Below are 110,889 nucleotides of genomic sequence, written 5' to 3'. Positions count from 1 at the left end.
TACCGGAAGGCGTAGAAATGGTAATGCCAGGCGATAACATCAAAATGTCAGTATCATTAATTCACCCAATCGCGATGGCAGAAGGTTTACGTTTTGCGATTCGTGAAGGTGGTCGTACTGTTGGTGCGGGTGTTGTTGCTAAGGTTATTAAATAATTTAAAACCTTTATCGCATCACCGATGCAAACAAGTAAGAAAGGCGTACATTGTGCGCCTTTTTTATTTAAAATATTAATGGCTATCGTAATAAACTACCAGTAGAACTTTAAAGAACAAAAGCAAAAAACTAATATAACTGTAGTGAATTAAAGAAAATAAAGTACATTTTATTACAAATTAGATATGACAAAAAATTATAACTGACAAACAAATAATGAAGAATTAAATCGATCTGTTTGTTCCATAAAATATTATCTGTAATTTATCCAAGAGATAAATTTTATCAAAATTTCAATATACTTTTATTTATTGCGAATTGATTCTAGGAGTTATGGAATAAATATTTATGCTATAAGTATACTTTCTAAAGCAATTTGATTGAATATATTTAAAACGTTTTTAATCCGTTAGAAGCAATTTCTGCATTTTTTAAATGAGAACATAACCATTCTTCAATCCTATCCATTAACTGTATATCCGATAATTTTAATTTTCCTCTTAAAGCACATTCCCAAATAATTAAAATTTTCCAACCTAACTGGATTAATTCTTGTATATTTTTTGTGTCACGCCTGCAATTACCATTAATTTTATTAAGCCAAAATTCAGTATTTGTATTAGGTAATTTAAATAAATTACAGTTATGTTTATGCCAAAAACAGCCATGAACAAAGATAATCGCTTTATATTGCTCAATAACGAAATCGGGTTTTCCTGGTAATTCTTTGATTTGAAAGTTGAAAGGGATGTCTAAGTTTTTTAATAGATTATTAATCCGAATTTCAATAAAGGTATTTTCCTTCTTTATTGCTTGCATATTTTTACGTCTAATCTCTTTAGAATGGACATCAACCATAAAGATTTATCTCTGTTTACTTATCTGACAATAAAACAGTTCTTAAGTTATCAAGATATTGATGATTAACATAAGCTTTAATAACATCTACAGGATTTAAATAGAGGCATTTTATATGTGGAAATACTTTTAATATTTCTGATTGTTCAATTTGCTCGTGATTAAATTCTATGTGAGAAAAAGTATTATGATTTCCTGGAAAAATAAAGATATTATCTATTTTAATTAAATTTCGATGCACTAACTGTACTGCATTAAGGTAACAAATCTGCTTAAGTATATCACCTAAAGCAGGAAGCGATTCGCTATTATTATCTTTAGCATCATAGTATTTTGCATCAATAACTGCGCCAGTTAGTAATTTATCATCTTTGATAAAAATATCTAATTTCATTCCAGGTCTTTTAATATCTGATAAATGATTAGTTGTATGCTTATAAATAGGAATTGGAAGCCTATTATCATTCGCTTTATTTGTTCCTCTTAATACAATGCGTAGCATATTTTCCCAAAGTTGTTCAAACTTTTTAATTCCTAAAACAAGTATAGTTGATTCAGTACCAGGCTCTTGACTTAAAAAAGTAATAAGGTTTTTTAGTAATTTTATTTCTCTATCTGAATAAGCTTGATTTAATTCTTTATTTAAAATGTAAATTTTTTCTTCGATGGTTAAAGTGGACTTTTCAAATTTAGCTAAATCAGGGGCAATTAATAAACCTGCTTTTCTGTTCAACCACCAGCTCAAACTGTGATCTAATTTATGTACTATTTCTGCGTGAATTTTAGAAATTTCATGGGTATGAAAGCTTGTGAATTTATAGCCATAATATTCAAGATAAAATGGAGTATTAGAATGTATAAAAATAGGAAGTTCTTTTTGGAATGTTCTTTTCCAGTTTATTTTACCTGAATTAACTAATTCTTTTTTAGACACTTTTTTGTATAAGCCATAAGTCTGATAATCGGATAGCAGCTCTTTGGCGAGAGTAAGATAACACAAACCGACTTCAATGTTTTCTTCATCATCTGAAGTTATGTGGGATTTATTTCGTGTTGCATACCTTTCTAACATAGACATTAGTAAGCAAGCAAATTCCATTTTGTTTATTTTCGAATAATCAGAACTTCTTGGAATAAACATATACACAGTATCATTGTTTATCATCATGCCACAGAAAGAGACATTATTACTATTTTTTGCTGTAAATAAACCGCGCTGATTAATTTCTTTTCTTAAAACTGATGGTAAGTCAGAAATATTATCTCGATCAGTAATAAATTTAAATTTCATTGTAATTGTCAAAATATATTTTATAACTAAAATAGTTTTTCTTGTAATTCAGGACAAAATATATCTTTTTTTTCTTCAAAACACTTAATAAGTTGCCCAAATGTTCTTATGCTTGAATCAAAAATGATTGTTTTGACTTGATGTCTTAATAAATCATCCCATAAGTAAATAAAAAGCTTATTCGTTAAGCCTTTTTCATTTATTTCATTGGTTGATAAAAAAAATGGCCCAAGATGACGATCTTCCGGAATATTAAATTCTGACAGACGTTCATTAATTTCTGTTGCTAATTTTCTCCAGGTAACACCAACTTTCTGATTATTGTTCGGAATATTGATAATTTTATCTGATGCTTTATCCATATTAATTTGAATATATTCAAATTCCCAACGCCTTTTAAATGCAGTATCTAAAGGCATAACAGCTTGGTCACTACTGTTCATGGTAGCCAAAATAGATAGATTACCCGGCATCTGTAATTTAACTTTGTTATCAGGATAACCACCAATTTTATTTATCAAATAATCTACTAAGCTTTGATCCACCGGTTCAATTTCGTAACAACCAATTCCTTTTTCATCTCGGTCAAGAAGTTGAAATATTTCACCAAATACCATTGCTGCTTGAGCTCGGTTAATTTCTTCAATAACCAAATAATGGTGTATTTGAGGATTTTTCAATGCATTAACATAGGATTGAATAAAAGGACCTGGCATGAAATGATAGCTACATTCATTATTATCATTCATCGTTGGTTTTAGCATACCTAAAAAATCGCTATATTGTGTATCAGCATGAAAAACAGTATGTATGCAATTTCCACCTTTAGTTAATTGATCTATTTGGTAACTTTTACCAGTCCCTGGTGCACCATAAAAAATAATATTTTTTCCCTTTTGATGTGATTCATTAACTAATTTTTGAACAGGTAAATTGACACTATATTGTTGCATTAAAATTGTAAGAAATTCTTTAGCAATATTTAAACTGTCTTTAGTAAAGACAATATTTTCATCAATATTTTTGTTATCGAGATTGTTTGCACAAGATATAATTTTAGATATCGTATTAAATAATATTTTTGTTTGTTCGAATCCGACAACTTTAATTCTTGGATTAGTGAATATTTTTTCTGAAATTAATCTGAGTGGTTTTTCGTAATACTTCCAAATCGTTTCAAGTTTCAAATTGTGATCATTAAGTGTTTGCGCTTCATTGAAGATCTGTAATGCTAGTTTGGGTGTTATTGTAGTTTCTTTATTACACAATGTTATATATTTTTGCAAAAAAATATAATTTTCTATTAAATCTTGAAAAGCAGATAATAAGCTATTTAAACTAATATCGTGAACTTTACCATTAGAATTAGCAACCTCAACATATCCACCTAATTGATATAAATTAGTTTTAAAAGCAGAGTTTGAATTAGAAAGAAACTCTGTTAATTTTCCATAAGCATTCATTTCGTAAAATTCCTCATAAAATAAGAAACATATATTGACTGTTTAAATATCCAGTGCTATTATCCGGGAACAAAACGGATAACTCACTTTTTAATTAATATTGTACTAGGATACCTTCATATGAATGAAATTTCATCATTTATTGAACAAAAGCGAATGAAAATAGGACTAACCCGAAAAGATTTTGCCCGATTATTAGGTATGAATGAAAATGGAGAGAGAACCGTACGAGGTTGGGAAAAAGGTGAGCACACACCGTCTAAAACAACGTTAGAATTGATTAGCCAATTATATGATGATTGCCCTTTTAAACAAAAAGAGTCGACTGATCATAAATTTACGTTTATTGACTTGTTTGCTGGGATAGGTGGTATACGGTTGCCATTTCAGGAGCTAGGTGGAAAATGTTTATTTACCTCAGAATGGGATAAGTTTGCTCAAAAAACTTATACTGCTAATTTTGGTGAGGTACCGAGTGGAGACATAACTAAAATAGCTGCAAAAGACATTCCTGATCATGATATTTTATTAGCAGGTTTTCCTTGTCAGGCTTTTTCTCAGGCAGGATTAAAAAAAGGATTCAATGATACCAGAGGCACAATGTTTTTTGAAATTCAAAAGATTCTGGTTGAAAAAAGACCGAAAGCATTTCTACTTGAGAATGTTAAACAACTAAAAGGCCATAATAAAGGTAACACGTTAAAAACAATATTAAATATTTTAGAAGGTAATAATATTGGCCTGATTCCCGATGATATTCCGTTATCTGACGAGGCGAAAGAAGCTTTATCGAGTAAATTAAATTATCAGGTTTTTTATAAAGTATTGCGAGCAGCTGATTTTGGAGTACCACAAAATAGAGAAAGAATTTTCATTATTGGTTTTGACCGAAATTATTTTAATAATATTGATTTTGATAATTTATTTAAATGGCCACAGCCTCCGTGTATACCAACAAAGCTAGGAGACATCCTTCAAACTGAAAATGAAATTAATGATAAATATACTATTTCTGAAAAACTATGGGATGGTCACCAACGGAGGAAAAAGGAGCATGCTAAAAAAGGCAATGGTTTTGGTTATAGTTTATTTAATGAAAGTAGCGAATATACTAATACTTTAAGTGCTCGTTATTATAAAGATGGTAGTGAAATTTTAATTGACCAATCAGACTTAGGAAAAAGACCTCGTAAATTAACACCGAGAGAATGTGCCAGATTACAAGGTTTTCCTGATAATTATATTATTAATGCTGTATCTGACGGACAAATGTACAAACAATTTGGAAATTCTGTTACAGTACCGGTTGTGAAAGCTGTAGCAAAACAACTATTAGCAGCATTTACTTTAGCAAATCAGATGAAAGATTCTGAAATTTTTACATCTGATCACTTAAAAAGTTTAGTTGATCGAGCGATCAGTAATAAAAACTGGACTGAGGCTGAATTGGTTTTTAATAAACTGAAATTGCTCCATTCCAATAAATAAAATCATTAGTATAATAACAGCAACCGCATCAAACCAATTCAATGCGGTTGTTGTATAAAAATTACACCTTAAACGTAATCCACGGCTTAAGTTTAACCACTGTTTGAATCAAACCGGCGTTTTGTTGTGCGTCAATCACCGGTGTGATCGGTTTGTAGGCTGTAGGAGCCTCTTCACGTAACCGCTCTTCTTTTAAGGTAATACATTGCCATGGCAAGTTGACCTTATCATATTCGACTTTTTTACTACGCATAGCTTGTCGTCTTTCTGCTCGACCTGCACCGTGTGAGCAAGACCATAACCAATCTGCATTACCTTTACCTACTGCCACATAAGAGTGATCACCCATTGAGCCAGGGATTAAAGCTATCTGACCAGCATAAGCAGGCGTCGCCCCTTTACGATGAATATTCATCTCATGTTCAGGCAAAATGATATTGTGCGAAATGTCGACCACAAGTTGACTATTATCTTGATGAAAAATAGTTGAAAGCGATTTACGTATCAATTCGGTAATCACAATTCGATTAATCCAAGCATAACGCGCGGCAACCCCCATAGCTTGTAAATAGGCTTGTGCATGACTATCTGTTAAACCAAACAATCCTGATTTTGGTTGCTTTTCATTAGTCGGCCATAAAGCTTTTGCTTTATCTTGCCAACGCTGACCAATGTAAAAACCAACATCACGCGATCCGGTATGAATCATGACGACGACACTATTTTTTTCAAGACCTAATTGATAAGCTAAATGTCGATCGATAATATCATCAACAATTTGTAACTCGACAAAATGATTACCAGATCCGACAGTACCTAAACTCGCTGGGCGGATAATATCGCGCTTTTCAAAAAAGGCTTCAGGTGCATACTGACTATCTGCCTTAATTAAATGATTACCCGATATTTTATCAAGCTCTGCTTGTAACCGTTCATAATTAACTGAATTCCACAAACCTTGCTGCGGTAACTCCGATAACCATGCTGCAAGACCTTGATCGAATAAGGCTTGAAAAGATTGCGGAGTAACAGGCACATCACGCTCATCTTGCAATAACACACGTTTTAATTGAGCAATAATTGTCGATTTTTGTTCACACACCTGATCAAAGCTTAAACCGTTGGTAAAAAGCCGCATACCGCAATTAATATCAGTACCAATTGCTGCAGGGATAATTAAATCCTGCGTAGTTGCAACAATACTACCAACAGGCGCAACCGCACCTGGATGAAAATCAGGTGTAGCACGAGCCATGCAAACTTTCCCTACACTATTAGGGACGTTCACTGATGCAAAGTTCAGAAGCTGTTCTACCGCTTTTTGCTCTAATGGCAATGGACTTGGTAACAAAATCTGAGCAGATGTATTTTCTTTATTTAAAGTATAAATATCATTATTAAAATGACTTTCAATCCCAAGACGGGACAAACGTTTTTGTAAACGGGAAAATGTAGACATAATAGCCACCTAGAAAACAATAAAAAATCGTCTCCTCAAATTGAGAAGATAATTACTGTTTTCCTGCAGCAGCACTATTCAGGAAAGCGGACGAATTCTATACCAAGTTTATGGGGTTGTAAAGTACTATAAGTTAAACAACACTAAACCAATATTTTGGTATCTGGTTCAAAAAATCGATAGTCATAGGGCCATAATTCATCTTTTTTATGGATATAAAGCAATTGCCGATAACGAACAAGATCAATGGCTTCATCTAACGAAATATTATCTTTTTGTAATTTGGTTAATAATTCTTGATCAGGATGGTTTAGACTATCCTTGCCTATGGAATTATAAAAAAGTCCTTTTTCAGTTCTGAAATCAAATCGAAAGCTGGTACGCCATTGAGAGTTATGTCCCCATCCATGTGACAAATCATGGGCTTCACGATTGTTTCTGGTATAGGCCCAATAGATCGGTGCTGTTTTTATCTCTTGAATCGGATACTGCTCATCGGGTAAGGTGATCGTTACACTCCCTCGATTGATTAATAAGTTACCTAAAAATAAAGCAGGGTAATGCACAGAGTGTAACAAAAAAGGATCTGTTCCCACTTTGACATCCGTAATTTCATAAAAAAATGGATGAAACTCTTTTGGTTGCTCACAGCTTAAGCCAATACTTTGGGCAAAGGCTATATACTCATCTAATGAAATATGCGGGTAATGAGAAGAGTGTTGTAAGGAACTGGTTAATATATCTAACACACGGGATAGAGCATAAAGCTCCCAATTAGCAGCATCAGTAATATATAGTGCATCCTCAGGTTCGATGATTTTTTCCGCAATATGTTGTAAATAACGATGATAATTTTGCTTATTTGACCAGAATGAAATGACATCAGAATAAAATGTATTTCCTTGGTATTCGGCCAAAGCAAAAAAAAGTTCTCTAATGCTATTCATTTAGTTATACCTGTTTAATCTCATCCCAACTCAGCCCAAACTTCGCCAAATATTTTTTCAACCTGTCGGCATCATTACTCTTCTGTTTTTTGGTTCTCGAAACAGCAAAAAGCTTTCGACCAGCTTCTGATAAACTGGCACTTTTTTGACATATCTCGATAACTTTTTCTAACTGGTAGCGATCGAATTCATCAATTTCTTGTGGAATTAATGAATTATTTGACTGATCGCCTTGCCAGTTTTGTTTTAAACGTTTAATCTCTTGTTCGACTTGCTCAATCGTAATATTTCCTTGTGGTGCCAGCGTTGCCATGCGTGTAATAGATGCGGTGAGTTCACGAAAGTTTCCTTGCCATAATGCTTCATTCGAGGTGGCAAACTGTAAATAGGCGCTACGCGACTCACGATTAAAACGTGGCATCAAGCCATATTCTTTGGCGTAACGCGCCAGTTCATAATCAATATTCGGTTCGATATCCTCTTTACGCTCGGCTAGCCCTGGCAATGTATAATTCCACAGATTAATACGGGCGTAAAGATCTTCGCGAAACTCACCTTGGCTAATTGCCTGTTTAAGGTCTTTATTGGTGCCGGCAATCAGCTGAAAATCACTCTTAATTGGTTTATCAGTACCAAATGGATAAAATTGCTTTTCTTCAATCGCTTTTAATAACATTGCTTGCTCGTCTAGCCCAAGCTCTCCAATCTCATCTAAAAACAATAATCCACCATCGGCACTTTTTAACAATCCAGTCCGCGCCAGATTTGCCCCCGTAAACGCGCCTTTGACATGACCAAATAAGGTAGACATAGCACTATCGCCACGTAAGGTGGCGCAGTTAATCTCAACAAATTCACCACTGATTTGATGGTTACTTTGTTTAAGTAAATAGATCTGTTTTGCTAAAAATGATTTTCCTGCACCAGTTGGCCCACATAATAACATAGGGGCATAAGAACGGCTGGCCACTTGTTCAATTTCAGCAATTAACTGGTTAAACAGTTGATTACGTGTGGCGATGCCCGATTTTAAAAGCTCTGTAGCTTCACTGGCATACTGCTGAAAGCGGTTAAGAATTTGATCATAACGATTAAGATTCAAATCAATGGTGTTAGCTTTTCCTTTAGGACTATTGGCAATCAGTTCCGCCTCATTATTATAAATTCTTTCTTCAACTTTATTTGATTTTACTGGTGGTGAAGTTTGCAATAACTTAGCTGGGTAGTAACGTGATTCAGCTAATAAGAACCAACAAATTTGCGCCACATGGGTTCCGGTAGTGATATGCAAATAGTAATCTTCTTTATCTGGATCAAAAGAATATCGTTTAGCAATATCAAATAAACAAGTATAAACCTGCTCAAAATCCCATGGATCAGCAATATTAATGACAATGGGTTTAATTTCGGTATTGGGGGATAGAATTTTTATATCATTAACAATATCACAAAGTAACTGCTCATCATTGGCAAAATAAAGCAGTTCCAAACGAGAAATAGCTAAATCAGTTTGTCGGCACAAATCAATCGTTGGTCGCCAACGCGCCCAGCGTTTTTTACCTCTACCTCGGTTATCCAGCACATTACCCAAAAAACCAAATATCACATTCTTTTTCATAATTAAATTTATAATATTATATAAACAGCTAGATTAAATTATAAGATTTATAGTCATTAAAATCTATTTGAATATCATATACATTATATGATATTTATTTTTTTACATCTATAAATCAAATAGTTAAAAAATATTTTTATTACTTTTTATTTTTTGGCACGCTTTTCGCAATATTAAATATACCTAAGCAAGCAAATGCTGTTTTTATCACAGCAAGGTACATCGCGAATCCTTTACGGGTTTATCTACGGGATAAAAGGACGGAAGATTATCAACATGTATTCCTTATTGTGTGATTAGGTGACTGTAGAAAAGTCAATTTTGAATAGTTCATCTGGTAGAACAATCGACTAGGGATCGATATGTAGTGGGTTCGAATCCCACTTCAAAAACCGTAAAACAAAAGTAGAAAAACAAACACAGTCAGTGATCGTCGTTAGATAAGCTAAGTGACAAAGCACCTTAACAAGCTTATCCGCAAAAAAAACCGGTTAACTTGTCAGGTCACCACGACTTTCAAGGTAAACAAACTGGATAATAGGCAGAATGCTAAATACCAATAAGTGGCGCACTATTTTTCTTATTGCTTTTAGCCTTCACCCTGCTATTTCGTTACTTAACCCGTTTCAATTGTGCAAACTCGGTTGCTGATTGTGCTAAAAAGGAAATGTAAAATGATAAAAACTATTAAAGTCAAAAAATATGAAATTGCAATTTTATTTAAAAATAATGAGATTGAAAAAGTATTAACTGCGGGGGTACACCGAATTTTTGATCTATTAAATATATTAAGTTATCAATTGATTAATTTAGCAGAGACAAAAATTGCAGCCGACATAGCAGAACAGTTAATCAACTTCTATCCAAATATTATTAACCAACACTGTTATTTAGTGGATGTGGCTGAAAACGAAATTGCCTTACGTTATGAAGAGCAAAAATTGGTTGAAGTCATTTTACCAACAAACAAAGCTTTATATTGGAAAAGCTACAAAGCACATGCGATTAAAAAAGTGGCATTACAAGACGGTTATGCACTGCCAACCGATATCGCACAAGAATTGATTGAAGCTAAAAATAGCAATAACGCCATTGTGAATATCGAAAAACTAGTGCTACATCACTTTATTCATGAACAAATTGGGACTTTATTTGTTGATAACCAGCTAATACAGATTATTGCGCCAGAATCAATCGTCGGTTATTGCCAATTTAAACATACGATTGTACTGGGTAAATTTAACTTAAGGGACAACCGCATTGATGATCGTATCGCTGATGCCATAGAACAACGTACACCACAACAACTATCACAATACTGTATCGCAATGGAAGTCGGTGCAAATCAGGCTGGTTTGCGTTATGAAAACGATCTATTGGTTGAAATTTTATCCCCGGGTACTAAACGCCTATATTGGCAAAATAGCCATAAACAGCATATGGTGACAGTGGATTTAAACCAAGGGTATACCTTAAGTGATGAAATGGTACAGCAATTACTACAACCAAAGTTACGCCAAAAAGAAGTACTCGGTGATAACAGCGTATTAATTGCACAAGTGCCGGCTTATCATGTCGGGGTATTAAAAGTGAACGGTAAAATTGAGCAGTTATTAACAGCTAGCATTACCGCTTATTGGCGTTTTAACCGGGAAATCTCGGTTGATATGGTGGATACTCGCCTGCAAGCCTTAGAAGTGGCAGGACAAGAGATTTTAACCAAAGATAAAGTCAATTTGCGGGTAAACTTAGTGGCTAACTGGCACTATACTGACGTATTAACCGCGTTTGAAAAAACTGCGCAGCCGGTTGATTTATTGTATCGTGAATTACAATTTGGATTACGCGAAGCGATTGGTATGCGTACGTTGGATGAGTTACTTGAGAACAAAAATATTATTGATGAAGTGGTAACCCAACATATCAAAATGCGTTTAGATGGCTATGGTTTACAAACTGTTTCACTAGGGGTAAAAGACATTATTTTACCGGGCGATATGAAAGCGATTCTATCACAAGTGGTCGAGGCGGAAAAAGTGGCGCAAGCCAATGTGATTCGTCGCCGCGAGGAAACATCAGCAACCCGTTCATTATTGAACACCGCCAAAGTAATGGAAAATAACCCAGTAGCCTTGCGGTTAAAAGAGATGGAAACTTTAGAACGCATTGCTGAACGTATCGATAAAATCTCGGTAGTAGGCGGACTTGATCAAGTGTTACATGGCTTGGTAAATATCCAACCTAAAAGCGCGTGATAAAAAGAAAATATTAAGCCGCCATGTAAAATCGCAGGGCGGTGTGAGGAATAAAAATGACACAATATAATTTATTACAGGCAGAAAACGCCAAGCCAATCAAAATGTGGACTAAAGGGGTACCGGTCGAACCCGAGGCTAAAGAACAACTAACCAAAACGGCAAAACTACCATTTATTTTTAAACATATCGCCGTGATGCCCGATGTGCATGTAGGTAAAGGCTCAACCATTGGCAGTGTAATCCCAACGCGCGGCGCGATTATTCCTGCCGCAGTTGGGGTAGATATTGGCTGCGGTATGATTGCGGTACAAACCTCGTTGATGGCGGCTGATTTGCCAGATAATTTATTACCATTACGTACTGAAATTGAAAAAGCGGTGCCGCATGGAATTACCCCAAAACACCGAGGACGGGATTATGGTAGCTGGCATGACGCCCCTGCTATTGTCGAACAGTACTGGCAACAGCTAGCGCCAGGTTTTAATAAGCTGACGGAAAAATACCCGCGCTTTTTAAAAACCAATAACTACCGTCATTTAGGCACATTAGGTACCGGCAACCACTTTATCGAAATCTGTTTAGATAAGGCCGATCGTGTTTGGATTATGTTGCACAGTGGTTCACGTGGCGTGGGTAATGCCATTGGCAGTTTTTTTATTGAAATGGCTAAAAAAGACATGGAAGTGCATATCCAAAACTTACCGGATAAAGATTTAGCCTATTTGGAAGAAGGTACAGAGCACTTTCACGATTATGTCGAGGCTGTCCATTGGGCGCAAGAGTTTGCAAGGCTAAATCGAGAGGCAATGATGCATAATGTGATTTTGGCAATGCGGAAAATTATCACTAAACCATTTACTACCCATATGTCGGCAGTAAATTGTCACCATAACTATGTTCAAAAAGAACAACATTTTGGTGAAGAAATTTTTATCACACGTAAAGGTGCAGTATCCGCACGTAAAGGAGAATTAGGCATTATTCCCGGCTCAATGGGGGCTAAAAGCTATATTGTGCGAGGACTGGGAAATGAAGAAAGTTTTTGTTCCTGTTCACATGGTGCCGGCCGCGTAATGAGCCGAACAGCAGCCAAAAAGCAATTTACCATTGAGGATCAAATCAAAGCAACTGCACATGTTGAATGTCGAAAAGATGCTAATGTGATTGATGAAATCCCAATGGCATACAAAGATATTGATGCAGTGATGACCGCGCAAAATGAATTGGTTGAGATAGTGCATCAATTAAGGCAAGTGGTGTGTGTGAAGGGGTAAAAATTATCGAGGAGCGATCCTCGATTTAAATTAATATTTACTGCTATCAACTTTAAATTGCCAAACTTACTAAGCGCCGTAATTGCATTAGTATTCTCTTCAATAAGATCTTTGTAGATTTCCCTTTAGGTTAGTGCAATGGGTTTCGCCTTGAAAACTGCCGTGCAATATTGAAGTTCAGGTGTTCAGGCGACCGAGGGGGTCAAACCAACCCCTCCGGCTCCCCGTTCCACTGCGCGCGGCGGCTAAGTAAGAATATTGAATAAATTATTTTTTTGACTAATAGAAAAAAAATATTGCATTAAGTAAAATTTTAAATTATATTATGTTAATAACGGGATGCAACCATCCTGATGCTCTTTAAAAGATAAACCTATTAATACTGAAAAAGACAGTGGCTTTATTAGCCGATTGTTGATGGTAAATTGCTATTAAACAATCAGAATCACCCCAGCAACACTGCGCCAGAATAAACAAACATTAACCGAGATCACAGTGTGTATTTAGGTAACGTAGTTGGCGCAATATTATTATCGACTGGTGGAGTAGCTAACGCTACTCCAGATAGAGTGCCCTGTATTATCCATAACATTTTTTTTCAGTTCAGTATTGTTTTGTCGACTGGTGCAATATCGCACTGATTAAAAGCAAAACGAGGTTAAAAATGTTATTAAATAACAAAAATCTTTTAAAGAACTCCATTAAAACATTAAAAATGGTTTTAGAGGAGCTGCATGATGTTATGGATAGTAGTAAACAAAAAGAGTTAGAAGAGATAATTCAAAAATTGGAAGAATCAGAGGAACAGTATTCATCAAGTCAATTACTCGATATTTTGTCTAGATGTATAACTTTAATTCCTGCCGTAATTCATCTAATTGAATTTATATCTAAAAAATGATTTTAGTTTACAGCAGGTCACTCGCAATCTAACAGAGGTAAATATAATGAGTTTTGGTAATGCGCTGAAAATGTGTCGTACACAAAAAAAGGTATCAAAAACCAAATTAGCTGAATTATCAGGCTTATCTATATCTTATCTTACTCTTTTAGAACAAGACAAAAGAGATCCCAATTTATCTACTATTGAAAAAATTTGTGATGCTCTAAATATTCCAATCAGTATTTTTATTTTTTTAGCATCTGATAAAAAAGAAATTGATGGCATTAGTCATGAATTAGCTAAACAGTTATCTCTAACTGCCCTACAACTTATAGAGCCTGATTCTGATGATTCCTAAATATTCAGCCAAACCAGTAGCTGATTTGGATTTATTAGCAAAAATCTTAGGTATAACAAGACAAGAACTTGATGATTTATATCATTCTTCGGATAGTTTCTTTTTTCTTCATAAAAGAAAAGAAAAAAGCGATGGTTCTTTTCGTGATACTTATAATGTAAAAAAGCAACTTAAACTTATTCATGCCAGAATATCTAATAAATTTTTAAAGAAAGTATATTATCCTGATTATTTACAAGGTAGTTTGAAGGATAAAGACTTTTTAACCAATATCAAAAATCATTTAGGAAAAAAAATACTAATTACAGAGGATATTACTAATTTCTTTCCAAGCATTTCAAAAAAAGTTGTCTTTGAAGTATGGGCTGGTTTTTTTAAATTTTCCAAAGAGGTTTCAGAATATTTAGCAGAACTAATAACATTTAAAGGCAACCTTGTTCAGGGCGGAAAAGCAAGTAGCTACATTTGTAATTTAATATTCTGGTCTCGAGAAAATGAGCTAGTCAGTTATCTAGCTAAAAGAGGTTTTACTTATACAAGATATGTCGATGATATAACAGTCTCGGCTAATCGAATTATTTCGTCAAAAGAAAAAAAAGACATTATTAGTCGCATTTATAGTTTATTGAAATCAGTAGGGGCCAAACCTAATAGAACAAAACATCATATTATGCCGAGAAGTGAAAAACAGATTATGCATAATTTGAATGTGAATCAAAATAGACCATCTATGCCTAAAAAGAAAAGGAATATGATTAAGGCTGCAGTATTTGAATGCGAAAAAGAATTTCAAACTAATGCAAATAGCGATAAGTATTTAAGATTATTCAATCAAACAATGGGACGAGTGAATCACATGAAACGTATGCACCCTAGAGTTGGTGATGCTCTACAGAAGCGATTGAAACTTGTAAAACCACAAAATAAATCTTAGATTTCCATATTGTATTTCCCCAAAATCCTCTCAACTCTTTTAATCGTAATATCCATTATTTTCGCAATATCTTGAATCGAGACGCCTTTGTCAAGTAACGCAGTTGCCATTGCGAGTTCAAGTTTTTCACGTCGTTCTTTTTCTATTTTTACTTTGTCTTTCTCCGCCTTAATTTTTTCATTTGCGACTGCCAACTTTTCTTTGGCGATTTTCTTTTCTTCTTTGCGGATTTTTTCGATCACTTGGTAGGTTGGAACATATTTTAGGCTTTGCTCTAACTCGTCCATAAGCTTAGTACTGCGGAAGCTGATATAGGATTTAGGGGTGATGATTAGGTGGTCGATTAGGTCGATATTTAAAATACGGCCGACTTGGATTAGGCGATCGGTGATATCTTTATCCGCTTCGGACGGCGTCAGCGATCCTGACGGATGATTATGAACTAATATCACGCGTGAGGCGTTTTTCATTACCGCAACACGAAATACATTCATCGGTTCAACATCGACCGATTTATAACTGCCAAGCGCAATCAGTTCGATATACAGGATATAACCAGCTTGATTCATCCCAATCATCCAAAGATGTTCTTTTTCTTGGTCGATTTGGTTATCACGTAATAACACACGTTGCATAATGCTGTAGACATCGTCTGAACCTTCAATATAGCGTTTGTCATGCTTGGTTAGTTTTATATCCATTTTATTACCTTGTAAAATCAGTTAAAAAATAATATAGCATATTTTTCTTAAACTTAGCAGTGATTAACTCAAACCACTACATGAGTGATAGGTAGGATGGATTTTATATTAAATGTACAAATTTAATAAAAAAATGCTAAAGCTTATTTTTTGTTAAGTTTTTTTCAAATTTGAAGCTACTAATCATAAATTTTCATTTCTAAATAATTTGTTATCAATGATAATGAGTAAAATGCTTAAATTGTGTCAAAAATTAAGGAATAATAAAAATGGAACAGCGAATAAAACAAAAATTTACCGAATTAGAACAACAATACCGTATCCATATTCTTTATGCCTGCGAATCGGGCAGTCGGGCGTGGGGGTTTCCTTCGCCAAATAGCGATTATGATGTACGTTTTATTTATGTTCATCCGTTGGATAGATATTTAGCCATTGATAATCCTGAATCACATTTTACTTTTCCCATAGACGACGAACTGGATTTACAAGGTTGGGATTTGAAAAAGACCCTACAGTTAATCCGAAAATCCAATACTACGCCGTTTGAGTGGTTGCAATCTCCAATTATTTATCAGCAAAATCAATCAATTGCTCAGCAATTATGGCAATTGTGTGCAGACTTTTTTAATGCACGTGGTAACATCTATCACTATTTAGGTATTGCTAAAAGCTCGCTGCAAACTATCAATGGCAAACAGATTGGTGTTAAAAAATTGTTTTATGTGTTAAGACCTTTATTGTGTGCTAAATGGTGTTTAGGAAAACGGCAAATCGCTCCTATGGCAATAATGCCATTATTAACACTATTACCGGATAATTTAAGACAGCAAATAAATGATATTATTAGATTAAAAGCAACTATGGTGGAATCAGCATCGATAACTATTGCGCCAGAAATCTTATCGTTCATTGAACAATCCATGATTGATATCAGTGCTGAAGTTGAGTCTATCACTGAACAGCATTTTAAGGCAGATAAATTAGATCGCTTTTTTATACAAACGTTAATGAGCTTAAAATAAGGAAAGGAATACGACATGACAATTGATGATTTAAAAGCACAAAATCTCATTTTGTTTGAAGTGATTAGTGGTAGTCGTTCGTTCGGATTAGCTACTGAAACATCGGATACAGATATCAAAGGGGTGTTTTATTTACCTAAAGATAAATTTTATGGACTCGAGTATATTCCGCAAATTAGTAATGAAACCAATGATATCGTCTATTATGAATTAGGTCGTTTTGTAGAGCTTTTACTTAAAAATAACCCGAATATTTTAGAAGTATTGGCTTCTGCACCCGACTGTATTTTATATCAGCATCCAATTATGCAGCAGTTAACCCTTGATCTATTTTTATCCCAACAAACTAAACAAACCTTTGCTCACTATGCCATGTCACAAATTAAAAAAGCCAAGGGATTGAATAAAAAGATTAATAATCCGGTCGAGGTGAAGCGTAAAACGGTCCTTGATTTTTGTTATATTATTCAAGGTCAGCATGCTTATCCTCTCACCAATTGGTTAAATGAAAAGTGTTTTGATCAACACTTATGTGGTTTGGTGAATGTTCCACATAGTAGAGATTTATATGCCCTTTTTTATGATGCATCAGGGGATTGTGGTTATCATGGTATTATTCAACAGGATGATTCGACCGAGCTGTGCTTGTCTTCAGTAAAAGTTGACACCCCAGTAAATGCTTACTTAAGTTTTAATCGTGATGGTTTTTCATCGCATTGTCGTGATTATAAGGCTTACTGGCAATGGGTTGCCAAACGTAATGAACAACGTTATCGCAGTAATATTGAAAATGGTAATGATTTTGATGCTAAAAATATGATGCATACCATTCGCTTATTACAAGTTGCTCATGAAATAATGACCAAAGGCACCATTACCAATAAACGCACTAATCGAAACGAACTGCTCGCAATTAAAAATGGTCAATTAAGCTATGACGAAATTATGAATATGGCCAAATCATTATTTGATGACATTGAAACCGCAACACTAACCACAACCTTACCTGAAATGCCCGATTCAGATGAAATTATTGCTCGGTTAATTAAAATGCGGGAGTGGTTATATAATCGATAGTAAGTAATAAAAAATAATCAGCTAATGATTAAATTACAATAATTCTTTTTAATCTCTAAACAATAAAATTATAGATGTTTATTCTTAATAAACACTATACTTTCAAACAACATATTTATCACCCAAACCATTTAATTCAAGAGATTTATTTTGAATCATTCACTCTTTTTCGATGTATAAATTATAATAGATACAACTATAAAAATTATTGAATATATACAATTGAGGAAAGAGAAATCAATTACCAAAATGTTCCAAATTATAAAAATGAAACATCCAAATCATTAAAGTTATATAGAAATAAATCCCTAAATTTTTACTAAACAGGTATATGTAAATTTTTGACTTCATAGCGAACACCTGACAAATATAAATTACGTAAAAAATAATCAATTTGGTCATGTGTGTATACCCCACTTATCACGCTTTTTTTTAGTTTTACTTTTTTATTTTTAAAAGTTATAAATAATATATATATAGGATGCCATTTCCCTATCCGTCTTATCCTTTTCCATTGTATCCCTTTAGGTGGATACTTGAAATATTCGACCTTAATGATTTTAACTTCAAGATCTTGGCAAATTGGAATATAAGTTTTTGGTCTAATTTTTGGTAAAATAATAATGCTTTTCTTTGTGATATGGAAAGTTGGAGTCATGCATAGCCATACTAAAATAGTAGCAGGAAAAAACCACACACCGTGAATTGAAAATAATAATTCATCAACACCTATAAATAAATTTATAACAGCTAGAAAAATAAAAACTAATAACAAAGGAGACCAAAATAAAACACCAAAAGTCAGTGCTGTTGATATAATATCCATAAAAGATTTTTTTAATGGTTTATTTTGTTTTCTTTTTGTATTCATTTTTACTATGTTTTTTAACGATGATAAATCTATTATTTTCAATGGAATTATAATTTATTATTTTATAATAATTTTTTTTAAATACCAAATTCTAAAAATCAAAATTATCCCAATGAATATGATTGAAGAATATTTTTAGTATAAAACAAATGTGTTATTGCTCTATTTCTCGATAGTTTTACTAATTAGATCATTCATCATGATCTCTATAACACTTTATCTTAAGATAACCCAATATTGATATTCATCACTTATGCTAATTAATTACTGTTCAAGTGAGTATAGTTGACGTTCTGATAACCCGTTTTTTATAACAGGAAAGCTAGATTTACACATAAAGAGAGTATGATTTACCCATTATTTTACATGATTTTGATTAGCTATTGATTAACTAACATAACGGAATTGATGACCCATATGGACTATCCACAACTTTCGATGAACAACTTATTATGGCGTTTCAATCAAAAAGCCAACACGAGGGTTGGCATTTTCTTACTACCCAGTTTGCCCAACATTTTTTAATTCAATAAAACAAAATTATTTAGCATATATCCTAGTAACCTGATACAACCGTTTAACTATTTAGATGCAACCAATACATTGCCTCATAAGGTTGTAACACCATTTCTGGCTTTAATTCAGTTTGGTTTTCATAATTAGCTAGCAATCTTTGCCAATGACGATTTTCTAACGCTTTAGGTAATTGCCATTTAATCGTATTTTCGGTCAGATTGGCTATCACAAGTAACGTTTGATTATTCCAATGTCTGACATAGCACCAGCAATTAGCAACATCAGGCGTTAGATCTTGATAGTCACCGAAAATAAAGATCGGATAAGTTTTGCGTAATTTGATTAAGGTTTGATAGCAATAAAAGATTGAATTGGGATCATTAAGCGCTGCCTTAACATTGATTTTCGGATAATTGTTTGCCACCTCGATCCAAGGTTTACCTTGGCTAAATCCGGCATTGGCGGTGTTGTCCCACTGCATTGGCGTTCGACTATTGTCCCGTGATTTACTGGCAAGAATCGCTAACATATCAGACTCTGACACACCTTCGGCAATTTTTTCTTGGTAGATGTTAAGACTTTCCACATCTTTATATTGCGAAATATGAGTAAAATGGGGATTGGTCATCCCGATCTCTTCTCCTTGATAAAGATATGGCGTGCCTTGTAGTCCATAAAGAATCATCGCCAGCATTTTGGCCGATTCGCTGTGGTATTGGTCTTCATTACCTAAACGTGACACAATGCGAGGTTGATCGTGATTACACCAGAAAATCGCATTCCACGCCTTTCCGTGCATACCCACTTGCCAATAGCCAAGTATTTTTTTGAGTTCAAGTAAATCGGGCTTAGCCAGCGTCCATTTTTCCCCATTTGGATAATCAATTTTTAAATGATGAAAATTAAACGTCATGGTCAACTCTTTACCAGCCAATGCGGCATATTTTTGACAGTTTTCAAGCGTAGTAGACGACATTTCACCCACGGTTTTTAAACCATTAGGTTGAAAAACATCTCGGCTTATTTCTTGCAAAAATTCGTGTATTTTCGGGCCGTCTGTATAATATCTTCGTCCGTCACCATTCACGTCATCCGGAAAGTCTTGCTGTTTAGAGACCAAATTAATCACATCCAGCCTTAATGCATCGACGCCTTTATCCGCCCAAAATTGACAGACATTTTTAATCTCTTGGCGAACGGTTGGATTTTCCCAATTGAGATCGGCTTGCTGTTTTGCGAACAGGTGTAAATAGTATTGTCCTGATTGCTCATGCCACTGCCAAGCATTACCGCCAAATTTTGACCGCCAATTGTTGGGTTCTGATCCGTCAGCGTTGGCATCTTTCCAAATATAAAACGATCGAAAAGGACTGGTTTTATCTAAGGCGGATTTAAACCATGGATGCTCTGTTGACGTGTGATTAAATACCATATCCATCATAATACGGATATCACGTTCATGCGCTTGCTTAACCAATAATTCAAAGTCTTCCATCGTGCCATAAGCCGGATCAATATCATAATAATCCGATACATCATAACCATTATCAACTTGCGGAGAGGGATAAATTGGCGTTAACCAAATCGCACTAATGCCCAGATTTTTAAGATAATCCAATCGGCTGATAATGCCTAATAAATCCCCCGTTGAACCAGTACCACTGGCTTGAAAACTTTTGGGATAGATTTGATAAATAGTTCCATTTTGCCACCAAGGGATTTCGTTCGTATTCATTGTTTGCTCTTAATTATTCATCTGTCATAAATTAACCGTTCCCTAATATAGAACGGTTAACGGTTATTAAATCGTGTTTAGCGAATATCTAACGTACCTTTTTTCAATTTTATTTTATAAACAACTGATGTTAAAACAATAGGTACGACAATTGCCACAACCATGGCTAATGCATAAATTCCCCAATAAATCGGTTTTATGGATAAAATGCCAGGTAATCCACCCACACCTATACCATTAGATAATACCCCAAACAAACCACAAATTAAGCCAGCAAAGGCCGCACCAATCATGGCACATAGCATAGGGAATTTATAACGTAAATTGATACCGTACATCGCCGGTTCAGTCACGCCCAGATAAGCTGATATGGCAGCAGGAACAGACACTTCACGTTCGTTATGTTTTTTACTGACTAAAATAATCCCCACCACCGCCGAGGCTTGAGCAATGTTTGATAACGCAATAATTGGCCAAATAGGTGTTCCCCCCATATTTTGGGTTATCTGCATATCTATGGCTAATGTCGTATGGTGAATACCGGTAATTACCAATGGTGAATATAAGAAACCAAAAATAGCTGATCCGATAAAAGCATAATCTCCAGTCATCAAATATCTAACCCCATAGGCAATACCATTACCTAACATTCTCCCTAAAGGGCCTAATAAAAAATGTGCCAGAAAAACAGCAAGCAGTAGCGATACGATCGGAACAATAACCAACGTAAGATAATCAGGTATAATTTTACGTAATCGAGTTTCGATCCACCCTAACGCTAAACCAGCAAAAATCGATGGAATCACTTGTGCTTGATACCCTACTTTTTGGATAGTGAACAACCCAAAATCCCACACTTCAGGTATTTTACTGCCCAGATCGTAAGCATTCATCAATTGTGGTGAAACTAAAGTAATGCCTAATACGATACCTAAAACAGGTGAACCACCCATTTTTTTGACCGTTGACCAACAAATGGCAACCGGTAAAAAATGGAAAATCGCTTCACAAGGTAGCCAAAGTATATTGTAAATAGGCGCTAACCAGTGATAAGTTGCAATTAATGGCTTATCATCAATAGTGGGCATATCTCCAATAATGTTGCGTAACCCCAATAACAAACCGCCTGCAATTAAAGCAGGCAGCAAGGGTACAAAAATTTCTGCTAAGTTCGAAATTAGTCTTTCAAAAAAAGACATATTTTGTTTCGCAGCAGCTTTAGTTTGCTCTTTAGTTGATTCATCAAGATTTAAATGCTGAGTTAAAGCTTTATAATAACTATCCACATTGGTACCAATAATGACTTGAAATTGCCCGGCATTATTAAAACAACCTTTTACAAAAGGTAATTCCTCTATGGCTTTTATATCGGCTAATTTGGGATCAGACAGTGCAAATCTTAATCGTGTTAAACAGTGGGTAACACTCGCAATATTTTCTTTTCCACCCACACAATCAATCAATGCGGTTATCGATTCTGAGGTGATGTTAGGATCTTTAGCCATCTCCAAGTCTCCCTATCATAAATATTTAGCCGAATTAGCTATTAATACATTGGCTATGTTTGAATTAGGATTTAGCATAGATTGAAAAAGACAAACAATAAATGGGAACGTTCCCTATTTGTGATAGATCTCACATAATTAATAAAAAATATAATACTGTTAGATTGTTATTACTATTTATTAACAGCCAGTTGGCAAGGAATCGTCACCGTTTTAAGTTCCACCCCATTGGTTAACATTCGGAGTAATTCATGAGCGGTATAAGTTCCAGCTTTATCAAAACCTAACTCCACAGATAACGTTTGTGGAAAAAGGAAACGGAACAATTCACTCTGCCCGATACTCGCAACAATGATATTTTTATATTGCTTTTCATGAAGATATTTATGTAAGCCTAAAGCAAGCGTTTCAGTCGCACAAACAATGGCAGAAGGTGATGATTTAATGACTGTTTGAGCAAGATGATAGCCTGATAGATAACTTAATTTTCCTAAACAAGCATTAGGCGTTATTTGATGAAGCTGACAAAAATCCAGATAAGCTTGATAACGTAGCGCACCGGTAGTTTGGTCTTGTTGTTCAATACCAATAAAAGCAATATTACGCTGTTTTTGCTGATGATATAAATGCTCAAGTAAGTGAGTTACTGCACCGATATCATCGTAACAAACACACATATGATTAGGGAATGAACGAGCAATAACCACACTCTTATTTTGCCAGAAAGACAATCCCCCCTTATCCAATCCTGTAAAGGCAAAAACTACCACACCGTCAGCCTGCTTATCTTTCAACATGGCTAAATGTTCTTCAACCTTTTCAACATTAAATTGGCTTTCCATAATAATCGGGTCATAGCCATGTTGATAAAATATTGGCAGCATGCTACTGACAGCTTGATTTTCAGACATCGAGTCGAGACGAGTGACAATAATACCAATCACTTTATTGCCATAACCTCGCATTGCTCTTGCAGATTTAGACGGCGTAAATTGATATTGTTCAATAATTGCATTGACTTTATTACGTGTCGCTTCCTTCACCATTGGGTCATGGTTAATTACTCTTGAAACCGTTGATTTGCTTACTCCGCTTAGTTTGGCAATATCTTTAATGGTTAAGTGGCTCGATGACTTGCTCATAATAATTTTGCTGAATAAAGATCAATAAAATTATAGTAATATAGTTTCAACAAAATTGCGATATGGTAGCTGCTTGGATGATATTAAAAACCATGAAATATTGATATACCTGATTTAATGCCAATGGTAGAATCAGATTAAAATTTAACAGGTCATTAGTAGTACTGTTTAACTCAATATCTCACTTTACGACAAGCTATTAAACATGAAAAAATTATATTTACTGTTAGGTTATATCTTATTTTTTGTCAGTTTATCCGGACACGCATCAAGTGATGTCACAAAAATAGCTACCGTTACAGAACAATTTAAAACTGCTCTATTATGTCAATCAAAGCCTTTTTCCATCGAAGATAAAAAAATCATTACTGAACTTGAAAAACAAAAAATTACCATAAAAAACAAACAACAAGATAATATCACTGGAATCGAATACCATTTTAAGCAACCTATCAAAATCAAGAATGTATGGGTTAATATGATTCGTTATGAAAGCGATAATTTCGTCACATCTTTTTATGCTAAAGCCAAAGGTGATATGCACAAGTTCGCTAAATTGATTGGTGCTAACACTATATTGCGTAGCTGTGAAGAACCCATTCCATTGAATGATACAGACATATACCGAAAAGATATTACCCCTATTACGGACAATAAACTTTACCCTGATACCATAATTATTGGTCAGGATAAAGACTCAAAGCCGAATGAATTTTATGTTATTTGTTCTAAAGTTGAGGCTAATGAACCATAATTCTTTGCTTAATCAATATTATCCTATTAATTTATTTATCTTATGTATGGATAATGTGTGAATTCCATATTAGGTGGTACTTGGTTATAAACTTTTCGAGTGAATGCATCAATGCATTTTAATAGTGTCTAATCTTGATGTAAATTGCTCATGTACTTTGAGCCAATAAAGACAGCAAACACTCTCTAATTCTCATGTTTGCTTGACTTAAATCAATTGTACAAAAAAATAGCTGATGATTTTGAATGGTGGTATTTTCATTAATCGATTGATTTGTTGTTGGATATAAAAGCATACCTGATGCAGAATAGGATAATCGGTCATCACTTCTTTCTTGACTTCTTACATAAGCATAAAGTTGGTACAAATGATCTGTCTTAAAAGAAAAACTGTTATGATTAAAAATTGAGGTACATTTAGTATCCACAATTAAGCGAGAATTTGTTTTGTTATTTTCTATAATTAAATCGGTAATCATTTCTGGCATAAACTGTCCAATGTTGTCCGTCGATTGGGTACATTGCCATTTAAACCTTTTTCCCGACTCGATTTGCCATTCATTTGGATTGAGATTAACCCGATAAAAACCAATTACCGCTTTCTCAAACAATAATCTTAACCACTGATCTGTTTTTTCCAACTGATTAAGTGTTTCTTTACCGAATAATTCTGTTGGAATAGACAAACTATGAACCAATTTAGCCACCGAAACTAATAGATTATCATGAGGATTTGATCGATTGAACTGATCGATAACAGGGTTGTAATAGTTAGATTTACCGATTTTTAACTCTTTAAAACGATTGGTTATTTGTTTACATTGCTTAATCAATTCATCATTATTTAATTGCCTTAATAAAACATGAGCAGCATCATGAATATATTGATTTTTGGGTGTATTATTTGTTAATCCATCATATCGACAATGGATTTTACCTTTTTCAAGTAATAATTTACGTGTGGTGGTTAAATAATCAATTTTTCCTCTAACACGTGTTAAAACCTGCTTTTCAGGTTGATAACTGTTAGATAATGAATAACGCAATCCTTTGTGCACTGCCTTGCAATAAATCTCAGCAGCCAGTTCAACAATTTTTTCAGGATTTTCTTCAAAATTTATTCGCTGCTGTTTATCAAGCTCTTTATAATAATCTGATGCATACAATAAAAGTAACCATATGTTTCTAATAGGTATTTTATTTAATGTGGTATTTTGTTTTGTTGTCGATTTAGTATTCATTGAGATTGTTTATATGCAATCGTAATAAGTTTCATTGCTTTGTTAAGTTGATCTTTTTCATCAAACCAATACTCTTCCAATAATGGTTTAACTTCTGTATCAATAATATTTTGATACCACACTAAACCTTCACTTTTCGGTATAGCTCTATGATGAGTTAAATAACTATGACCAATAGCAAAAGCACTTCCTAACATTCTATCTTGAGCAATGAATTCATTTAATTCATTCATTCTTTCTCTTATTTCTTCTAAAAGCTTACTATTGAGCCCTGTTTTTTTAATCATATAGCGTAACCATTTTTCTGAAAAATTAGGATCTAAAGTAAAAAACGCAAAACGTCGACGTAGTGCAAAATCGACTAATGCTAAAGATCGATCCGCTATATTCATTGTACCAATAACATATAAGTTATCGGGAATATATATTCCGTTTTCTTGTTCACGGCGATAGGTCAATTCTAATGCTTCACTCGGTGTTCGCTTATCAGCTTCAAGCAGTGTTAGCATTTCACCAAAAATCTGTGCGGGATTACCTCGATTAATCTCTTCAATAACCATAACATATTTAGATTGAGGATCATTTCTGGCTTGATGAATTATCTCCAAAAAAGGACCATCGATCAGTGCTAACTTACCATCACTAGCGGGACGAAAACCACGAATAAAATCTTCATAAGATAGATTAGGATGAAATTGAATTGCTCGAATATTATTTGAATCTTTATAGCCAATTACAATATTAGCCAATCTTTTAGCTAACCAAGTTTTACCCGTACCAGGGGGACCTTGTAAAATAATATTTTTCTTTTTTGTTATACTGGATATCATTTGTTGCAATAGCTGTTTATCGATAAAACAATCTTCTTGAATTAAATCTTTTAATGTATAAGGATGCCTAACAAATAATGGATCATCAGTTAATGGTGCATCAATATCTGGTTCATTTTCCATGATTTCTCCTCTTTTTCCATCAATATTATGATTAAGTAACCGATATTTACCATTCCCCAAAAACTGAAAAAATTTTTTATCTTTCATTCGTTGTAAAGTGTAAGTTAACAAGTTACTTGTAACTCTATTATTTGGAAATTCCTCCTCAAGTTGTTGTCCGTATTTATCCAGCAACTCTTTACAATTAAAAACATTACTTCCGTTATCTTGGCAAAGTTCTTGGATGAATTGTAATAATATAATTTGCCATTGATTATTAGATGCTAAATTTTCATTAATTAATGTGCGATTTTCATATTTACGTAATGCAGTGAAATAAAGCTCAGGAAAAGAGTGAATAGGAAAGTAATCTTCGTTAAATCTCGTTGCTAAATCATCAAGTAATTTTAGGTAAACATTACCATTAAAATGCTCTTTAGATAATCGATCATCTTTTATCAACTCCAATTCATCAGTAAGATAAGTTTTTGAAGCTTTATCCAATACGACATAGGCGTGAGGACGAATCCAAAATAAACCACTAGTTAATTGCCATGGAAAATATGATTGCGACATGACTAAGTCAAATTTTTGTTCAAACTCATCTTGATAGTTTTCATCAACATTAGAAAATTTCAGTGCAGTAGCATAAAATTCCCACAAATTATCAATCTCTTGTTGTTGATTTTCGGAGTTGGTAAAAAACCAAGATAGTTGATTATTAAGTAATGGTATGCCCTCAAAAGAGTTAGGGACAGATTCTTCAATATTAAGAAATTCAGCCCACTTTTTAGCGATTTCTATTCTTGTCGTTTCTTTAATATGACGATTAAATGTTCCTAATACAGTAAATGGACAAATATCCTGTAAACCTTTATCGAGTAAATAAGACAGCTTAAACTCGGTGGCCAGCTGATTGACAAATTCCATTAATATTGAACGTTTGTTTTTATCTAGATAAATTAATAAATTATCTGCAATAGCTTCATAAAAACGTACCCAACTGAACAATTGGGTACGATTGGCAACATCACCATAACGAGATCGCCAATAAGGCGCATTCCGAAAATAGTCAATATCCTGTGGTTCATTATAGAAAGTAAAATTGATTAATTGTTTTGATAACCATTCATCATCTTTAACACTCCAAATAGTAGCCATATTGGTATAAAAAAACCATTTTTTATTCAAATTCTTTTTTTGCCAATTAACTTCTAATAACTTTCCATCACCATAATTTTTTGTCACAATACCGGTCACTTTAATCTCCATGACCGAAACAGCTTGACCTTTATTATCAAAGGGTAAATTCTTTTTTAAATTATAAGTAGATTTGATCGCAACTCGATCACCAACTGAAATGGTTCGTACGGTATTTAAGTATTTATTATCGTAACCATTTTCCCAAATACCTAATTTAACAAAACGTTCTGTTTGGTCTTCACTACCATTAAATTTAGCGCTTAAAAACCAATATGTTTTTATTGCTTCCAATGTTTTTCCTTTCAAAAGTAGATAATCTATTGTAAAGATAAATTTTTGAAACGAAGTTTAACTTAAAACAAGATAAAAAAGTGAACAAATCTAATTAAATGTGTGATATAGGTCAAATTTTCAAAAAAATTCTTAAATAATTATTAACAAAAAGATCATTGAATATAATTGGCAAAAAATAGCTTTTTATTCATGTTAAAAACCTATTTCTTAACACATTGCCTTAATTTATAAGCACTTCCCCACTCTAACATAGCATCATGAACCTGTTTTAAACTTTGTCCGACTTCGGTCAAGGTATATTCAACTTTAGGAGGTACTTGGGCATAGACTTTGCGATGAATTAATCCGTTTTTTTCCATTGCACGTAGGTGCTGGGTTAAGACTTTTTGCGATATGCCGTCTAAGGATTTTTTTAATTCGCCAAAGCGTTTAGTGCCCGTTAATAAATCACGAACAATTAAAACTTTCCATTTATCGCCCATTAGCATAAGCGTAGTTTCGACGGGACAAGGGGGTAAATTTTCACTGAGAGACATAATAAAAATCCTTTAAATTCAATTATAGTATTAATTTGGTAACTATATTACTGTTTAGTACCTACTTTACAATAGATACTTTGAATATTAATCTAAAAATATTCATTACTTAACGATTTTTGTTTACAGAACCTAAAACCAGAATCCAACAATATTATTAAATTAATAAAGAATAAAGGAGTCAAAAAGATGAAAATAGCTGTTATTGGTGCAAGTGGTAAATCAGGCAGTCTGATAGTTAAAGAAGCAATTGCGCGTGGGCATGACGTGACAGCGATTGTTCGTCATCAAAATGCGCATGTCGATCCCAAGGCGAAAGTTTTAGTGAAAGATTTGTTTGATCTGACTTATGAAGATTTGAAACCTTTTGATGCGATTGTCGATGCATTTGCGACATGGAGCCTTGAATCACTCCCTCAACATCAAACAAGTTTAAAACATTTAACTGACATTTTAAAAGGTAAACCTAACCGTTTATTAGTTGTTGGTGGTGCAGGTAGTTTATATGTCAATCCTGAACATACTATTCGTTTAGTTGATACACCCGAGTTTCCAGAAGAATTCAAACCACTAGCTAATAATATGGCTAAAGCACTTGATGAATTAAAAAAATGTCAGGATGTGAACTGGACTTACTTAAGCCCAGCTATTGAGTTTATTGCCGATGGCGCAAGAACAGGTCACTACAAAGCAGGCGGTGAACAGGTTTTATTCAACACTCAAGGAAAAAGCCAAATTAGCTATGCTGATTATGCCATTGCCATGGTTGATGAAGCAGAAAATGCCAAACACATTAAACAACGTTTTACAGTAGTGACAGAATAAGATAACAACCTATTTTATATAGTGAACAGCTGATGCCTGTTCACTATTTCATAGCGCTTTTTATTGCTGAACTATCAATTTAAATTTTATTAATCAAATTTCTGGTACTATTCTGTACCAATTTGACAAGTCATTTTAATTTCTCGATTATCCGTGATTTCTAAGTTTGACAACACCACTAGCTGTGGAAAATGGGGTCTTAAAAATTGTGATAGCGTCGGTCTTAATGTGTGGTTAACCAAGAGTACAGGCGGTGCACCAATGGCATCTTGCTGATTTAAAGCCTGCTTAACTTGTTGAATAATATGATCCGCTAGTCCCGGTTCAACATTACTGGTATTTTGGAGTGCTTGTAGCAACAATCGTTCCAAATTCACATTTAAACCAATGACATTAATTGCCCCATTCCCCGGAAACCATTGTTGTGTTATCACTCTTCCTAAAGCTATTCGCACTAAGCTAAGCAATTGATAAGCATCGTTTTGATTCGGTGCATGTTCGCTTATGGTTTCGATAATTGTGCGCATATCACGTATTGACACTTTTTCGGCGATTAAATTTTGGAGTATTTTATGAAACGTCGTTAACGTAATGACGCCCGGTATAAAGTCCTCCACCAATTTTGGAATATCTTGTTTAACATGATCCAATAACTCTTGTGTTTCCACTCGTCCTAATAAATCACTGGCGAACTGTTGTAACAAATGATTAAAATGCGTCGCAATCATGGTGCTGGTATCAACAACGGTATAACCTAAAATTTGAGCATTTTCTTTATTACTTGCGTCTATCCATACCGCAGGCAAACCAAACGCAGGCTCGGTAGTGGGTATTCCGTCAATGGTTTCTGACACATTCCCCGGATTAATCGCTAACCATTTGTTATTAACAATTTCACCTTTTCCTATTTCCCCACCTTTAATAAATAATTTATATTGATAAGGTGCGAGCGATAAATTATCTCGGATATGAACTTGAGGCGGTAAAAAACCAAACGTTTGAGCAAACTTTTTCCGTAAACTGCGTATCCGACCCAATAATTCACCATTCTGAGTCTGATCTACCATAGGGATTAACCCATACCCCACTTCCATTGCTAAAATATCCTCAATACTGACGTCCGACCAAGATGCTTCAATATTACTCGGTGTCGTTGCTTGCGTATCAACTTGCTTAGTGCTGGCAGTCGTATCATTTTTCTTCTGCTTATTAAGCCACCAAGACAACACAACTAATATCGCAGTAAACAGTAAAAACACCAGATTTGGCATACCCGGAATCAAACCCAATAATCCAATGACTACCGCAGTCAAGATTAATACTTGTGGATTTTTAAACAACTGGTTTAGCATCTGTTCACTGATGTTTTCTTGTGATGTCACTCTTGTCACGATCACGCCAGCAGCCGTTGAAATAATTAAAGAAGGGATTTGAGCAACCAGACCATCACCAATAGTTAATAATACATACGTCTGACTCGCATCCGCTAGTGCCATACCATGTTGTACAACCCCTACTAACAGCCCACCGATAATGGTAATTGCCATTATCAATAAGCCAGCAATCGCATCACCCCGAACAAATTTACTTGCTCCGTCCATTGAACCATAAAAATCGGCTTCTTGGGTGACTTCGGCTCGGCGTGCTTTGGCTTCGTCTTCACCAATCAATCCAGCATTTAGATCCGCATCAATTGCCATTTGCTTACCGGGCATACCATCTAATGCAAAACGAGCTCCGACTTCGGCTATTCGCCCTGCCCCTTTGGTAATAACCATAAAATTAATAATCACCAAAATGATAAAAACCACAATACCTATCGCAAAATTGCCACCTACCAGAAAATGACCAAAAGCTTCAATCACCCGACCTGCGGCATGACTGCCAGTATGACCTTTTAACAGAACAACCCGCGTCGATGCAACATTCAATGATAAACGTAATAAAGTCGCAAACAATAACACGGTTGGGAAAGCAGCAAAATCAAGTACACGCTTAGTAAACAATGCCACAATCAAAATAATAATTGATAACGCAATATTGAAGGTAAAAAACAGGTCTAAAATAAACGCAGGTAACGGTAATACCATCATTGAAAGAATCAATAAAATTAGCAGTGGACCTGCTAAAATTTGATAATGCCCTTTTTTAAGCCCATTGGTTGATAAAAACGAAACTATTTTATTTTTAATCATGTAATTAATTACCGCCTTGGTTGATTTTCTGCTAATGACTCAGGTACCGGCAAATTGTTAGGTGTAATCGGTTTATCACCGCCAAATTTATGCCACCGTTTTAATTGATAGACCCAAGCAAGAATTTGCGCAACAGCTGTATATAATTCGGTTGGAATGGTCTCGCCAATTTCACCATAACGATATAAAGCCCTAGCCAGTGGTGGCGCTTCTAATTGTGGAATATGATGTTGATTGCCGATCTCCCTAATTCGTAAAGCGATTTGATCGGTTCCTTTTGCCAATACTTTAGGGGCTATCATGGTTTTTTCATCATAATGTAAAGCAACCGCATAATGAGTCGGGTTGGTTACAATGACATTTGCTTTAGCGACATCTTTCATCATGCGACGCCTTGCCATGGCTTGCTGCATCTGCCGAATACGGCCTTTTATTTGAGGATTCCCCTCTTGCTCTTTAAACTCATCTTTAATTTCCTGTTTTGACATCATCAATTTTTTTAAATTACTCCAAATCTGATAAAAGATATCAAAACCGACCATCGGAATAAGTGATAACACCATGAATAATCCACAAATCAAAATAAGATCTATCGCTTTTGTTAATGCGCTATTTAGATACATTTTTGGAAGAGAAAGCAGATTTGGAAACAAGTCGAATAATAACAATGAAGCAGCTAAGGTAATTAATATGACTTTTAGCATACTTTTAAATAATTCCGCTAAAATTCGGCGACTAAACATCCGCCCAAAACCAGAAATCGGATTCAACTTTTTAAAATTGGGTTTAATTGATTGCCAACTAAATAACAAGCCACCCACACAAAGCGGTGCCACAATAGCAAAGATAGCCAAGGCAAAAAACAGAGGAACAATAGCCCAAAAACCTGCGGTCATTAACTCAATCAAATTGGTCAGAATACGAGATTCATCATTTACACGAAAAGAGACCTGCATCGCTGTTTTTATTATGATGATTAACTTCTGGACTAATGCAGAACCCATTAACCAAAAAAGCATAATGCCCACCAACAAAATAATGACGGAAGTCAATTCTCGTGAACGGGGTATCTGTCCCTTCTCTTTAGCTTTTTTTAGTTTGCTATCGGTGGGGCGTTCGCTTTTATCTACATCACTTTCATTAGCCATGATAGGGGTTAATAGTATCTAACTGTCTAAATAGAAATAAAATAGTCACAGTATGTACTTAACACACTAAAGTTATTGGCTTGATTAAACGACAAATTAAGGTGTATTTAACGCGTTTACACTGAACACACCGCAATTATCATTAAACTTTTGCTCGTTTTGATGAGATTGTTTCGGTTTGTTGATAACCATTATTGGTATAAACAACCGGATTATGAATACTTTTTAAATGATCGATAGTTTGCTGAGTACGATGCATACGATTTTGAATAATCAAACCATTATCACGATTGATATTCGCTAATAACCGCGTAGTGGTTGTAATGGATTGCCATTGCTCTGCCAGTTCTGGATTTCCACTATAAGGGGAAGATAGATTGAGTTGTTTACTGGTATTTATTCGTTTTTCATCTAATAATTTTAATTCAATAAGTAATTGACTCTTTTTATTGATGATTTCATTGAGTTGATTGATAGAACTGTTTTCAATAAGCACTTGTTGCTCGGTCTGCAAAATGTCTGAAAGTGTTTGTAACATGACGGTTATTTTATTTAAGATGTCATTTAATTCTAACATTTTTATTTCCTTTCAAACTTTACTAACTATTCAATATTTTCAATCATCTGTTTGATAAGTTCATCAGCTATTTTTGTGGTGTTTATCACTAATTTACCTTCAGTAATAGCCTGTTTTATGTTATCAACTTTTTCCATGTCAATGTCATTATGCGTAGACTGTAAAAGCGATAAGGTATTTTGACTTAATGTCACATTAGCACTGCTGGTCAGGCTATTTTCTGTCTGCTGAGATGATCGTGGGCTTTTTTGTTGCTCATTGATAACATCACGATTAAGTAATCCTGCTATTGTCGTTACCGATTTAGTCGCTTCTATACTCATAAAATACCTTTGATCAAAAATTTAATGATTTGTTTAGTCTAATTATCGGCAAAAATAAAAAAATCATTAATTTTATTTATCGAAAATTGTCACACCTTCTTGCGTAACAATACCTTCAACAATATTGCCAGAATTAAGCTTTACACTAATATGATCATCTAAGGCGCCATTATTAAGAGATTTACCTTTTGTTGCAATCACATACCCCTCTCCATTAATCAAGACTTTCACCATTTGACCGGCCTTGATGTGCCAATTTTGTTGCAGCATTGAAGTTCGAATTGGCTCATCAAGCTCAATGTTACGTAATGCAATATGATTAATAATGTGCTGTTTATTTAAAATTACCGAATTGGCTAGAAGATCAAGTCGTCCCAATTTTGACCGTATCAGTGCATCAGTAATGATCGTTCCTGCACTTATAGGCTTATCAGCGACAAAATAATGTCCCTCAGCACTGACTTTTATTTGCAAATACTGGGTTTTATTACCGCATTTAACGCCAATGGTCATCGTACCCCACTGTTTTTTATTATTCAGTAGCGTAATTTTGGGCTCATCACACATTAACTGCGGTTTAGGCGATATATAAGATATTGAAATATTATCGACAGGAACCGTTATATGTTTTGAAACTAAATCATTCACCGCTCTTTCAAATGAATCAGCCATCGCCATATTGCTCACCAATAACAGTGAAATAAGCTGTATTAATCTAATAACCTTAATCATATTTGCTTGTTTTAAAATTATTTGTAAGCCGATTTTACTGTATGAACAATTTTATTGAATGTTGAAATAAGGACAATTTTTGTTGTTATTTATACGATGAGTTTTTTTTGATTCACATAAAATTTTAAATATCAAACAAAGTGAGACGATTTTATGCTGAATAAATTAGACACCTTTATTAATTTTCATCAACAAGCATTAAATGTACGTGAAAAAAGACAAACTATCTTAGCATCAAATATTGCTAATAGTGATACACCGAATTATCAAGCGCGTGATATTGATTTTAATGCCGAATTGAAAAAAGCACTAACTCATCAGAATAGTCGCCATCAGCTACAACTTAACGTAACGTCGAATCAACATATACAGATCAATGCACCTGCTATGACAAATGTAAATATGCTTTATCGTATTCCTTATCAAGCATCAGCGGACGGTAATACGGTCGAAATGGATCAAGAACGCACAGCATTTATGGATAACAGTATCCACTATCAAAGCAATTTAACTTTTTTAGGTGAACAATTTAAAAATGTAATGTCTGTATTACAGCAAGGATAATCAATATGAGTTTTTCAATTTTTGCAATTTCTGGCTCGGCCTTAATGGCACAAACTCAGCGAATGAATGTCAGCGCCAGTAATTTAGCGAATGCTGACAGCATCACCAGCACATCAGGAAAAGCATACCAAGCAAAACAAGTTATTTTTCAGGTGGATAATAACGGTGAGCAAAATAGTATTGCTGGCGTTAAAGTCGCCCAAGTGATTGAAGACCCATCACCCATGAACTTAGTTTATGAGCCACATCATCCATTAGCCGATGAGAAAGGTTACATCCAAAAACCCAATGTCGATGTTGTTGCCGAAATGGTCAACACCATATCAGCATCACGCAGCTATCAAGCCAATGTCGAAGTCATTAATACCGCCAAAAGCCTAATGTTAAAAACATTGACATTAGGTCAATAGCAAGGAGTGAGAGATGGGTGTAACAAATGTGTCTGTATCCGAATCGGTAGGCGTAAACGGTGTTCAAACCAAACAAAAAAGTACAACTGATGGCAATTCGAGTAAAGAATTACAAGATAACTTTTTAACGTTACTGATTGCCCAGATGAAGAATCAAGATCCAACCAATCCAATGGATAATAGCCAATTAACCTCGCAACTTGCTCAAATTAACACATTAGCGGGGATTGAAAGATTAAATACCACGCTAGGCATGGTGTCTGGGCAAATTGATGATAGTTTATCGGTCAATGCCAGCAATATGATTGGTAAAGGGGTAATGGTACCTGGCAATAAAATTTTAGTGGCGACCTCTGAGCTTGAAGGTACTGATAACGAAACCGAAACCATTACCACACCATTTGGTTTTGAGCTAATGCGTGATGCTGATTCAGTCATCATTACGATTTTAGATGAAAATGGTAATGTCGTACGTGAAGTCGATTTAGGTTCGATTCCTGCTGGGGTTAGCTCCTTCACTTGGGACGGTCAGCTAAACGATGGCACCACCGCACCAGATGGTAGTTATACCTTTTCGGTCAATGCCAGTTACGATGGGCAAAAAGTATCCTCAACGTCACTTGGCTATTCGGTTGTCTATGGTGTGATAAACAGTAAAGTTAATAATAAAGTATTACTCGATTTAGGAATACTTGGTTCAATTAGTATTGACGAAGTACGTCAAATTCTTTAAGGGAGATGAAATTCAAATGGGATTTTCTCAAGCAATTAGCGGCATGAATGCTGCATCAAAACAATTAGACGTCATTGGTAATAATATTGCCAATTCTGCAACCGTTGGCTTTAAAAGTGCGAGTATCTCATTTGCCGACATGTATGCCGGATCAAAAGTTGGTATGGGTGTGAAAGTTGCAGCCGTCATGCAAAATTTTGGTGACGGAACAACAACCGCCACTAACAATAGTTTAGATGTTGCTATTTCTGGCAATGGTTTTTTTCGCTTAGTGGATAGTAGTGGACAAATTTATTATAGCCGTAATGGTCAATTTCAATTAGATGCCGAGCGCAACATCATTTCGGCGGATGGTTTGCAACTCACTGGCTACTTAGCCACCGGCACACCGCCACAAATTGCACAAGGTGCAGCACCGGGGCCGCTTAAAATTTCGCAAGAAATGTTAAATGCTGCCGCAACAACAAAAGCATCATTACAAACTAACTTAAACTCAAATAGTACCGTACCTGAAAAACAGCCTATTAATGCACTTGATGCCGATACGTTCAACTACTCAACAACGCTGACAACTTACGATTCGCTCGGTAATCAACGTAATGTACAACTGTTTTATGTCAAAACAGCCGATAATCAATGGGATGTGCATTATCTCGATAGTAGCGACCCGAATGCAACATTACAAAAAATGGGGCAAATGGAATTTGATTCATCCGGTAAATTAATCAGTGATCCAGAAATGACCATAAATATTAACGGTATTAATGGCTCGGCTGACAACACCTTTACACTATCACTGGCTAATAGTTCTCAACAAAATATGGGCAAAGAAGTGGGCAGTATCAAAACCCCTGTCGTTGATGGTTATGCACCGGGGGATTTAGTCGGGTACAACATCAATAATGATGGATCGATTTACGGTATCTATTCTAACCAACAAACCATGTTGTTAGGTCAAATTGCGATGGCGGATTTTGCCAATGTAAACGGACTAGAGTCAGCAGGCAATAACAATTGGCGTTCAACACTTCAATCCGGCGCTGAAGTATTAGGTATTGCAAACTCAGGTACGATGGGCGCATTGACCAGCGGTGCAGTAGAATCATCCAATGTGGATATGAGTCAAGAATTAGTCAACATGATTGTTGCCCAACGCAATTATCAATCTAATTCACAAACCATAAAAACGCAGGATCAGATACTTAACACATTGGTTAACTTGCGTTAATTAAGGAATAAATTATGGATCGCGTTATTTATACAGCCATGTCGGCAGCAAGTCAGACTCTTCATCGGCAAGCAATAACCAGTAATAACCTAGCCAATGTTTCAACATCAGGCTTTCGTGCCCAATTAGCCGCAATGAAAGCGGTACCTATTGTTGGCAGCACTATGCCAACCCGAACAATGGTCACAGCAACTACCCCCACATTTGATGCCAGTATGGGGGCATTTAATTATACTGGTCGAGAATTAGATGTTGCTTTAGCCGAAGATAACTGGTTAGCGGTACAACTTGCCGATGGTAGTGAGGCTTATACCCGTAATGGTGCGATCCAAATTGATGAAGAAGGTACATTGCGTGTGCAAGGATACCCTTTAATGGGTGATGGCGGTGTACTAACTGTTCCGCAACAATCAAAAGTCAGTATCAGTTCAGACGGGACTTTATCAGCTTTAGGCGCAGGTGATAAACCAACCACCATAGCCCAAGTGGGTAAAATTAAAAAAGTCCAACTTAAACCCAACGAAATAACTCGCGGTGATAATGGCTTGTTTCAATTGACTGAACAGACACGCAATGCCCGTGGCGCCGTATTACCCGATAATCCCAATGCCAAATTGATGTCGGGCGTATTGGAAGGCAGTAATGTTAATCCCGTTGTCGCAATGGTTGATTTAATCAGCCATTCTCGCCATTTTGAAATGCAAATGAAAGGGATCACAACCGCTGACGAAAATGCTCAAAAAGCGAATCAAATATTATCACTGACTTAATTAGGAGTATCACCAATGATTAAATCACTCTGGATTGCCAAAACCGGTTTAACCGCACAACAAATGAATATGGATATTATTTCCAACAATCTAGCCAATGTCAGTACCAGTGGTTTTAAACGGCAAAGAGCAGTATTTGAAGATCTACTCTATCAAACCGTTCGCCAACCGGGCGCACAATCTTCAGAACAAACTACCTTACCGTCAGGCTTACAAATTGGCACAGGGGTAAGACCGGTTGCCACCGAACGAATTCACAGCCAAGGTAATTTAGAATTAACCGACAACAGTAGTGATATTGCTATTAATGGACAAGGCTTTTTCCAAGTGCTATTACCCGACGGAACCCAAGCTTATACTCGTAGTGGCGCATTTCAAGTTAACCAAAATGGACAACTCGTCACCGCCAACGGGTATGAAATTCAACCAACCATTAATATTCCCGCAAATGCAATTAAAATGACGGTCGCGCGTGATGGTATTGTCAATGTCACCCTTGCCAATCAATCCTCGCAAGTACAAGTAGGTCAACTGACATTACACACCTTTATTAATGATGCAGGACTTGAAAGCATGGGGGAAAATCTTTACTTAGAAACCGAAAGTTCTGGTGCGCCGACTGAAAACACCCCCGGCCTAAATGGTGCAGGATTGCTATACCAAGGTTATACCGAAACATCGAATGTCAATGTTGCCGAAGAGCTGGTAAATATGATTCAAGTACAACGTGCTTATGAAATTAACAGTAAAGCAATTTCGGCATCCGATCAGATGCTACAACGATTAAATCAGTTATAAATTAATACCATGATAAACGTGATGAAATCCCTGTATATCGTGATCGCTGCGCTGTGCTTAGTGAATTGCGCACAGTTACCGAAAAAGCCATTAGTCAAAGGTGAAACGAGTATCGTTCCGCAAATGCCAGAAATTGTTAACACCAGCGGCTCTATCTATCAAGCAGCACAACCAAGTAATTTTGGTTATCAACCCATGTTTGAAGATCGCCGTCCACGCAATATTGGCGATGTGCTAACCATAGTATTACAAGAAAACGTCAGTGCCAGCAAAAGCTCATCAATCAATGCCGGACGTAACAGTTCACTGAATTTAGGGGTAAAAGCTGTGCCCACTTTTTTAGATGGACTGGTTGGACGTGGAAAAGTCGAAACAGACATGTCTGGCGGTAATGATTTTAAAGGATCTGGAGGAGCAAACGCTAAAAATACCTTTAGCGGTACTATTACTGTCACCGTACAAGATGTAATGATAAACGGCAATTTAAAAGTCATTGGTGAAAAACAAATTGCGATAAATCAAGGAACGGAATTTATACGATTTTCAGGTGTAGTTAACCCTCGAACAATTAGCGGCAATAATACCGTTATCTCAACACAAGTAGCCGATGCCCGTATTGAATATGTCGGAAATGGTTACATCGATGAAGCACAAACAATGGGTTGGCTACAGCGTTTATTTCTCAATCTTTCACCGTTTTAACGAGTCTTAGCATGATAAAAAAATTACCTACTCTTATCTGTTTTATCTTAATGATGATTTTAGCGATACCTTATAGTTACGCTGAACGCATCCGTGATCTAGTCACCATACAAGGGGTACGTGATAATGCGTTAGTAGGTTATGGCATTGTGGTGGGACTTGATGGAACGGGCGACCAAACCTCGCAAACACCGTTTACGATTCAAAGTATCACCAATATGTTGTCTCAATTAGGCATTACTGTTCCAACAGGCAGCAATATGCAACTTAAAAATGTTGCCGCCGTTATGGTCACAGCAAAATTACCCGCTTATTCACGAGTAGGACAACAAATAGATGTCGTGGTATCCTCACTAGGTAATGCCAAAAGTTTACGAGGGGGCACATTAATTATGACGCCATTAAAAGGCGCAGATAACCAAGTATATGCGATTGCTCAAGGTAATCTTTTTCTGGGCGGAATGGGCGCAAGTAGTGGCGGAAGTAGTGTAAGTGTCAATCAATTAGCTGGCGCGACAATCCCGAATGGTGCAACGATTGAACGTGAATTAGACATGCGATTAGATGAACAAGACATTATTCACCTACATCTGAATCAATTCGATTTTACTCGAGCCTTAAAAATCTCCGAAGCAATTAATAAATTACAAAAAAACACCGCGGTGGCACAGGACGGTACGACGGTGACAGTCAAAATGCCTGTTACCAGCCAAGAACGGGTTAAATTATTATCACGAATACAAAATCTTGAAATTGGTGCAACGCCGATCTCAGCAAAAGTTGTTATTAATACTCGTACTGGGGTTGTGGTCATGAATCAAAAAGTCCAGTTGGATAACTGCGCTGTCGCACATGGTAACTTATCGGTTGTCGTCAATAACAAACTCAAAGTTAGCCAACCCAATACACCTTTAGCGGGTGGGGAAACAGTGGTCACACCTGAAACACAAATTGCGGTTGAAGAGCAAGGTGGTGCATTGCAAAAAGTCACCGCAGGGGTGAATTTAAATAGTGTGATTAAATCGCTCAACTTATTGGGTGCCAATCCGACCGAATTAATGTCAATCCTTGAAGCACTTAAAAAAGCCGGTTGCTTACATGCTTCGTTAGAAACCATTTAGATATAAAAAATAGAATATGAATAATCTGATTAATCAATCTGTTCACCGTTTTGCCTATGATGTAAATGGACTAAATCAATTAAAGCGCAATGTGGCAAAAGGGACTAACCAAAGTATTAAACAAGTTGCCGAACAATTTGAAACGCTATTTATTAATATGATGATGCAATCAATGCGTAAAGCAGTGCCAGACAGTGGATTATTCAATCAACCTGCAACACAACTCTTTACCTCGATGTTTGATCAGCAAATTGCTCAGCAAGCAGCAGGTAAAGGGTTGGGGCTTGCTAATATCATTACCAAACAACTCACGCATGGCAAACCTTTGTCACCCAATGTATCGTCATCGGGCAATATTCCTATTCCACCCCAAAAATCGTCGCAACAACCTAACCTTAAACTTGCACAATCTTTATTTAGCAACGCATCAGCGACTGTTACGCCTGAAGCATTAGGACAAATGCTTTATCATAGCCATAAAATCGATAATGCTTCAAAAATAAATGCATCAGAAATCACATCGTTAAACCCTGCCGATAAAGCAAATCAAGATCATGTAACCGCATTTATTAAAGAATGGCTTATTCCTGCTCAACAAGCTTCTAAAAGTTCAGGTATACCTTACGAAGTTATCATTGCACAAGCTGCATTAGAAACAGGTTGGGGACAAAAACTGATTAAAACCGCAGATAACCAATCAAGCCATAATTACTTTGGTATCAAAGCCACGCCGACATGGCAAGGTAATGCGACTCGCTTAACAACACAAGAATTTATCAATGACCGAATGATAAAAATTCAAGATAATTTTAAAGTCTATACCAGTAAACAACATGCATTAACTGACTATATCAATCTATTAACCCAAAGCCCTCGCTACCAAGCGGTGGTCAAAGCACCTGATGCAAGAACCGCTGCCAAGGCATTACAAGCAGCCAAATACGCAACCGATCCCAACTACAGTGACAAGCTCATACAAATTATTGCCCGTATAGAACAAATTGCTCAAACACACCCCACCACCCATATAACAAGTTTTAAACGAATTATGTTTAATTGATTGACTAAAAGAACCAATCTAACGGGTAACATTTTACAATTAACAACCTTTTTTAAAACACAATATGGGTTGTTTATAAATGCAATAATCGCATAGTCATAAATGCCTTATATTGTTAGCGATCACCTTGATTGCTAACAAGCTGCTCACCTTATTTAATCACTTATCTCGATAATTTTAATCAAAAAAAAGTTGCATTGTTGAAAAAAAAGACGTATTTTAACTAGACTAATTTTTATACTGATAGTGATATGATTCGGTAAAAAATTATCACTATCGAACACCAAAGGAATGCACAATGAACACAAGGAAATCGACAATAAACAAGCAAAATTTTTTAATCAACGTTTTGTCGCTTAATCACAATTTGTTCACCATTGTTAATTTTAAGCAATTGTCGATTTTAATCATGTCTGTCATTAACCATAACAGGTTACCCCTAAAACTAACCACCTTTCGCGTTTTATCAATCAATCATGTTAAAACAACCCTTTTTAAAAATTGGTTGAAAAAACTCAATAAAAATACCAATAGTCTTAAACAATCCACTCAATGGCATTACGTATTTTATCAATGGTATAGAACATCAGCTCATGGATTAAATAGTGAAAAAATCAAAATTAACAATAACAAAAATAAATCAATTATAGTAAAAAGATTACCCAAGGAGTTAATTTATGACGGATAAAAATAGCTATGATGATGTCATTGCCACTGTTGAAGGCGTAATTGGAGTACCGGCAAATTCGACTGATGTCATGAAAACCCACGTCGTTGATGTACCTGCACCATTGCCATGTATTGTTATTTTAATTCACGGCGTTAACGATGTAGGCGAAGCATTTCCTAATTTAGATAAAGGCATTTGTGCGGGGTTAAACAAACGGTTAGGACGTAACGATTTAAAACCCAATAAATGGAAATGGACGCAAACCGACCATGAAAATTTTTCGCCCAGAATGCAAATGTTTACAGAATGGACAGAACCCAAGATAATTAAGGTGCCATTAAAACCGCGTGAGGAAAAACACAAAGGTAACTCGCCAATTATCCCTTTTTACTGGGGGTATCGACCGGTTGATATTGATACTTATTACGCTGAACAAAAGGCGTACGAAGAACGACTAAAAGAAGACAAAAAAGCCGAACTACCCTATGATGCTTATTGGGTTGAACGTGAAACCAAAGAACTAAAAGACATGTTTGGTTTTTCCAAATTAAGCAGTGATCAATTTGGTAACTGGATCGACAACCTTTTTACGCGTAATGGTGGACCGTTTTCTGACGCCACCACCTGCATACCCGATATGTACGGTCCCGGTTTAACGTCTATGACAAATTTTGTGGCTACATTAGGGTCACCGAAAGGGTCAAAAGCTTATGAAAATCCGCACCGAATTTATATGGTATTCGCTGCTTATCGATTAGCTAACTTAATAAAAAATATTAGGGATGATGACAAATTAAAACATGCACCAATTAATATTGTTGCCCACAGCCAAGGCACCATTATTACTATGTTAGCTAATCTAATGCTTAAAGACGAGGATTACTTACCGGCAGACTGCGTGATTATGGCTCACTCACCGTATGCGTTTGATGGCACATTTTTAGAAGGGCAATCAAAAGAACATGGCATGGCAGTACAAACCAACAAAGCGCGGGAACAAACCTTTATCAATTTTGTAGATGCTATCGAAAAAGGACAAAGTTTACGGAAAAAGACGTTTAAAGATCCTAATGTATTAATCGAAAAATACGTGGCATCGCCCCCAACAAAACCCGATTTACTCAATCCTACCACGCCTGATTACGATTTTACCAATCCGCTATATTGGCGTGACAATTTCGGTAAAGTGTATAACTACTTTAGTCCTAATGATCAGGTCGTTTCGTTAAAAAGTATTCAAGGAATGGGTTGGCAAGGCATACCTAACTACGTTTTTAAACAGTGTGGGGACAACTTAAGGCAACGCGCCTTTGGGCATGGTTTTCCGGTGGGTGAAAATCCTGATAAGTTTATTTTTTTTAGACCCAGTGGAACATTCAAGATTGATTTGCCCAACTATATTGATAGAAAAGCTTTGCACAACAGATATTTAGAAATTGTTAATGATAATAAAATTACAACGAGAGTCTTTTTAACCCAAGATGAAATTTCGCTAATTAATCAACATAATCCGGTTAAAAACGGTCGTTATCATAACGGCTATTACGATATACTCAAAAGTAAACTCATTATTCAATACAAAATAAATGACGAAGACTTAGAACGATTAAAACAAGATCAACAATCCGGGCTTTATTCACCAACAGAAACAGGGTCAGATAGTGTTTTTGATGCTAACCGATACAGTAATGCTAGCTACGCAGTAGAGGAGCAGTTAAAAGTAAATGGCGAACAAGTACCTATCCCCATTACCTACACCGGCTGTGGAAAAAGCCCTCAAACTGAGTTAGCCAAAGCAATTTATTATCATGATCTGTTTATCCAACAAGATAAATATAGACATTACGAAAACGATTATAAGAAATCGGAACATTATAAGCCTTATCCGAAATATACATTTGAATATCGGGGACCTAATCGCCCCAAAAAGTCAGTGTTAGGATCGATGGTTTATAAAAACGTTATAGATAATCATTACCAATGGAAAAGAGATCGAGAAGCAGAGCACCCTGAATGGAAAAACGTTGTCCACTACCGATTTACCGACGACCCTTATAAATTTGAAGTTTGGTGTTTTCCTGATGAAGACGAAATCAGACAAAGGGTTTATGAAGACGTAAAAACCCAAGCATCTACACCCGTGGATAGCAGCCACCACTCTGGCATAACCCTACACAAACAGGTACCATCGCATATTATGGCGTATGACCTTGCCCTTGGCGAAGTCAATATTGCAAGTAAAGCCAATCAGCGAACTTGGCATCGGCTAATTAATAATGCCGACTGGCGGTCACGTCAAAATGAAGATAAAGAAACAATTTTCTACCAGATCTATGGTATTTTACCTGATGGAATTAAGAAGAGTATGAATCTTTTAAAAGGCACTGTACCTAAGAGCGTAGTGAATGAATTTAGGTTTGTTTTTTCGTTAGAAGGGACTTACTCGCTAATGAAAGATACTGTCACCAACTTACCAACTAAAATCCCTGATATTACTAGAAAACACTACCCATATATGTTTGATAAAGATATACAATGGCCAATGCCTGAACCTATCACCAAAAGGAGAAATAAATGATTATTCTAGCAATATTGCTTACCTTAATTGGAGGAATAAGCTTTTCTTGGTTATCCATTAAGCGATATCATTTGGGCTGGCAAGTACTCAGCTATCTTATCTATATTTTTAGCATACTCGCTATTTCACCCATTACCGATTTGCAAGAGCAAAAATATGTTTGGCCTTCGCAAATTGTCTATCGGTTTGACGAAAATCGTTATCTGTTATTAACCGGCTACCGTTGTAATGGACAAGTCTATTTTATTGATGATAAAGAGCAAGTCTATTATCGTTTAGCGGCTCACTCACAACGAATTTATACCGAACCCTATCGTCACCCCGCTAAAAACTATATTTCGGTTCCTTTATCAGATCTGTCGGCTATTGATACTTCTATTGACGGTGGGCGTTCCTTTAGAAGCATCCATTTAGCTTTGGGATACTATTTGCTCGAGCATGATTCCCCTCAATACGATGTGGTTAATGACCAAGCCTTTATTTTAGCTAAAGATGGCAATTTGCATGCCTCGGAACGACCTTTTGGCACGAAAGCACCACATATGTTATCTAAATGGGATCAACATAAAAAAATATTAGGTCGCAGTCAAATCATTCCCGACACCATCCCCCCGATTCCCGATGATTATACCGGATGGGACAAAATGCAGTGCGATTTTGATGCCGATGAAGTTAAATTACCCAATAATCTGTCTTTATTGACGGTCTTTCAACAATGGCTAGGTACTGCCAAATCAGGAACTTATCAATGAAACAGACATTCGTTAAATTATGTATTTTGTTATTTGCTGTGCCAGTTGTACTGATTGGTATTTTATCAATCATTGCCCCTTTTCCAAGTTCAGAGCCAATGCCACTGCGGCCACCTAAACCCGAACCACGCGACGGGTATCAACTTTTTTATAGCATTGCCCGAAACGATGAAGTGCTAGATAATTCATTCTATTATGTCAGCACCAAACGGCAAGTGATTTACCGCTATGATGCTGACCGCTATCTTGAACTACAAGGCGAAAATTGCAGTGGGCATATTTGGTTTCATGACGATAAAAATAATATTCACACCTTAATTCAAAAACGGTTTTATACCGCCTATGACTTACCTAAATATCACTATTACAATCCCGGCAAGCAGTATATTGCCATTCCCACTCAAAATTTAACCGATTTTGCCGTTTCGGTTGATGGTGGGCGGCATTTTATTATTGCCAGAGTATCCCCCATGGCAGCGGTACCCGGTGATGAAGTCGATTTTTTTATTGGTGTGGATGATTCACCAATTCAAGGAATTTATGACGAACCAAGAAAATACAATACTCCTATTACCATTTCGGGCAATACCGGCTATTTTGTGTTAAAAAATAAAGAAGTAATATTTGGTGCATCCTATAATTATCAGTATATTAATTATGGGCAAGGTTTAAGATATAACCAATTTTATTATCCTTCCGCCGCTTTTTCTGATGAACGGATTAGAGATGGATCTAATTTTGGTGCCTATGATAGGCTTATTGACAATCAGGAATATAAAAATCGGGTTGAGTCAATGAAACATATCCAACCCGAACCTTACCAAGGGTGGGATAAAATTCGCTGCGAAGTCGGGGCGGAAAAATAGTCATGTTATGTATTGCCCTTATGTCCCCCCTTACAGGGGGCAGGATTTTTGCTAACACCTGTTTAAACCACGTCTTAAACTTGTGCAAGCAACACGTATTGGCTGTTGTTATTGGGCATATAAAAATTTTACCGGTGAATAATGAATGCAGTGCGATTTTGATGCCGATGACGTTAAATTACCCAATAATCTGTCTTTATTGACGGTCTTTCAACAATGGCTAGGTACTGCCAAATCAGGAACTTATCAATGAAACAGACATTCGTTAAATTATGTATTATGTTATTTGCTGTGCCAGTTGTACTGATTGGTATTTTATCAATCATTGCCCCTTTTCCAAGTTCAGAGCCAATGCCACTGCGACCACCTAAACCCGAACCGCGCGACGGGTATCAACTTTTTTATAGCATTGCCCGAAACGATGAAGTGCTGGATAATTCATTCTATTATGTCAGCACCAAACGGCAGGTGATTTACCGCTATGATGCTGACCGCTACCTTGAACTGCAAGGCGAAAATTGCAGTGGGCATATTTGGTTTCATGACGATAAAAATAATATTCACACCTTAATTCAAAAACGGTTTTATACCGCTTATGACTTACCTAAATATCACTATTACAATCCCGGCAAGCAGTATATTGCCATTCCTACTCAAAATTTAACCGATTTTGCCGTTTCGGTTGATGGTGGGCGGCATTTTATTATTGCCGTGGTATCCCCCATGGCAGCGGTACCCGGTGATGAAGTCGATTTTTTTATTGGTGTTGATGATTCGCCAATACAAGGAGTTTATAGCAAACCAGGAAACAGAAATGCACCTATTACCATTTCGGGCAATACTGGCTATTTTGTGTTAAAAAATGGCGAGGTAATATTTGGTGCTTCCTATGATTATGACGATATTAATTATGGGCAAGGTTTAAGATATAACCAATTTTATTATCCTTCCGCCGCTTTTTCTGATGAACGGATTAGAGATGGATCAAAGTTTGGTGCTTATAAAAGACTTCTATATAATCAAGAACATAAAAATCGGGTTGAGTCAATGAAACATATCCAACCCGAACCTTACCAAGGGTGGGATAAAATTCGTTGCGAAGTCGGGGCGGAAAAATAGTCATGTTAAGTATTGCCCTTATGTCCCCCCTTACAGGGGGCAGGATTTTTGCTAACACCCTGTTTAAACCACGTCTTAAACTTGTGCAAGCAACACGTATTGGCTGTTGTTATTGGGCATATAAACAATTTTACCGGTGAATAATGAATGCAGTGCGATTTTGATGCCGATGACGTTAAATTACCCAATAATCTGTCTTTATTGACGGTCTTTCAACAATGGCTAGGCACTGCCAAATCAGGAACTTTTCAATGAAACAGACACTCGTTAAATTATGTATTTTGTTATTTGCTGTGCCAGTTGTACTGATTGGTATTTTATCAATCATTGCCCCTTTTCCAAGTTCAGAGCCAATGCCACTGCGGCCACCTAAACCCGAACCGCGCGACGGGTATCAACTTTTTTATAGCTTTGCCCAAAACGGTGATGTACTGAAAAAATCATTCTATTATGTCAGCACCAAACGGCAAGTGATTTACCGCTATGATGCTGACCGCTACCTTGAACTGCAAGGCGAAAATTGCAGTGGGCATATTTGGTTTCATGACGATAAAAATAATATTCACACCTTAATTCAAAAACGGTTTTATACCGCTTATGACTTACCTAAATATCACTATTACAACCCCGGCAAGCAGTATATTGCCATTCCTACCCAAAATTTAACCGATTTTGCCGTTTCGGTTGACGGTGGGCGGCATTTTATTATTGCCGTGGTATCCCCCATGGCAGCAGTACCCGGTGATGAAGTCGATTTTTTTATTGGTGTGGATGATTCGCCTATTCAAGGAATTTATGACAAACCAAGAAAATATAATACTCCCATTCCCATTTCGGGCAATACCGGCTATTTTGTGTTAAAAAACGGCGAGGTAATATTTGGTGCATCCTATGATTATCAGTATATTAATTATGGACAAGGTTTAAGATATAACCAATTTTATTATCCTTCCGCCGCTTTTTCTGATGAACGGATTAGAGATGGATCAAAGTTTGGTGCTTATAAAAGACTTCTAGATAATCAGGAATATAAAAATCGGGTTGAGTCAATTAAACATATCCAACCCGAACCTTACCAAGGGTGGGATAAAATTCGTTGCGAAGTCGGGGCGGAAAAATAGTCATGTTAAGTATTGCCTTTATGCCCCCCTTACAGGGGGCAGGATTTTTGCTTGGTTATTAGCATCATTTTTGGATAATGACCAACATTTCTTAATCGCTTATCTCGATAATTTTAATCAAAAAAAGTTGCATTGTTGAAAAAAAAAACGTATTTTAGTTAGGCTAATTTTCATACCAATAATAAGTTTTTTATTCGGTAAAAAATTGTCACTATTAACACCAAAGGAATGCACAATGAACACAAGGGAATCGACAATAAACAAGCAAAATTTTTTAATCGATATTTTGTCGCTTAATGATCATCTCTTCACCCTTGTTAACGTTAATCAATTGTCGATATCATGCCTTTCTGTCATTAATCGTGACAGGTTATACCTAAAACTCACCTTCTTTAACGCTTTATTAATCAATCAATTTATAGTAACCCACTTTAAAAATTGGCTGAAAACCACCAATAGCGATACCAATAATTTCAAACAATCAATCTAATGGCATTGAGCATTTAGTAAATAGTATAGAAAAAAAGCGTATGGATGAAACAGTAAAATAGCAAAACTAACAATAACAAAATGAAAACAATTATAGAAAAGATTACTCAAGGATTTAATTTATGATGGATAAAAATAATGCTGATGAAGCCGTTGCCACGATTGAGGGCATAATTGGTGTACCTGAACAATCAACTGATGTCATGAAAACCTGCGTCGTTGATGTACCTGCGCCACTGCCATGTATTGTTATTTTAATTCATGGTGTTAACGATGTAGGCGAAGCATTCCCCAATTTAGATAAAGGCATTTGTGCGGGATTAAACAAACGGTTAGGACGTAACGATTTGAAACCCAATAAATGGGAATGGACACAAACCGACGATGAAAATTTTTCGCCCAGAATGCAAATGTTTACAGAATGGACAGAATCCAAGATAACTAAGCCGCCGTTAAAACCGAGTGAAGTAAAACATAAGGGTAACTCACCTGTTATACCTTTTTATTGGGGGTATCGACCGGTTGATATCGATACTTATTACGCTGAACAAAAAGCGTATGAAGAACGATTAAAAAAAGAAAAAAAAGCCGAACTACCCTATGATGCTTATTGGATTGAACGTGAAACCAAAGAACTGAAAGACATGTATGGGTTTTCTAAATTAAATCATGACAATTTTGGCAACTGGATCGATAACCTGTTTACGCGCAATGGAGGACCGTTTTCTGACGCCACCACTTGTATACCCGATATGTATGGTCCTGGTTTTACATCGTTTTCTAATTATATTGCCCAATTAGGGTCAGAAACGGGTTCAAAAGCGTATTATAATCCGCACCGAATTTATATGGTTTTTGCTGCCCACCGCTTAGCCAAGCTAATCAGAAATATTCGAGATAATGACAGGTTTAAACATGCGCCAATTAATATTGTTGCCCACAGCCAAGGGACCATTATCACCATGTTAGCCAATCTGATGCTTAAAGATGACGGTTATTTACCGGCAGACTGCGTGATTATGGCACACTCGCCATATGCCTTTGATTACACATTTTTTGAAGGGCAATCAAAAGAACATGGCATGGGGGTACAAACCAATAAAGCACGGGAACAGACTTTTATCAATTTTGTCAATGCTATCCAAGAAGGGCAAATTTTAAGAGAAAAGAAATATAAAAATCCAGAAGAATTAATCGAAAAAGGGGTGGCATCGACCCCAACAAAACCCGATTTACTCAATCCTGACACGCCTTATTACGATTTTACCGATCCGCTGTATGGGCGTTACAATTTTGGCAAAGTGTATAACTATTTTAGCCCTAACGATCAAGTTGTGTCGCTGCGCAGTGTCCAAGGCATGGGGTGGCGCGGCATTTCCAATAAAATATTTGAGCAGTGTGGTGACAACTTAAAACAGCGGGTATTTAGCCATCGCATTAAAGTGGGCGAAGATCCCAGTAAATTAGTTTGTTTTGAATCGAACGGCACATTTGTCTATGATTTTCCTAAATATTTAGATAGAGAACCCCTCAATCAGCGCTATACGGATACTTATAACCAATATAAAAACGAATTTGATGTCGACGTGGTGACGATCTATGTTGGTCTTACCGATGACGAACTGGCATTAGTCAATCAACACGACAAGATCGAAAACGGTCGCTTTATCAGAGGTAACTGGGATAAAACAACGGATAAAATCATGTTATTTTATCAACTTGATGAAGAAATCTTATTACAGTTAAAGCAAGATAAGCAAAATAACGTTTATTCGCCATTTGAAACAGGATCATTAGGAAATGCTACATTTAATACAACAGAAAAAATCATTATTAATGGCGAACAAGTACCCGAACCCATAATTTATACCGGTTGTGGAAAAAGCCCTCAAACTGAGTTAGCCAAGGCAATTTATTGTCATGATCTGTTTATAAAAAAAGATAAATATGGTCATTACAAAAGTGATTATATGAAATCAGAACTTTATAAGCCTTACCCGAAATATGAATTTTACTATCGGGGACCGGATCGCCCCAAAAAGTCATGGATAGGATCGGCAATATATAACAATGCTATCGATGGCCATTACCAATGGCGAAAAGATCGCGAAGCAGAACACCCCGAATGGAAAAACGTTGCCCACTTCCGATTTACCGACGACCCTTATAAGTTCGAAGTATGGTGTTTTCCTGATGAAGACGAAATCAGACAAGGGGTTTATAAAGATGTGCAAACCAAAGCATCTGAACCCGTGGATAGCAGCCACCACTCTGGCATTACCCTACACAAACAGGTACCGTCGCATATTATGGCGTATGATTTAGCTTTAGGTGAAGTCAACACCGCCAGCATGGCAAGCAAGCGTGAATGGCAACGCTTAATTGACGATGCCGACTGGCGATCGCCACTCAATATGGATAAAGACACGTTAAATTACCAAAGATACGGTATTTTACCTAAAGAAATCAAAGAAAAAATGAACTTTATGAAAGGCAACCCACCCGAGGATGTCGTTAATGAGTATGAGAATGTAAAAACCATTGGTAGAATGATATTAGTCAATGGCAGCAGTGGGGCAGCCAGCCTTATCCCTAATCCGATGGTTAAAGGGGTAGTTAAAACTGCAATTAGAGTGTTAGATAACCAAATTTGTGAGTTTTTTATAGATCCTGAACTACAGTGGCCACAACCTGTGCCTGACACAAAAAAGGAGCGTTAACATGATCGTCATAGCCTTTATTTGTACCCTTATAGGGGGCATTATTTTTGTTATTACCCTATTTAAACCACGTCATAAACTGGTACAAATAGCAAGTTATCTGCTGTTTTTATTGGGTGTATGGGCGGTTTCGCCAGTCAATAATTTACGCCAGCCCAAAGTTGTCAGCTCGTCACAAGTTGTCTATCGATTTGACGAAAACCGTTATCTGCTATTAACCGGTTACCGTTGCCAAGGTCAACTCTATTTTATTGACGATAAAGAACAAGTTTATTACCTTTTATCTGCCGGCTTTCGGGAAATTTATACCGAACCCTATCGACACCCTGCTAAAAACTATATTTCTATCCCTTTATCGGATCTGTCTGCGATTAATACTTCTATTGACGGGGGGCGTTCATTTCGAAACATCCATATAGCGGATGGGTACTGGCTAGGCGATCATGATTCTCCCCAATACGATGTAGTTAATGACCAAGCCTTTATTTTAGCTAAAGATGGCAATTTACATGCCTCGGAACGCCCCTTTGGAACCAAAGCACCCTATATGTTATCAAAACGGGATCAACATAAAAAAATATTAGGTCGCAGCCAAATCATTCCCGACACCATTCCCCCTATTCCTGATGACTACACTGGCTGGGACAAAATGCAATGCGATTTTGATGACAATGACACAATTTTGCCCGATAACCACCCCTTGTTAGAAGTCTTTCAACAATGGTTAGGCACCGCCAATTAAGGATTAAACGGATGAAAAAAAAATTAATAACATTATTTATTACGCTGGTTGTGATACCGGTCGGTTCGGTGGTCATTTTGTCGGATATTGCCCCCTTCCCCCCGACCGAACCCATGCCGCTAATGCCGCCTAAGCCCGAACCGCGCGACGGGTATCAACTTTTTTATAGCTTTGCCCGAAACGGTGAAGTGCTGGATGATTCATTCTATTATGTCAGCACCAAACGGCAAGTAATTTACCGCTATGATGCTGACCGCTACCTTGAACTGCAAGGCGAAAATTGCAGTGGGCATATTTGGTTTCATGACGATAAAAATGATATTCACACCTTAATTCAAAAACGGTTTTATACCGCCTATGACTTACCTAAATATCACTATTACAACCCCGGCAAGCAGTATATTGCCATTCCTACCCAAAATTTAACCGACTTTGCCATGTCCGTTGATGGCGGGCGGCATTTTATTACAGCCAGAGTATCGCCCATGGCAGCGGTACCCGGTGATGAAGTCGATTTTTTTATTGGTGTTGATGATTCGCCTATTGAGGACACTTTTTTTGATCCAATAAAAGGTGATATACCGCTTACTATCTCAGGCAATACCGGCTATTTTGTGTTAAAAAATGGCGAGGTAATATTTGGTGAATCCTATCGCTATAACAAAATTGATTATGGACATGGGTTAAAAATGTACCCCGTCTATTATCCTTCCGCAGCCTTTTCTGATAAACGAATTAAAGGCGGCTCAAAATTCGGTGCATTTTCCCATCTTATGGATAATCAGGAATACAAAAATCGGATTTATTCAATTAAAAACATCCAACCCGAACCTTACCAAGGGTGGGATAAAATTCGTTGCGAAGTCGGGGCGGAAAAATAATCATGTTAATCGTTGCCCTTATCTGTACCCTTATAGGGGGCATTATTTTTGTCATTACCCTATTTAAACCACGTCATAAACTGGTACAAGCAGCAAGTTATCTGCTGTTTTTATTGGGCGTGTGGGCGGTTTCGCCAGTCAATAATTTACGCCAGCCCAAAGTTGTCAGCTCGTCACAAGTTGTCTATCGATTTGACGAAAACCGCTATCTGCTATTAACCGGTTACCGCTGTCAAGGTCAACTCTATTTTATTGACGATAAAGAACAAGTTTATTACCTTTTATCTGCCGGCTCTCGGGAAATTTATACCGAACCCTATCGACACCCTGCTAAAAACTATATTTCTATCCCTTTATCGGATCTGTCTGCGATTAATACTTCCATTGACGGGGGGCGTTCATTTAAAAATATTCATTTAGGCGTTGGAAACTATTTAGGTGATCATGATTCTCCTCAATATGATGTGGTCAATGACCGGGCCTTTATTTTAGCTAAAGATGGTACATTGTTTGCATCAGAACAGCCATTTGGTTACAGAGGATGGGATATGCTAACTAAACGAAATCAAAAAAATAAAATAATAGGTCGCAGTCAAATGATTCCTGACACTATTCCCCCTATTCCTGATGACTACACTGGCTGGGACAAAATGCAATGCGATTTTGATGACAATGACACAATTTTACCCGATAACCACCCCTTGTTAGAAGTCTTTCAACAATGGTTAGGCACCGCCAATTAAGGAACAAACGGATGAAAAAAAAATTAATAACATTATTTATTACGCTGGTTGTGATACCGGTCGGCTCGGTGGTCATTTTGTCGGATATTGCCCCCTTCCCCCCGACCGAATCCATGCCGCTAATGCCGCCTAAACCCGAACCGCGCGACGGGTATCAACTTTTTTATAGCTTTGCCCGAAACGGTGAAGTGCTGGATGATTCATTCTATTATGTCAGCACCAAACGGCAGGTGATTTACCGCTATGATGCTGACCGCTACCTTGAACTGCAAGGCGAAAATTGCAGTGGGCATATTTGGTTTCATGACGATAAAAATAATATTCACACCTTAATTCAAAAACGGTTTTATACCGCCTATGACTTACCTAAATATCACTATTACAACCCCGGCAAGCAGTATATTGCCATTCCTACCCAAAATTTAACCGACTTTGCCATGTCCGTTGATGGTGGGCGGCATTTTATTACAGCCAGAGTATCACCCATGGCAGCAGTACCCGGTGATGAAGTGGAATTCTTTATTGGTGTTGATGATTCACCAATTCAAGGAATTTATAGCGAACCAGGAAAAAGAAACGCACCTATTACGATTTCAGGCAATACCGGCTATTTTGTGTTAAAAAATGGCGAGGTGATATTTGGTGCATCCTATCGCTATAACAAAATTGATTATGGGCACGGGTTAAAAGAGTACCCAATATATTATCCTTCCGCCGCTTTTTCTGATGAACGGATTAGAGACGGCTCTAATTTTGGTGCCTATGATAGGCTTATTGATAATCAGGAATATAAAAATCGGGTTGAGTCAATTAAACATATCCAACCCGAACCTTACCAAGGGTGGGATAAAATTCGTTGCGAAGTCGGGGCGGAAAAATAGTCATGTTAATACTCGCCCTTATCTGTACCCTTATAGGGGGCATTTTTTTTGTTATTACCCTATTTAAACCACGTCATAAACTGGTACAAGCAGCAAGTTATCTGCTGTTTTTATTAGGCGTGTGGGCGGTTTCGCCAGTCAATAATTTACGCCAGCCCAAAGTTGTCAGCTCGTCACAAGTTGTCTATCGATTTGACGAAAACCGCTATCTGCTATTAACCGGTTACCGCTGTCAAGGTCAAGTCTATTTTATTGATGATAAAGAACAGGTTTATTACCAATTAGCGGCTCACTCACAACGAGTTTATACCGAACCTTATCGGCACCCTGCTAAAAACTATATTTCTGTTCCTTTAGCTGATCTGTCAGCTATTGATACTTCTATTGATGGCGGACGTTCCTTTAGAAGCATCTATTTAGCGAATGGGTACTGGTTAGGCAATCATGATTCTCCCCAATACGATGTGGTTAATGACCAAACCTTTATTTTAGCTAAAGATGGCAATTTGAATGCCTCGGAACGCCCCTTTGGAACGAAAGCACCCTATATGTTATCAAAACGGGATCAACATAAAAAAATATTAGGTCGCAGCCAAATCATTCCCGACACTATTCCCCCTATTCCTGATGACTACACTGGCTGGGATAAAATGCAATGTGATTATGATGCCGACGATACAATTTTACCCGATAACCACCCCTTGTTAGAAGTCTTTCAACAATGGTTAGGCACCGCCAATTAAGGAACAAACGGATGAAAAAAAAATTAATAACATTATTTATTACGCTGGTTGTAATACCGGTCGGCTCGGTGGTCATTTTGTCTGATATTGCCCCGTTCCCCCCGACCGAACCCATGCCGCTAATGCCACCTAAACCCGAACCGCGCAACGGGTATCAACTTTTTTATAGCTTTGCCCGAAACGGTGATGTACTGAAAAAATCATTCTATTATGTCAGCACCAAACGGCAGGTGATTTACCGCTATGATGCTGACCGCTACCTTGAACTGCAAGGCGAAAATTGCAGTGGGCATATTTGGTTTCATGACGATAAAAATAATATTCATACCTTAATTCAAAAACGGTTTTATACCGCCTATGACTTACCTAAATATCACTATTACAACCCCGGTAAGCAGTATATTGCCATTCCTACTCAAAATTTAACCGACTTTGCCATGTCCGTTGATGGTGGGCGGCATTTTATTACGGCCGAAGTATCGCCCATGGCAGCGGTACCCGGTGATGAAGTGGAATTCTTTATTGGTGTTGATGATTCGCCTATTGAGGACACTTTTTTTGATCCAATAAAAGGTGATATACCGCTTACTATCTCAGGCAATACCGGCTATTTTGTGTTAAAAAATGGCGAGGTAATATTTGGTGAATCCTATAATTATGACGATATTGATTATGGTAAAGGGTTAAAAGTGTATCCGATATATTATCCTTCTGCAGCCTTTTCTGATAAACGAATTAAAGAAGGCTCAAAATTCGGTGCATTTTCCCATCTTATGGATAATCAGGAATACAAAAATCGGGTTGAGTCAATTAAACATATCCAACCCGAACCTTACCAAGGGTGGGATAAAATTCGTTGCGAAGTCGGGGCGGAAAAATAGTCATGTTAATCTTTGCCCTTATCTGTACCCTTATAGGGGGCATTATTTTTGTTATTACCCTATTTAAACCACGTCATAAACTGGTACAAGCAGCAAGTTATCTGCTGTTTTTATTGGGCGTGTGGGCGGTTTCGCCAGTCAATAATTTACGCCAGCCCAAAGTTGTCAGCTCGTCACAAGTTGTCTATCGATTTGACGAAAACCGTTATCTGCTATTAACCGGTTACCGCTGTCAAGGTCAAGTCTATTTTATTGATGATAAAGAACAGGTTTATTACCAATTAGCGGCTCACTCACAACGAGTTTATACCGAACCTTATCGGCATCCCGCTAAAAACTATATTTCTGTTCCTTTAGCAGATCTGTCTGCTATTGATACTTCTATTGATGGTGGGCGTTCCTTTAGAAGCATCCATTTAGCGGATGGGTACTGGCTAGGCGATCATGATTCTCCCCAATACGATGTGGTCAATGACCAAACCTTTATTTTAGCTAAAGATGGCAATTTGCATGCCTCGGAACGCCCCTTTGGAACCAAAGCACCCTATATGTTATCAAAACGGGATCAACATAAAAAAATATTAGGTCGCAGCCAAATCATTCCTGACACCATTCCCCCTATTCCTGATGACTACACTAGCTGGGACAAAATGCAATGCGATTTTGATGACAATGACACAATTTTGCCCGATAACCACCCCTTGTTAGAAGTCTTTCAACAATGGTTAGGCACCGCCAATTAAGGATTAAACGGATGAAAAAAAAATTAATAACATTATTTATTACGCTGGTTGTGATACCGGTCGGCTCGGTGATCATTTTGTCGGATATTGCCCCGTTCCCCCCGACCGAACCCATGCCGCTAATGCCGCCTAAGCCCGAACCGCGCGACGGGTATCAACTTTTTTATAGCTTTGCCCAAAACGGTGAAGTGCTGGATGATTCATTCTATTATGTCAGCACCAAACGGCAAGTAATTTACCGCTATGATGCTGACCGCTACCTTGAACTGCAAGGCGAAAATTGCAGTGGGCATATTTGGTTTCATGACGATAAAAATAATATTCACACCTTAATTCAAGAGCGTTTTTATACCGCCTATGACTTACCTAAATATCACTATTACAACCCCGGTAAGCAGTATATTGCCATTCCTACCCAAAATTTAACCGATTTTGCCGTTTCGGTTGATGGGGGACAACATTTTATTATTGCTGAGGTTTCACCCATGGCGGCGGTACCTGGTGATGAAGTGGAATTCTTTATTGGTGTTGATGATTCACCAATTCAAGGAATTTATGACGAACCAAGAAACTATAATACTCCTATTACCATTTCGGGCAATACTGGTTATTTTGTATTAAAAAACGGCGAGGTAATATTTGGCGCATCTTATCGTTATAACAAAATAGATTATGAGCAAGGCTTAGGAAATTATCAAATTTATTATCCTTCCGCCGCTTTTTCTGATGAACGAATTAGAGATGGCTCTAATTTTGGTGCCTATAGTAGGCTTATTGATAATCAGGAATATAAAAATCGGGTTGAGTCAATTAAACATATCCAACCCGAACCTTACCAAGGGTGGGATAAAATTCGTTGCGAAGTCGGGGCGGAAAAATAGTCATGTTAATCATTGCCTTTATGCCCCCCTTGCAGGGTGCAGGATTTTTGCCATTACCCTATTTAAACCTTGTCAGTTAGCAACTAACTATTTAATTCCACGGGTTATTATTGACTTATAGAACAGAGGCATAAAAAAGGAGGCTTAAGCCTCCTAAACGTGTTGGATATATATTCTAGTTATAATGAGTAGAAATGAATACTATTATCTGTTTTCACTCGACTATTTCATTTGAAACAGTGACATGCTTTGCATGCTCATAAAAGTATACTGTGCTGCTTGTAAATTAGCTTGAAGCATAACGTATTCTGAAATAGCATCGTACCAATCTACATCTTCAAGTTGGCTAATTTGCGTTTCAAACTCAATATCTAGCGTTTTACCCAGTGTTGTTAATCTTTCGACTTCTTGTAATACTGTTCCGCCTTTAGCTCTAAGGGTCGAAACATTATCAAATGAGTTATCAACACCACAACTTGCTTTAGATAAGCCTTCACGATATTGCTTAATGGTATCTTCATTATTGTCATCTAAATCGAGCTTTAACGCGTCAAGCGCATAATCGATACTCGCAAATAGATTACTTTCTGCTGGCGATCCGTCTGGCAACTTAACGGTAGAGCCTGTCATAAAGGCTTCAAGACCGGTAAAACTGAGTGGAACTTCGCGTGAATCATCAATAAAAATATTAATTGTGGTGGTACCACCGACATAACTCACTTCGCCAGATTCACTAACCACAAAAGGAGGCGTATCATTTTTATTACCGGCAAACAGATAATTGCCGTTAGTGTCTTTTGAATTGGCTAACGCGACAAGCTGATCTTTTAAACCTTGTAATTTATTTGCCAAATCACGTCGGTTTTCATCATTTAACGTTTCATTACCGGCATAAACCAATGTTTCTTGAATACTTTGTATAACAGTATTAACTTCTTTTAAGATAGTATCTTGACGACTAAGTGACTTATCGGTACTTTCACGCGCGGATTGAAATTGGTCGTTTCGAGATTGCGCTTGTTTTAATATTAATGATTGTGATGCGCCCATAGGATCATCAGAAGGCGATAAAATCTTTTTACCCGTTGCTAAATGTAACCCCGATTTTTGCCATTTATTGTTGGTGTTTAAAATACTATTTAAATTTTTTTGATACATTGAATTGGTACTTACACGCATTTTTTATCCTTTTATCACTTCGCTAAACCTAAAATAGTGTCAAATAGCGTTGTTGCAACATCAATAACTTTAGCATTTGCTTGATAATACTGCATATAAACTTGCATAGAGATATACTCTTCTTCAATATTTACGCCCGATATTGATTGATTTTGTTCGTCAATCTGCTGCGTTATATTTTGGCTTGATTGTGCCGAAATTTTAGCGGTTTGAGTTTCACTACCAATATAGTTAACTAACGTGGTATAAGCGCTGTTTAAGGTCGTTGTACCGTTAATTAATTTTTCATTTTGTATGTCTAATAATTTGCTCACATTGCGGTTATCACCCGCACCGTTTTCTTCATCATTAATTCCGGTTGCCAATTTATTCACATCTGTCACTAACAATGCTAATGACGATGCGATATCAGCAACAGGTTTAATTAAAAACGAGTCCCCTTTCACCGCATTACCCGTTATTTCAATTGATAAACCATCAAACATTAGTTTGCCATCTTCAATTTGAGGGGTAATAGTTTGATGATCAGACAGTCTTGTCACAACCCAATCAGTACCATTAAATTCAATTTTATAATCCGAGGCTTTAACTTCGGTGACTGAATCAAAATTGATTTTAGCGGCAGCATTACCTTGATTTTTAGCATTGGTGATACTACTTGGTTGACGGTAATCAAACATTTTTTCACCGGCATGACCATTGATATCCACGCCAGACATATGTACTTCATTGAAACGCTCAGCTAAATTAAGTGCAATTAAGCCCAATTGGTTGCGAGCTTGAGAAAGTGGTCCATCACGAAAAGTTAATAATCCATTTAATCGGCCTGATGCGATATTTTGACTTGTCAGTTCTTGAGTCGCACCAGAATTATGCGTGTAAACAATTGTATTTATTGCAGGATCTTGTTGTGACGGTTGAACAGATAGTAAGTTCACCGACGATCCCTGCACTAAACTTAAACCGTTAGCTAACGACAGATTATATTGTCCATTTTGCTCCGTCACGGTAATTCCTATAATTTCGCTCAATTCATTGACCAGCTGATCACGCTGATCAAGCAAGGCATTAGGTTCATTACCACCACTCACGGCCTGTAATTTTGAAATTTTTTGATTTAATTCGGCAATTTGCTCTAAATAAGTATTAACCTGAGCGACATTATTCGTTAATTCAGTATTGATATTGGCAATTTGATTTTTAAGATTATTTTCGGTTTTATTAAATTGTCCAACCAACGACGTCAAATTACTGATAACCGATTGTTTTGTCGAGGCATCACCCGCATTTGACGTAAGCTTATTTAAGCTAGAAAAAAGATTATTAATTTGCGATGAAATGCTGTTTTCATTTTCAGCTAAAAGATTATCAACTTTTGATAATTCATTATAATATGATTTAATCGATCCATTTTGTGATTGCGATTGTCGCAATTGCCCAACAACAAATTGGTTAAATGCACGATTTACCGCTGTCACTGAAACCCCATTACCGACAAAACCAAAATGATGATGAGTACCATTTGCCTGCGTTAATATCTGTTGTTGGCGATTATAGCCTGCGGTGTGGGCATTACTGATATTATTGCTAATTACATTAAGCATATTTTGCGCTGCATTTAATCCACTAATTCCAGTATTCATCAATGAATTTGCCATTAAAAAACTCCTTAATATAACTTAGTTAATAACATCATGATTATTTGTAAACTTAATTTTTATATCGGCACAATTCATTAAAGCTTTAATCATTTTTGCTATTTTTTTTGAATTTTTATTTTTTTATTTTCAATTCAGCAGATTTTTTTTGATTCATGCCTGTCATAATATAACGATAGGATTAATTTTGTTTAACTGGCTTAGCCTGTTTTAAAAAATCAATGCCAGTCATATTGTTTTCATCCTCAATATATTGTTGTGCCGATTTATTTAAAATTAAAATACTGATTCGTCGATTGGCATCTTTACTATAATGTGGATTGTTTAATCCCACGGTATCAGCAAGCGCAACAATACGAATAATTTTATTTTTATCTAATCCACCTGCAATAAGTTCTCGTCTTGATGAATTGGCTCGGTCAGCTGATAACTCCCAATTACTATAACCTCTATCACCAGTGACATATTGACGTTCATCGGTATGACCCGATAAGGTTATTTTATTAGGTAATGAATTTAAAATAGGTGCTAAGGCATGCAAAATGCTTTGCATATCAGGATGTATAACCGCACTGCCTACATTGAACATCGGTTTATCATCTGATGCCAGAATTTGAATACGTAACCCCATTTCAGTGAGTTCAATAATCAAATTAGGCGCTAATTTTTTTAGACGAGGATCGAGTTCAAACATTTCAAAAATTTTACGTGCTGTTTCAATCAGCTGGATCTTTTCGAGTTGTTTTTTTTCAAATTCGCTTTGTTGTTGTTGATTGGCAATATCGTTTTTTTCTTCACCCAGTTGCTGAGTGACATCATCACCACCGCCAGGTATCGGGCTTTCACTATCACTGATATTTTGACCGCCATTTTGCCCCATAAGTAACGGTGTTCTAAAATATTCAGCAATTCCTTGTAGTTCCTGCGGCGTTGATTTTGCGATTAACCACATAACTAAAAACAGCGCCATCATGGCGGTCATAAAGTCAGCATAAGCGATTTTCCACGAACCACCATGATGCCCTTCTCCATGCCCTGACTTTTTGCGAGTAATAATTCTTATTGAGTTATCTTTCATTGTTAATTATTTTCGGTTGAGTTGGCATTTTTATCTTTCACGTCTTGAATATATTTTTCCAATTCAAAGAAAGATGGTCGTTCATCAGAAAATATCATTTTGCGACCAAATTCAATGCAAATTTGTGGCGCATAATCATGCATACTGGCGATCAATATCACTTTGGTACATTCAAGAGTTTTGACCGTGTCTGAATTTCGTTGCTTTAACAATGCAGCTAAAGGCGAAACAAAACCATAAGCCAATAAAATACCTAAAAACGTTCCTACCATCGCATGTGCAATCAGTTCACCCAGTTCACTTGCTGGTCTATCGGCTTGAGCTAGAGTGTTAATGACCCCCATAACGGCAGCAACAATACCGAAAGCTGGTAAGCCATCACCAATACTTGAAATCGCACTAACCGGTTTTTCGAGTTCATGTTCATAAGTTTCAATTTCTTCACTCATTAGGGCTTCGATTTCATAAACATCCATATTGCCACTAATCATCAGACGCAAGTAATCAGTGATAAAATCTAAAATTCGAGGATTGGCTAAAATAAGCGGATATTGCTTAAACAATTCACTTTCATGTGGATTATCAATATCTCCTTCTATCGATAGTGCGCCACTTTGACGGATTTTAGTTAAAATGGTGTACATTAAATTAATTAGCGTTAAATATAATGCTTTATTATATTTGGATGATTTAAATAACTGCCCTAATGCTTTGAGCGTTTTTTTGATCACTTTTTTTTCATTACTGACAATAAAAGCGCCGATAGCCGTACCACCAATAATCAAAAATTCTAATGGCTGAAAAAGTACTGCTAAATAACCACCACTAAGTACATAACCTAATAAAGCAGAGGCAATAACAACAATATATCCTATAATGATTAGCATTGGCTTTCTTCTTTCTCCATAAAATAACAGTAAATAGGACTGATATTCCTAATATTTATTTAACTTGCTAACTGCTTTGCAACCTCTGAATTAAAACCATGAGCGACAGATAGCACTTGCAAACATTTAGCCTGATTTTCTTGATGTGTCTTATGATTTTTTTCTGCCCGTGATGGTGGTTGACATAAGCTACAAACAAAACTGTTGTGTGGTTGGTATGCATGCGTGATAAAACGCCCTTTACACTCTTTACAGCATGATTGTTGCATCACTTTACTTTCAACAAATTTAACTAATATCCAAGCTCGAGTTAATCCTAATACTGGCTCTTCATTATGAGCCGGACATTGTTCAAGATAAAGCTGATAAGCTTTTAAAATCGATTGTATTCCGGGTTTGGTGCCATGTTTCACTAAAAAATGATAAGCATTATAAAAAATACTTGAGTGGATATTCGGTTCCCATGTCATAAACCATGTTGTTGAAAACGGTAACAATCCTTTCGGTGGCGGGCAACCTTGAATTTCTTTATACAGTTTTATCAACTTACCACGACTAAGATTTGTTTCACTTTCAAGCATTTGAATTCTGGCGCCGAGTGAAATTAAACGAATAGCGAGTTGGACTTCTTTATATGATTGAACGATACTTGTACATCTCATCTTAATTACCTACCTACTTATTGATTGAATCTAACAGTAAACTAGATAAAAGAATCCCTGTATGCATCTGTTTAATATCGCTAATCCGAGAATCTTCAGTTAGTTTTTTAATCATTTCTGAATTTTCAAATCGTAATTGAAATGTTAATTGATTTGTTTCAGATAACACTAACATTTGTGATGTAGTTAAATTACTTATTGCGTCAGCAGTTTCTTCATCAATACCTAATCTAAACATCGCCATCGCTTTGTCTTTTTCAAGCATTCGTTGGCATAACAATAATGTTGAAAGATTTAAATGATGTATACATTTAAGAATATCGTCTTCTAGTATATTACCCAATTTAATCACCAATCCTATTTATTTTATTTCGCAGTAAAAAAACAAAAAACAATCAAAATTTATTATTAACTGTTTTTTTACACATAAAATTACATTTTTAAACGAGAAAGGTCAATAAAAAAATCATTTCAATTTATTTTCGTTTAATTACGCTTTGTTTTACGCAGTTTATTTTTATTTTTCTATGGTTTCACTTTACTTTGTATTCTTTTTATCGCTTGACTATGTAGTTGACTGACTCGTGACTCACTAATATCCATGACTTTTCCAATCTCTTTTAAATTCAGTTCCTCTTGGTAATACAGGGCTAAAATCATCTTTTCTTTTTCGGGTAACTTATCAATTTGTCGAGCGATTTGGTCACGAATTTCGTCATTGATAATAGTCGAAAAAGGATCACTATCTTCACCATGATCGACAATAGCATCGATGTTATCCCCTAATTTTTTCTGCATTTCGTCATAAGAACAGATTTGACTACAATTTGAATCCAACAACGCTTTACGATATTCAGAAATCGATAATTGCAAATATTCTGCAATTTGGTGATCATTGGGTGTGGTACCGAGTTTCTGTTCCAGTTGATTAATGGCTTGAGTAATATCTTTAATCTTTTTCCGAGTTTGTCTTGGTAGCCAGTCCCGACTACGGAGTTCATCTAACATTGCCCCTTTTATTCTCGGTATTGCAAAAGTGGCAAACGTATAGCCTTGAGATACATCATAACGCTTTATCGTATCTAACAGGCCGATGTAACCAACTTGCAGTAAATCATCGAGTTCAATTGTGGTAGGCAGACGAACGGCTAATTTTAATGCTTCATTACGAACTAAATGGATATACTGTTGCCAGTCGACTTGATTAATTATGCCTTGCGAGTTATATAAGCTATCATCCATTTTTAGGAGCCAAGGTTAAAAATATGCTTAATACTATTATGTCCTTAACAAATGGATTTAATGTGATGAATAAAGATATAAAAAAGAGGTAATTATGATTATTAGTAATAACGATATCAAAAATACCGTTATTACTATGTTGTACAATTCAATTGAGTAGAATATCAGATAGATTTAACTCTTACTGTAATAAAGAAAGTACAGATTGTGGCACCTGATTTGCTTGTGCTAAAACTGAAGTACCTGCTTGTTGTAAGATTTGACCACGAGTCATGTTTGAAACTTCAGTTGCATAATCCGCATCTTCAATTCGGCTACGTGCAGAACTTAAATTGTTTACTGTGTTGTTGATGTTAGTTACAGTTGATTCAAAACGGTTTTGCACCGCACCTAATTGACCTCGTAATGCATCAATGTTAGAAAGCGCTGCATCAAGGGTTTTTAATGGATCGGCAGTTGGTTTATCAGAAACATTGAAACCCGCTAAACCAAGCTCAGTACTGTCGATTTTTTTCAAATTGATTTCAATGGTTTCACCATCGTTTGCACCTACTTGAATTTTAAGGGTTTTATCTTCTGATAATACTTTTGAACCATTGAAATCAGTTTGTTTAGAAACACGGTCGATCTCTTGTAAACGTTGATCGATTTCGTTTTGGATTGATACTAAATCGCTTTGAGAGTTAGTACCATTTGCAGCTTGAACAGTTAACTCACGAATACGTTGTACGTTGTTATTGATTTCGTTTAATGCACCTTCAGTAGTTTGTGCAAGTGAAATACCATCATTAGCATTACGAGCAGCTTGAGTTAAACCACGAATATTTGATGAAAAACGGTTAGCAATAGCTTGACCTGCCGCATCATCTTTTGCGCTGTTAATACGCATACCAGATGATAAACGTTCAATTGCTGTACCTAGAACGCTTTGTGAATTATTCAGGTTATTTTTTGCCATTAAAGACATAGTATTAGTATTAATTACTTGTGCCATTTTTTTATCTCCTTAATATGATTAGTCAAATCAACGGCATATTGAAGCAAGATGTCCAATATATTTGCTGATAATTAACTTATCGGTAGCAAAATAGGAAACTTTAATAATTTTTATTTTTTGTTGTGTTATCAAACTAAAAGTAAACCCCATAGTTAAAATATCTTTTTATAATTCAGTTTATTAAATCAATAAGAAAGATATTTTATTTTTTAATTTTTTTAAAACCAGCAATCAATCACAAATTTCTTCTAAACTTTTTATGCCAAAAGCCGATATAACAGCTAGATAAGTTATGGTTGATAAATAGTGATTAAATAAGGGCAAAAAATTATGGCAATGAGCATTTTAGGGATTGGTTCTGGTATCGATCTTAATGAAGTATTAAGTCAGTTAGAATCCGTTGAAAAAACACGTTTAACCCCGATCACCGCTCAACAAAAAGCGATTAATGCCAAAATCAGTGGCTTCGGTAAGTTAAAAAATGCGTTGAGCTCGTTTAATTCTGCGACTGAAAAACTACAAAAAAAAGAACTTTTTTATAGTCGAGCATCAGCAGGTAATGACAATTATTTTACCTCAACAGTTAATAATAAAGCGGCATTGGGTAATTATGCGGTGACTGTTGATCAGCTGGCAACTTCACACAGTATTGCAACATCAGCCATTAATGATAAAAACACAAATTTAGGTAATGACAATGAAACAAGAACCATTACCATTGAACAAGCTAATGGTCAAAAACTTGAAGTTAACCTGTCTAAGGACGAAACATCATTAGAATCCATTGCCAACGCCATTAATAATGCCAAAGTGGTTAATGAAGATGGGACAACTAGTCATTCAACCATGAGTGCAGCGATTGTTCGCAGTGGTTCAGATAGTTATCAATTAGTTATCACATCGAAAGAAACCGGTGAACAACAAGCCATTACGTCAATTTCGTCGGACGATGAAAAACTCAATAAGATTATTGGATTTAATCATCAGCAACCCGACACAAGTAATATGGTAGAAGTTGCTAAAGCGCAAGATGCTAAATTAACATTTAATGGTGTTGCCATAACAAGTGCTTCAAATACCATTAAAGAAGTGATTGAAGGTGTTGATATCACCTTAAAAGCAACCACCACGACCAGTCAAAATTTAGCTATTACTGCTGATAATGAAAAAGCAGAAACGGCAATAAAAGAATGGGTTGAAGCATTTAATCAATTACAATCAACCATTTCAAGCCTGACTCAATTTACCGCTAAAGAGACCAATTCTGACGAGTTAAGCAACAATAATGGTCCACTAATTGGTGATTCTACGCTACGTAATATCGATCAAAGTATTCGTTCAATCTTTGCTAAGGGTCAATCAGGTGAATTTTCTGTTCTTGCCCAAATTGGCGTTAACATGGATAACAAAGGTTCGCTTACTATCAATGAAAATCAATTAAAAAAAGCGCTAAGTGAAAATAGTGATGCTGTTGCTACGTTATTTACCGGTGACGGTGAGACCACCGGTATTGCTAATGAAGTATTTAATAAAGTCAGTGGATTTATAGATAGTGAAGGCATGATTGATTCAGCCACCACAGGATTAAATTCAACATTGAAATCGTTAGATAAACGATATGAACAAGTGAACAATTCGATTGAACAAACCGTCGAACGCTATCGAGTTCAATTTACTAAATTAGATGTTTTAATTAGTTCATTAGACAGTATGAGTAATTATTTAACAACCCAATTCGAAATGATGGCAAACATGAAAAAATAAGGATTAACAATAATGTATAAATTAGGATCTCAAGCTTATGAGCAAGTTAATTTAGAAACATGTGTGAGCCAAGCCTCACCACATCAATTGATCGTATTGCTCTATGATGGCGCACTAAATGCGATCAAACTTGCCAAATTATACATTCAAAAAGGAAACATAGCAGGTAAAGGACTGGCGATATCAAAAGCAATCAATATCGTTGATAACGGACTAAAAAGCTGTTTAGATTTAGAAAAAGGAGGCGAAATTGCCGAAAATTTAGAGCGCTTGTATCACTATATCAGCCAACAATTAGTACTGGCTAATTTATATAACGATCAAGATAAGCTACAAAACTGTTTTGACCTACTCAACAATATTGCTGAATCTTGGCGTGAAATTGCAAAATAAAAAAAGAGATGGTTATGAAAGGAACAACATTATTAAAACACTATGAACAACTTGATTATGTGACAGAACAAATGTTAATCAGCGCACATAAGGAAGATTGGAATACGTTACTGAGTTGGCAAAATCAATACTCACAATTATCTGAAAATATAATAGAACTTGACGGTACCTTAACTACCGAACACGTTCCCACGCAATGTAAAGATAGAGTACGAATGTATATTCAAAATATCTTAAGTTATCAACAGCAAATCAGCCAATTAGTTACCACACGGCATGCTGAATTAGGGGAATTAATCGGAGAAAAAGTCCGTCAACAGAGTAAAATTGAAAATTACCAACACGTCGCTAACTTAATTTAACAGATAAATTTATTAAATATTTGCTAAGTGCAAGATTGAAAATAATGACTAGACATTAACGATCTTGCACTTATATCAATGTTTAATGCATATTAAACATTCATATTCATGATTTCTTGATAAGCCGCAACAAGTTTGTTACGAACTTGAATACCAAATTGAAGTGAAACCGTCGATTTTTGCATATTCACCATAACTTCATTTAAGGCAATATTGGGTTCACCCAGTTCAAACGCTTTTGCTTGATTTTGAGCCTGTATTTGCGTTTGGCTAATAGAATCCAACGCCATTTTTAGTTCAGTGGCAAAACCGGATTGATTGGAAATTGATTGTTTCTTTTCAAGCAGATTGGGGGATTTTATCGATGAGAGAACGCTATTGTCAAAATTATTTAAAGTATTCATGTGGTTAAAATTTTAATCTTATTTAAATTGCTCAACTAATCCTCAATTTACCATACAACAAAAAATTTAAATGCCACAAGTAAGGGGAAAATCCTTTTCTTTTTTAGCTATTGATTTTTCTAAATACACAGATAATAAACTCTAGAATTCATCTAATTAGTTTAGAATTAGGATATTTATGACTAGCCAAACTGTCGGTAAAAAAGGCGAATCAATATTAAATAAGTTACCTTTTATCAATCAATTAAAACAAAATCCAAAAATGCTGCTACTTATTGCCGGCGTGGTGATATTAGCCATCTTAAGTATGACTTACTTATGGATGAAAAATGACGATTATGGGGTTTTGTTTAGTAATGTAAGCGACAAAGATGGCGGTGAAATCATTAGTCAATTGGATAAGATGAATATTCCTTATAAATTCACATCATCTGGTTCAACCATCTTAATTCCTGAAGAAAAAGTTTACGATACGCGTTTACGCATTGCTCAACTTGGATTACCAAAAGGGGGCGCCGTTGGCTTTGAATTGCTTGATAAAGAAAGTTTTGGGATGAGCCAATTTAACGAGCAGATCAATTATCAACGTGCTTTAGAAGGTGAACTATCCCGAACAATTTCAATCATTAGTAGTATTGATGATGCCAGAGTGCATTTAGCTATGCCTAAACCCTCATTATTTGTCAGAGAACGAAAATTTCCTTCAGCTTCTGTCGCATTAACCTTATTACCTGGTCGTAGTCTATCACAACGTCAAATTGATGCCATTATTCACCTTATTTCAAGTAGTGTACCTGAATTACAAGCCGATAAAGTTACCATTATCGATCAGAAAGGTAATTTACTCACCGGTGAAAATTATCGAGATAAAACATTTAATATTGCTCATTTAGAATTTAATGAACGCATTGAAAATAGCGTTCGTGAGCGTGTGGAAAAAATTATTATTCCGATTTTAGGTAAAAAAAATGTCATGGTACAAGTCAATGCTGATATTGACTTTAGTCGACAAGAAACGACATCGGAAACCTTTGATCCAAATAGTGATATCGCTAACCAAACTATTCGCAGCAAACAGCGAATCGAAAATCGTCAAGTGGGTAATAATGCGGGCATAGGCGGCGTCCCCGGTGCACTATCTAATCAACCTGCGCCAACCGCAAGTGCATCAATTGATGAACAACCTGAATCAAAAGAACAAGATGAGAAACAAAAAATCTATAATTTACAGTCAAATAATACTTTAAATTACGAAGTTAACCGGCAAGTTGTTCACAGTAAGATACCCGAGGGCAGAATCAAACGTTTATCGGTTGCCGTGTTAGTCAATTATAAATATGTCGATCCAGATGCTAATCATTCAGATTCCGATGTGAATAATGTGTCTGCAACATCTGAAACAGACGAAAAAACAAATGAAGCCAACAACAATACGCCACAATGGGTCAAACTGGATAATGAAGAGCTAAAAAATATTGAAGCGTTAGCTCGTCAAGCAATGGGATATTCAGATTTACGCGGCGATACCTTAACTGTAGCTAATTTAAAATTTAGTGATCAACTTGATGATGAAAATGACGGATTGGCATTTTGGGAAACTCACCAATTTTATGAAAACACTAAAACAGGCATTAAATATCTGATCTATATTTTCATTGCGTGGATAATTTGGCGCAAAGTATTACGTAATGTTTGGATGAAGTTACAACGACAATACTTCAGTACGCCAGATAATACATCAGATACCCAAACAAGTATTGATGAAAAATTAGATTACAAAGCGCACAGTAAACAACAGCAGAAGATATTTGAAGATAATATGCAACAACAGCAGTACATCCGTAAAATTGTTGAGAAGGATCCACGTGTTATGGCGTTAATTATTCGCAGCTGGATCAGTAAAGAGGACAGCAACGAATGAATTTAAATGAATCACAAAAAGCCGCAACAGTTCTAATGGTGTTAGGTGAAGAAATCGCTGCTCAAGTGATGCAATATCTCAATCCTAAAGAGGTACAACAAATCAGTAGTGCGATGATGTCTTTGCCACAGCTTTCACAAGAACAATTAAAAGGTATTCTTAATGAATGCCAAAAAACACTGGAAGAGTGTGCGGTACTTAATACAGATACCAATGGCTACTTACGTTCAGTATTAGAAAAATCTATTGGTAGTGAAAAAGCTGGGCGTTTACTCGATGAGCTGTTAGGAAAAGATATTGAAGAAGCCACCGACGGTCTTGAAATGCTTAATTTCGTTGATGCTGCTCGAGCTGTTGATTTGGTTAAAAAAGAACATCCACAAATTATTGCCACTATTTTAGTCCATTTACACCGAGATTTAGCGGCGGAAATTCTTAATCTATTTGATGACGATTTACGTAATGATGTAATGTTACGTATTGCCACCTTTGGTGGTGTTGAACCTTCAGCACTCCGATTATTATCTACTTCATTATCAACATTATTACACGGACAAAATATTAAACTTAATAACTTAGGCGGAATCAGAACCGCAGCCGAAATCATTAACTTAATGAAGAGCCAACAAGAAGAGTTGGTTATCAATGCATTACGCGATTACGACAATGAACTTGCACAGAAAATTATTGATGAAATGTTCTTGTTTGAAAATCTGGTTGAAGTGGATGATAGAAGCATCCAACGTCTACTTAAAGATGTCGATAACGAGACGCTCATTATTGCCTTAAAAGGTGCATCAATTGCATTACGTGATAAGTTACTTAGCAACATGTCACAACGCGCAGCCTCTATTTTACGTGAAGATCTTGAAAACAGACCGCCGGTGCGCTTATCACAAGTGGAAACGGAGCAGAAGAAAATCTTGGTTATTGCGCGTCGCTTAGCTGAAACCGGTGAAGTTATCTTAAGTAGCGGTGATGACGAATATGTGTAATAGTTCAGATAAATTAAGCTGGGAACCGCTCTGTTTTCAGGATTTATCGTCATCAGACTTTTCACCATTAACACAACAATCTATGGCTACTCAGGTTGACGAAGTAGAAAGTGAGCCTGAGCCAGAACACATAGATGTTGTACCGGCTCCCTCTATCAGTGAAGAAGAGTTAGAACTGTTAAAGCAAGAAGCAAAATCACAAGCCTATCAAGAAGGATTCGAACAAGGTCATAAAGAGGGCTTTGAGAATGGCAAACAATCTGGGTATGACCAAGGATATTTAGTTGGTCAACAGCAAGGTCGTGAACAGATTGAACAACAACTTGATGATGAAAAAAAGCAAGCTGTTCAAGCTATCACACACTTAATCAACAATTTTGAGCAATCCATTAAAGAGATTGACGAATTAATTGTGCCTCAATTATTTGATTTGGCATTAGTTGCAGCACAAAAAACGGTTGGTAGCCTATCTAAAGTTAAACAAAAGCAATTAATGCACACGATTAATCAATTAGTTGAACAATGTTCTATGTTATCTGATCCAATCGTATTACACCTTAACCCTGCTGATTTACGCTGGTTAGAACCGATGTTAAATGATGATATTAATCCACACCAATGGCAATTTATTGCTGATGCAAATGTTGAAGAAGGTGGATGTAAATTATTGACAGATACCAACGAAGTGAATAGCAATATTAATCAACATTGGCAAATGATGTCTGATCACTTACAAGGCGAGAACCATTAACGTGCGATACTCAAGTCAATGGTCAACCAAACTCCTTCAAGCAACAAACCAGCTTAAAGATTTATCATTGATTCGTCATTATGGTCGATTAGTAAAAGCGTCTGGGCTAGTCCTTGAAGCAGTCGGATTAAAATTACCATTAGGCTCCAACTGTTATATTGAAAGACAGTGCCAAGGTCATATCGATGCCGTTGAATGCGAAGTGGTAGGGTTTAATGCACATACACTTTACCTAATGCCATTCGAATCCACTGACGGTATTTTACTGGGCGCAAGAGTGTACACCGCACAATACGATTTAGCCCATTTTAGTCACAAATTATTACCGGTTGGTATGACGTTATTGGGGCGAGTTGTTGACGCAATGGGAAAACCGTTAGACGGAAAACCCTTACCGGAAAATGTCGAGTATCAAGGCTTATCGAGTAAAACACTCAATCCATTACAACGTATGCCCATTCATCAAGTGCTCGATGTAGGGGTTAGAGCAATCAATGCTCTACTCACCGTTGGGCAAGGACAGCGAATGGGGTTATTTGCCGGTTCGGGCGTCGGTAAAAGTGTGTTACTCGGTATGATGGCACGCTACACCCAAGCAGATGTTATTGTCGTTGGTTTAATCGGCGAACGGGGACGAGAAGTTAAAGACTTTATCGAAAATATTTTAGGCGAAGAAGGACTGTCACGCGCTGTCGTGGTAGCAGCGCCTGCGGATGTATCACCATTATTACGTTTACAAGGGGCGACTTACGCCACCAAAATTGCGGAATCTTTTCGTGAACAAGGATTAAATGTCCTTTTAATTATGGATTCGCTCACTCGCTATGCAATGGCACAGCGTGAAATTGCCTTAGCTATCGGTGAGCCACCAGCGACGAAAGGTTATCCCCCTTCAGTATTTGCTAAATTACCCGCTCTGGTTGAAAGAGCCGGTAATGATAATCATGGTAAAGGCGCGATTACCGCATTTTATACCGTTTTAACCGAGGGGGATGATCAGCAAGATCCGATTGCTGATTCAGCCCGGGCTATTTTAGACGGGCACATCGTACTTTCACGCTCACTTGCTGAATCGGGTCATTATCCAGCTATTGATATAGAAGCCTCCATTAGCCGTGTTATGACAGATCTCACCGCGCCTGAAGATGAGAAAAAATCACGTCTGTTCAAACAACTGTTTTCGAGCTTTCAACGCAATCGTGATTTAATTAATGTTGGTGCTTATGTTGCCGGTACTGATCCTTTATTAGATAAAGCAATTACGCTATTTCCGGCTATGCAAACCTTTTTACAGCAAGGGATTAATGAACATTGTAGTTATCAAGAAGCCTATCAACAGCTAGTTGCAATTGTTGATCCTAACACCATGGGATCGTAAGGAAGTATCATGAACAATAAAAATTCGACACAACATGCTTTTTTAACCTTAAAACAGTTAGCACAAAAATCGATTGATGATAGTTTAATTCGATTAAAAAAAGCAAACGAAAGTCATCAACAAGCACAATCACAACTTAAGGTACTTAATGATTATTACGCTGAATATCAACAGCAATTAAATAGCGCTTTATCGAATGGTATTAAAGGATGCGAATTAACTAATTTTACCGCATTTATAGCCAATATTGAGCAAGGTATCGAACAACAAAAAAAATTGCTACTCACATTAGCGATTAAACAACAACAGATAACCAACGAACTTAATCAATCCAATAAAAGTTTGAATACCTATACCACGTTATTAGAAAAACAGCACAAAAAGCAATTACAACTTCAAAATCGAATACAGCAAAAAATGACGGATGAATTTGCCCAGCAACAGTTATCAAGGAGAGTATTACATGAATATTAATTTAAATAGTGATATGCAATTAATATCAACGAATCTATCTAAACAACTTGATGAGGAAGCTAATGTGAATGATGCGAATCTTTTTCAGCAGTTATTGGCTGACAATGAAAAGCCGTTATCGCATCCAGAACAGCCAAATAACCTAAATCAAATTGACTATGAGGGATGTGAATTTGATGATCAAAACAATAGTCTTGATGGATTAATCTTCCCTGTTTTCCCTTATGATACCAGTATGATTCAATCGGAAATGCGTGACAAATTACCGGCAAGTCATCTTTCATATCATCTTAATAGTGCAATCAATAGATTAAATTCTTTCGCATCAGACATCACTGATGACGAGCAACGATTACCCGTTAATAGCCTTGATGAGCGTGAAGCAATAATCGATGAACGTTCATTGCAAAACAATATGGCAATAAAGGGAAGTAACCCACATCATTTTAGTGCGAACTTAAATAACACTGAAATAGCCACTTTGAAAAAGAGTTCAAATCGTCAATTATCAGCCGTCGCAAATAATTGTTTTCCGTTGAATAATGCTAGAGCAGAATTACAAAACCAACAACGTCATGTTTCGATACAGCAGTTCACAAGCGATATGACTATCCATCAAGAGACAGCAATAACCACATCGTCGCATGGACAAGATCCAACAGGAGTAATGTTGACGCCTGCAAAAATCACTACGTCGATAAACTTGCCTGTCGCAGTCACAAATCAACAATGGCCGTCATCACTGACTGAGCAGATCATCATGTTTAACCGGCAAGGGATTCAAACGGCGAATATTAAACTTAATCCTCAAGAGCTAGGTTCATTACATATAAAATTGGATATGTTGGAAGATAAAATGAACTTGCATATGATGGCTGCTCATGCCGTAGTCAAAAGCGTTTTAGAATCTGCCTTACCCTATTTGAAAAGTTCGCTTGAAGAGCAAGGTATCACACTAGAGCAAGCCGATATTAGTGACTTTTCAATGATGAACGATGCTGATCAGTCGGCGCAATATCAACAATCAAAGAATCGTCAAACACCAATAATCGAACATTCAAATGTCATTGAGGAAATTCATCAACCTAGTCAGGTTAGTCACCATTTGGCAAAATCGGGGTTGAGTATATTTGCGTAAAGCTGAGTAAGGCATTGCATTTATTTTTTTAAATGATGAGCAAATAAAAAGGCTGAATAGGTGATATTTTTATCGCCTATTCTTCAAATCAATTCTGTCAGCTTGATCTATTATTCTTGTATTTTTAACCATTCAATTGGTTATTATTTTTCCAAATTTTAACTGAGATAAGAATAAACATGCCAACTTCCAAGAAAAAAGTGAGTATTTTGAACCTAATACTTATTATCATCACAATGTTAGCATTAGCAACAACTGCCTATTTATGGTTCCAAAATCAGTCTAAAAATACAATTAAAACTAAAGAAGAGCCACCTGTTTTATCACCGGTATTTTTAACACTAAAACCGTTTACAATTTCATTACCAACTTCAGAAGATAGTACAGAAATTAACAAAGTTCTCTATGTTGGTATGGTATTACGTGTTGCTGACGAAGAACAAAAATCAGTACTATTAGAGTATTTACCGGAAGTCAGAAGCGATGTATTACTGTTAACGTCTAAACAATATGTCAATAATTTAAAGCTTGAAACAGGTAAACTTGATTTACAAGAGCAAATCAAAGTCGCTCTATCCAGACAATACGATCCTAAACATTCAGTGAAGGTGGATGAAGTATTGTTTACCGATTTTATCATACGGTGATTACCATGCCGGATAAGCAAGCGCCTACGCCCAATATGAATAAGTCTTCTGATAGCTTACCACCGTTTGAAGACAAACCAATGACAACAAATAAGAAAGATCCTGACAATCATATATCATCAAAAAAAATTGAAGTTAAACCTTATGATTTATCTGTCAAACATAGTTTTATTCCTGAACGTTTAACTGCGTTAGAAATTGTAAATGAGCGCTTTGCTCGTCAATTTAGAATAGGTTTATTTAACTTATTAAGACGAAATACGGATGTCATTGCCTCACCGATTGAACCTCAAACTTTTAAAGAGTTTTCACAGATTTCAGCGGCTAACCATTTAAATCTTGTGCACCTCAATCCATTGCGAGGTTCAAGCTTATTTGCGTTTTCGCCTGAGATTGTTTATACCGTGGTTGATACTTTATTTGGTGGTGATGGCCATGCTTCGCAACTCGATACAGAAGAACGGGAATTTACCCATACCGAACAGCAAATTATTAAACGCGTACTCGAACTAGCGTTAACGTTTTACCAAAATGCCTGGACAGATATATATTCTATTGAAACTGAATACATTCGTTCAGAAATACAGAGCAAATTCACCAATATCACAAGTTCACCGGATGATGTCGTTTTAACATCAAACTTCAAAGTTGAAATTGGTAATTCTAAAACAACATTCAGTATCTGTATTCCTTATTCAATGGTTGAACCCATTAAAGAGTTACTGATAAAACCACCGATTGAGCAACAAACGCATCAAGATGATAACATTTGGATGAGTTCTTTAACCAGTGGCATCAAACAATCTACCGTCGAGTTAGTTGCTAACTTTACGACAATTCAAACAACAGTAGACAAACTACTTGCGCTCAAAGTAGATAATATTTTAGTAATCGAAAAACCAACTCTTCTTGATGTTACTGTCGGGGGTGTACCTATATTAAAAGGTCACTATGGAAAAACCCATAAACAATATGCTATTCAAGTAGAACAAGTAATTAATCCTGTATTAGAACAATTGAATGAAGGGGAATTCAATGACTGATAACAAACAAAATAATGACGAAAACCAAGCGAATGATACGCTCAATGATGAACTTATTGCCAAAGAAGCCATTTTTGAAACACTTTCACCTAATCATACAGAAGATAAAAAACAAGATATCAATCTTATTTTAGATATTCCTGTTCATTTAAGTGTCGAACTTGGTCGAACTAAAATGACAATCAAAGATTTACTCAATCTTACTCAAGGATCAGTGATTGCGCTCGACGGACTTGCTGGCGAACCTTTAGATATTTTGATCAATGGTTATTTGATTGCTCAAGGCGAAATTGTCGTTGTTGGTGATAATTACGGTGTCCGTATTACCGATATTATAACTCCTTCCGAGCGTGTGCGCAGACTGAGCCGTTAATGGCGATAAACCTAAAAAATATGACTAAGATCTCAACCTCAAGTACCCACACTATCACGAGCAATACTGTATCGTCATCATCTGAATTAAATCTTTACAGTCAAATGGGCACATCAATTGGCACGGCGCTAATTGGTGTCATTTTTATGATTCTATTGTTAGGTTGGATAGTTAAACGTCTGGGTCATAATAAGAAACGTAATGCATTTATTGATGTTAAAGCAACGCATTGCATTAGTCCAAAAGAACGAATCATGTTAGTTGAGGTGGATAAGCAATTATTGGTTGTCGGTATCACTTCGCATCATATGACGTTGCTACATACCATTGATGAACAACGTGCCGAAAAATTATTATCACAATCAACACCCGTTGCTAAATCAGCTGATAACAATGTGTTCAAGCAAATCTTGCAATCAGCGTTAAAAACGAAAAAGGAGTGATGCCTTGTGCGGTTAAAAATTTTTATATTGCTAACGACATTATTAAGCTTATTGTTTTTTAGCCGATTTTGTTTTGCCGATCCTTCATCACTCCCATTTATGACTGAAACAATACAAAATGGTGAACATAGTTGGTCATTACCTGTTGAAACATTGGTATTTTTAACGTTACTCACGTTTATACCTGCTATTTTACTTTTGATGACCAGTTTTACCCGAATCATCATTGTATTGGGATTATTACGCAATGCGCTTGGCACGCAATCAGCCCCACCCAACCAAGTTATTTTGGGCATTGCACTATTTATGACATTTTTTATTATGTCACCGGTGATCGATAAAATTTATCAAGATGCTTATATTCCTTATTCACAAAATCAAATCACGATGCAAGAAGGCTTAACAACAGCTGCAAAACCATTACGCGAATTTATGCTAAGCCAAACACGGGAAAATGATCTCGCCTTATTTATGAATATGTCTCATGTCAACGAAGTTGAAACACGAGAACAAGTGCCATTGAATGTACTAGTACCTGCCTTTGTCGTCAGTGAATTAAAAACAGCCTTTCAAATTGGTTTTACGATTTTTATTCCCTTTTTAGTCATTGATTTAGTTGTTGCAAGTACGTTAATGGCATTAGGCATGATGATGGTACCACCTGCAACCGTATCTCTACCATTCAAATTAATGTTGTTTGTTTTAGCGGATGGTTGGCATTTGTTACTAGGTTCACTGGCACAGAGCTTTTTTAGTTGAAAAACATAAATTCAAAATTCTTAAATTAAGGAAAATTATGTCACCTGATTCGATTAGTACGCTTGCTATTCAAGCTGTCAAAGTCGCAGCCTCACTTGCTGGCCCTTTACTTTTAGCCGCATTGGTGACCGGCTTGATTATTAGTTTATTACAAGCTGCAACACAAATTAACGAAATGACCTTATCTTTCATTCCTAAAATTTTAGCGGTGATTGTCGTCTTAATTGTTTTAGGGCCGTCAATGCTATCAACAATGACTGACTATATTAAAATTGTTATTACCAACATTCCAAATCTAACCAGCTAAATTTAATGGAATTTGATATTAATTATCTATTTGATATTGATTTTTTTTCTTGGGTCAAAAACTCGTTTTTACCGTTTGTACGTATTTTAGCACTAGTAATGGTTGCTCCCATTACTGGCGAAAAAGAAGTACCTAACCGCGTCAAAATTGGTTTAGCTTTACTCATTGCACTTTTGTTACCATTACCCCCGACCGATGAGCCTGTAACACTCTATTCATTAATGGGTATTTGGATGATTGCGCAGCAAGTTATCATCGGTGTATTAATGGGTCTTGCTATGCAACTTGCCTTTATGACCATGAGAGTAGCTGGTGAATTAATTGGTATGCAAATGGGGCTTGGCATGGCTACTTTTTTTGATCCTATTGGTGGGCCATCTACATCGGTATTATCACGTTTCACCAATATCATCGCTTTGTTAATTTTTCTTAGTTTAGATTGTCATTTATGGTTATTGTATGGACTAGCCAATAGTTTTGATATCATTCCAATAACAACTTTACCGTTAAAAGCAAATGGCGTTCTTACTTTGATTGATATCAGCCGATTACTATTTATTAATGGGATAATGTTAGCATTACCCTTAATGGCTTTGTTGTTAATTATCAATATGGCATTAGGGCTGTTAAATAGAATGACTCCTCAACTATCCATTTTTGTTATTGGTTATCCCCTAACCTTATTATTAGGGTTAATCATGCTCACATATTTAATGTCGATGTTACCCGCTTTTGCCGAGTTTGTGTTTGAACAGATATTTGAATATATATCAACAATGCTAATAGCATTAGCCGGTTAAATAATTTAAGCAAAGTATCCTAAAAGGGGCGATAAAACAGTTATTGCATATTGTAATTTATACAGATGAAAGATCGTTCTAAGTAATCAAACTCTCGGAGAGAAACCTTTTGACGGTTGGTTAAAATAAAAAATATTTATGCGGTAGTTTAACAAATTGAATCGGTATCTTCAGTTAAATTACCACATAAATTATCATTATTTTTATCTACTTTTAAGCTCTTCTCGAGCCATTTTTTTCATTTTTTGTTCGATTCGTTGACGTTTTAAAGGAGAAAGATAGTCAACAAATAGCTTACCTTTTAAATGATCCATTTCATGTTGAATGCATATCGCAAGAAGTTCATCGGCATCAATTTGGTAAGGGTTTCCATTGCGATCAAGCGCTTTAATCTTAATTTTTTCAGCTCTTGGTACAAATCCTCGACAATCTGGAATGGATAAACAACCCTCTTCTATGCCTGTCTCCCCCTCCTGGCTAATCACTTCTGGGTTAATGATTACATAAACATTGCTACGATCTTCTGTTACATCAATGACAATAATTTGTTCATGCACATTAACTTGAGTGGCGGCAAGTCCAATACCATTATGCTCATACATGGTCTCAATCATATTATCTATAATGGTTTGTAGTTCGGGTGTAAATGCTGTCACTGGTTTTGCAACTTTGCGTAATCGCTCATCAGGAAAACGTAATACCGGTAAAATAGCCATAATTTCTTCGATCTACTCCTCAATTGTCAGGTTTTTCAGATTTAAATACATTGTAAACATTTATGATGCTGGTGAATAGCATTTGTTAGCTATTGATAAAATATATCTCACCAATTCACGAAACCACACTTTTATAAAATGATAAAACAATGATGAGTAAATATGAGTTCTTATTACGAATTTCAATGCTGGGACAAGAAAAACGTGCCATTTTTAAAAAAATGAGTCAGTTTTTTAAAAATGGAATGCCAAATACAATCAATAATGTTGCATTTTTTCTCGAAAAGCTTGGATTGAATGAAACGCAACAAGAACGCTTTTTGGCTATTTCATACCTTCATTTTGAACCTGTGCTTAATTGGCTCAATAGTGATGGTATGCCTAAAACGCTTATTACCTATTGTGATCCTGATTATCCACCATTACTCAAACAAATTAGCGCATCGCCTTTATTACTTTTTGTTATGGGGAATAAACAGTTACTACAAACACCTCAAATTGCCATGGTCGGTAGCCGTCAATTTAGTGAATATGGTGCACAATGGGGACGCTATTTTGCGGGGGAATTGGCAATAAATGGTTTAACAGTAACTAGCGGTTTAGCGTTGGGACTAGATGCAATTTGTCATCGAGGCGCATTAGAGGTATCGGGCGATACTATAGCCGTTTTAGGAAGTGGGCTTGCTAAAATAGCACCGCGATCAAACTTAAAACTTGCCCATGATATTTTGGCACAAAATGGCGCTTTAGTTTCTGAATTTTTTCCTTTTGAAGTAGCAAGAACAGAATATTTTCCAAGACGAAACCGGATAATAAGCGGATTAAGTCTGGGTACTTTTGTTGTTGAAGCCTCAGAAAAAAGTGGTTCATTGATTACCGCCCGTTATGCACTTGAGCAAAACCGTGATGTTTTTGCCTTACCCGGTGAAATCAACAATGAAAACAGTAGTGGTACCCATGCTTTAATCCAACAAGGAGCCTATTTAGTCACTAAACCAACCGATATTTTAGAGCACTATTGTGGTTATTTATCAACTATCAAGCCGTTAACAGTCCAATCTGTCGAAACCGTTGAAACTATTTTATATCCTGAAATTTTTGCTTTGATTCATCATCAGCCTATTCCCGTTGATATTATTGCTCAGCAGCTAAATATATCAATTCCTGATTTGACAATTAAATTGCTAGATATGGAACTTGCTGGTTTAATTAAAACGATAACTGGCGGGTATATACGTAATCGAACGCTTTGATTTAAAAACATCATAGATTCATGATATGTTACACTTAAGACATCCGCCGATTTATAGCGACGGATGATTACTTATGAGCGTTTTACTCTTCTCCAATTTCTAAAGCGATTTCTGACAAAATAATACCGGTATTATCAGCATAAACAAAATCACCAGAAAAGAAAGTCACACCGCCAAAATTGACTCTAATGTCTACTTCGCCAATACCTTGATCTTCTGCACCTACGGGTATCGCCGCTAACGCTTGAATACCAATATCTGCTTCTGCCAGATAATCTACTTGTCGAACCGCGCCATAAACAATGATGCCTTCCCACTGATTTTGAACAGCAATATCAATCAGTTCTGCATCAATCAATGCTCGACGAACCGATCCTCCGCCATCAATAACTAGAATTTTACCTGCACCATTAGATTGCAAGATTTCGTATAATAATCCGTTATCTTCAAAACATTTAACTGTTACGGCTTGACCTGAAAATGATGCAACCCCACCAAAATTAGTGAAAATTGGTTCTACTACGTTAACATCTTCCGGATAATAATCACAAAGAATTGAAGTATCAAACTCCATTGCCAAGCCTCCTTTAGCCTTTATATTTTAGTTTATCTAGTATAACGCTTACATAGCGTTACAAGATACCGAATTTAAATAAACGTGAGCTAGTTCAAAATAATTCCCAAACAATAAAGTAAATTAGTGAATAATGCAAGTTTGACCATCTGTAATAATAAAGGGATAGCATCCTTAGCTACCTTAAATCGAAAAACAGCATAAATATGGTAAATAAATAACGGTAGCGTTATCAAAAATAACCACCGCCAAATGGTATGTAACTGATGACTAGCAAAAAGTGCCAATAAAATAAATGCAGTCACAATTAGAAATAGATGATAAAAGCGAGCTTTGGTTTGTCCCATTAAGACCACTAACGTACGCTTATGGCAATTTCGATCGCTATCAATATCACGTAAATTGTTAATATTGAGTACAGCCACTGACAACAATCCACAACCTAAAGCAGGTAGAATAATTAAATTTGATAATGATTTTGTTTGCAGGTAGTAACTTCCTATTACACCAACTAGCCCAAAAAATATTAAAACGGATAAATCGCCAAAGCCACTATAGCCATAAGGCTTGTTGCCAATAGTATAGGTAATAGCAGCAATAATAGATAGCAAGCCTAATAATATAAAACTGAATAATTCATATCGGTTGTTGCAAGCAACGTGTAATAGACATAGCCCGGATAAAATACAACAAATTATATTGATGATTAACGCTATTTTTAACTGTTTTAATGTGATTAACCCCAATTGAATACCACGAGTATGAGCGGTTATATTACATTTATCACTTCCTTTAACTGCATCACCGTAATCGTTAGCTAAATTTGACAGAATTTGTAACAACGAGGCAGTACTAATAGATAATAACATGATCCGATAATCAAATTGTTGTTGCCAATAAGCCAGCGCATTACCGACTAATATCGCACATAAAGAAAGGGGTAACGTTTTTAAGCGTAGGCTAATAATCCACGGATAATATTTCATTCACTACAACACAAGATATCTATCTAAAACATTAGCAAAATATCATAACAGGAAAAACGAATAATTCGACTTTGATAATGAAAATCTTTTTTAGTAATACATTACGCAACTTAACATTCGTTAATTGTCATCATAACTACTAAGACAATTAACGAATTATTGGAAGCAGTTTGATGAATAAAAAGTTCAATAAGATTAAATCAACTGCCGTTTAGATTGTATTTTCGCTTTTCTCTTTCTGAAAAATTTACGTATTCGACCTTCTCTTAATGCAGCAATAAGAATGCCCATTATGCTGTATATCGCACCTAATAAGAGTATCATCAACATATTGTGCCAATTATCTGCTAGCCCAAGTCCCATTTGATTCACACCTGCAATCATGTTAGTCGCCCATGTTGACGGCAATAAATATGATACAAATTGAACCCAATGAGGCATAGCATCGATTGGCCAAATGGTACCGGATAGATAAAACACAGGCGTCGTCAAAAATGCCAATGTCAGATATATCATTTCAGTTTTGCGCAAACACTCAGTCAACAATTTACTTAAACCCAAAGCACCGAGTAATAGTGGAAATGTCATGATTAGTATTTCAGTAAGGCTAGCTAACTGACGATAACCAAGTACCCAAGGCCATAATCCAAAAAGCACGATGGATAAAAAAAGCCAGATTGGTAATAAACCAAATAAGCTACCAAAAATTACAATTTTTGGCGGTTTTCCTTGTGGCAAGGAGTTTAACGTAATGTTAGTGCGTGTTGCAGCGATTAAAAATGAGTGCTGCAATAACATCACTAATAAGCCAGGAAAAGTGATGGCTGCAAAGCTTATGCCAGCATTGTATAGCGGTTCTGTTTGACCTTTAATTGGCGATAGTATGATGTCGATCTGTTTATCGGCAAATCCAGCATTTCGCATAATCCGTGTATTATATTGAGTTAATATTTGCTGATAGATTCCTCGAATATCCACCTGTATCAAACCATTAGCTAAACGACTTGAAGCATCACCATAGGCTGGTATTGTGACTTCTTCACCATTTAAGATCTTTTTTTCAAAATTTCTTGGAATAGTAAATACCGCAAACAGTTTACGATTATTGATATCATCATACGCTTGTAATGAATTTTCATAAGTAATGGCTTCAATCTTTGAACTGGTGTTTAAAGAACGTATTAGGCTTCGACTAGTCGCCGTATGATCTTGATCAACAATTGCTACCGGCAAATTTGTAATAGTGCCATTAATATAAACTAAACTCATCAAAGAAACCGATAAAAGTAATAATAACCACATCGGTCGCATTAACATGTAAAAGAATATTTTTATAAACGAAGACCAAAATATTTTAATCATCTTACTTATCCTCTTACTGTGAATGCAAACGTTTCACTAAACGTTTTCTGACTAACACGGTAATAATTATTGGATAGATCATTAAAATACCGCAGGTTTTTAATACTGAAAGATAACTTGAATGCCGTAAAAAAAGGTCAAATAACTTATTTAGCGCATAAGTTAGTGGCTCAAGGGATGAGATAAATCTGGCTATCCACGGCATTGAAAGTTCGGGTACAACAATACCTGAATAGGTTAATGCCAATCCGACTAGCACACCGATATAGGTATATGCATCAATAGCCGTTTTCGTAAAGGTATACAGTAAAATACCAATACTTTGTGCCGCTATGACATAAAAAAACACCACCGTCATCATCGCAAACGGGGATCCTGATACCCTGGCATGTGAAAACAAAACTAACATCGCAATTTCGAAAATGAGTAACATGGTATACCAAATGGTATACGGCGCTAATTTTCCAAGCACAAAGGGATAATTAGGGCGGGTTCGCTTAGGTAATTGCGACAGGATATAGATTGTTGTAGTAACAACAAATAATTGTAATAAATGTACAACCGCCGAAAACTGTTGGAAGTACATTGAGTTACCGCTAGCATTAAATAGCCCATCATAATTGAAATTCACTTTGGCAAGTGGTGGAACGGGTAACCCGACACTGGTTGCTAACGTTGTTCGATATTCAGTATTTAACGCCGCAATTAACCCCGAATAATCCATAATGGAGTATAACCCTGCACTGTAATATAACGCATTATAATAAAGCATTGGGGTGGGTTGACGACCAGATAAAACATCCGCTTCAAAATTGGGTGGAATATACAATATGGCATAAATTTTTGCTTCTTGTAAATCCCGTTCAGCCTCGGAAAGTTGGCTATCGTAATTAATCAGGTTGGCATGCGCACCCGCATTAAGATTACGCACAATTTCACGTGATAAAACACTTTTATCCTGATCGATATAGCCAACGGGTAAATCGAACAAAACACCGCGATAAAAGATACTACTGATTAAGACAAAAATAATCAGTGGTAAGATCCACATTAACCAATGAAAAGTGAACCGCTTGAATATTTGCGGCACTTCGTCATTAAATGCATCTTTAAAACGTGTCCAAAAGTCCAACATTAATTGTCCAATTTCCATAAAGTACTCATACCCGCACGTAAACCTTCTACATGATGAATTGGATATAATCTGACTTCAAACGTTTTCAAATCAAAATCGCCCGTTGCACGAGTTGCACGCTTGGTTGCATAGTCTCCCATTGGGGCAATGTAACGAACTTCTGCTTCGATTTCTTTATTTCCTAGTGCCGGCACTTCTAACTTAATACGATCCCCTTTGTGAACGTTCGGCATAATATTTTCTCGAAGATTAAACACAAAGTAGGCATCCGGTAATCGAATCACTGTTAATAACGGACTATTCGCATTAAATAATTCCCCTACTTCAGCCGGTATTGAACCAATTTCACCGCCAACAGGGGCTTTAACTTGAAGATCATCATATTGAATTTGTAATTGCTTGAGTTGCTCTTCTGCTTCTTTTAATTTGGCTGCATAAATTTCACGCTGTTCTATACGATCACCATTTTTAGCTTGATCTAAATTAGCCTGTGCAGATTGTACCTGTTGAAAAGCAGCATCACGTGTTTTTAATGCATTATCCAATATTGACTGTGATACAAACCCTTTTGCAGATATTGCTTTATTACGGTCATATTCTTTTGATGCATTATCATAAGCGACTTTTGCTTGTTCAAGTAATGCTTCGTAATAACGTATGCTTTCTTCACGCGTACCATGTTCGGAAAGTGCCACCTGAGCTTTAGCTTGATCTCGTGCGGCTTCAGCCGCTTTCACTTGCGCTAATAATTCAGGACTATCAAGCGTAATTAGAATATCATTAGGCTTTACATCATCACCCCGATTAACGTGAATAAGCTGAACACGCCCTTTGGCTTTTGAAGCCACACTGACATTCGGCGCATCAACCTCACCTTGAAGAATTAACTGGCTATTGTGTGAGCGTATTAGGATCGTCATTGAAATTAAAATAACGATTAACGCAATACTAATAAATATTTTTTTATTCATATAATTTTTTTTAAAGTGTGATGTTAAATGGATAAGATATCAAGATGTTTAGATAAATATTAATAGGATAACATAAGTAAAAACTTATTTACTCATTATACGAAAAGTGCTTTATTCGTACAAGTTCACCTTCACTTTATTCCAAATAAAGGCATTAATTGTCTTCTATTCAATAAATATTAAACATTTTATTTTTAATAAAATAAATTATTTTCAATCATTGTAAATCAATATATTAATAGATTTTATTTATAATTGATATTAGTCAAAAGAATATAGATAAAAACCTACTTATTTAGTATGATATTTTAAATTAGGATTGTAAGGTATTAAATATGAAAAAAATAATTATTGTTGGTGGTGGTGCAGGTGGATTAGAGTTGGCAACTAATCTTGGTGATAAGCTAGGTAAAAATAAACAAGCTGAAATAACGCTGATCGATAAAAATAGTTACCACATTTGGAAACCACTACTGCATGAAGTTGCAACAGGTGCTATGTATGAACAAGTTGATAACATCTTCTTTTCTGAACAAGCAAAGCAACATCATTTTGAGTTTACTCAAGGTACTTTTACCAATATTGATCGTGAGAATAAGCAAGTTCTGATCAATGATACAAATGATAATCATATTTCCCTATCGTATGATATTTTGGTTATAGCAGTAGGTAGTACTTCGAATGATTTTGGTACGCCTGGTGTTAAAGAACATTGTATTTTTTTAGATGATCAAAATGCCGCTATTCGCCTACGTGAAATACTGCTATCAAAATTCACAAATTTCTGTTCAACGCTCGATAAAGACGCTGACACTAAAGGGGAAAAACTTCGCATTGCTATTGTTGGTGGTGGCGCAACAGGTGTCGAGTTAGCCTCTGAACTACCTCATATGGTTGAAACGTTTGGCGTTTGTCGAAAAAACAAAATGTGTGCTGATTTCTTAGATGTATCCGTTATTGAAGCAACCAATCGTATCTTACCAGCATTACCCGAAAAAACGGCATTAAGCATTACTAAAACCCTTGAAAAACGCGGTATTCATGTCTTAACAAATACCATGATTACTAAGGCCGAAAGTGATGGATTCTATCCTAAAGAAGGGGAAACCATTAAAGCCGATATTATGATTTGGACTGCTGGCGTTAAAGCACCTGATTATCTGAAAGATATAGCTGGTTTAGAATCAAGTCGTTCAAATCAATTAGTCGTTAAACCGACATTACAAACTACACGAGACGATAATATCTTTGTTATTGGTGATAGTGCTTATGCGATGCAAGATAGCGGACGAGCCTCTCCACCCACAGCACAAGCAGCTAATCAAATGGCAAAAATTTGCGCTCGAAATATCGTTAGTCTGATTAACAATCAAGCCATGAAGTCATTTGTCTATACCGATAAAGGAACCATTATTTCTTTACATGACACCGCCCAAGGCGTGGTTAAGATGATTGGCAATAAAGAAATGAGTGTGAAAGGTTGGTTTGCGTTAATGATCCATCGTTTGCTATATCGTATGCATCAAGCTAGTTTATTGGGTATCTTTAAAACTATCCGTTTTGCTCGTGATTGCAAAGCTAAATATAAAAGTAAATTTGCGTCTATTTTTAATCAGCAAAATTAATTATTAACCGAAAAATAAACAACAGCTACTTGAAAATAAATAATCCTCAGTAGCTGTTTTTTATATAGGATATTTAGACAGTACTCTTCAACTCAATTCAAAATTTAACCATAGGTATAATAGGAAATTATGCGATTTATTTTAATTTTTATATTGTTATTTTCCTGTTTTATTTGTGAAGCAAATTATCAACCAAAAGATGGCGATATTATTTTTCAATCGTCTCAATCCAGTCAAAGTAAAGCCGTTGAACAAGCAACAAATTCGCCCTATAGCCATATGGGAATCATTTTTATAAAAAATGGTAAACCTTATGTATTTGAAGCTGGGAGTAAAGTCGCTTATACACCTTTAACAAGCTTTATTGAAAGAGGAAAAAATAGAAATTATGTAATCAAACGTCTCAAAGATCATAATTTATCTGTTAAGGAAACCAATAAATTAAAGCTAGTTGCAAAAACTTTTGAAAATAAACCTTATGATATCTGGTTTGGTTGGAATGACAATTATATCTATTGTTCTGAATTAGTTTGGAAAATTTATAATAGAGCACTTAAATTAGAAATTGGTCAATTACAGAACATCAAAGATTTCAACCTTTCATCAGCACTCGTAAAGCAAAAATTAAAAGCGCGTTATGGCGATAAAATCCCCTTTCAAGAAACCGTTATTTCGCCTGTCGCTATGTTTAATTCACCGTTATTAATAACAGTAGACAAAAAATGGTCGCATTAAACAAGTAATAACTTTTTAACTGGAGCAAAACTTTTACGATATAGATGATTAATACCGTGCAGCTCAATTGCCATTAAATGATCTTTGGTGGGATATCCTTTATGTTTTGCAAGTCCATATTGGGGATACAATTTGTCTAATTCTACCATTTCACGATCACGCGTTACTTTCGCTAAAATTGACGCAGCACTAATCTCTGCCACCCGCAAATCGCCTTTGACAACGGCTTGTGTTTGAATACCAAATTCCGGACAACGATTACCGTCAACTAAAACAAAATCTGGTTGGATAGCAAGTCCTGTTACCGCTCGTTGCATAGCTAACATGGTAGCATGCAAAATATTTAATTTATCAATTTCCTCAACAGAAGCTCTTGCAATACACCAAGCTAGTGCATTTTCTTTAATAACGTCAAATAATTGATCTCGTTTTTTTTCGGAAAGTTTTTTAGAATCCGTTAATCCTTTGATTGGTTTATTAGGATCTAAAATAACAGCTGCCGTCACAACATCACCACAAAGCGGTCCCCGCCCAACTTCATCAACTCCAGCAATTAAGGTAGCATCAGGATAACTAAATTCTAACAACAAGGTGAATCCTCTAATACATCAAGTACAGCTTGAGCTGCTTGTTCATCAGCGTGACAACGAATTTGCTGATGTAATGATAAAAATGTTTTTTTAAGTTCACGATTATCCCCTTCTAAAAAAGGAATAATATGATTAGCGATATTTTCAGGGGTACAGTCTTGCTGTAATAACTCGGGTACAATTTCTTTACCAGCTAAAATATTGGGTAATGAAACATAAGGGGTTTTAACTAATTTTTTGGCTAACCAAAAAGTGAATGGCTTCATTTTGTAACCCACCACCATTGGACATTTGGCTAGCATACATTCTAGTGCTACTGTTCCGGATGCCAAAATCGCAGCATCACTGGCAATCATTGCTTCACGGGCATGACCATCTAATAGTTGAACTTTCAGTTCTGGTGCTATTTGCGTTTTAATCTGCTCAAATTCTTGTCGTCTTTTTTCATTGACTAAAGGTACGACTATATGCAAATCAGGGTAACGATCACGTAAAAGCTGAGCTGCTTGTAAAAAAGGGGCAGACAATAAGGTGACTTCCGCATGACGACTTCCCGGCAATATTGCTAAACACCGACCATTGAGCGGAATGCCTAATTGTTGACGCATTGCGACTTGGTCAGGCATTAATGGCACATCATCTGCCATTTTGTGACCAATAAAACGACAAGGGACATTAAACTTATCATAAAACGCTTTTTCAAAAGGTAAAAAAGCTAATATGAGATTAGTATTACGTTTAATTTTGAAAACACGTTTTTGCTTCCAAGCCCATACCGAAGGACTCACATAATGAATTGTTTTAATCCCTGCTCGCTTTAACTTACCTTCTAAGGAAAGATTAAAATCAGGCGCATCAATTCCTATAAAAATGTCGGGTTTTAATTCAATTAAACGCTTAGTAATATCACGACGTATTGCTAAAATACGACGTAATTTTCCCAACACTTCTACAATCCCCATAACAGAAAGCTCATCCATTTCATACCAAGCTTGACACCCTTCAGCTAGCATTAAAGGCCCTGCAATACCAACAAATCGAATATTAGGATGATACTTTTTGAGAGAACGAATCAATCCAGCGCCCAGAATGTCGCCAGATGTTTCACCGGCGACTAAAGCAATGGTTAATGATTTATTCGTATCTGTCTGGCTTGTGATTGGTTGACTAGTCATTAACGAATGATGCCACGTGTTGAACGTGCAAAAAAATCATTGAATAATTTGACTTCAGGATATTGATTTGCAATAGCCTCAATTTCTGCTTTCGCTTCGTCTAACGATAGCCCATTTCGATAAAGAATTTTGTAACTATTGCGGATAGCTTGCAAAGCTTCTTTACTGAATCCACGACGTTTTAGACCTTCGTAATTCACGCCATGTGGTGTGGCATGATTTCCTTGTGCTATCACATAAGGTGGGACATCTTGCGCAACGCCTGAACAACCACCAACCATAACATGTGATCCAATGACACAAAATTGATGTACCGCAGTCATACCACCAATGATAACATGATCATCTAACTGAACATGTCCGCCAAGTGTTGCATTATTTGCCAAAATACAATGATTCCCAATTCGACAATCATGCGCAACATGCGCATTGATCATTAATAGATTATCACTGCCAATTTGAGTAATTCCGCCACCTTGAACAGTACCGCGATGAATAGTCGCGCTTTCGCGAATCATATTGCGATCACCAATTTCAGTGCGAGTTGGTTCGCCTCGATATTTTAAATCTTGGTTAACTTCACCAATCGATACAAATTGAAATATCTGGTTATCTTTACCAATTTTAGTGTGGCCATTGATGACTACATGTGATTTTAAAAAAGTCCCTTCACCAATTTCAACATTTTCACCAATAAAGCAAAAAGGACCAATTTTAACATTGTTACCAATTTTGGCGCCTTTTTCTATCACTGAACTTGGATGTATTTCCGTTGCCATAGCATTTCCTTCATACTGTTTTTGGGATATTTAGACAAATCAATACTATTTACGAGCACACATCATCTCGGCTTCGCAAACTAACTTTCCATCAACAGTTGCTACACCATGGAATAATGCAATTCCACGACGCTCTTTAATATATTCCACATCCAGTACAATCTGATCACCAGGCACAACAGGTCGTTTAAAACGAGCTTTATCAATAGATGCAAAATAGTACAATTGTCCGGGTGATAATTCTTCAATACTTTTAAAAGCTAAAATACCCGTTGCTTGGGCCATCGCTTCTAAAATTAAAACACCGGGGAAAATGGGTTTATTAGGAAAATGTCCCTGAAAAAAAGGCTCATTGACCGTTACATTTTTGATTGCTTTTAGCGTTTTCCCTTTTTCATAACTAATCACACGATCAACCATTAAAAAAGGATATCGATGTGGTAATAAACTAATAATTTCTTCGATATCAAGGGTATTAAGTTCGGTAGTCAAAATAGCTATCCTTATATATTAATATAAACTTTTTACATTATAACTGAGGATGCCACTTGCACTCAAGAATGATTTAATCATCAAGAAAGGATTAATGACAATGTTAATGATTTGTTAAGGCGAATTTTTTACTAATAATGGTTTGTAAATACTGTATTATCTAATATCAAATAAGTTATAATATTAATAATAATAAAAAAATTTCAATATGGAGAATTAAAATGAAGTTATTTTTAAGAATGACGCTAATCAGTAGCGCAATTGTGTTAGCTTTAACTGGATGTGATACCCAAAGTAATCCGACGGATAAGCAAACAACTACCCATGCTGAACAAACTATCACGTCGGCAGAACAATCAGCCAATCCGAATAAAGTGACATTAACTACTCAAACACAAAAAGATTCTTATGCATTAGGTTCTTCATTTGCGTCTTCTTTAAAAGAAAGCGAAATTGATATCGATCCTGACTATATTATCAGCGGACTCACTGAAACATTTAACAGTAAATCACAATTATCAAATGATGAAACTGACGCTATTTTAAGTGCTATTCGTCAACGTGTGATGGAAAAAGCCAAAGCGCGTTTTGAAAAAGAAAAAGCAGAAAATATTGAAGCAGGTTCGAAATTCCGTTCAGAATTTGCTAAACAAAGTGGTGTAAAACAAACTAAGTCGGGCTTACTTTATCAAATAATTAATCAAGGTTCTTCTCATCATCCAACAAAAGATAGTAACGTTATTGTTCATTATGAAGGTAAACTCGTTGACGGACGTAAATTTGATAGCTCATATGATCGTGGTGAAACCGTTAGCTTTAAACTTGATGAAGTAATTAAAGGTTGGGCTGAAGGAATTCAATTAATTGGAGTAGGTGGTAAAATCAAATTAGTCATTCCACCAGAATTAGCATATGGTAGTCAATATTATCCAGCTCAAGGAGACAAAGCAGCGATTTTACCAGAATCAACTTTAGTTTTTGAAATTTCTCTATTGGGCATTGATGGAGATAACAATGGGAACAATCAACAATCTTCATTTAAGCAAATAAGATAAATAAATTGATTACTTCATTGAAATATACACTCGTTGTTTTGGGTCCTGCTTATGGGACCCAATCTGCTTATTGTGCGTATCAATTTGCACAAGCCTTATTGTTAAATACATCTCACACCATAAAAAATATCTTTTTTTACGCTGATGGTGTTTATAATGGTAATCGATATACCGACCCTGCCAATGATGAATTTGATTTAGTCAGCGCTTGGCAAGAATTAGCAAAAAAATATGATCTACCCTTAACAATTTGTGTTGCAGCTTCGCTAAGACGTGGAATAACCGAAGCAAATATTGCCGATTATTTTCAATTAACCGGTTTAGGCGAGCTAACTGAATCAATCACTTTATCAGATCGTGTTATTCAATTTTAAATATGACGGTTAATGATATGAAGAAAATTGCCATTATTATTCATTCTTCCCCTCATGGTAGTGCCAAAGGTCGAGAAGCACTTGATTTGGCTTTAGCATTATCTGCTTTAAATCATATTACGGTCATTTTTACCGATAAAGGCATTTTTCATTTATTACCTGATCAGCAACCCGATCTCATTTTGATGCGTGACTATATCGCCACATTCAATATGCTTGAACTTTATGATATTGAAGATGTTTATGTGAGTGAGTCAGCATTAAAATCGCATAATCTTTCTGATTTCACCTTTAATATTACCACTAAAGTGATTAACCATTACGATTTAAATCAATTGCTTGATGAGCAAGATGTCATTTTAACATTCTAATTTAATATTAAATTTTTAATCTGCTTCATTATTAAAAATTGTTTCGCCCACACATCCTTTCAATTAAGATTAATCTAGTCTGATTAACATTAGACTAAGCCATATTTAGAAACGCAATAACTGATTATCAAATCAAACACAACGGAAAGAAATAAGAATATCGAAGGGTAATAAGTAATCAAGAAAAATAAAAAACCGCCTTATTTTGTCGTTAAGTATGACGAATAAGGCGGATTAATTAATAGTGATAGTTTAAGTTGTTATCGTTTAAACTAATTTTTTCATTTGATCTGCAATCTTTTCAGCTTGTTGACCTACAACAATTTGCACACCTGTTTTACCTAGTTTAATCACAGCCATTGCACCTAATGCTTTAGCAGCTGCTTCATCAACTAAATCAGAATCTTTCACACTCAAACGTAATCGAGTGATACAAGAATCAATATTGGTCAGGTTTTCTTTACCGCCAACAATAGCTAAATATTGTTCAGCAAGCGCTGTGGTATCAGCTGTCGTTTGCGCTGGTTTAGCGGTATCAGTTGTCGATGATTGTGCCGCACTGTCTTCATCTTCACGACCTGGGGTTTTAAGGTTAAATTTAACAATGATAAAGCGGAACGTAACATAGTAAACCACAAAGAACACTAAACCTTGAAGAATGAGCATATACCAATGCACTGCAAGAGGATTTCCAGATTGCAGTAACATATCGATTAAACCGGCACTGAAACCAAATCCACATATCCATTGCATCGTTGCAGCAATAAAGAGTGAAATGCCCGTTAAAATTGCATGAATAACATAAAGTACTGGTGCAACAAACATGAAAGCAAATTCAAGCGGTTCTGTAATTCCCGTAAAGAATGCTGCAAAAGAAGCTGCTAACATAATTGATGCGGTTTTATCTTTATTGCCTTTTTTCGCTGTGTGATACATGGCTAAAGCAGCACCTGGTAAACCAAACATCATAATTGGGAAGAATCCTGCTTGATAACGTCCGGTAATACCTACAACAGCTTTACCAGAATCTATCGCACTTTGACCAGCCAAGAAATTTGGAATATCGTTAATGTTAGCAACATCAAACCAAAATACTGAGTTAAGAGCATGATGTAAACCAACTGGAATTAATATACGGTTAAAGAAGCCATACACCCCTGCACCTGCTGCACCTAAATTCTTAATCGATTCACCAAATTTTACTAATGCTTCAAAAATAATTGGCCAGATAAAATAAAAGATGACAGAGATAAGTAGCATCACGATAGAAACAATAATCGGAACAAGTCGTTTGCCACTAAAAAAAGCTAACGCTTTATGTAACTCAACCGTACTAAATTTGTTATAGAGTTCAGCAGAGATAATACCCACTAAAATACCAATAAATTGATTATTGATTTTCTCAAATGCAGGAGATATTTGCGTTTTCCAACCATCAACACTGGTATCGACACCTTCAAAAAGTGCAATTGAATTTGGCGATAATAATGTTGTAATAATCAAAAATCCGACCAACCCAGAAAGTGCAGCTGCACCGTCTTTGTCTTTGGACATACCATATGCAACACCAATAGCAAATAAAATTGGCATGTTATCAATGATAGCACCACCAGATTTTATTAAAAATGTTGCCGCAATACTATTTGCACCCCATTCAACGCTATTGATCCAATATCCAATCCCTAGAAGTATTGCTGCAGCAGGTAGAACTGCAACTGGCACCATTAATGAGCGCCCAATACGTTGCATATAAGCTAAAATTCCCATAAGTTTAACCTCTTATATTTATTTAAACTATATCTAAACATGATGATTTGTTATGCATCTTCAGATATCAGTAAACGATCCATTCTATTTCATATTATATTATTTTACTTCGCAAATTAATTATTCAATATATGTGATTTTTATCACGCTTTTTTTTGATTAATTGCTCTAATATAGTAAAATACAGTTAACATATTTTACTTCAAAAAAAAAGAAGTGGTTCTAATTATATCAGAAAAGGTGGTATCGAATGAGGCTTATTCCTTTAGAAAATGCTCAAGAAGTGGGCGCTTGGGTTGCACAACGTATTGTGAATAAAATTAACCAATTTAAACCGACAGCGGATCGTCCGTTTTTGTTAGGCTTACCAACCGGTAGCTCGCCATTAGTGATGTATCAACAACTGATCAAACACTACCAAGCTGGTGATGTTAGCTTTAAACATGTGGTGACGTTTAATATGGATGAATACGTTGGTATTCCTGAAGATCATCCTCAAAGTTATCATACTTTTATGCATGAAAACTTTTTTAATCATATTGATATCGATAAAAACAATATCCATATATTAAATGGCAATGCAACTGATATTGCTCAAGAGTGTCGCCAATATGAAGAAAAAATCAAATCTTATGGCAAAATCAATATTTTTGTTGGTGGTGTTGGTCAAGATGGACATATTGCTTTTAATGAACCGGGTTCGTCGCTTTGTTCACGCACGCGTATTAAAACGCTAACTGAAGATACACGTATTGCCAATTCACGTTTCTTTGATAATGATGTGAATCAAGTTCCAAAGCACGCACTAACTATTGGTGTTGCCACATTAATGGATGCACAAGAAGTGATTTTATTAGTCTGTGGTCATAACAAAAGTTTAGCATTACAAGCAGGTGTTGAAGGTTCAATTAATCATTTATGGACAGTATCCGCATTACAAATGCACCCAGCATCTATTATTGTTTGTGATGAACCAAGTACCGATGACCTTAAAGTAAAAACGTTAAAATATTTTAAACAAATGGAAGCTGACAATCTTAACGTGACCATTTTATAAAGGATAACTCAATGTATGCATTAACAAATTGTCGTATTTATACCGGTTATGAGATTCTTGAAAATCATGCTGTTATTATCGACGGTGATAAAATTGACAAAATTTGTAAACAAGATAATTTACCCGACAATATCAAAATTGAAGATCTACAAGGAGCGATCGTTGCGCCTGGATTTATTGATATTCAAGTCAATGGATGTGGCGGTGTGCAATTTAATGAGACACTCGACGCATTAAGTGTTGAAACATTAGAAGCGATGCAAGCTACCAACCTTATTTATGGTTGTACGAGCTATTTACCGACTTTAATCACATCAACAGATGAATTTATGATAAAAGCGGTCGCGGTCATGCGTGAATATTTAGCTCGACATCCTAATCAAGCATTAGGCTTACATCTTGAAGGTCCTTATATTAGTCCTGAAAAGAAAGGGATTCATGACGAAAACATTATTCGTTTACCTTCACAAAAAATGATTGATTTCTTATGTGAAAATGCTGATGTGATTAAAATCATTACTCTTGCGCCAGAAAGAGTTGAAAGCCATTTTATTAAACAATTAGTTAATGCAGGAATTCATGTTTCTGTCGGTCACTCCAATGGTCATTACGATGACTGTCGTCGTGGCTTTAATGATGGAATTCGATTAGGCACTCATCTATTTAATGCTATGCCTTATATTTCAGGACGTGAGCCAGGCGTAGTTGGTGCAATATATGATGAACCAGAAGTATATGTTGGTATTATTGCCGATGGACATCATGTAAGTTGGGCAAACATTCGCAATAGCCATAAAATTAAGAAAGATCATTTAATTTTAATTACAGATGCAATGTTGTTAGCCGGTTCTGATTTGTCTTCTGCTGTTTTTGCAGGTAAAACCATTTATTATAAAGATGGGCTATGTGTTGACGATAAAGGCACGCTTGGTGGCTCTGCATTAACCATGATTGATGCAGTTAAAAATGCTGTTGAATATGTGGGTATTGCATTAGATGAAGCCTTAAGAATGGTGACACTTTACCCAGCTAAAGCAATCGGTGTGGATAAACAACTTGGTAGCATTAGTGAAGGTAAAATTGCCAACTTAGTTGTTTTTAATCGAGACTTTACGATAACTAAAACGGTTGTTAATGGAGAAATCACCCGTTAGAATGTCAGATAATTAATGATTATTGAGACAACATATGACATTTAATTATCTGAATTTAGTTGGAAATGCTGAACTAATTAAACAATTAAATTATGCTATGATTTATCGTTTAATTGTTCAGCAAGCTCCCATTTCTCGTATCCAGTTAGCCGAAATCAGTCATTTAGCCCCAGCCAGCATTACCAAAATTACCCGACAGCTACTTAAGAATAAACTTATAAAAGAAGTTGATGCCCAGCAATCAACTGGCGGAAGACCAGCTGTTTCCATTCAAGCCAAGTTTGATTATTATCAAGCCATTGCTATTCAATTAAGTCGTTCGCATGTCACCATTGAACTCTATGATCTTGGAGCAAACAGCTTAGTTTCTGAAGTGTATCCTCTTACCGTTTTTATACAGCAACAAGCACAAGAATATTTGATTACATTAATTGAACAATTTATTCAAAAAAATAGTAAAAAGATTAAGCATCTTATTGCTATATCGGTGGTTCTACCTGGATTGATTGATTCTGTAAGAGGAATTGTTCGATATACACCTCATATTCAAGTTAAAGCATGGCCTTTAGCCGATATATTGCAGAAACAATTTAATGTTTCTATTTTTTTAGGTAATGATATCCAAAGTCTAGCATTAGCCGAAAATTATTTTGGTTCTACGCAAGATGTCGATGATTCAATATTGATTCGTGTTCATCGTGGTGTCGGATCAGGTGTTATTGTCAATCAACAATTACTGACTAACCATAATCAAAGTGCTTGCGAAGTGGGACATATTCAAGTCGATGCGTTAGGTGAACGCTGTCATTGTGGTAATTTTGGTTGTTTGGAAAACCGAGTTGTTAATGATGCCATTGAACGACGAGCAAAACAGATGATTGATCAAGGTTATACGACTAAATTAACAAAAGATTGTTGTGATATCGTCAACATTTGCCAATTAGCCAATCAAGGGGATGAGCTTGCCATTAAGTTAGTCAAAGATGCAGGCGAAAATCTAGGTCGAGCAGTAGCTATTATGGTCAATATTTTTAACCCACAACGAATTGTATTAGCAGGTGAACTCACCAAAGCGACAGAAATACTTTTAGATACAGTAACTAGCGCTTTAAACTCACTGAGTTTAGAAGATTTAAGAAAGAATCTTTCAATCAACTGCTCTTCACTCAATGACCGCTCGGCAATTGGTGCATTTGCTTTAGTGCAACAAGCGTTATTTAATGGATCACTTTTGATGATTTTGCTCGAACATGATGTAGCATAAATAACTTTTTAAGTTCAAAAACAGCCCGAAAAAATCGAGCTGTTTTATCATGCCATCGATTAACCATTATGCTAAGATGCGTAACATCCTTCGTAACGGTTCTGCGGCCCCCCACAATAACTGATCCCCAACGGTAAATGCTGATAAATAGTCTTTACCCATATTTAGTTTACGCAAACGACCAACAGGAGTGGTTAATGTACCAGTAACGGCTGCTGGGGTTAACTCTCTCATTGATAATTCTCGATCATTGGGTATCACTTTTACCCAATCATTATGTGCAGCAAGTAATTTTTCAATTTCCGGCACGCTAATGTCTTTTTTCAGCTTGATGGTAAATGCCTGACTATGACAGCGCAAAGCACCAATACGAATACATAGTCCATCTACAGGAATAATTTGATTGGTACCTAATATTTTGTTGGTTTCAGCTTGCCCTTTCCACTCTTCTTTACTTTGTCCATTATCCAATGCTTTATCGATCCAAGGAATTAAACTCCCAGCAAGTGGTACACCAAAATTATCGGTTGGCAAACTTCCATCACGCATTTTTTGGGTTACTTTACGTTCAATCTCTAAAATTGAAGAGTGAGGATCTTGTAGTTCTTTGGCAACTTCGGCATTTAACATCCCCATTTGCGTTAAAAGTTCACGCATATGGCGAGCACCACCACCAGAAGCCGCTTGATAAGTTGATACCGACACCCAATCAATCAAATTTTCAGCAAATAAGCCACCCAGTGACATTAACATTAAACTGACTGTGCAATTCCCGCCGACAAACGTTTTAATACCTTTGTCCAATGCTGTTTGAATATTCGCTTTATTGACAGGATCTAATACGATAATGGCGTCATCTTCCATACGCAATGTAGATGCGGCATCAATCCAATATCCTTGCCACCCCGAAGCACGTAATTTTGCATAAATTTCGGAAGTATAATCTCCACCTTGACAAGTCACGATAATATCTAACGCCTTTAATGCTTCAATATTATCAGCATTTTGCAATGTTCCTGTTTTACCGCCAAAACTAGGTGCAGCTTGCCCTGCTTGTGAAGTCGAAAAGAAAATAGGATTAATATAATCAAAATCGTGTTCTTCAACCATACGTTGCATCAGAACCGACCCCACCATTCCACGCCATCCAACAAAACCAACATTTTTCATATTTTATTTCCAAAAGTAGATGTTATACCAAGAGACTTTTTTACTATTAAAGCAAAATATCATCATAAAACAAGCAAGATAAGAATTATTTTTGTAGGTTATAAAATAATAACATGGCGTTATATTTAACTCGTTTTTAGAACTCAATATTTCGTTTAAAATAATGGTGTTTTTATTGCTAATAAGAAAAAACTAATGACGTTACAAATATAATTTTAGTTATCTGTTTTCCAAAAAAAGAATGTCATCATATATAAAAAGTTATCCATAAAATGTCCACCATACTTATCGGTAATAATAAAAACCCTTTCATCTTGTTGACGCTTTATATCATTAAGTCTTGCTGCAAATTTAGCACTTTGCCATGGTGAAACGCGATCATCTTGTAATCCTACCGACACCATGACATTAGGATATTCAACACCTTCTTTTAAATTAAGATAGGCATCAATATTAATTAAATTTTCTAACTCGTGTTTTTTAAAAGGTGAACCAAATTCCTCAAAATTAGCCCTTCCTATTGGAATTTTATCTAATCGACTCATATTCAACATGCCAACCTTAACTGATGCAGCAGCAAAAAGATCCGGACGCTTTATTAATGCCATACCTATAACAATACCGCCAGCACTATTTCCACTTATCACCAATTTAGAGGGTTGAGTATAATGATAATGAATTAAGTATTCAGCGCATTTTATAAAATCATTAATTGAATTTTGTTTTTTATAACCTGTACCATCATAATGCCATTTCGGACCTAATTCCCCCCCGCCTCTCACATGAGCTATGGCAATTATGCCACCTTTTTCAAGCCATATTAAACGTGAAGCATCATAATTGGGGAATTCACTTTCACCATAGGCACCATACACTGTTAACCAAGTTGGTGCACTACTATCAAATTTCATTCCTTTTTTATAAATGAGTGTTAATGGAATGAGTATTCCATCATTTGATTTAACCCATTTTTGTTCAGATTCATATTCTGAAAATAAAGCATGATCTGAATTTAAAATTTTAGAATCTTCAATTAACTGATTATTCGGATGATAACGAAATATTTTTGGTGGGCTAGTCCAACTTTGTTGCGTAAATAAAATCTCATCTTGATCTGAATTCGTAAATATAGCCGTTACTTCATTATTATTTGAAATAGGAATCGATTTAATATTATGAATATCTGAAAAAGGAATAGACACAAATTTTAATTGCTCAGAATCATGATAGGTGAGATAAATTGCATCTTTATTGGCGACAAAATTCGTTAATTCTCCATTTTGCCATTCAATAATTTTTTCTTCTGATTGATTGATATCATTAAGATTAACCCGAAAAATACTATAGCCTGAATAATGATTATATTTAGCCAAATATAACCAATCATCTTTTACCAAAAAATCCGTAACATTCTCTTTTCTATCGATAATTTTCTTCCAACTAACATTATTTTTATTAAGGTTCTCTCGAGGTAATTTGTATAAATCAAGATTATAGCCTGATAATGAAGATGAAGAGCAAGCAATCGCCCAATTCGAAGAAAGTGATAAAGATGTATTTTGATCTGTTCTGGCGTTATAGTTCGACAGCTGATCTTTACCAAAAATTACGATATCTTTTTTTGTATCAGAATCTAAGTGATGTAAATAAATTTCTTCGATTCCAGCTTTTATATTATTGGCTTTAAATAAATTATTTCTATGGTAGAAAAAAGATAAATTATCCTCCGCCCACAATAAATTTGTGTCAGTAATGCCCGATAAGTTATCTGGAAGATGTGTTCGAGTTTTTAAATTAAACACTTTTATTGTTGAAACATTCGAACCATTTTCAGAAATACTATAAGCAATATATTGCCCATCATAAGAAGGATAGTAATCATAGATACCGTAACCAACAGGAGGATCAATCAATAGTGTTTCTTTACCAAAACGATTTTTCACAAAGAGACGATTATAAGGATGCTGAGCTGTTTGTTTAAAATAAAAAGTGTTATTACCTTGTAATCTAATATAAAAAATTACTGGTTCAGCTCCATATTCAGTTAATTCTTCAAGTCGTTTTTTAATCGAAGCAAACCAATCCAACTTTTCAAGAATATTGACTGAACGATCGGATTCAGATAATAACCAATTATGCATTTTTTCTTGCTCAGTTTCCATCCAAGCATATTTATCGAACGCTTTCATTGGCTTTAATTGTGTATCGCTATCTATTGCAAAGCAATTAAATACTATTATGAATAACAACAAGATAATAGAAATGTTTTTATTTAGTATAATCGATGAATATCTTCTATTTATTTTGTCTAATATTGATATATGAAATTCTAAATTTGATCTATTTTTTCCAATCATTATTATTCATTACCAAACTTATCGTTACCTAGCTTCGTTCATATTTGAACATACTTCTATCAAAAAGATAAGTGATATTAAATATATCGTTGTTTGAAACGATATATAATTTAAGAATATTTACTAAACAATTCAATTTTTCAGTTTTGTCTAACGCTTTTTACTTATCAAATATCTGTTTCAGCGGATTATTCGCATTCTCAGTATCCCGACTTAATTCATTGATATCCTGTTTTTGCTGCTCTTTATTGCAGATGATTAACTCGCCTTTTTTCAACCGCCGATTTTGTCGTGCTTGAGTCACTATCACTGTTTTGATAAGCTGTAGGTACACTCGGACCTCCGGCACCCCCACTAACCATAACTTGTCTTACTTTTGTTTAGTGGATATTAGATAAAGGATAAATGAAAAGCTTAGAATTAACTTAAGTTTGGAGGGAAGGTTTAAGCAGATAAGTAAAACAATAGAGTAAATAACAGCATAGATTAACGACAAACTGCTAACCACAACAACTAATGAGGCTAGTTATTATGGTTAAAATAAATTCTAAACTAAAATCAACCACAGACCACAACTGACCATTAGAGGCAGGTGGCTGGAGCAGATAGGGTTTTATGTCGGCAGATCTGTTATCATTCAGATTAAACAGGGCAAGTTGATTGTTGAACTTGATTTGCAAGTTTAAAAATAAATGGTTAATTTTTCCCACTACTATGTGGGGATTTGATACTTAACCATGATTGATATATATTGCATCGGCTTTTGCTGGTACAACATTTTCCCAATTCATGATGAACAATATATCAATGGCCATTCTTCTCATTTTTTGCCACTCAACGCTTTCACAAAGTGCGTTATTATTCCAGTATTGAATATTAGCAGCTCCACTTATAGATAACATATAATCATCTAATTTTTTTAATGCTAGTTTTTGTTCTGATGTGAGAGAAGATGCTACTAGAGGATCATTAAGTTCATCTAAGGCCATCTCCCACTCAACAGCTAATTCATCAGCTATATTTGCAAAATCAGGAAATAAACTCTTTTGTATTTCACAAGGCTGTGCTATTGCCTGAGTTACCCATTTAATCTTATTCATATTTATTCCTTTGGTTTATTAATAATTGTCGCTTTTTCTCCCGCACTTGGTTTATATGTCTTTGGATCAACAACTTTTATCGTACCTTGTGTTGTAGTTGATACTTTATAATAGCTACCACCATGACGACCTCCACCTGGATGTATCTGTATCTGGCTAATTTCAGGATGACCTTTAACTTCAATAATGACCGCCTGCCCTGAACCTCTTGTTGATTGTCTAACATTAACTTGATAACCTGCTGCTTGAAAATCTTTTGCAATATCATCAGTAGATCTACCCCAAATAGATTGAGGCGATTTTGTAAAATCATTTGCAACATTAATTTTTATAGGTGGTGTTGGAGTGGTCGTCCCCTTTCCAGCATTAATCTCTTGTTCTTTTTTTACATGTTCACCAAACTTGCTACTTTCGTTGGCTTTCTGATTGGTAGCCTGATTATCCAGTATTTTAGTCTCTTTTGACCATTAATGGGAGATGACTGGTGCAATTCGGCTTTTATATAGGCTGCCCTGTTATCATTATGATTGAAGAAGGCAAGTTGGAGATAAAGTTTGATTTGCAAATTTAAAAATAAATGGTAGATTTTCCCACTACTATGTGGGAATTATTCAGGAAATAAATATGAGCAAACAACTAGATAAAATAAGTAAATTTTTAAGCTATATTTTGAGACATCAACCAGAAGCTATTGGAATCACATTAGATTCCAATGGTTGGGTTAATATTGATAACCTAATCATGCAAGCTAATCAACATGGAGAACATCTTACTAGAGAGTTAATTGAGCTAGTTGTTAAAACAAATGATAAAAAACGTTTTACGATTTCTGATGATGGCTTAAAAATACGTGCAGCTCAAGGACATTCAACTCAACAAGTAAAAATTAACCATGCAGAACAAATGCCTCCAGAGTTTTTATATCATGGCACTGCAACCCGATTTATTGATTCCATTAAAAAACTAGGATTAGTTGCTGGTAGTCGCCATTATGTCCATTTATCTGGTGATGAGAAGACTGCTAATAAAGTGGGAGAAAGACATGGAAAACCAATAGTATTAAAAGTAAAAACCTTGCAGATGTATCAACAAGGTTTTAAATTTTATTTGGCTGATAACGGTGTCTGGTTGACTAATACTGTTCCTAATACTTTTTTAATATTTGACTAAATCTTATCTAATTCAGCCTGTTCTGCTTTAAATTGGGCTGATTCTTCTTTGGCTAATTCAAACCAAGTTGAAAAATTATCTAAATAGTAACGTTTTCCCAAGATGGTTCTTCTCCACGATAACCATAATCATGAAAATACACTTTTGGTTCTCCACTCGTATCTTTTCCATCAAAGCAGGCTAAAATAATATAACCATCATTAAAAAATCCTGATTGATCATCTGCTATAGCAAAAGGTATCAAAGGATGATCCTTATATTTTATCAGCATTGAACCATAATAACTTAACGACATTCCTTTATCTCGACATAAAAAAGACCACGGGTCAATTTCAATAATATTATTATTCATTATTAGATCAATATAGGTTTTAGGAAAAACAAAACCGTTAGGTAATATAGGACAATTATATAAAAAAATATTTGACATTACTTTTTACCTTTTATTTTTGGAGATTCTATAGATCCATTTGGGTTTATTTTTCCAAACCCTCCCGATTGTTTATTTATACGTCCTTGGATTGCTTCACCCCAAGTATTGTATTGTTCCCAGCCTCGAGCTTTCTGGATTTCAGGTGTTAGTTTCTCGTTAAAATTATGAATAGTTGCCTTAACATCTATACCTGCTTCTCGCGCTGCAGTAATCCGTGTATTATCCATACTTGTTATTTTTCCATCTAGCATTTTTACTACATCAACTGGATCACCTTTCCAACCATTATTTCTCATACTAGTTACAAGATCATCGTAAGTATATTTGCTTCCTGTAACTCTATATGTTTTAGAGTATGAAACTGTATTCTGTGAAAATCTAATTTCATTAGGATTTAGATTAGATATATTATTGACATTTCCCTTTCCGGCATTAATCCCTTGTTCTTTTGCTACATATTCACCAAATTTGCTACTTTCGTTAGCTTTCTGATTGGTAGCCTGATTATCCAGTATTTTATTTTTAGTCTCTTTTGACCATTAAGTGGCGCTGGCTGGAGCAATTTGGTTTTTATGTGGGCTGCCCTGTTATTATTAAGATTGAACAGGGCAAGTTGATGATAGAGATTGATTTGAAACTTTAAAACGATATAAAAGAACTCTATTCATTTTAATTGGCTATTTTCATAATTTATTTAATAATGATCTTAATTCTAAATTTTGACTAATAAACTATTTAATCTCCATTAATCCATTCTTGTTCTACCCAATCTGCAAGATCTTCCCAAGAATCATTGCTATAGCCATCTGGTGTCCAATAATGTACTCTACCATTTGGAAGTAAACAATAATAGCTACCATTAGCTTCCTATAATAAATGCATAAATCTTTAAATAAATCAACCAATATTATATTTATAACAAATATCTTTTGCGGTTATTTCTCCAGTATGAAGTTTATCAAATTCTTCTTTAGTAATTTCAGTTTTACATTCACCACCAGCTAATGCGCCTGATAAACATCGAAATAAATATTTACCACTTTCTTCTTTTATCCGCCACCAACTCGGATCTGTTGAGAACTCGCCCTCTTCAAGGATTGGTTCCTTTTTTGAAATAGGGGTTCCTTCAAAAATTAATCCTGATTTAGTTATAATACGTACTTTACTTTCCATATTTCCTCCTAATAGCTAGTTTTTTAAATCCATAATTATTCCATTTTTAATTTTTGATAAATCCATTACCGCTTCAGAAATTCCCCCTGATGTTTTACCTCCTGGTTTCCAAAATTTATTAGCGCCTCCTTCATTACCAGATGGTAATTTTTAAATTCGCTTTTCGGAATGTAAACTGCCATACAATCCGAATTACTTAAATAGCCATCCTCTAAACCTAGTTTTTTTTCCACAATTCTTAAGTCACTATTTGCTTCTTTCATTAGTTGATTAAATTCTGATGCAGGCATAACAAATCCATTATTTTTTCCATAAGTACCATACTGTTCATATTTAGCTTTAGAAGTAAATCTAACTGCATCATCATCAAATTTAGCTAAATGTGCTTCAATTTCAGCTTTTGACATATAAGTACTTGGATCTGGACGAAATCCTTTTTCTTTAGCAAGAATTTTATTTATTTCTGCTTCACTTAAACCCGAAATATTTCCTGCTGTCCCCTTTCCAGCATTAATCTCTTGTTCTTTTGATACATGTTCACCAAATTTGCTACTTTCTTTGGCTTTCTGATTGGTAGCCTAATTATCCAGTATTTTATCTTTAGTCTCTTTATATAGAAAAAGTGCCTGCACCACAACCCAATGAGCGATTTTATACCGTGGGTTACGTGCCACAAGGCACAAAGCCTAACCCCAGACCACGACTTACCATTAAAGGCAGGTGGCTGGAGCAGATGGATTGACTTTTATGTCTGTTTCCCTTTTAACGTTAAAACTGATCAGGATGATTGATTATTGAACTCACAATCTAGATTTAGGAAATCATAGAAGGGCTTCAATAATTGATTGCCCTATCGTTGAGGAGATCTTTATTAAATTATATTGGGATTTCAAAATTTAATAATTATAAAAAGTGATAAATTTCATTCATTGGTTTTACATCTTCTTCTAAAACTTCTTTTGCCATTGAGGCAATTTTTTCATTAGGATTATTAGCTGCATTTTTAAGTAAAATAAATGTTTCTGGCTGTATTGAGTACTTGTCTCTTACTAATCGACCTAAAGCATCAATAAAAGACGCTGTAGGATTCAATAAATATTGCTCAACTAAATTATCTTCTAACTCATCAGGAATAAGCAAGTATAGATTACGGCAAACGGAATAAATATAATCAATCGCATCATGATCTTCAGGATTATCTATATGTGAATAACGAATAATGTCAAATAATCCATTTAACATTAGACGTTTTTCTCTTGCTGTAAGGTATTCCCGTTTATAATTTTTTAGCCCTTTTAAAGAATAATTACTATCAAATAAAGGGGATTTAAGAAAACCCGAAGCCCATAATCCTATTAATATACTAGTAACATCTTTACGTTTAGGGCATAAATTACAAATATCATCCATAGATAATTCTTTTAAATTTTTAAAGGAATCAAGCATTATATCAAGATCTCCAACTACTCCTGGTTTGGAAAGATCTAATGTTTCTAAATAATTATTTATGTTCATTATCAAAACTCTTCTCTTGAAATATTAGTTTATATATTCAAATTTGATGATAAATGAGATTGCAATTTATTAAGAGCGTTCCCGGATTGCTTACTGTAACGTCCAGTACGATCATTTATAGATAAAGTTCCATCGGAATTCATTTTTAGCTCTCCAGCACCTTTTACTGGCTCACCACCGCTGAGTTGAGTATGTTTTACTCCTGTTCGTCCAGCGCTACCTCTAGGTGCTATTTGTATACTATTATTTGCATCTATAATATAAAGATATACTTCTTCTTTATTTAGCTTTGTTATACTTGTTTTATCTAAAACAAATTGACCTGTTGCTGGGTCTATTTTATCTATTGAACGAGGCTTGACTAAAGGTAATTCATCAAATGATCTATTCGTCCCCTTTCCAGAGATTAATACAACCAATTTAAAATTAAATTATTTATTGAGGTCTATTTTAAGCTAACTTACTTTTAAAAATTTTCAATATCATGAATTATTCGATTGATTATTATTTCATTTGAAATAACCACTATTTCCGAAGATTTATTATCTTCATCTCCTAATAATATAAATACACATCCATGTTTGTTTAGAACAAAGTCAATGTAATCAGAGTAATCATATTTTTTAATAATTTCTTCAAATTCGTCTAAAAAATTTTTTTGTATTATAAAAAAGAAACCTCTGTCAACATTATATGAAACACTTTTTATTAGTTCTTCTATTTCATTAGTATTTTCTAGATTTAAAAAAACAATGCCACTCATTTTCAATTTGTCCTGTTTTTCTAATAAGAACTCTTTTTTATGAGTCAAAAATGAATAACGTTTCCCCCATAAATTTGCGTATTTTTCATTTTGTGAATCTTTGAGAAACCAATAACCTTTATATTTTAATATTTTGCTATTGTCCTGTAATGGTACAAATTCACTATAATATCCAAGATAATAATTTTTCATATCTAAATGACATGCATCAATTAATTTTAACAAAATATCAGTATAACCATGTTCGCGATCTTGATATTTTTTTTCTAAACTCATAGCAGGAAAATCTTTAGATAATTTTTTTACATAATCAAAATTTAAAACATCATTATCACTTCTAATATTTTTAGTTTTTCTAAGTTTAAAATCAATAATCATAATGATTTCCTTTATTATCGATGAAATGAGGACCTCTATTTTGTGGATTATTTTCACCATAAAAATGTCCACCAGCGTCTTCTCTTATTTTTATTGTTTTAATTTTACCATTAGGTTGTTTTACATCAAATTCATATACACGCCCTTTTTGTTTTTTTCCTCTAAGATCAAAATTATCAACGACACGATCTGGATGAGTTGAAACAGGTATTCCTGATTTTCTTTTTGCTTCATTAAAAGCTCCAGCCCTTCCCGCACCTTCAGGAGACAGATTTGGAGGAACATATTCTTCAGAAGTTAAAGCGTTATTTATCCAAGCAGGATCTAGTGGTTCATATCCCGGCAACGGTGGTAGCGGTTCGGGGATTTGATTACCTCCTGTATGATTCGGAAACTCTATATTATCTAAACCACCACCGTGTCCTGTATGATTTGGACCTAATTCTTCTGGATCTAATGGTTGATAACCAGGCAACGGTGGTAATGGTTCTGGAATTGGATATCCTTCATTATCAAATTTATGATTATTTCTACTTATTAGTTCATTAATTTGTTTTTCTATCGCATATTCTGCAACTAATTTCATCCGTTTTTCAAAGAATTCTTTTTCAGTATCTGTCATCGAGTTTAATAACAATTCGGCTTGAGCTGTTGTGAAACCCTGCATTACTAAGTATTCAGACATACTTACCGTAATTGGTTTACCTCCAAATACTACACGAAGAACCCAAGCCAAATTATTATTCTCAACCGCATTCTTGCCTGCTGCTATACCCGTGCTGACATCGCCTACATCACCGCCCACACTGGCTACAGCCAGTCCGGTGGCAAGTTGGGCGAGGGCACTGATGTTTTCTTTTTATGCTTCGGTTAAGTCCTTAACGTCTTTTCCATAGAGCTGTTTGCGTATGATATCCGCAGCCAGTTCACCGGTTACGGCACCGGCACCGCCGGCTAGTCCTGAGTTACCTTGTAGTTCAGCTACCACCGCACCCAAAATCGCATGGGCAATAAGATTACCGGCTACATCATCGGTCTTCCAGTTTCCGTTTTCTTCCTTATGACCGGTATGCTTTTTGATTTGCTCCGCGACCCAAGGTGCACTGGCGCCAGCCAGTCCGCCTGTGATGTTGCCGGTGACAATGCCGGTCACTATCGATATCGCACTGTCTATCCCTTTGCTAACATCACTCCCCATTCCACCCAGGTTTTTATTATTTTCTCTA

114 protein-coding genes, 1 tRNA gene and 2 pseudogenes are annotated in these 110,889 nt (G+C 35.8%); 64 read left to right on the top strand and 53 right to left on the bottom strand.

From position 1 onward, the window contains the following. A pseudogene (locus J3U36_RS09155) lies at positions 1 to 155 on the top strand (elongation factor Tu); the annotation flags it as partial. 391 nt (positions 156 to 546) lie between these two features. On the opposite strand, the gene J3U36_RS09150 reads toward J3U36_RS09155, so the two are convergent. The 3 genes from J3U36_RS09150 to J3U36_RS09140 are packed head-to-tail and all read right to left on the bottom strand — an operon-like array spanning position 547 to position 3,768. Then, complete coding sequence (locus tag J3U36_RS09150) at positions 547 to 1,014, bottom strand: very short patch repair endonuclease (RefSeq protein WP_267378521.1); 468 nt, start codon at positions 1,012 to 1,014, stop codon at positions 547 to 549. A 16-nt stretch (positions 1,015 to 1,030) separates the two neighbouring features. Continuing rightward, complete coding sequence (locus J3U36_RS09145; RefSeq protein WP_267378524.1) at positions 1,031 to 2,305, bottom strand: LlaJI family restriction endonuclease; 1,275 nt, start codon at positions 2,303 to 2,305, stop codon at positions 1,031 to 1,033. A 26-nt stretch (positions 2,306 to 2,331) separates the two neighbouring features. Next, the gene (locus J3U36_RS09140) at positions 2,332 to 3,768 is read right to left on the bottom strand and encodes an McrB family protein (protein ID WP_267378528.1); all 1,437 of its coding nucleotides are present in this window, start codon (positions 3,766 to 3,768) and stop codon (positions 2,332 to 2,334) included. 120 nt (positions 3,769 to 3,888) lie between these two features. Between J3U36_RS09140 and dcm the strand changes: the two genes are divergently transcribed. Next, positions 3,889 to 5,256, top strand: coding sequence for a DNA (cytosine-5-)-methyltransferase (dcm, locus tag J3U36_RS09135; RefSeq protein WP_267378532.1), 1,368 nt, complete (start codon positions 3,889 to 3,891; stop codon positions 5,254 to 5,256). Between the two features lie 61 nt (positions 5,257 to 5,317). On the opposite strand, the gene J3U36_RS09130 is transcribed toward dcm, so the two are convergent. The 3 genes from J3U36_RS09130 to rtcR all read right to left on the bottom strand — a co-directional run bounded on the left by J3U36_RS09130 (position 5,318) and on the right by rtcR (position 9,280). Continuing rightward, positions 5,318 to 6,715: an RtcB family protein gene (locus J3U36_RS09130; RefSeq protein ID WP_267378535.1), complete on the bottom strand. Its 1,398-nt coding sequence runs from the start codon at positions 6,713 to 6,715 to the stop codon at positions 5,318 to 5,320. A gap of 143 nt (positions 6,716 to 6,858) precedes the next feature. Further along, a complete protein-coding gene (locus tag J3U36_RS09125; RefSeq protein ID WP_267378537.1) occupies positions 6,859 to 7,662 on the bottom strand; it encodes a hypothetical protein in 804 nt (267 codons plus the stop codon). Between the two features lie 4 nt (positions 7,663 to 7,666). Beyond that, the gene (gene rtcR / locus J3U36_RS09120) at positions 7,667 to 9,280 is read right to left on the bottom strand and encodes an RNA repair transcriptional activator RtcR (RefSeq protein WP_267378539.1); all 1,614 of its coding nucleotides are present in this window, start codon (positions 9,278 to 9,280) and stop codon (positions 7,667 to 7,669) included. 319 nt (positions 9,281 to 9,599) lie between these two features. Between rtcR and J3U36_RS09115 the strand changes: the two genes are divergently transcribed. The 6 genes from J3U36_RS09115 to J3U36_RS09090 all read left to right on the top strand — a co-directional run bounded on the left by J3U36_RS09115 (position 9,600) and on the right by J3U36_RS09090 (position 14,987). Beyond that, positions 9,600 to 9,672 (top strand) — tRNA-Pro (locus J3U36_RS09115). A 720-nt stretch (positions 9,673 to 10,392) separates the two neighbouring features. After that, positions 10,393 to 11,535 (top strand): slipin family protein, encoded by a 1,143-nt coding sequence (locus tag J3U36_RS09110; RefSeq protein WP_411597057.1) that lies wholly within the window; start codon positions 10,393 to 10,395, stop codon positions 11,533 to 11,535. A 56-nt stretch (positions 11,536 to 11,591) separates the two neighbouring features. Beyond that, positions 11,592 to 12,812, top strand: a complete 1,221-nt coding sequence (locus J3U36_RS09105) for an RtcB family protein (protein ID WP_267378543.1) — start codon at positions 11,592 to 11,594, stop codon at positions 12,810 to 12,812. Between the two features lie 664 nt (positions 12,813 to 13,476). Further along, positions 13,477 to 13,713 (top strand): hypothetical protein, encoded by a 237-nt coding sequence (locus J3U36_RS09100; protein ID WP_267378546.1) that lies wholly within the window; start codon positions 13,477 to 13,479, stop codon positions 13,711 to 13,713. A 46-nt stretch (positions 13,714 to 13,759) separates the two neighbouring features. Beyond that, on the top strand, positions 13,760 to 14,053 hold the full coding sequence (locus J3U36_RS09095; RefSeq protein ID WP_267378549.1) for a helix-turn-helix domain-containing protein: 294 nt from the start codon (positions 13,760 to 13,762) through the stop codon (positions 14,051 to 14,053). Then, complete coding sequence (locus tag J3U36_RS09090; protein WP_267378553.1) at positions 14,043 to 14,987, top strand: reverse transcriptase family protein; 945 nt, start codon at positions 14,043 to 14,045, stop codon at positions 14,985 to 14,987. The genes J3U36_RS09095 and J3U36_RS09090 overlap by 11 nt, the downstream gene beginning before the upstream one ends. Here the strand turns inward: J3U36_RS09090 and J3U36_RS09085 are convergent. Beyond that, positions 14,984 to 15,688 carry a JAB domain-containing protein gene (locus tag J3U36_RS09085; protein ID WP_267378555.1) on the bottom strand — a complete coding sequence of 235 codons (705 nt, stop codon included), beginning with the start codon at positions 15,686 to 15,688 and terminating at the stop codon, positions 14,984 to 14,986. The genes J3U36_RS09090 and J3U36_RS09085 overlap by 4 nt on opposite strands. 269 nt (positions 15,689 to 15,957) lie before the next feature. On the opposite strand from J3U36_RS09085, the gene J3U36_RS09080 reads away from it, so the two are divergent. After that, positions 15,958 to 16,713, top strand: coding sequence for a nucleotidyltransferase domain-containing protein (locus J3U36_RS09080; RefSeq protein WP_267378557.1), 756 nt, complete (start codon positions 15,958 to 15,960; stop codon positions 16,711 to 16,713). 15 nt (positions 16,714 to 16,728) lie between these two features. Beyond that, positions 16,729 to 17,790: a DNA polymerase beta superfamily protein gene (locus J3U36_RS09075; RefSeq protein ID WP_267378560.1), complete on the top strand. Its 1,062-nt coding sequence runs from the start codon at positions 16,729 to 16,731 to the stop codon at positions 17,788 to 17,790. 319 nt (positions 17,791 to 18,109) lie between these two features. On the opposite strand, the gene J3U36_RS09070 is transcribed toward J3U36_RS09075, so the two are convergent. The 4 genes from J3U36_RS09070 to treR all read right to left on the bottom strand — a co-directional run bounded on the left by J3U36_RS09070 (position 18,110) and on the right by treR (position 23,559). After that, on the bottom strand, positions 18,110 to 18,661 hold the full coding sequence (locus tag J3U36_RS09070) for a hypothetical protein (protein ID WP_267378563.1): 552 nt from the start codon (positions 18,659 to 18,661) through the stop codon (positions 18,110 to 18,112). Between the two features lie 577 nt (positions 18,662 to 19,238). Beyond that, positions 19,239 to 20,912, bottom strand: coding sequence for an alpha,alpha-phosphotrehalase (gene treC, locus J3U36_RS09065; protein ID WP_267378565.1), 1,674 nt, complete (start codon positions 20,910 to 20,912; stop codon positions 19,239 to 19,241). A gap of 77 nt (positions 20,913 to 20,989) precedes the next feature. Beyond that, entirely contained in the window at positions 20,990 to 22,417 is a 1,428-nt protein-coding gene (gene treB / locus J3U36_RS09060) for a PTS trehalose transporter subunit IIBC (RefSeq protein WP_267378567.1), read from the bottom strand. A 173-nt stretch (positions 22,418 to 22,590) separates the two neighbouring features. Next, positions 22,591 to 23,559, bottom strand: a complete 969-nt coding sequence (gene treR, locus J3U36_RS09055; RefSeq protein ID WP_267378570.1) for a trehalose operon repressor TreR — start codon at positions 23,557 to 23,559, stop codon at positions 22,591 to 22,593. A gap of 205 nt (positions 23,560 to 23,764) precedes the next feature. On the opposite strand from treR, the gene J3U36_RS09050 reads away from it, so the two are divergent. After that, a complete protein-coding gene (locus J3U36_RS09050) occupies positions 23,765 to 24,313 on the top strand; it encodes a hypothetical protein (RefSeq protein WP_267378573.1) in 549 nt (182 codons plus the stop codon). Between the two features lie 148 nt (positions 24,314 to 24,461). Here J3U36_RS09050 and J3U36_RS09045 read toward each other — a convergent pair whose 3' ends face one another. The 3 genes from J3U36_RS09045 to J3U36_RS09035 all read right to left on the bottom strand — a co-directional run bounded on the left by J3U36_RS09045 (position 24,462) and on the right by J3U36_RS09035 (position 28,518). Next, positions 24,462 to 25,553 (bottom strand): 5-methylcytosine restriction system specificity protein McrC, encoded by a 1,092-nt coding sequence (locus J3U36_RS09045; RefSeq protein ID WP_267378576.1) that lies wholly within the window; start codon positions 25,551 to 25,553, stop codon positions 24,462 to 24,464. Then, on the bottom strand, positions 25,550 to 27,979 hold the full coding sequence (locus J3U36_RS09040; protein ID WP_267378578.1) for an McrB family protein: 2,430 nt from the start codon (positions 27,977 to 27,979) through the stop codon (positions 25,550 to 25,552). Before J3U36_RS09040 ends, J3U36_RS09045 begins: the two co-directional genes overlap by 4 nt. A gap of 203 nt (positions 27,980 to 28,182) precedes the next feature. Next, complete coding sequence (locus tag J3U36_RS09035) at positions 28,183 to 28,518, bottom strand: winged helix-turn-helix transcriptional regulator (RefSeq protein WP_267378581.1); 336 nt, start codon at positions 28,516 to 28,518, stop codon at positions 28,183 to 28,185. A 189-nt stretch (positions 28,519 to 28,707) separates the two neighbouring features. Here J3U36_RS09035 and J3U36_RS09030 point away from each other — a divergent pair, with 189 nt between their 5' ends. Beyond that, positions 28,708 to 29,343, top strand: coding sequence for an NAD(P)-dependent oxidoreductase (locus J3U36_RS09030; RefSeq protein ID WP_267378583.1), 636 nt, complete (start codon positions 28,708 to 28,710; stop codon positions 29,341 to 29,343). Between the two features lie 107 nt (positions 29,344 to 29,450). Here J3U36_RS09030 and flhA read toward each other — a convergent pair whose 3' ends face one another. From flhA to flgA, 5 genes are all read right to left on the bottom strand, one after another. Next, positions 29,451 to 31,538, bottom strand: a complete 2,088-nt coding sequence (flhA, locus tag J3U36_RS09025) for a flagellar biosynthesis protein FlhA (protein ID WP_267378585.1) — start codon at positions 31,536 to 31,538, stop codon at positions 29,451 to 29,453. Positions 31,539 to 31,546: 8 nt separating this feature from the next. After that, positions 31,547 to 32,686, bottom strand: a complete 1,140-nt coding sequence (gene flhB / locus J3U36_RS09020; RefSeq protein ID WP_267349914.1) for a flagellar biosynthesis protein FlhB — start codon at positions 32,684 to 32,686, stop codon at positions 31,547 to 31,549. A 142-nt stretch (positions 32,687 to 32,828) separates the two neighbouring features. Next, the gene (locus tag J3U36_RS09015) at positions 32,829 to 33,263 is read right to left on the bottom strand and encodes a flagella synthesis protein FlgN (protein ID WP_267361007.1); all 435 of its coding nucleotides are present in this window, start codon (positions 33,261 to 33,263) and stop codon (positions 32,829 to 32,831) included. A 26-nt stretch (positions 33,264 to 33,289) separates the two neighbouring features. Next, positions 33,290 to 33,586 (bottom strand): flagellar biosynthesis anti-sigma factor FlgM, encoded by a 297-nt coding sequence (gene flgM, locus J3U36_RS09010; RefSeq protein ID WP_220216098.1) that lies wholly within the window; start codon positions 33,584 to 33,586, stop codon positions 33,290 to 33,292. 72 nt (positions 33,587 to 33,658) lie between these two features. Next, positions 33,659 to 34,258, bottom strand: a complete 600-nt coding sequence (flgA, locus tag J3U36_RS09005; protein WP_267361005.1) for a flagellar basal body P-ring formation chaperone FlgA — start codon at positions 34,256 to 34,258, stop codon at positions 33,659 to 33,661. A gap of 213 nt (positions 34,259 to 34,471) precedes the next feature. On the opposite strand from flgA, the gene flgB reads away from it, so the two are divergent. From flgB to J3U36_RS08890, 23 genes are all read left to right on the top strand, one after another. Continuing rightward, positions 34,472 to 34,882, top strand: a complete 411-nt coding sequence (flgB, locus tag J3U36_RS09000; RefSeq protein ID WP_267378589.1) for a flagellar basal body rod protein FlgB — start codon at positions 34,472 to 34,474, stop codon at positions 34,880 to 34,882. Between the two features lie 5 nt (positions 34,883 to 34,887). Then, positions 34,888 to 35,292 carry a flagellar basal body rod protein FlgC gene (gene flgC / locus J3U36_RS08995; protein WP_220216101.1) on the top strand — a complete coding sequence of 135 codons (405 nt, stop codon included), beginning with the start codon at positions 34,888 to 34,890 and terminating at the stop codon, positions 35,290 to 35,292. Between the two features lie 13 nt (positions 35,293 to 35,305). Next, the gene (locus J3U36_RS08990) at positions 35,306 to 36,025 is read left to right on the top strand and encodes a flagellar hook assembly protein FlgD (RefSeq protein ID WP_220216102.1); all 720 of its coding nucleotides are present in this window, start codon (positions 35,306 to 35,308) and stop codon (positions 36,023 to 36,025) included. Between the two features lie 16 nt (positions 36,026 to 36,041). Then, positions 36,042 to 37,253 (top strand): flagellar hook protein FlgE, encoded by a 1,212-nt coding sequence (gene flgE / locus J3U36_RS08985; RefSeq protein WP_267378592.1) that lies wholly within the window; start codon positions 36,042 to 36,044, stop codon positions 37,251 to 37,253. 14 nt (positions 37,254 to 37,267) lie between these two features. Then, positions 37,268 to 38,023 (top strand): flagellar basal body rod protein FlgF, encoded by a 756-nt coding sequence (locus J3U36_RS08980; RefSeq protein WP_267378595.1) that lies wholly within the window; start codon positions 37,268 to 37,270, stop codon positions 38,021 to 38,023. 15 nt (positions 38,024 to 38,038) lie between these two features. Beyond that, on the top strand, positions 38,039 to 38,821 hold the full coding sequence (gene flgG, locus J3U36_RS08975) for a flagellar basal-body rod protein FlgG (protein WP_267361001.1): 783 nt from the start codon (positions 38,039 to 38,041) through the stop codon (positions 38,819 to 38,821). 21 nt (positions 38,822 to 38,842) lie between these two features. Further along, entirely contained in the window at positions 38,843 to 39,523 is a 681-nt protein-coding gene (locus J3U36_RS08970; protein WP_267349928.1) for a flagellar basal body L-ring protein FlgH, read from the top strand. 11 nt (positions 39,524 to 39,534) lie between these two features. After that, a complete protein-coding gene (locus tag J3U36_RS08965; RefSeq protein ID WP_267378598.1) occupies positions 39,535 to 40,644 on the top strand; it encodes a flagellar basal body P-ring protein FlgI in 1,110 nt (369 codons plus the stop codon). Between the two features lie 16 nt (positions 40,645 to 40,660). Further along, positions 40,661 to 41,704, top strand: coding sequence for a flagellar assembly peptidoglycan hydrolase FlgJ (gene flgJ / locus J3U36_RS08960; protein WP_267378602.1), 1,044 nt, complete (start codon positions 40,661 to 40,663; stop codon positions 41,702 to 41,704). A 677-nt stretch (positions 41,705 to 42,381) separates the two neighbouring features. Next, the gene (locus J3U36_RS08955; protein ID WP_267378608.1) at positions 42,382 to 44,952 is read left to right on the top strand and encodes a hypothetical protein; all 2,571 of its coding nucleotides are present in this window, start codon (positions 42,382 to 42,384) and stop codon (positions 44,950 to 44,952) included. Beyond that, positions 44,949 to 45,704, top strand: coding sequence for a hypothetical protein (locus J3U36_RS08950; protein ID WP_267378611.1), 756 nt, complete (start codon positions 44,949 to 44,951; stop codon positions 45,702 to 45,704). Before J3U36_RS08955 ends, J3U36_RS08950 begins: the two co-directional genes overlap by 4 nt. Next, on the top strand, positions 45,701 to 46,570 hold the full coding sequence (locus tag J3U36_RS08945) for a hypothetical protein (protein WP_267385887.1): 870 nt from the start codon (positions 45,701 to 45,703) through the stop codon (positions 46,568 to 46,570). Before J3U36_RS08950 ends, J3U36_RS08945 begins: the two co-directional genes overlap by 4 nt. Positions 46,571 to 46,819: 249 nt before the next feature. Continuing rightward, the gene (locus J3U36_RS08940) at positions 46,820 to 47,689 is read left to right on the top strand and encodes a hypothetical protein (protein WP_267385886.1); all 870 of its coding nucleotides are present in this window, start codon (positions 46,820 to 46,822) and stop codon (positions 47,687 to 47,689) included. A 251-nt stretch (positions 47,690 to 47,940) separates the two neighbouring features. Continuing rightward, positions 47,941 to 48,810: a hypothetical protein gene (locus J3U36_RS08935; protein WP_267385885.1), complete on the top strand. Its 870-nt coding sequence runs from the start codon at positions 47,941 to 47,943 to the stop codon at positions 48,808 to 48,810. Positions 48,811 to 49,421: 611 nt separating this feature from the next. After that, on the top strand, positions 49,422 to 52,019 hold the full coding sequence (locus J3U36_RS08930; protein WP_267378620.1) for a hypothetical protein: 2,598 nt from the start codon (positions 49,422 to 49,424) through the stop codon (positions 52,017 to 52,019). A gap of 1 nt (position 52,020) precedes the next feature. Next, complete coding sequence (locus tag J3U36_RS08925) at positions 52,021 to 52,761, top strand: hypothetical protein (protein WP_267385883.1); 741 nt, start codon at positions 52,021 to 52,023, stop codon at positions 52,759 to 52,761. Positions 52,762 to 52,772: 11 nt separating this feature from the next. Continuing rightward, a complete protein-coding gene (locus J3U36_RS08920; protein WP_267385882.1) occupies positions 52,773 to 53,642 on the top strand; it encodes a hypothetical protein in 870 nt (289 codons plus the stop codon). A gap of 2 nt (positions 53,643 to 53,644) precedes the next feature. Next, positions 53,645 to 54,385, top strand: coding sequence for a hypothetical protein (locus J3U36_RS08915; protein ID WP_267385881.1), 741 nt, complete (start codon positions 53,645 to 53,647; stop codon positions 54,383 to 54,385). 11 nt (positions 54,386 to 54,396) lie between these two features. Further along, the gene (locus J3U36_RS08910; protein WP_267385880.1) at positions 54,397 to 55,266 is read left to right on the top strand and encodes a hypothetical protein; all 870 of its coding nucleotides are present in this window, start codon (positions 54,397 to 54,399) and stop codon (positions 55,264 to 55,266) included. Between the two features lie 2 nt (positions 55,267 to 55,268). Beyond that, positions 55,269 to 56,009, top strand: a complete 741-nt coding sequence (locus J3U36_RS08905) for a hypothetical protein (protein ID WP_267385879.1) — start codon at positions 55,269 to 55,271, stop codon at positions 56,007 to 56,009. A gap of 11 nt (positions 56,010 to 56,020) precedes the next feature. Further along, complete coding sequence (locus J3U36_RS08900) at positions 56,021 to 56,890, top strand: hypothetical protein (RefSeq protein WP_267385878.1); 870 nt, start codon at positions 56,021 to 56,023, stop codon at positions 56,888 to 56,890. Positions 56,891 to 56,892: 2 nt separating this feature from the next. Then, the gene (locus J3U36_RS08895) at positions 56,893 to 57,633 is read left to right on the top strand and encodes a hypothetical protein (protein ID WP_267385877.1); all 741 of its coding nucleotides are present in this window, start codon (positions 56,893 to 56,895) and stop codon (positions 57,631 to 57,633) included. Positions 57,634 to 57,644: 11 nt separating this feature from the next. Then, positions 57,645 to 58,514 (top strand): hypothetical protein, encoded by an 870-nt coding sequence (locus J3U36_RS08890; protein ID WP_267385876.1) that lies wholly within the window; start codon positions 57,645 to 57,647, stop codon positions 58,512 to 58,514. A gap of 222 nt (positions 58,515 to 58,736) precedes the next feature. On the opposite strand, the gene flgL is transcribed toward J3U36_RS08890, so the two are convergent. The 8 genes from flgL to J3U36_RS08850 form a co-directional block, all read right to left on the bottom strand. Beyond that, a complete protein-coding gene (gene flgL / locus J3U36_RS08885) occupies positions 58,737 to 59,693 on the bottom strand; it encodes a flagellar hook-associated protein FlgL (protein WP_267378514.1) in 957 nt (318 codons plus the stop codon). A 14-nt stretch (positions 59,694 to 59,707) separates the two neighbouring features. Continuing rightward, entirely contained in the window at positions 59,708 to 61,351 is a 1,644-nt protein-coding gene (gene flgK, locus J3U36_RS08880; protein ID WP_267378511.1) for a flagellar hook-associated protein FlgK, read from the bottom strand. Positions 61,352 to 61,532: 181 nt separating this feature from the next. After that, positions 61,533 to 62,429 (bottom strand): flagellar motor protein MotB, encoded by an 897-nt coding sequence (gene motB, locus J3U36_RS08875; RefSeq protein WP_267360993.1) that lies wholly within the window; start codon positions 62,427 to 62,429, stop codon positions 61,533 to 61,535. A gap of 2 nt (positions 62,430 to 62,431) precedes the next feature. Further along, positions 62,432 to 63,316 carry a flagellar motor stator protein MotA gene (motA, locus tag J3U36_RS08870; RefSeq protein ID WP_065558125.1) on the bottom strand — a complete coding sequence of 295 codons (885 nt, stop codon included), beginning with the start codon at positions 63,314 to 63,316 and terminating at the stop codon, positions 62,432 to 62,434. A gap of 59 nt (positions 63,317 to 63,375) precedes the next feature. Next, positions 63,376 to 63,978: a flagellar transcriptional regulator FlhC gene (flhC, locus tag J3U36_RS08865; RefSeq protein ID WP_267378508.1), complete on the bottom strand. Its 603-nt coding sequence runs from the start codon at positions 63,976 to 63,978 to the stop codon at positions 63,376 to 63,378. Positions 63,979 to 63,991: 13 nt separating this feature from the next. After that, positions 63,992 to 64,312 carry a flagellar transcriptional regulator FlhD gene (gene flhD / locus J3U36_RS08860; RefSeq protein ID WP_411590504.1) on the bottom strand — a complete coding sequence of 107 codons (321 nt, stop codon included), beginning with the start codon at positions 64,310 to 64,312 and terminating at the stop codon, positions 63,992 to 63,994. Between the two features lie 191 nt (positions 64,313 to 64,503). Then, entirely contained in the window at positions 64,504 to 65,220 is a 717-nt protein-coding gene (locus tag J3U36_RS08855) for an RNA polymerase sigma factor FliA (RefSeq protein WP_267349942.1), read from the bottom strand. Between the two features lie 181 nt (positions 65,221 to 65,401). Further along, positions 65,402 to 66,214 (bottom strand): flagellin, encoded by an 813-nt coding sequence (locus J3U36_RS08850; RefSeq protein ID WP_267349944.1) that lies wholly within the window; start codon positions 66,212 to 66,214, stop codon positions 65,402 to 65,404. Positions 66,215 to 66,547: 333 nt separating this feature from the next. Here J3U36_RS08850 and fliD point away from each other — a divergent pair, with 333 nt between their 5' ends. The 3 genes from fliD to fliT are packed head-to-tail and all read left to right on the top strand — an operon-like array spanning position 66,548 to position 68,736. Further along, entirely contained in the window at positions 66,548 to 67,981 is a 1,434-nt protein-coding gene (fliD, locus tag J3U36_RS08845; RefSeq protein ID WP_267378496.1) for a flagellar filament capping protein FliD, read from the top strand. 12 nt (positions 67,982 to 67,993) lie between these two features. Beyond that, positions 67,994 to 68,374, top strand: coding sequence for a flagellar export chaperone FliS (gene fliS, locus J3U36_RS08840; RefSeq protein WP_267378493.1), 381 nt, complete (start codon positions 67,994 to 67,996; stop codon positions 68,372 to 68,374). Between the two features lie 14 nt (positions 68,375 to 68,388). Further along, the gene (gene fliT / locus J3U36_RS08835) at positions 68,389 to 68,736 is read left to right on the top strand and encodes a flagellar protein FliT (RefSeq protein ID WP_267349948.1); all 348 of its coding nucleotides are present in this window, start codon (positions 68,389 to 68,391) and stop codon (positions 68,734 to 68,736) included. Between the two features lie 92 nt (positions 68,737 to 68,828). Here fliT and fliE read toward each other — a convergent pair whose 3' ends face one another. Continuing rightward, the gene (gene fliE, locus J3U36_RS08830; protein WP_267378490.1) at positions 68,829 to 69,140 is read right to left on the bottom strand and encodes a flagellar hook-basal body complex protein FliE; all 312 of its coding nucleotides are present in this window, start codon (positions 69,138 to 69,140) and stop codon (positions 68,829 to 68,831) included. 178 nt (positions 69,141 to 69,318) lie between these two features. On the opposite strand from fliE, the gene fliF reads away from it, so the two are divergent. The 13 genes from fliF to fliR all read left to right on the top strand — a co-directional run bounded on the left by fliF (position 69,319) and on the right by fliR (position 80,169). Further along, positions 69,319 to 71,061, top strand: a complete 1,743-nt coding sequence (gene fliF / locus J3U36_RS08825; protein ID WP_267378488.1) for a flagellar basal-body MS-ring/collar protein FliF — start codon at positions 69,319 to 69,321, stop codon at positions 71,059 to 71,061. Next, positions 71,058 to 72,056: a flagellar motor switch protein FliG gene (gene fliG / locus J3U36_RS08820; RefSeq protein WP_220216119.1), complete on the top strand. Its 999-nt coding sequence runs from the start codon at positions 71,058 to 71,060 to the stop codon at positions 72,054 to 72,056. The genes fliF and fliG overlap by 4 nt, the downstream gene beginning before the upstream one ends. Further along, on the top strand, positions 72,040 to 72,807 hold the full coding sequence (locus tag J3U36_RS08815) for a flagellar assembly protein FliH (protein WP_267378486.1): 768 nt from the start codon (positions 72,040 to 72,042) through the stop codon (positions 72,805 to 72,807). The genes fliG and J3U36_RS08815 overlap by 17 nt, the downstream gene beginning before the upstream one ends. Further along, complete coding sequence (gene fliI / locus J3U36_RS08810; protein WP_416379821.1) at positions 72,803 to 74,185, top strand: flagellar protein export ATPase FliI; 1,383 nt, start codon at positions 72,803 to 72,805, stop codon at positions 74,183 to 74,185. Before J3U36_RS08815 ends, fliI begins: the two co-directional genes overlap by 5 nt. A gap of 9 nt (positions 74,186 to 74,194) precedes the next feature. Next, positions 74,195 to 74,659 (top strand): flagellar export protein FliJ, encoded by a 465-nt coding sequence (gene fliJ / locus J3U36_RS08805; RefSeq protein ID WP_267349957.1) that lies wholly within the window; start codon positions 74,195 to 74,197, stop codon positions 74,657 to 74,659. After that, entirely contained in the window at positions 74,649 to 75,797 is a 1,149-nt protein-coding gene (locus J3U36_RS08800; RefSeq protein WP_267378481.1) for a flagellar hook-length control protein FliK, read from the top strand. Before fliJ ends, J3U36_RS08800 begins: the two co-directional genes overlap by 11 nt. Before the next feature lie 179 nt (positions 75,798 to 75,976). Continuing rightward, complete coding sequence (locus J3U36_RS08795; RefSeq protein WP_267378479.1) at positions 75,977 to 76,444, top strand: flagellar basal body-associated FliL family protein; 468 nt, start codon at positions 75,977 to 75,979, stop codon at positions 76,442 to 76,444. Positions 76,445 to 76,449: 5 nt separating this feature from the next. Next, the gene (gene fliM / locus J3U36_RS08790) at positions 76,450 to 77,487 is read left to right on the top strand and encodes a flagellar motor switch protein FliM (RefSeq protein ID WP_267378476.1); all 1,038 of its coding nucleotides are present in this window, start codon (positions 76,450 to 76,452) and stop codon (positions 77,485 to 77,487) included. Further along, a complete protein-coding gene (fliN, locus tag J3U36_RS08785) occupies positions 77,480 to 77,860 on the top strand; it encodes a flagellar motor switch protein FliN (RefSeq protein WP_267360979.1) in 381 nt (126 codons plus the stop codon). The genes fliM and fliN overlap by 8 nt, the downstream gene beginning before the upstream one ends. 20 nt (positions 77,861 to 77,880) lie before the next feature. Beyond that, entirely contained in the window at positions 77,881 to 78,303 is a 423-nt protein-coding gene (fliO, locus tag J3U36_RS08780) for a flagellar biosynthetic protein FliO (protein ID WP_267378473.1), read from the top strand. Positions 78,304 to 78,309: 6 nt separating this feature from the next. After that, positions 78,310 to 79,062 carry a flagellar type III secretion system pore protein FliP gene (gene fliP, locus J3U36_RS08775; protein ID WP_324101200.1) on the top strand — a complete coding sequence of 251 codons (753 nt, stop codon included), beginning with the start codon at positions 78,310 to 78,312 and terminating at the stop codon, positions 79,060 to 79,062. Positions 79,063 to 79,099: 37 nt separating this feature from the next. After that, complete coding sequence (fliQ, locus tag J3U36_RS08770) at positions 79,100 to 79,369, top strand: flagellar biosynthesis protein FliQ (RefSeq protein WP_065558107.1); 270 nt, start codon at positions 79,100 to 79,102, stop codon at positions 79,367 to 79,369. 5 nt (positions 79,370 to 79,374) lie between these two features. Beyond that, complete coding sequence (fliR, locus tag J3U36_RS08765; RefSeq protein WP_267360974.1) at positions 79,375 to 80,169, top strand: flagellar biosynthetic protein FliR; 795 nt, start codon at positions 79,375 to 79,377, stop codon at positions 80,167 to 80,169. Between the two features lie 203 nt (positions 80,170 to 80,372). Here the strand turns inward: fliR and def are convergent, their stop codons facing one another. After that, complete coding sequence (gene def / locus J3U36_RS08760) at positions 80,373 to 80,885, bottom strand: peptide deformylase (RefSeq protein WP_267349971.1); 513 nt, start codon at positions 80,883 to 80,885, stop codon at positions 80,373 to 80,375. A gap of 149 nt (positions 80,886 to 81,034) precedes the next feature. On the opposite strand from def, the gene dprA reads away from it, so the two are divergent. Beyond that, positions 81,035 to 82,138: a DNA-processing protein DprA gene (dprA, locus tag J3U36_RS08755; RefSeq protein WP_267378469.1), complete on the top strand. Its 1,104-nt coding sequence runs from the start codon at positions 81,035 to 81,037 to the stop codon at positions 82,136 to 82,138. An 82-nt stretch (positions 82,139 to 82,220) separates the two neighbouring features. Here dprA and rraA read toward each other — a convergent pair whose 3' ends face one another. From rraA to J3U36_RS08730, 5 genes are all read right to left on the bottom strand, one after another. Continuing rightward, the gene (gene rraA, locus J3U36_RS08750; RefSeq protein ID WP_220216131.1) at positions 82,221 to 82,712 is read right to left on the bottom strand and encodes a ribonuclease E activity regulator RraA; all 492 of its coding nucleotides are present in this window, start codon (positions 82,710 to 82,712) and stop codon (positions 82,221 to 82,223) included. A gap of 89 nt (positions 82,713 to 82,801) precedes the next feature. Next, positions 82,802 to 83,698: a 1,4-dihydroxy-2-naphthoate polyprenyltransferase gene (locus J3U36_RS08745; protein WP_267349975.1), complete on the bottom strand. Its 897-nt coding sequence runs from the start codon at positions 83,696 to 83,698 to the stop codon at positions 82,802 to 82,804. Between the two features lie 195 nt (positions 83,699 to 83,893). Further along, positions 83,894 to 85,057 (bottom strand): ABC transporter permease, encoded by a 1,164-nt coding sequence (locus tag J3U36_RS08740; protein ID WP_411590500.1) that lies wholly within the window; start codon positions 85,055 to 85,057, stop codon positions 83,894 to 83,896. Positions 85,058 to 85,073: 16 nt separating this feature from the next. Continuing rightward, complete coding sequence (locus J3U36_RS08735) at positions 85,074 to 86,213, bottom strand: ABC transporter permease (RefSeq protein WP_065558102.1); 1,140 nt, start codon at positions 86,211 to 86,213, stop codon at positions 85,074 to 85,076. Then, on the bottom strand, positions 86,195 to 87,166 hold the full coding sequence (locus tag J3U36_RS08730) for an HlyD family secretion protein (protein ID WP_065558101.1): 972 nt from the start codon (positions 87,164 to 87,166) through the stop codon (positions 86,195 to 86,197). The genes J3U36_RS08735 and J3U36_RS08730 overlap by 19 nt, the downstream gene beginning before the upstream one ends. A 335-nt stretch (positions 87,167 to 87,501) precedes the next feature. Here J3U36_RS08730 and J3U36_RS08725 point away from each other — a divergent pair, with 335 nt between their 5' ends. Then, positions 87,502 to 88,791: an NAD(P)/FAD-dependent oxidoreductase gene (locus J3U36_RS08725; RefSeq protein WP_267378462.1), complete on the top strand. Its 1,290-nt coding sequence runs from the start codon at positions 87,502 to 87,504 to the stop codon at positions 88,789 to 88,791. Positions 88,792 to 88,920: 129 nt separating this feature from the next. Further along, complete coding sequence (locus J3U36_RS08720; RefSeq protein WP_267378459.1) at positions 88,921 to 89,526, top strand: YiiX family permuted papain-like enzyme; 606 nt, start codon at positions 88,921 to 88,923, stop codon at positions 89,524 to 89,526. Here J3U36_RS08720 and rnhB read toward each other — a convergent pair. The 4 genes from rnhB to fabZ are packed head-to-tail and all read right to left on the bottom strand — an operon-like array spanning position 89,523 to position 92,562. Continuing rightward, positions 89,523 to 90,116, bottom strand: coding sequence for a ribonuclease HII (rnhB, locus tag J3U36_RS08715; RefSeq protein WP_267378456.1), 594 nt, complete (start codon positions 90,114 to 90,116; stop codon positions 89,523 to 89,525). The genes J3U36_RS08720 and rnhB overlap by 4 nt on opposite strands. Then, positions 90,107 to 91,291, bottom strand: coding sequence for a lipid-A-disaccharide synthase (gene lpxB, locus J3U36_RS08710; RefSeq protein WP_267378453.1), 1,185 nt, complete (start codon positions 91,289 to 91,291; stop codon positions 90,107 to 90,109). Before lpxB ends, rnhB begins: the two co-directional genes overlap by 10 nt. Further along, complete coding sequence (gene lpxA / locus J3U36_RS08705; RefSeq protein ID WP_267360959.1) at positions 91,291 to 92,070, bottom strand: acyl-ACP--UDP-N-acetylglucosamine O-acyltransferase; 780 nt, start codon at positions 92,068 to 92,070, stop codon at positions 91,291 to 91,293. The genes lpxB and lpxA overlap by 1 nt, the downstream gene beginning before the upstream one ends. Positions 92,071 to 92,115: 45 nt before the next feature. Further along, positions 92,116 to 92,562: a 3-hydroxyacyl-ACP dehydratase FabZ gene (gene fabZ, locus J3U36_RS08700; RefSeq protein WP_065558097.1), complete on the bottom strand. Its 447-nt coding sequence runs from the start codon at positions 92,560 to 92,562 to the stop codon at positions 92,116 to 92,118. Positions 92,563 to 92,783: 221 nt separating this feature from the next. Between fabZ and fkpA the strand changes: the two genes are divergently transcribed. Genes fkpA through tusC form a run of 3 tightly spaced genes read left to right on the top strand, consistent with a single transcriptional unit; the run spans position 92,784 to position 94,362 of the window. Next, on the top strand, positions 92,784 to 93,617 hold the full coding sequence (fkpA, locus tag J3U36_RS08695) for an FKBP-type peptidyl-prolyl cis-trans isomerase (protein WP_267349990.1): 834 nt from the start codon (positions 92,784 to 92,786) through the stop codon (positions 93,615 to 93,617). 8 nt (positions 93,618 to 93,625) lie between these two features. Next, positions 93,626 to 93,991, top strand: a complete 366-nt coding sequence (gene tusD / locus J3U36_RS08690; RefSeq protein ID WP_416379820.1) for a sulfurtransferase complex subunit TusD — start codon at positions 93,626 to 93,628, stop codon at positions 93,989 to 93,991. Between the two features lie 17 nt (positions 93,992 to 94,008). Next, on the top strand, positions 94,009 to 94,362 hold the full coding sequence (gene tusC, locus J3U36_RS08685) for a sulfurtransferase complex subunit TusC (protein ID WP_267360958.1): 354 nt from the start codon (positions 94,009 to 94,011) through the stop codon (positions 94,360 to 94,362). Between the two features lie 267 nt (positions 94,363 to 94,629). Here the strand turns inward: tusC and nagE are convergent, their stop codons facing one another. Beyond that, positions 94,630 to 96,129, bottom strand: a complete 1,500-nt coding sequence (nagE, locus tag J3U36_RS08680) for an N-acetylglucosamine-specific PTS transporter subunit IIBC (protein WP_267378447.1) — start codon at positions 96,127 to 96,129, stop codon at positions 94,630 to 94,632. 250 nt (positions 96,130 to 96,379) lie between these two features. On the opposite strand from nagE, the gene nagB reads away from it, so the two are divergent. The 3 genes from nagB to J3U36_RS08665 are packed head-to-tail and all read left to right on the top strand — an operon-like array spanning position 96,380 to position 99,604. Further along, positions 96,380 to 97,186, top strand: coding sequence for a glucosamine-6-phosphate deaminase (nagB, locus tag J3U36_RS08675; RefSeq protein ID WP_267349995.1), 807 nt, complete (start codon positions 96,380 to 96,382; stop codon positions 97,184 to 97,186). A gap of 11 nt (positions 97,187 to 97,197) precedes the next feature. After that, a complete protein-coding gene (nagA, locus tag J3U36_RS08670; RefSeq protein ID WP_267378445.1) occupies positions 97,198 to 98,340 on the top strand; it encodes an N-acetylglucosamine-6-phosphate deacetylase in 1,143 nt (380 codons plus the stop codon). 34 nt (positions 98,341 to 98,374) lie between these two features. Beyond that, on the top strand, positions 98,375 to 99,604 hold the full coding sequence (locus tag J3U36_RS08665) for an ROK family protein (protein WP_267360953.1): 1,230 nt from the start codon (positions 98,375 to 98,377) through the stop codon (positions 99,602 to 99,604). A 66-nt stretch (positions 99,605 to 99,670) separates the two neighbouring features. Here J3U36_RS08665 and asd read toward each other — a convergent pair whose 3' ends face one another. From asd to J3U36_RS08650, 3 genes are all read right to left on the bottom strand, one after another. After that, complete coding sequence (gene asd / locus J3U36_RS08660; protein ID WP_267360951.1) at positions 99,671 to 100,774, bottom strand: aspartate-semialdehyde dehydrogenase; 1,104 nt, start codon at positions 100,772 to 100,774, stop codon at positions 99,671 to 99,673. A 215-nt stretch (positions 100,775 to 100,989) separates the two neighbouring features. Further along, complete coding sequence (locus J3U36_RS08655; protein ID WP_267360949.1) at positions 100,990 to 102,963, bottom strand: prolyl oligopeptidase family serine peptidase; 1,974 nt, start codon at positions 102,961 to 102,963, stop codon at positions 100,990 to 100,992. A 328-nt stretch (positions 102,964 to 103,291) separates the two neighbouring features. Beyond that, positions 103,292 to 103,465, bottom strand: a complete 174-nt coding sequence (locus J3U36_RS08650) for a hypothetical protein (RefSeq protein WP_267378442.1) — start codon at positions 103,463 to 103,465, stop codon at positions 103,292 to 103,294. A gap of 223 nt (positions 103,466 to 103,688) precedes the next feature. Here J3U36_RS08650 and J3U36_RS11430 point away from each other — a divergent pair, with 223 nt between their 5' ends. Then, the gene (locus J3U36_RS11430) at positions 103,689 to 103,817 is read left to right on the top strand and encodes a SymE family type I addiction module toxin (RefSeq protein ID WP_416379819.1); all 129 of its coding nucleotides are present in this window, start codon (positions 103,689 to 103,691) and stop codon (positions 103,815 to 103,817) included. A gap of 45 nt (positions 103,818 to 103,862) precedes the next feature. Here the strand turns inward: J3U36_RS11430 and J3U36_RS08645 are convergent, their stop codons facing one another. Further along, positions 103,863 to 104,231: a hypothetical protein gene (locus J3U36_RS08645; protein ID WP_267378440.1), complete on the bottom strand. Its 369-nt coding sequence runs from the start codon at positions 104,229 to 104,231 to the stop codon at positions 103,863 to 103,865. A gap of 624 nt (positions 104,232 to 104,855) precedes the next feature. Between J3U36_RS08645 and J3U36_RS08640 the strand changes: the two genes are divergently transcribed. Then, positions 104,856 to 105,401 carry an RNA 2'-phosphotransferase gene (locus J3U36_RS08640; protein WP_267378438.1) on the top strand — a complete coding sequence of 182 codons (546 nt, stop codon included), beginning with the start codon at positions 104,856 to 104,858 and terminating at the stop codon, positions 105,399 to 105,401. A gap of 79 nt (positions 105,402 to 105,480) precedes the next feature. Here J3U36_RS08640 and J3U36_RS08635 read toward each other — a convergent pair whose 3' ends face one another. Continuing rightward, on the bottom strand, positions 105,481 to 105,831 hold the full coding sequence (locus J3U36_RS08635; RefSeq protein ID WP_267378435.1) for a hypothetical protein: 351 nt from the start codon (positions 105,829 to 105,831) through the stop codon (positions 105,481 to 105,483). After that, entirely contained in the window at positions 105,831 to 106,130 is a 300-nt protein-coding gene (locus J3U36_RS08630; protein ID WP_267378432.1) for a hypothetical protein, read from the bottom strand. The genes J3U36_RS08635 and J3U36_RS08630 overlap by 1 nt, the downstream gene beginning before the upstream one ends. A gap of 236 nt (positions 106,131 to 106,366) precedes the next feature. Here J3U36_RS08630 and J3U36_RS11425 point away from each other — a divergent pair, with 236 nt between their 5' ends. Next, positions 106,367 to 106,477 carry a SymE family type I addiction module toxin gene (locus J3U36_RS11425; RefSeq protein ID WP_416379964.1) on the top strand — a complete coding sequence of 37 codons (111 nt, stop codon included), beginning with the start codon at positions 106,367 to 106,369 and terminating at the stop codon, positions 106,475 to 106,477. A 92-nt stretch (positions 106,478 to 106,569) separates the two neighbouring features. Here the strand turns inward: J3U36_RS11425 and J3U36_RS11420 are convergent. From J3U36_RS11420 to J3U36_RS08620, 3 genes and pseudogenes are all read right to left on the bottom strand, one after another. Then, a pseudogene (locus J3U36_RS11420) lies at positions 106,570 to 106,686 on the bottom strand (SMI1/KNR4 family protein); the annotation flags it as partial. 45 nt (positions 106,687 to 106,731) lie between these two features. Then, positions 106,732 to 107,007, bottom strand: coding sequence for a hypothetical protein (locus tag J3U36_RS08625; protein ID WP_267379947.1), 276 nt, complete (start codon positions 107,005 to 107,007; stop codon positions 106,732 to 106,734). Between the two features lie 65 nt (positions 107,008 to 107,072). Beyond that, entirely contained in the window at positions 107,073 to 107,414 is a 342-nt protein-coding gene (locus tag J3U36_RS08620; protein ID WP_267379950.1) for a hypothetical protein, read from the bottom strand. A gap of 215 nt (positions 107,415 to 107,629) precedes the next feature. Between J3U36_RS08620 and J3U36_RS11415 the strand changes: the two genes are divergently transcribed. Next, entirely contained in the window at positions 107,630 to 107,749 is a 120-nt protein-coding gene (locus J3U36_RS11415; RefSeq protein ID WP_416379836.1) for a SymE family type I addiction module toxin, read from the top strand. A gap of 161 nt (positions 107,750 to 107,910) precedes the next feature. Here the strand turns inward: J3U36_RS11415 and J3U36_RS08615 are convergent, their stop codons facing one another. The 5 genes from J3U36_RS08615 to J3U36_RS08595 form a co-directional block, all read right to left on the bottom strand. Continuing rightward, on the bottom strand, positions 107,911 to 108,522 hold the full coding sequence (locus J3U36_RS08615; RefSeq protein ID WP_267379953.1) for a hypothetical protein: 612 nt from the start codon (positions 108,520 to 108,522) through the stop codon (positions 107,911 to 107,913). Positions 108,523 to 108,551: 29 nt separating this feature from the next. Then, positions 108,552 to 108,941 carry a hypothetical protein gene (locus J3U36_RS08610; RefSeq protein WP_267379956.1) on the bottom strand — a complete coding sequence of 130 codons (390 nt, stop codon included), beginning with the start codon at positions 108,939 to 108,941 and terminating at the stop codon, positions 108,552 to 108,554. Between the two features lie 47 nt (positions 108,942 to 108,988). Then, positions 108,989 to 109,663: a hypothetical protein gene (locus tag J3U36_RS08605; protein ID WP_267379959.1), complete on the bottom strand. Its 675-nt coding sequence runs from the start codon at positions 109,661 to 109,663 to the stop codon at positions 108,989 to 108,991. Continuing rightward, positions 109,653 to 110,513 (bottom strand): HNH/endonuclease VII fold putative polymorphic toxin, encoded by an 861-nt coding sequence (locus tag J3U36_RS08600; RefSeq protein ID WP_267379965.1) that lies wholly within the window; start codon positions 110,511 to 110,513, stop codon positions 109,653 to 109,655. The genes J3U36_RS08605 and J3U36_RS08600 overlap by 11 nt, the downstream gene beginning before the upstream one ends. Positions 110,514 to 110,522: 9 nt before the next feature. Further along, on the bottom strand, positions 110,523 to 110,889 hold a 367-nt coding region (locus J3U36_RS08595; RefSeq protein ID WP_267385874.1), incomplete at its 5' end, for a hypothetical protein.

It is taken from the genome of Gilliamella sp. B3817, from assembly GCF_026536705.1.
GTDB classification, from domain to species: Bacteria; Pseudomonadota; Gammaproteobacteria; order Enterobacterales; family Orbaceae; genus Gilliamella; species Gilliamella apicola_I.
This window is presented reverse-complemented; position numbering and strand designations above follow the sequence as displayed.

Bases quoted from the DNA above. Each gene is read 5' to 3' on its own strand.
- J3U36_RS08900 (WP_267385878.1), top strand. From the start codon at position 56,021: ATGAAAAAAAAATTAATAACATTATTTATTACGCTGGTTGTAATACCG.
- J3U36_RS09080 (WP_267378557.1), top strand. From the start codon at position 15,958: ATGGAACAGCGAATAAAACAAAAATTTACCGAATTAGAACAACAATAC.
- lpxA (WP_267360959.1), bottom strand. From the start codon at position 92,070: ATGGCAACGGAAATACATCCAAGTTCAGTGATAGAAAAAGGCGCCAAA.
- J3U36_RS08655 (WP_267360949.1), bottom strand. From the start codon at position 102,963: ATGAAAGCGTTCGATAAATATGCTTGGATGGAAACTGAGCAAGAAAAA.
- flgC (WP_220216101.1), top strand. From the start codon at position 34,888: ATGAGTTTTTCAATTTTTGCAATTTCTGGCTCGGCCTTAATGGCACAA.
- flhB (WP_267349914.1), bottom strand. From the start codon at position 32,686: ATGGCTAATGAAAGTGATGTAGATAAAAGCGAACGCCCCACCGATAGC.
- J3U36_RS08735 (WP_065558102.1), bottom strand. From the start codon at position 86,213: ATGGAAATTGGACAATTAATGTTGGACTTTTGGACACGTTTTAAAGAT.
- J3U36_RS08665 (WP_267360953.1), top strand. From the start codon at position 98,375: ATGACATTTAATTATCTGAATTTAGTTGGAAATGCTGAACTAATTAAA.
- flgB (WP_267378589.1), top strand. From the start codon at position 34,472: ATGCTGAATAAATTAGACACCTTTATTAATTTTCATCAACAAGCATTA.
- flgJ (WP_267378602.1), top strand. From the start codon at position 40,661: ATGAATAATCTGATTAATCAATCTGTTCACCGTTTTGCCTATGATGTA.
- J3U36_RS08605 (WP_267379959.1), bottom strand. From the start codon at position 109,663: ATGATTATTGATTTTAAACTTAGAAAAACTAAAAATATTAGAAGTGAT.
- J3U36_RS08970 (WP_267349928.1), top strand. From the start codon at position 38,843: ATGAAATCCCTGTATATCGTGATCGCTGCGCTGTGCTTAGTGAATTGC.
- J3U36_RS08725 (WP_267378462.1), top strand. From the start codon at position 87,502: ATGAAAAAAATAATTATTGTTGGTGGTGGTGCAGGTGGATTAGAGTTG.
- J3U36_RS09100 (WP_267378546.1), top strand. From the start codon at position 13,477: ATGTTATTAAATAACAAAAATCTTTTAAAGAACTCCATTAAAACATTA.
- rtcR (WP_267378539.1), bottom strand. From the start codon at position 9,280: ATGAAAAAGAATGTGATATTTGGTTTTTTGGGTAATGTGCTGGATAAC.
- dcm (WP_267378532.1), top strand. From the start codon at position 3,889: ATGAATGAAATTTCATCATTTATTGAACAAAAGCGAATGAAAATAGGA.
- J3U36_RS08730 (WP_065558101.1), bottom strand. From the start codon at position 87,166: ATGAATAAAAAAATATTTATTAGTATTGCGTTAATCGTTATTTTAATT.
- J3U36_RS08990 (WP_220216102.1), top strand. From the start codon at position 35,306: ATGGGTGTAACAAATGTGTCTGTATCCGAATCGGTAGGCGTAAACGGT.
- J3U36_RS09150 (WP_267378521.1), bottom strand. From the start codon at position 1,014: ATGGTTGATGTCCATTCTAAAGAGATTAGACGTAAAAATATGCAAGCA.
- J3U36_RS08615 (WP_267379953.1), bottom strand. From the start codon at position 108,522: ATGAACATAAATAATTATTTAGAAACATTAGATCTTTCCAAACCAGGA.
- treR (WP_267378570.1), bottom strand. From the start codon at position 23,559: ATGAGCAAGTCATCGAGCCACTTAACCATTAAAGATATTGCCAAACTA.
- J3U36_RS09140 (WP_267378528.1), bottom strand. From the start codon at position 3,768: ATGAATGCTTATGGAAAATTAACAGAGTTTCTTTCTAATTCAAACTCT.
- J3U36_RS09075 (WP_267378560.1), top strand. From the start codon at position 16,729: ATGACAATTGATGATTTAAAAGCACAAAATCTCATTTTGTTTGAAGTG.
- J3U36_RS08930 (WP_267378620.1), top strand. From the start codon at position 49,422: ATGATGGATAAAAATAATGCTGATGAAGCCGTTGCCACGATTGAGGGC.
- nagE (WP_267378447.1), bottom strand. From the start codon at position 96,129: ATGGGAATTTTAGCTTATATGCAACGTATTGGGCGCTCATTAATGGTG.
- J3U36_RS08945 (WP_267385887.1), top strand. From the start codon at position 45,701: ATGAAACAGACATTCGTTAAATTATGTATTTTGTTATTTGCTGTGCCA.
- treC (WP_267378565.1), bottom strand. From the start codon at position 20,912: ATGAATACGAACGAAATCCCTTGGTGGCAAAATGGAACTATTTATCAA.
- J3U36_RS08920 (WP_267385882.1), top strand. From the start codon at position 52,773: ATGAAAAAAAAATTAATAACATTATTTATTACGCTGGTTGTGATACCG.
- J3U36_RS09070 (WP_267378563.1), bottom strand. From the start codon at position 18,661: ATGAATACAAAAAGAAAACAAAATAAACCATTAAAAAAATCTTTTATG.
- fliF (WP_267378488.1), top strand. From the start codon at position 69,319: ATGACTAGCCAAACTGTCGGTAAAAAAGGCGAATCAATATTAAATAAG.
- J3U36_RS08935 (WP_267385885.1), top strand. From the start codon at position 47,941: ATGAAACAGACACTCGTTAAATTATGTATTTTGTTATTTGCTGTGCCA.
- J3U36_RS08895 (WP_267385877.1), top strand. From the start codon at position 56,893: ATGTTAATCTTTGCCCTTATCTGTACCCTTATAGGGGGCATTATTTTT.
- J3U36_RS09050 (WP_267378573.1), top strand. From the start codon at position 23,765: ATGAAAAAATTATATTTACTGTTAGGTTATATCTTATTTTTTGTCAGT.
- flhA (WP_267378585.1), bottom strand. From the start codon at position 31,538: ATGATTAAAAATAAAATAGTTTCGTTTTTATCAACCAATGGGCTTAAA.
- J3U36_RS08640 (WP_267378438.1), top strand. From the start codon at position 104,856: ATGAGCAAACAACTAGATAAAATAAGTAAATTTTTAAGCTATATTTTG.
- J3U36_RS08800 (WP_267378481.1), top strand. From the start codon at position 74,649: ATGAATATTAATTTAAATAGTGATATGCAATTAATATCAACGAATCTA.
- fliR (WP_267360974.1), top strand. From the start codon at position 79,375: ATGGAATTTGATATTAATTATCTATTTGATATTGATTTTTTTTCTTGG.
- J3U36_RS08910 (WP_267385880.1), top strand. From the start codon at position 54,397: ATGAAAAAAAAATTAATAACATTATTTATTACGCTGGTTGTGATACCG.
- J3U36_RS08890 (WP_267385876.1), top strand. From the start codon at position 57,645: ATGAAAAAAAAATTAATAACATTATTTATTACGCTGGTTGTGATACCG.
- J3U36_RS08925 (WP_267385883.1), top strand. From the start codon at position 52,021: ATGATCGTCATAGCCTTTATTTGTACCCTTATAGGGGGCATTATTTTT.
- fliM (WP_267378476.1), top strand. From the start codon at position 76,450: ATGCCGGATAAGCAAGCGCCTACGCCCAATATGAATAAGTCTTCTGAT.
- fliQ (WP_065558107.1), top strand. From the start codon at position 79,100: ATGTCACCTGATTCGATTAGTACGCTTGCTATTCAAGCTGTCAAAGTC.
- flgK (WP_267378511.1), bottom strand. From the start codon at position 61,351: ATGGCAAATTCATTGATGAATACTGGAATTAGTGGATTAAATGCAGCG.
- J3U36_RS09105 (WP_267378543.1), top strand. From the start codon at position 11,592: ATGACACAATATAATTTATTACAGGCAGAAAACGCCAAGCCAATCAAA.
- J3U36_RS08720 (WP_267378459.1), top strand. From the start codon at position 88,921: ATGCGATTTATTTTAATTTTTATATTGTTATTTTCCTGTTTTATTTGT.
- J3U36_RS08955 (WP_267378608.1), top strand. From the start codon at position 42,382: ATGACGGATAAAAATAGCTATGATGATGTCATTGCCACTGTTGAAGGC.
- flhC (WP_267378508.1), bottom strand. From the start codon at position 63,978: ATGAGATGTACAAGTATCGTTCAATCATATAAAGAAGTCCAACTCGCT.
- J3U36_RS08745 (WP_267349975.1), bottom strand. From the start codon at position 83,698: ATGAAATATTATCCGTGGATTATTAGCCTACGCTTAAAAACGTTACCC.
- fliD (WP_267378496.1), top strand. From the start codon at position 66,548: ATGGCAATGAGCATTTTAGGGATTGGTTCTGGTATCGATCTTAATGAA.
- fliT (WP_267349948.1), top strand. From the start codon at position 68,389: ATGAAAGGAACAACATTATTAAAACACTATGAACAACTTGATTATGTG.
- motB (WP_267360993.1), bottom strand. From the start codon at position 62,429: ATGAAAGATAACTCAATAAGAATTATTACTCGCAAAAAGTCAGGGCAT.
- lpxB (WP_267378453.1), bottom strand. From the start codon at position 91,291: ATGACTAGTCAACCAATCACAAGCCAGACAGATACGAATAAATCATTA.
- J3U36_RS08965 (WP_267378598.1), top strand. From the start codon at position 39,535: ATGATAAAAAAATTACCTACTCTTATCTGTTTTATCTTAATGATGATT.
- def (WP_267349971.1), bottom strand. From the start codon at position 80,885: ATGGCTATTTTACCGGTATTACGTTTTCCTGATGAGCGATTACGCAAA.
- rraA (WP_220216131.1), bottom strand. From the start codon at position 82,712: ATGGAGTTTGATACTTCAATTCTTTGTGATTATTATCCGGAAGATGTT.
- nagA (WP_267378445.1), top strand. From the start codon at position 97,198: ATGTATGCATTAACAAATTGTCGTATTTATACCGGTTATGAGATTCTT.
- J3U36_RS08645 (WP_267378440.1), bottom strand. From the start codon at position 104,231: ATGAATAAGATTAAATGGGTAACTCAGGCAATAGCACAGCCTTGTGAA.
- J3U36_RS08850 (WP_267349944.1), bottom strand. From the start codon at position 66,214: ATGGCACAAGTAATTAATACTAATACTATGTCTTTAATGGCAAAAAAT.
- motA (WP_065558125.1), bottom strand. From the start codon at position 63,316: ATGCTAATCATTATAGGATATATTGTTGTTATTGCCTCTGCTTTATTA.
- fkpA (WP_267349990.1), top strand. From the start codon at position 92,784: ATGAAGTTATTTTTAAGAATGACGCTAATCAGTAGCGCAATTGTGTTA.
- J3U36_RS08940 (WP_267385886.1), top strand. From the start codon at position 46,820: ATGAAACAGACATTCGTTAAATTATGTATTATGTTATTTGCTGTGCCA.
- J3U36_RS09125 (WP_267378537.1), bottom strand. From the start codon at position 7,662: ATGAATAGCATTAGAGAACTTTTTTTTGCTTTGGCCGAATACCAAGGA.
- J3U36_RS09035 (WP_267378581.1), bottom strand. From the start codon at position 28,518: ATGTCTCTCAGTGAAAATTTACCCCCTTGTCCCGTCGAAACTACGCTT.
- dprA (WP_267378469.1), top strand. From the start codon at position 81,035: ATGATGAGTAAATATGAGTTCTTATTACGAATTTCAATGCTGGGACAA.
- fliG (WP_220216119.1), top strand. From the start codon at position 71,058: ATGAATTTAAATGAATCACAAAAAGCCGCAACAGTTCTAATGGTGTTA.
- J3U36_RS09030 (WP_267378583.1), top strand. From the start codon at position 28,708: ATGAAAATAGCTGTTATTGGTGCAAGTGGTAAATCAGGCAGTCTGATA.
- J3U36_RS09015 (WP_267361007.1), bottom strand. From the start codon at position 33,263: ATGTTAGAATTAAATGACATCTTAAATAAAATAACCGTCATGTTACAA.
- flgG (WP_267361001.1), top strand. From the start codon at position 38,039: ATGATTAAATCACTCTGGATTGCCAAAACCGGTTTAACCGCACAACAA.
- flgL (WP_267378514.1), bottom strand. From the start codon at position 59,693: ATGCGTGTAAGTACCAATTCAATGTATCAAAAAAATTTAAATAGTATT.
- treB (WP_267378567.1), bottom strand. From the start codon at position 22,417: ATGGCTAAAGATCCTAACATCACCTCAGAATCGATAACCGCATTGATT.
- nagB (WP_267349995.1), top strand. From the start codon at position 96,380: ATGAGGCTTATTCCTTTAGAAAATGCTCAAGAAGTGGGCGCTTGGGTT.
- fliN (WP_267360979.1), top strand. From the start codon at position 77,480: ATGACTGATAACAAACAAAATAATGACGAAAACCAAGCGAATGATACG.
- J3U36_RS08815 (WP_267378486.1), top strand. From the start codon at position 72,040: ATGACGAATATGTGTAATAGTTCAGATAAATTAAGCTGGGAACCGCTC.
- J3U36_RS09145 (WP_267378524.1), bottom strand. From the start codon at position 2,305: ATGAAATTTAAATTTATTACTGATCGAGATAATATTTCTGACTTACCA.
- J3U36_RS08915 (WP_267385881.1), top strand. From the start codon at position 53,645: ATGTTAATCGTTGCCCTTATCTGTACCCTTATAGGGGGCATTATTTTT.
- fliS (WP_267378493.1), top strand. From the start codon at position 67,994: ATGTATAAATTAGGATCTCAAGCTTATGAGCAAGTTAATTTAGAAACA.
- J3U36_RS08855 (WP_267349942.1), bottom strand. From the start codon at position 65,220: ATGGATGATAGCTTATATAACTCGCAAGGCATAATTAATCAAGTCGAC.
- J3U36_RS08630 (WP_267378432.1), bottom strand. From the start codon at position 106,130: ATGAGAAATAATGGTTGGAAAGGTGATCCAGTTGATGTAGTAAAAATG.
- fliJ (WP_267349957.1), top strand. From the start codon at position 74,195: ATGAACAATAAAAATTCGACACAACATGCTTTTTTAACCTTAAAACAG.
- J3U36_RS08635 (WP_267378435.1), bottom strand. From the start codon at position 105,831: ATGTCAAATATTTTTTTATATAATTGTCCTATATTACCTAACGGTTTT.
- flgE (WP_267378592.1), top strand. From the start codon at position 36,042: ATGGGATTTTCTCAAGCAATTAGCGGCATGAATGCTGCATCAAAACAA.
- J3U36_RS08620 (WP_267379950.1), bottom strand. From the start codon at position 107,414: ATGTCAAAAGCTGAAATTGAAGCACATTTAGCTAAATTTGATGATGAT.
- J3U36_RS09090 (WP_267378553.1), top strand. From the start codon at position 14,043: ATGATTCCTAAATATTCAGCCAAACCAGTAGCTGATTTGGATTTATTA.
- J3U36_RS09095 (WP_267378549.1), top strand. From the start codon at position 13,760: ATGAGTTTTGGTAATGCGCTGAAAATGTGTCGTACACAAAAAAAGGTA.
- flgM (WP_220216098.1), bottom strand. From the start codon at position 33,586: ATGAGTATAGAAGCGACTAAATCGGTAACGACAATAGCAGGATTACTT.
- J3U36_RS08950 (WP_267378611.1), top strand. From the start codon at position 44,949: ATGATTATTCTAGCAATATTGCTTACCTTAATTGGAGGAATAAGCTTT.
- J3U36_RS09085 (WP_267378555.1), bottom strand. From the start codon at position 15,688: ATGGATATAAAACTAACCAAGCATGACAAACGCTATATTGAAGGTTCA.
- J3U36_RS08625 (WP_267379947.1), bottom strand. From the start codon at position 107,007: ATGGAAAGTAAAGTACGTATTATAACTAAATCAGGATTAATTTTTGAA.
- J3U36_RS09045 (WP_267378576.1), bottom strand. From the start codon at position 25,553: ATGAATACTAAATCGACAACAAAACAAAATACCACATTAAATAAAATA.
- J3U36_RS08795 (WP_267378479.1), top strand. From the start codon at position 75,977: ATGCCAACTTCCAAGAAAAAAGTGAGTATTTTGAACCTAATACTTATT.
- J3U36_RS09130 (WP_267378535.1), bottom strand. From the start codon at position 6,715: ATGTCTACATTTTCCCGTTTACAAAAACGTTTGTCCCGTCTTGGGATT.
- fliO (WP_267378473.1), top strand. From the start codon at position 77,881: ATGACTAAGATCTCAACCTCAAGTACCCACACTATCACGAGCAATACT.
- tusC (WP_267360958.1), top strand. From the start codon at position 94,009: ATGAAGAAAATTGCCATTATTATTCATTCTTCCCCTCATGGTAGTGCC.
- fliE (WP_267378490.1), bottom strand. From the start codon at position 69,140: ATGAATACTTTAAATAATTTTGACAATAGCGTTCTCTCATCGATAAAA.
- J3U36_RS08980 (WP_267378595.1), top strand. From the start codon at position 37,268: ATGGATCGCGTTATTTATACAGCCATGTCGGCAGCAAGTCAGACTCTT.
- J3U36_RS08905 (WP_267385879.1), top strand. From the start codon at position 55,269: ATGTTAATACTCGCCCTTATCTGTACCCTTATAGGGGGCATTTTTTTT.
- flgA (WP_267361005.1), bottom strand. From the start codon at position 34,258: ATGGCTGATTCATTTGAAAGAGCGGTGAATGATTTAGTTTCAAAACAT.
- asd (WP_267360951.1), bottom strand. From the start codon at position 100,774: ATGAAAAATGTTGGTTTTGTTGGATGGCGTGGAATGGTGGGGTCGGTT.